The sequence below is a fragment of the Mediterranea massiliensis genome, from assembly GCF_900128475.1.
Classification (GTDB): Bacteria; Bacteroidota; Bacteroidia; order Bacteroidales; family Bacteroidaceae; genus Bacteroides; species Bacteroides massiliensis_E.
The window spans coordinates 113,118-228,460 of sequence record NZ_LT635835.1; the positions used below are offsets into that span (position 1 = coordinate 113,118).

General features: G+C 54.8%; 98 protein-coding genes and 2 pseudogenes (1 of these 100 only partly in view). 36 read left to right on the forward strand and 64 right to left on the reverse strand.

What is annotated here, in order from left to right:
- Nucleotides 1-25 precede the first annotated feature (25 nt).
- Both BQ7483_RS02800 and BQ7483_RS02805 read left to right on the forward strand, forming a co-directional pair.
- On the forward strand, nucleotides 26-367 hold the full coding sequence (locus BQ7483_RS02800) for a hypothetical protein (RefSeq protein ID WP_072544759.1): 342 nt from the start codon (nucleotides 26-28) through the stop codon (nucleotides 365-367).
- Between the two features lie 541 nt (nucleotides 368-908).
- Entirely contained in the window at nucleotides 909-2,837 is a 1,929-nt protein-coding gene (locus BQ7483_RS02805) for a DUF3987 domain-containing protein (RefSeq protein WP_456085457.1), read from the forward strand.
- Nucleotides 2,838-3,178: 341 nt separating this feature from the next.
- On the opposite strand, the gene BQ7483_RS02810 is transcribed toward BQ7483_RS02805, so the two are convergent.
- From BQ7483_RS02810 to BQ7483_RS02830, 5 genes are all read right to left on the reverse strand, one after another.
- Nucleotides 3,179-3,598, reverse strand: a complete 420-nt coding sequence (locus BQ7483_RS02810; RefSeq protein ID WP_072544761.1) for a hypothetical protein — start codon at nucleotides 3,596-3,598, stop codon at nucleotides 3,179-3,181.
- A gap of 2 nt (nucleotides 3,599-3,600) precedes the next feature.
- Nucleotides 3,601-3,966: a helix-turn-helix domain-containing protein gene (locus BQ7483_RS02815; RefSeq protein WP_072544762.1), complete on the reverse strand. Its 366-nt coding sequence runs from the start codon at nucleotides 3,964-3,966 to the stop codon at nucleotides 3,601-3,603.
- Nucleotides 3,963-4,367 carry a hypothetical protein gene (locus BQ7483_RS02820; protein ID WP_072544763.1) on the reverse strand — a complete coding sequence of 135 codons (405 nt, stop codon included), beginning with the start codon at nucleotides 4,365-4,367 and terminating at the stop codon, nucleotides 3,963-3,965. The genes BQ7483_RS02815 and BQ7483_RS02820 overlap by 4 nt, the downstream gene beginning before the upstream one ends.
- 264 nt (nucleotides 4,368-4,631) lie before the next feature.
- Nucleotides 4,632-4,853, reverse strand: coding sequence for a DUF4248 domain-containing protein (locus BQ7483_RS02825; protein WP_072544764.1), 222 nt, complete (start codon nucleotides 4,851-4,853; stop codon nucleotides 4,632-4,634).
- A 42-nt stretch (nucleotides 4,854-4,895) separates the two neighbouring features.
- Nucleotides 4,896-6,065 (reverse strand): IS4 family transposase, encoded by a 1,170-nt coding sequence (locus tag BQ7483_RS02830; RefSeq protein ID WP_072544383.1) that lies wholly within the window; start codon nucleotides 6,063-6,065, stop codon nucleotides 4,896-4,898.
- 742 nt (nucleotides 6,066-6,807) lie between these two features.
- Between BQ7483_RS02830 and BQ7483_RS02835 the strand changes: the two genes are divergently transcribed.
- From BQ7483_RS02835 to BQ7483_RS02840, 3 genes are all read left to right on the forward strand, one after another.
- Nucleotides 6,808-7,317 (forward strand): HU family DNA-binding protein, encoded by a 510-nt coding sequence (locus BQ7483_RS02835; RefSeq protein ID WP_022019680.1) that lies wholly within the window; start codon nucleotides 6,808-6,810, stop codon nucleotides 7,315-7,317.
- A gap of 106 nt (nucleotides 7,318-7,423) precedes the next feature.
- A complete protein-coding gene (locus BQ7483_RS17685; protein WP_154673565.1) occupies nucleotides 7,424-7,534 on the forward strand; it encodes a smalltalk protein in 111 nt (36 codons plus the stop codon).
- Entirely contained in the window at nucleotides 7,531-7,950 is a 420-nt protein-coding gene (locus BQ7483_RS02840) for an N-acetylmuramoyl-L-alanine amidase (RefSeq protein ID WP_072544765.1), read from the forward strand. Before BQ7483_RS17685 ends, BQ7483_RS02840 begins: the two co-directional genes overlap by 4 nt.
- On the opposite strand, the gene BQ7483_RS02845 is transcribed toward BQ7483_RS02840, so the two are convergent.
- The 27 genes and pseudogenes from BQ7483_RS02845 to BQ7483_RS02975 all read right to left on the reverse strand — a co-directional run bounded on the left by BQ7483_RS02845 (nucleotide 7,922) and on the right by BQ7483_RS02975 (nucleotide 39,437).
- Nucleotides 7,922-8,476, reverse strand: a complete 555-nt coding sequence (locus tag BQ7483_RS02845) for a UpxY family transcription antiterminator (RefSeq protein ID WP_072544766.1) — start codon at nucleotides 8,474-8,476, stop codon at nucleotides 7,922-7,924. The genes BQ7483_RS02840 and BQ7483_RS02845 overlap by 29 nt on opposite strands.
- A pseudogene (locus BQ7483_RS18360) lies at nucleotides 8,439-9,737 on the reverse strand (polysaccharide biosynthesis tyrosine autokinase); the annotation flags it as partial. The pseudogene BQ7483_RS18360 and the gene BQ7483_RS02845, both read right to left, overlap by 38 nt.
- 978 nt (nucleotides 9,738-10,715) lie before the next feature.
- Nucleotides 10,716-11,033: pseudogene (locus tag BQ7483_RS18365) on the reverse strand (Wzz/FepE/Etk N-terminal domain-containing protein); the annotation flags it as partial.
- Nucleotides 11,034-11,165: 132 nt separating this feature from the next.
- Nucleotides 11,166-11,978, reverse strand: a complete 813-nt coding sequence (locus tag BQ7483_RS02860; protein WP_072544767.1) for a polysaccharide biosynthesis/export family protein — start codon at nucleotides 11,976-11,978, stop codon at nucleotides 11,166-11,168.
- Between the two features lie 89 nt (nucleotides 11,979-12,067).
- Nucleotides 12,068-13,471, reverse strand: a complete 1,404-nt coding sequence (locus BQ7483_RS02865) for an undecaprenyl-phosphate glucose phosphotransferase (protein ID WP_072544768.1) — start codon at nucleotides 13,469-13,471, stop codon at nucleotides 12,068-12,070.
- Nucleotides 13,472-13,795: 324 nt separating this feature from the next.
- Nucleotides 13,796-14,656 (reverse strand): DNA adenine methylase, encoded by an 861-nt coding sequence (locus tag BQ7483_RS02870; RefSeq protein WP_007562461.1) that lies wholly within the window; start codon nucleotides 14,654-14,656, stop codon nucleotides 13,796-13,798.
- A complete protein-coding gene (locus BQ7483_RS02875) occupies nucleotides 14,653-15,291 on the reverse strand; it encodes a thymidylate synthase (RefSeq protein ID WP_007562465.1) in 639 nt (212 codons plus the stop codon). Before BQ7483_RS02875 ends, BQ7483_RS02870 begins: the two co-directional genes overlap by 4 nt.
- Nucleotides 15,292-15,357: 66 nt before the next feature.
- Complete coding sequence (locus tag BQ7483_RS02880) at nucleotides 15,358-15,600, reverse strand: hypothetical protein (protein ID WP_007562467.1); 243 nt, start codon at nucleotides 15,598-15,600, stop codon at nucleotides 15,358-15,360.
- A 185-nt stretch (nucleotides 15,601-15,785) separates the two neighbouring features.
- Nucleotides 15,786-16,271: a DUF4376 domain-containing protein gene (locus BQ7483_RS02885; RefSeq protein WP_007562469.1), complete on the reverse strand. Its 486-nt coding sequence runs from the start codon at nucleotides 16,269-16,271 to the stop codon at nucleotides 15,786-15,788.
- Nucleotides 16,268-17,569: a reverse transcriptase domain-containing protein gene (locus BQ7483_RS02890; protein ID WP_007562471.1), complete on the reverse strand. Its 1,302-nt coding sequence runs from the start codon at nucleotides 17,567-17,569 to the stop codon at nucleotides 16,268-16,270. Before BQ7483_RS02890 ends, BQ7483_RS02885 begins: the two co-directional genes overlap by 4 nt.
- Before the next feature lie 375 nt (nucleotides 17,570-17,944).
- A complete protein-coding gene (locus tag BQ7483_RS02895; RefSeq protein WP_007562474.1) occupies nucleotides 17,945-18,178 on the reverse strand; it encodes a hypothetical protein in 234 nt (77 codons plus the stop codon).
- Nucleotides 18,179-18,307: 129 nt separating this feature from the next.
- The gene (locus tag BQ7483_RS02900) at nucleotides 18,308-24,859 is read right to left on the reverse strand and encodes a hypothetical protein (RefSeq protein WP_072544769.1); all 6,552 of its coding nucleotides are present in this window, start codon (nucleotides 24,857-24,859) and stop codon (nucleotides 18,308-18,310) included.
- A gap of 25 nt (nucleotides 24,860-24,884) precedes the next feature.
- Nucleotides 24,885-25,073 carry a hypothetical protein gene (locus BQ7483_RS02905; RefSeq protein ID WP_007562482.1) on the reverse strand — a complete coding sequence of 63 codons (189 nt, stop codon included), beginning with the start codon at nucleotides 25,071-25,073 and terminating at the stop codon, nucleotides 24,885-24,887.
- A 2-nt stretch (nucleotides 25,074-25,075) separates the two neighbouring features.
- Nucleotides 25,076-25,795 (reverse strand): hypothetical protein, encoded by a 720-nt coding sequence (locus BQ7483_RS02910; RefSeq protein ID WP_007571287.1) that lies wholly within the window; start codon nucleotides 25,793-25,795, stop codon nucleotides 25,076-25,078.
- Nucleotides 25,792-26,079 (reverse strand): hypothetical protein, encoded by a 288-nt coding sequence (locus tag BQ7483_RS02915; RefSeq protein WP_005798244.1) that lies wholly within the window; start codon nucleotides 26,077-26,079, stop codon nucleotides 25,792-25,794. Before BQ7483_RS02915 ends, BQ7483_RS02910 begins: the two co-directional genes overlap by 4 nt.
- 13 nt (nucleotides 26,080-26,092) lie before the next feature.
- A complete protein-coding gene (locus tag BQ7483_RS02920) occupies nucleotides 26,093-30,073 on the reverse strand; it encodes a hypothetical protein (RefSeq protein WP_072544770.1) in 3,981 nt (1,326 codons plus the stop codon).
- 21 nt (nucleotides 30,074-30,094) lie between these two features.
- Nucleotides 30,095-30,559 (reverse strand): hypothetical protein, encoded by a 465-nt coding sequence (locus tag BQ7483_RS02925; RefSeq protein WP_005798248.1) that lies wholly within the window; start codon nucleotides 30,557-30,559, stop codon nucleotides 30,095-30,097.
- Nucleotide 30,560: 1 nt separating this feature from the next.
- The gene (locus tag BQ7483_RS02930) at nucleotides 30,561-34,208 is read right to left on the reverse strand and encodes a phage tail family protein (RefSeq protein ID WP_072544771.1); all 3,648 of its coding nucleotides are present in this window, start codon (nucleotides 34,206-34,208) and stop codon (nucleotides 30,561-30,563) included.
- Entirely contained in the window at nucleotides 34,205-34,411 is a 207-nt protein-coding gene (locus BQ7483_RS02935; RefSeq protein ID WP_007562496.1) for a hypothetical protein, read from the reverse strand. The genes BQ7483_RS02930 and BQ7483_RS02935 overlap by 4 nt, the downstream gene beginning before the upstream one ends.
- Before the next feature lie 38 nt (nucleotides 34,412-34,449).
- Nucleotides 34,450-34,938 (reverse strand): hypothetical protein, encoded by a 489-nt coding sequence (locus BQ7483_RS02940; RefSeq protein WP_072543473.1) that lies wholly within the window; start codon nucleotides 34,936-34,938, stop codon nucleotides 34,450-34,452.
- A gap of 3 nt (nucleotides 34,939-34,941) precedes the next feature.
- The gene (locus BQ7483_RS02945; RefSeq protein ID WP_005798256.1) at nucleotides 34,942-35,517 is read right to left on the reverse strand and encodes a hypothetical protein; all 576 of its coding nucleotides are present in this window, start codon (nucleotides 35,515-35,517) and stop codon (nucleotides 34,942-34,944) included.
- Nucleotides 35,514-35,840, reverse strand: coding sequence for a hypothetical protein (locus BQ7483_RS02950; RefSeq protein WP_224205180.1), 327 nt, complete (start codon nucleotides 35,838-35,840; stop codon nucleotides 35,514-35,516). Before BQ7483_RS02950 ends, BQ7483_RS02945 begins: the two co-directional genes overlap by 4 nt.
- The gene (locus BQ7483_RS02955; protein ID WP_007562503.1) at nucleotides 35,806-36,285 is read right to left on the reverse strand and encodes a hypothetical protein; all 480 of its coding nucleotides are present in this window, start codon (nucleotides 36,283-36,285) and stop codon (nucleotides 35,806-35,808) included. Before BQ7483_RS02955 ends, BQ7483_RS02950 begins: the two co-directional genes overlap by 35 nt.
- Nucleotides 36,286-36,313: 28 nt before the next feature.
- Nucleotides 36,314-36,703, reverse strand: a complete 390-nt coding sequence (locus BQ7483_RS02960) for a hypothetical protein (RefSeq protein ID WP_007562505.1) — start codon at nucleotides 36,701-36,703, stop codon at nucleotides 36,314-36,316.
- Between the two features lie 15 nt (nucleotides 36,704-36,718).
- Nucleotides 36,719-37,183, reverse strand: coding sequence for an N-acetylmuramoyl-L-alanine amidase (locus BQ7483_RS02965; protein WP_007562507.1), 465 nt, complete (start codon nucleotides 37,181-37,183; stop codon nucleotides 36,719-36,721).
- A gap of 6 nt (nucleotides 37,184-37,189) precedes the next feature.
- On the reverse strand, nucleotides 37,190-38,389 hold the full coding sequence (locus BQ7483_RS02970; protein ID WP_007562509.1) for a BACON domain-containing protein: 1,200 nt from the start codon (nucleotides 38,387-38,389) through the stop codon (nucleotides 37,190-37,192).
- Between the two features lie 7 nt (nucleotides 38,390-38,396).
- Nucleotides 38,397-39,437 (reverse strand): head maturation protease, ClpP-related, encoded by a 1,041-nt coding sequence (locus tag BQ7483_RS02975; protein WP_022199168.1) that lies wholly within the window; start codon nucleotides 39,435-39,437, stop codon nucleotides 38,397-38,399.
- A gap of 203 nt (nucleotides 39,438-39,640) precedes the next feature.
- On the opposite strand from BQ7483_RS02975, the gene BQ7483_RS02980 reads away from it, so the two are divergent.
- The 5 genes from BQ7483_RS02980 to BQ7483_RS03000 are packed head-to-tail and all read left to right on the forward strand — an operon-like array spanning nucleotide 39,641 to nucleotide 44,984.
- A complete protein-coding gene (locus BQ7483_RS02980; protein ID WP_007562513.1) occupies nucleotides 39,641-40,084 on the forward strand; it encodes a helix-turn-helix domain-containing protein in 444 nt (147 codons plus the stop codon).
- Nucleotides 40,085-40,095: 11 nt separating this feature from the next.
- The gene (locus BQ7483_RS02985) at nucleotides 40,096-41,628 is read left to right on the forward strand and encodes a hypothetical protein (RefSeq protein WP_007562515.1); all 1,533 of its coding nucleotides are present in this window, start codon (nucleotides 40,096-40,098) and stop codon (nucleotides 41,626-41,628) included.
- Nucleotides 41,629-41,649: 21 nt separating this feature from the next.
- Nucleotides 41,650-42,075, forward strand: coding sequence for a phage protein Gp36 family protein (locus tag BQ7483_RS02990; protein ID WP_007562516.1), 426 nt, complete (start codon nucleotides 41,650-41,652; stop codon nucleotides 42,073-42,075).
- A 12-nt stretch (nucleotides 42,076-42,087) separates the two neighbouring features.
- Nucleotides 42,088-43,440 carry a phage portal protein family protein gene (locus BQ7483_RS02995; protein WP_007562517.1) on the forward strand — a complete coding sequence of 451 codons (1,353 nt, stop codon included), beginning with the start codon at nucleotides 42,088-42,090 and terminating at the stop codon, nucleotides 43,438-43,440.
- 38 nt (nucleotides 43,441-43,478) lie between these two features.
- A complete protein-coding gene (locus BQ7483_RS03000; RefSeq protein ID WP_007562518.1) occupies nucleotides 43,479-44,984 on the forward strand; it encodes a toxin glutamine deamidase domain-containing protein in 1,506 nt (501 codons plus the stop codon).
- Here BQ7483_RS03000 and BQ7483_RS03005 read toward each other — a convergent pair.
- Complete coding sequence (locus BQ7483_RS03005) at nucleotides 44,946-45,194, reverse strand: hypothetical protein (protein WP_007562519.1); 249 nt, start codon at nucleotides 45,192-45,194, stop codon at nucleotides 44,946-44,948. The two genes, BQ7483_RS03000 and BQ7483_RS03005, sit on opposite strands and share 39 nt — an antisense overlap.
- A gap of 68 nt (nucleotides 45,195-45,262) precedes the next feature.
- Between BQ7483_RS03005 and BQ7483_RS03010 the strand changes: the two genes are divergently transcribed.
- Nucleotides 45,263-45,886 (forward strand): hypothetical protein, encoded by a 624-nt coding sequence (locus BQ7483_RS03010; RefSeq protein WP_172772470.1) that lies wholly within the window; start codon nucleotides 45,263-45,265, stop codon nucleotides 45,884-45,886.
- A 4-nt stretch (nucleotides 45,887-45,890) separates the two neighbouring features.
- Entirely contained in the window at nucleotides 45,891-46,352 is a 462-nt protein-coding gene (locus tag BQ7483_RS03015) for a hypothetical protein (protein ID WP_007562523.1), read from the forward strand.
- Here BQ7483_RS03015 and BQ7483_RS03020 read toward each other — a convergent pair.
- From BQ7483_RS03020 to BQ7483_RS03090, 15 genes are all read right to left on the reverse strand, one after another.
- Nucleotides 46,335-46,604 (reverse strand): hypothetical protein, encoded by a 270-nt coding sequence (locus BQ7483_RS03020; RefSeq protein WP_007562525.1) that lies wholly within the window; start codon nucleotides 46,602-46,604, stop codon nucleotides 46,335-46,337. The genes BQ7483_RS03015 and BQ7483_RS03020 overlap by 18 nt on opposite strands.
- A gap of 110 nt (nucleotides 46,605-46,714) precedes the next feature.
- Entirely contained in the window at nucleotides 46,715-47,377 is a 663-nt protein-coding gene (locus BQ7483_RS03025; protein ID WP_007751532.1) for a DUF3164 family protein, read from the reverse strand.
- 18 nt (nucleotides 47,378-47,395) lie between these two features.
- The gene (locus tag BQ7483_RS03030; RefSeq protein ID WP_007562529.1) at nucleotides 47,396-47,593 is read right to left on the reverse strand and encodes a hypothetical protein; all 198 of its coding nucleotides are present in this window, start codon (nucleotides 47,591-47,593) and stop codon (nucleotides 47,396-47,398) included.
- Nucleotides 47,580-47,720 carry a hypothetical protein gene (locus tag BQ7483_RS03035; RefSeq protein ID WP_229119756.1) on the reverse strand — a complete coding sequence of 47 codons (141 nt, stop codon included), beginning with the start codon at nucleotides 47,718-47,720 and terminating at the stop codon, nucleotides 47,580-47,582. Before BQ7483_RS03035 ends, BQ7483_RS03030 begins: the two co-directional genes overlap by 14 nt.
- A 51-nt stretch (nucleotides 47,721-47,771) precedes the next feature.
- Nucleotides 47,772-48,194, reverse strand: coding sequence for a hypothetical protein (locus BQ7483_RS03040; RefSeq protein ID WP_007562532.1), 423 nt, complete (start codon nucleotides 48,192-48,194; stop codon nucleotides 47,772-47,774).
- Nucleotide 48,195: 1 nt separating this feature from the next.
- Entirely contained in the window at nucleotides 48,196-48,429 is a 234-nt protein-coding gene (locus tag BQ7483_RS03045; protein ID WP_007562534.1) for a hypothetical protein, read from the reverse strand.
- 18 nt (nucleotides 48,430-48,447) lie between these two features.
- On the reverse strand, nucleotides 48,448-48,918 hold the full coding sequence (locus tag BQ7483_RS18300; RefSeq protein ID WP_007562536.1) for a DUF4406 domain-containing protein: 471 nt from the start codon (nucleotides 48,916-48,918) through the stop codon (nucleotides 48,448-48,450).
- Complete coding sequence (locus BQ7483_RS03055; RefSeq protein WP_007751522.1) at nucleotides 48,918-49,139, reverse strand: hypothetical protein; 222 nt, start codon at nucleotides 49,137-49,139, stop codon at nucleotides 48,918-48,920. Before BQ7483_RS03055 ends, BQ7483_RS18300 begins: the two co-directional genes overlap by 1 nt.
- Nucleotides 49,120-49,782 (reverse strand): AAA family ATPase, encoded by a 663-nt coding sequence (locus BQ7483_RS03060; protein ID WP_032558186.1) that lies wholly within the window; start codon nucleotides 49,780-49,782, stop codon nucleotides 49,120-49,122. Before BQ7483_RS03060 ends, BQ7483_RS03055 begins: the two co-directional genes overlap by 20 nt.
- Nucleotides 49,751-50,008, reverse strand: a complete 258-nt coding sequence (locus BQ7483_RS03065; protein ID WP_007751518.1) for a hypothetical protein — start codon at nucleotides 50,006-50,008, stop codon at nucleotides 49,751-49,753. The genes BQ7483_RS03060 and BQ7483_RS03065 overlap by 32 nt, the downstream gene beginning before the upstream one ends.
- A complete protein-coding gene (locus tag BQ7483_RS03070; protein ID WP_007751516.1) occupies nucleotides 50,005-50,886 on the reverse strand; it encodes an AAA family ATPase in 882 nt (293 codons plus the stop codon). Before BQ7483_RS03070 ends, BQ7483_RS03065 begins: the two co-directional genes overlap by 4 nt.
- 36 nt (nucleotides 50,887-50,922) lie before the next feature.
- Nucleotides 50,923-53,028, reverse strand: a complete 2,106-nt coding sequence (locus tag BQ7483_RS03075) for a hypothetical protein (RefSeq protein WP_072543472.1) — start codon at nucleotides 53,026-53,028, stop codon at nucleotides 50,923-50,925.
- An 11-nt stretch (nucleotides 53,029-53,039) separates the two neighbouring features.
- Nucleotides 53,040-53,420: a hypothetical protein gene (locus BQ7483_RS03080; RefSeq protein WP_072543471.1), complete on the reverse strand. Its 381-nt coding sequence runs from the start codon at nucleotides 53,418-53,420 to the stop codon at nucleotides 53,040-53,042.
- 28 nt (nucleotides 53,421-53,448) lie between these two features.
- Nucleotides 53,449-53,751, reverse strand: coding sequence for a hypothetical protein (locus BQ7483_RS03085; RefSeq protein ID WP_072543470.1), 303 nt, complete (start codon nucleotides 53,749-53,751; stop codon nucleotides 53,449-53,451).
- Nucleotides 53,752-53,885: 134 nt separating this feature from the next.
- Entirely contained in the window at nucleotides 53,886-54,107 is a 222-nt protein-coding gene (locus BQ7483_RS03090) for a hypothetical protein (protein ID WP_072543469.1), read from the reverse strand.
- A 113-nt stretch (nucleotides 54,108-54,220) separates the two neighbouring features.
- Here BQ7483_RS03090 and BQ7483_RS03095 point away from each other — a divergent pair, with 113 nt between their 5' ends.
- On the forward strand, nucleotides 54,221-54,925 hold the full coding sequence (locus BQ7483_RS03095; RefSeq protein WP_139247516.1) for a S24 family peptidase: 705 nt from the start codon (nucleotides 54,221-54,223) through the stop codon (nucleotides 54,923-54,925).
- Nucleotides 54,926-55,348: 423 nt separating this feature from the next.
- On the opposite strand, the gene BQ7483_RS03105 is transcribed toward BQ7483_RS03095, so the two are convergent.
- Together BQ7483_RS03105 and uvrB are read right to left on the reverse strand one after the other, a co-directional pair.
- Complete coding sequence (locus BQ7483_RS03105; RefSeq protein ID WP_072544074.1) at nucleotides 55,349-55,582, reverse strand: hypothetical protein; 234 nt, start codon at nucleotides 55,580-55,582, stop codon at nucleotides 55,349-55,351.
- Between the two features lie 558 nt (nucleotides 55,583-56,140).
- Entirely contained in the window at nucleotides 56,141-58,195 is a 2,055-nt protein-coding gene (gene uvrB / locus BQ7483_RS03110) for an excinuclease ABC subunit UvrB (RefSeq protein WP_072544772.1), read from the reverse strand.
- A 289-nt stretch (nucleotides 58,196-58,484) separates the two neighbouring features.
- Here uvrB and BQ7483_RS03115 point away from each other — a divergent pair, with 289 nt between their 5' ends.
- The 5 genes from BQ7483_RS03115 (at nucleotide 58,485) to BQ7483_RS03135 (ending at nucleotide 62,880) form a co-directional block, all read left to right on the forward strand.
- Nucleotides 58,485-59,792 carry a phenylacetate--CoA ligase family protein gene (locus tag BQ7483_RS03115; RefSeq protein ID WP_022020606.1) on the forward strand — a complete coding sequence of 436 codons (1,308 nt, stop codon included), beginning with the start codon at nucleotides 58,485-58,487 and terminating at the stop codon, nucleotides 59,790-59,792.
- A gap of 415 nt (nucleotides 59,793-60,207) precedes the next feature.
- Nucleotides 60,208-60,633 (forward strand): amino acid-binding protein, encoded by a 426-nt coding sequence (locus BQ7483_RS03120; RefSeq protein ID WP_072544773.1) that lies wholly within the window; start codon nucleotides 60,208-60,210, stop codon nucleotides 60,631-60,633.
- Nucleotides 60,634-60,869: 236 nt separating this feature from the next.
- Complete coding sequence (locus tag BQ7483_RS03125) at nucleotides 60,870-61,718, forward strand: outer membrane protein assembly factor BamD (RefSeq protein ID WP_072544774.1); 849 nt, start codon at nucleotides 60,870-60,872, stop codon at nucleotides 61,716-61,718.
- 359 nt (nucleotides 61,719-62,077) lie between these two features.
- On the forward strand, nucleotides 62,078-62,413 hold the full coding sequence (locus BQ7483_RS03130) for a DNA-directed RNA polymerase subunit omega (RefSeq protein WP_022020609.1): 336 nt from the start codon (nucleotides 62,078-62,080) through the stop codon (nucleotides 62,411-62,413).
- Nucleotides 62,413-62,880: a DUF4293 domain-containing protein gene (locus tag BQ7483_RS03135; RefSeq protein WP_072544775.1), complete on the forward strand. Its 468-nt coding sequence runs from the start codon at nucleotides 62,413-62,415 to the stop codon at nucleotides 62,878-62,880. The genes BQ7483_RS03130 and BQ7483_RS03135 overlap by 1 nt, the downstream gene beginning before the upstream one ends.
- Before the next feature lie 145 nt (nucleotides 62,881-63,025).
- On the opposite strand, the gene BQ7483_RS03140 is transcribed toward BQ7483_RS03135, so the two are convergent.
- Nucleotides 63,026-63,715: a porin family protein gene (locus BQ7483_RS03140; RefSeq protein WP_072544973.1), complete on the reverse strand. Its 690-nt coding sequence runs from the start codon at nucleotides 63,713-63,715 to the stop codon at nucleotides 63,026-63,028.
- A gap of 42 nt (nucleotides 63,716-63,757) precedes the next feature.
- Nucleotides 63,758-65,551, reverse strand: a complete 1,794-nt coding sequence (locus BQ7483_RS03145; protein WP_072544776.1) for a LysM peptidoglycan-binding domain-containing protein — start codon at nucleotides 65,549-65,551, stop codon at nucleotides 63,758-63,760.
- A gap of 193 nt (nucleotides 65,552-65,744) precedes the next feature.
- Between BQ7483_RS03145 and uvrA the strand changes: the two genes are divergently transcribed.
- From uvrA to BQ7483_RS03165, 3 genes are all read left to right on the forward strand, one after another.
- Nucleotides 65,745-68,582, forward strand: coding sequence for an excinuclease ABC subunit UvrA (gene uvrA, locus BQ7483_RS03150; protein ID WP_072544777.1), 2,838 nt, complete (start codon nucleotides 65,745-65,747; stop codon nucleotides 68,580-68,582).
- Nucleotides 68,583-69,066: 484 nt separating this feature from the next.
- Complete coding sequence (gene ybaK / locus BQ7483_RS03160) at nucleotides 69,067-69,549, forward strand: Cys-tRNA(Pro) deacylase (RefSeq protein ID WP_072544778.1); 483 nt, start codon at nucleotides 69,067-69,069, stop codon at nucleotides 69,547-69,549.
- A gap of 93 nt (nucleotides 69,550-69,642) precedes the next feature.
- The gene (locus BQ7483_RS03165) at nucleotides 69,643-71,166 is read left to right on the forward strand and encodes a peptide MFS transporter (protein WP_072544779.1); all 1,524 of its coding nucleotides are present in this window, start codon (nucleotides 69,643-69,645) and stop codon (nucleotides 71,164-71,166) included.
- 49 nt (nucleotides 71,167-71,215) lie between these two features.
- Here the strand turns inward: BQ7483_RS03165 and BQ7483_RS03170 are convergent, their stop codons facing one another.
- Together BQ7483_RS03170 and BQ7483_RS03175 are read right to left on the reverse strand one after the other, a co-directional pair.
- Complete coding sequence (locus tag BQ7483_RS03170; protein ID WP_072544780.1) at nucleotides 71,216-71,713, reverse strand: GNAT family N-acetyltransferase; 498 nt, start codon at nucleotides 71,711-71,713, stop codon at nucleotides 71,216-71,218.
- Between the two features lie 42 nt (nucleotides 71,714-71,755).
- A complete protein-coding gene (locus tag BQ7483_RS03175) occupies nucleotides 71,756-73,156 on the reverse strand; it encodes a hypothetical protein (protein ID WP_072544781.1) in 1,401 nt (466 codons plus the stop codon).
- Between the two features lie 230 nt (nucleotides 73,157-73,386).
- Between BQ7483_RS03175 and BQ7483_RS03180 the strand changes: the two genes are divergently transcribed.
- Both BQ7483_RS03180 and BQ7483_RS03185 read left to right on the forward strand, forming a co-directional pair.
- Entirely contained in the window at nucleotides 73,387-73,722 is a 336-nt protein-coding gene (locus tag BQ7483_RS03180; protein ID WP_072544782.1) for a PadR family transcriptional regulator, read from the forward strand.
- A 36-nt stretch (nucleotides 73,723-73,758) separates the two neighbouring features.
- Entirely contained in the window at nucleotides 73,759-74,865 is a 1,107-nt protein-coding gene (locus BQ7483_RS03185; RefSeq protein WP_072544783.1) for a PspC domain-containing protein, read from the forward strand.
- Between the two features lie 68 nt (nucleotides 74,866-74,933).
- Here the strand turns inward: BQ7483_RS03185 and BQ7483_RS03190 are convergent, their stop codons facing one another.
- From BQ7483_RS03190 to BQ7483_RS03210, 5 genes are all read right to left on the reverse strand, one after another.
- Nucleotides 74,934-77,048 carry a dipeptidyl-peptidase Dpp5 gene (locus BQ7483_RS03190; protein ID WP_022020621.1) on the reverse strand — a complete coding sequence of 705 codons (2,115 nt, stop codon included), beginning with the start codon at nucleotides 77,046-77,048 and terminating at the stop codon, nucleotides 74,934-74,936.
- Nucleotides 77,049-77,125: 77 nt separating this feature from the next.
- Nucleotides 77,126-77,884 (reverse strand): LytR/AlgR family response regulator transcription factor, encoded by a 759-nt coding sequence (locus tag BQ7483_RS03195; RefSeq protein WP_072544784.1) that lies wholly within the window; start codon nucleotides 77,882-77,884, stop codon nucleotides 77,126-77,128.
- Nucleotides 77,881-78,888 carry a sensor histidine kinase gene (locus BQ7483_RS03200; RefSeq protein WP_407657201.1) on the reverse strand — a complete coding sequence of 336 codons (1,008 nt, stop codon included), beginning with the start codon at nucleotides 78,886-78,888 and terminating at the stop codon, nucleotides 77,881-77,883. The genes BQ7483_RS03195 and BQ7483_RS03200 overlap by 4 nt, the downstream gene beginning before the upstream one ends.
- Nucleotides 78,889-78,933: 45 nt before the next feature.
- Entirely contained in the window at nucleotides 78,934-79,860 is a 927-nt protein-coding gene (locus tag BQ7483_RS03205) for an efflux RND transporter periplasmic adaptor subunit (protein WP_235847294.1), read from the reverse strand.
- 46 nt (nucleotides 79,861-79,906) lie between these two features.
- Nucleotides 79,907-84,232 carry a CusA/CzcA family heavy metal efflux RND transporter gene (locus BQ7483_RS03210; RefSeq protein ID WP_072544786.1) on the reverse strand — a complete coding sequence of 1,442 codons (4,326 nt, stop codon included), beginning with the start codon at nucleotides 84,230-84,232 and terminating at the stop codon, nucleotides 79,907-79,909.
- A gap of 255 nt (nucleotides 84,233-84,487) precedes the next feature.
- On the opposite strand from BQ7483_RS03210, the gene BQ7483_RS03215 reads away from it, so the two are divergent.
- The 13 genes from BQ7483_RS03215 (at nucleotide 84,488) to BQ7483_RS03275 (ending at nucleotide 107,706) form a co-directional block, all read left to right on the forward strand.
- Nucleotides 84,488-85,069 (forward strand): hypothetical protein, encoded by a 582-nt coding sequence (locus BQ7483_RS03215; protein ID WP_072544787.1) that lies wholly within the window; start codon nucleotides 84,488-84,490, stop codon nucleotides 85,067-85,069.
- A complete protein-coding gene (locus tag BQ7483_RS03220) occupies nucleotides 85,062-86,093 on the forward strand; it encodes a serine/threonine-protein kinase (RefSeq protein WP_072544788.1) in 1,032 nt (343 codons plus the stop codon). The genes BQ7483_RS03215 and BQ7483_RS03220 overlap by 8 nt, the downstream gene beginning before the upstream one ends.
- A gap of 178 nt (nucleotides 86,094-86,271) precedes the next feature.
- Nucleotides 86,272-86,820 carry a RagB/SusD family nutrient uptake outer membrane protein gene (locus BQ7483_RS03225; RefSeq protein ID WP_262493910.1) on the forward strand — a complete coding sequence of 183 codons (549 nt, stop codon included), beginning with the start codon at nucleotides 86,272-86,274 and terminating at the stop codon, nucleotides 86,818-86,820.
- A gap of 221 nt (nucleotides 86,821-87,041) precedes the next feature.
- A complete protein-coding gene (locus tag BQ7483_RS03230; RefSeq protein ID WP_072544790.1) occupies nucleotides 87,042-88,610 on the forward strand; it encodes an arylsulfatase in 1,569 nt (522 codons plus the stop codon).
- A gap of 138 nt (nucleotides 88,611-88,748) precedes the next feature.
- Nucleotides 88,749-89,090: a hypothetical protein gene (locus BQ7483_RS03235; RefSeq protein ID WP_072544791.1), complete on the forward strand. Its 342-nt coding sequence runs from the start codon at nucleotides 88,749-88,751 to the stop codon at nucleotides 89,088-89,090.
- 33 nt (nucleotides 89,091-89,123) lie between these two features.
- A complete protein-coding gene (locus BQ7483_RS03240; RefSeq protein ID WP_072544977.1) occupies nucleotides 89,124-91,691 on the forward strand; it encodes a glycoside hydrolase family 84 protein in 2,568 nt (855 codons plus the stop codon).
- 139 nt (nucleotides 91,692-91,830) lie between these two features.
- Nucleotides 91,831-93,891 carry a beta-N-acetylhexosaminidase gene (locus tag BQ7483_RS03245; RefSeq protein ID WP_072544792.1) on the forward strand — a complete coding sequence of 687 codons (2,061 nt, stop codon included), beginning with the start codon at nucleotides 91,831-91,833 and terminating at the stop codon, nucleotides 93,889-93,891.
- A gap of 24 nt (nucleotides 93,892-93,915) precedes the next feature.
- Entirely contained in the window at nucleotides 93,916-95,406 is a 1,491-nt protein-coding gene (locus BQ7483_RS03250) for a glycoside hydrolase family 125 protein (protein ID WP_407657202.1), read from the forward strand.
- Between the two features lie 85 nt (nucleotides 95,407-95,491).
- Nucleotides 95,492-97,711: a GH92 family glycosyl hydrolase gene (locus tag BQ7483_RS03255; RefSeq protein ID WP_072544981.1), complete on the forward strand. Its 2,220-nt coding sequence runs from the start codon at nucleotides 95,492-95,494 to the stop codon at nucleotides 97,709-97,711.
- A 102-nt stretch (nucleotides 97,712-97,813) separates the two neighbouring features.
- The gene (locus BQ7483_RS03260; protein WP_072544793.1) at nucleotides 97,814-101,419 is read left to right on the forward strand and encodes a glycosyl hydrolase 2 galactose-binding domain-containing protein; all 3,606 of its coding nucleotides are present in this window, start codon (nucleotides 97,814-97,816) and stop codon (nucleotides 101,417-101,419) included.
- An 11-nt stretch (nucleotides 101,420-101,430) separates the two neighbouring features.
- Nucleotides 101,431-102,738 (forward strand): anaerobic C4-dicarboxylate transporter family protein, encoded by a 1,308-nt coding sequence (locus BQ7483_RS03265; RefSeq protein ID WP_072544794.1) that lies wholly within the window; start codon nucleotides 101,431-101,433, stop codon nucleotides 102,736-102,738.
- 43 nt (nucleotides 102,739-102,781) lie between these two features.
- Nucleotides 102,782-105,265 (forward strand): glycoside hydrolase family 31 protein, encoded by a 2,484-nt coding sequence (locus tag BQ7483_RS03270; protein WP_072544795.1) that lies wholly within the window; start codon nucleotides 102,782-102,784, stop codon nucleotides 105,263-105,265.
- A 17-nt stretch (nucleotides 105,266-105,282) separates the two neighbouring features.
- Complete coding sequence (locus BQ7483_RS03275; protein ID WP_139247517.1) at nucleotides 105,283-107,706, forward strand: glycosyl hydrolase family 95 catalytic domain-containing protein; 2,424 nt, start codon at nucleotides 105,283-105,285, stop codon at nucleotides 107,704-107,706.
- Here the strand turns inward: BQ7483_RS03275 and BQ7483_RS03280 are convergent.
- The 5 genes from BQ7483_RS03280 to BQ7483_RS03300 form a co-directional block, all read right to left on the reverse strand.
- Nucleotides 107,701-109,335, reverse strand: a complete 1,635-nt coding sequence (locus BQ7483_RS03280) for a leucine-rich repeat protein (protein ID WP_072544796.1) — start codon at nucleotides 109,333-109,335, stop codon at nucleotides 107,701-107,703. The genes BQ7483_RS03275 and BQ7483_RS03280 overlap by 6 nt on opposite strands.
- A gap of 26 nt (nucleotides 109,336-109,361) precedes the next feature.
- Nucleotides 109,362-110,348 carry a hypothetical protein gene (locus tag BQ7483_RS03285; RefSeq protein ID WP_072544797.1) on the reverse strand — a complete coding sequence of 329 codons (987 nt, stop codon included), beginning with the start codon at nucleotides 110,346-110,348 and terminating at the stop codon, nucleotides 109,362-109,364.
- Nucleotides 110,345-112,201, reverse strand: coding sequence for a WG repeat-containing protein (locus tag BQ7483_RS03290; protein ID WP_083535636.1), 1,857 nt, complete (start codon nucleotides 112,199-112,201; stop codon nucleotides 110,345-110,347). Before BQ7483_RS03290 ends, BQ7483_RS03285 begins: the two co-directional genes overlap by 4 nt.
- 310 nt (nucleotides 112,202-112,511) lie before the next feature.
- Nucleotides 112,512-113,402, reverse strand: a complete 891-nt coding sequence (locus tag BQ7483_RS03295; RefSeq protein WP_162274237.1) for a fimbrillin family protein — start codon at nucleotides 113,400-113,402, stop codon at nucleotides 112,512-112,514.
- 26 nt (nucleotides 113,403-113,428) lie between these two features.
- A protein-coding gene (locus BQ7483_RS03300; protein WP_162274238.1) for a leucine-rich repeat protein crosses the window boundary here: on the reverse strand, nucleotides 113,429-115,343 show its 3' portion. 1,583 nt of this gene lie beyond the right edge of the window; only the last 1,915 of its 3,498 coding nucleotides appear in the window; the start codon falls outside the window, past its right edge — the gene reads right to left on this strand; the stop codon is at nucleotides 113,429-113,431.

The following is a 115,343-nucleotide window of genomic DNA, read 5'->3' on the forward strand; positions in this document are numbered from 1 at the left end:
ACTTGGTAACCGGTAGGGGGCCGGCATGCACGGTGGGATGCTTCGGCTGCACTCCGTTCCGCTCAGCATGACGGCGGAGGGCCGGTTACAGATCCTCGCCGCGCTTCAGCGCCTGCTGGTGGCGGAACTGACGCTCCAGGATGTTGGCGAGGGTACGCAGGGTGAGGAGGGTACGCAGTTCCTCGTTGCTGGCCTGACGGTCGCCGGGAGGATAGAGGCCGCGCAGGAGGTCGCGGAACACCAGGGTGAGGGCCAGACGGCGGTTGCGGACGTGGGTTACTTCTCCGTGAAGGGTATGGAAGGGCTTACCGTCGATCCATACTTCGACCTTGAAATTTTTTTCATGATTACATTGTTTTTAAGTTAAAACGGCGCGAATTTACGGATTATCCCTAAAGTGAAATTTATTTTTGACGGGGAAATCGAAAGAAAAATGGGGCTATAGGGGTGTATGGCGGGGTTGAAAGGCGTTGAAAGGGATTTGCGGGAATGGGGAAAAAGAAGGAACTTTGTCAAAGAAAAAGTGTTAATGGTTAACAATTTAAATGAAGAACAAATTAAATGAAGAATGAAGAATGATGAATGAAGAATGATGACTATTCCTTAGTGAAAAAAATCAGAAGTGGTTTTGAGCGAAGCTAATGAAGAATTTATTTGATGAAGAACTTATTAAATGAAGAATGATGAATTAAGAATGAAGATTTCTTTTAATGGTTAATGATAAATGGGGCAAACTACTTACTGTTAACCGCAAATTTAATATTTTACAAAAAATGGAAACAACAATGATTTCGGGGTTCCGCAATTTGTATGACAAGGAACCGATGGAGATGACAGTAGCCCGATTCGTGGAATGGACTCGCACGAACGGGGAGGTGAAACGGCTGACGGACGAGTACCGGAGGCTGATGACGGAAGGCCGCGAAGAGGAGGCGGCACGGGTGAAACGCACGCTGCCGGCGGCGACGATGGCAGGGGTCTTCGAGGGCGGAAGGCAGGAGAAGGACCTGAAACGCCTGACGGGGCTGATGATGTTCGACTGGGACGACGTGGGACCGGCACGCACGCAACTGCTGGAACGGCTGCGCATGGCGGACTGCGTGGTGCTGGCCTGGACGTCCATCTCGGGACAGGGGGTGAAGGCGGTGATCCGCGTGGACGTGACGAACACGGAGGAGTATCTGCGGGCGTACCGCGTCGTGGGACGATGGATGGAACAGCGCACGGGATGCCGCGTGGACGAGGCGTGCCGCAACGTGGGACGGCTGTGCAGCGCGGCTCACGACGAGGAGCTGTACGTGAACTACGGGGCACGGATGATGGCGTGGCGCGGACTGGAAACGGACGAGGACCGGCGGGAGGCGGCACGCACCCGGCAACCGGAGGCCGGCGAAGCGGANAAGGCTCAACGCTCACCCTCGGGCGCCCCGACGGGAGGCGACGACCGCGACGTGGAGCTGGACTTGTCCGAAAATAATGAAAGGCTGCGGGCGGCGTTGCCACACTTCGACGACGCCATCTTCGACACGCTGCCGCGCCTGCTGCAGCAGGGGGTGAAGGTGGCACAGGACCGGCGCGAACGCGACATGGTGCTGCTCTCCATGCTGGTGCACCTCAGCGCCTGCCTGCCGGACGTGCACTTCCGCTACGACCGCCACGACATGCGCCCGCACTTCTACCTGGCCGTGGTGGCACCGGCGGGCACGGGCAAGGGCATCGTGACGCAGGTGTCCTACCTGTCGCACCCGCTGCACGACCGCTACGTGGCCCAGGGCGAGGAGGAGCAGGCGGCCTACGAGGCACGGCTGCAGCAGTGGAACGAGGACTTCAGCGAACGCATGCGCAAGGGACGGAAGGGCGAGAAGGCGGAGCCGCGGCCGAAGAAGGAACCGGAACGGGTGTACTTCCTGATTTCGCCCAACACGTCGAAGTCGATGCTCTACCGGCAGCTGGCGGCGAACGGTGGGGTGAGCGGCATCCTGCACACCTCGGAGATCGACGCGCTGGCGGCGGCCATCGGTCAGGACTACGGACGGCAGGACGACGTGCTGCGTGCCTGCTTCCACCACGAACCCATCAGCTCGTCGTTCAAGCAGGACGGGAAGCCCATCTTCATCCACTATCCGATGCTGTCCATCTGCATGACGGGCACGCCGATGCAGCTGGTGTCGCTGGTGCACAACACGGAGGACGGACTCTTCAGCCGCTTCGTGTTCTACCAGGTGCAGCCGCAGTACGTGTGGCGCCCGGCCAACGGAGGGGAGGACACGCCGGACCTGCGACGCTACTTCACGGAGCTGGGCAAGGACGTGCTGCACATGCACGAGATGATGAAGGGACGGCGCACGGACATGAGGCTGACGCCGGAGCAGTGGCGGCGGCACTCGGACTTCTTCGACCGCAAGCTGCAGGAGGTGGTGGCCGAAGGGGGTGAGCGCATGGCGTCGTCGGTGCTGCGCATGGGGCTGATAGCCATCCGCATGACGGCGGTGATGACGGCCCTGCGCAAGGCGGAGGACGAGCTGTGGGCCATGGACGACCGCTACTGCCTGGACGAGGACCTGGACGCGGCACTGGCGATGTCGGCGGTGCTGCTGGAGCATGCGCTGCTGCTGAGCTCGTCGCTGCCGGGACACGAGGAGAAGGTGCGACCGCTGAAGGCGTTCGCCCGCCTGAGGCCGGTGGTGGAGTCCATGGCATCGACGTTCACCTACTCGGAGCTGGCGGCGGAGGCGGAACGCCAGGGGCTGCCGGAATCGACCATGCGCCGACTGCTCAAAAGGGCGGTGGACCGCGGCCTGCTGGGGCGCGACGGGAAGCGCTACAGACGCCTGTAGGCGGTATCGGTCGGGGAGGGGGGCAGGGTGAGCGGTGAGCGTTGAATGTTAATTGAGAATGAAATTAGCGGTTAGCGGTTAGCGGTGAGGGGTTAGTGGTTAGTATCATTCTTCATTTAATATTTACTATTTACTATCGTTATTTGGGTGCTTTGCCCAGCGTAAACGGGTGGTTTAAGCTGGGGAAAGGGAGAATTTAAGCTGGGCAAAGGGACGGTTTGAGCGGGGTAAACTTTTGTCATCCCGCACTTGATGCGGGATCCATGTCATTGCGGGTTCATTTTGTCATCCCGCACTGGATGCGGGATCCATATCGTTGCGGGGTGATACTGGAGGAGGTTTTATTTTACTGGTCCTATACGCATTCCTTCTGTAATGGCTTCTGTCAGATTGAGCGGTGGAAGGACGATGGAGTTCAAGACGGTTCCTTCAGTTTTGGCGTGGATAATGCCACGGACGGTACCCGTAGTGATGGTACCCATATATTGCAGAAAACCTACAGGGACTTCCTGCTGTTGTTGCAGTTGTTCGATGCCTTCGGGGGCAATGCTGAAGAAACACTGGACTTCGGTTGTCAGGAGAAGTTCTTCGTTTTGCGTGAACTCAATGGTAGCAGTACATCGAATGCTGCTGGTGGATGGATTGTAGGCGAAACTAAAAGAGGCAGACGTTTGCACTTTTTCTCCGTTTATGAATTTTTCAGGGAAAATGGCAAACTGCAATGTCTTGATTTGGTGGATTTTATATGGGATAGGTTGCATAATCAGGCTGCTATTACATAATTATTGAGAGTCAACTGGTCACGGCTGGGGGAAGTCGCAAAGTGGTCATTGGAAACGACACTGGTATAGGGGCGCTTGTCGTTCTCAATGTATTCGTCGACATCTACAAAGTTGAATTCTGGTATTTTTCCGATGGCCAGCGACAGGGCGACGAATTTGCTCAGCTTGTGGTCATAGTCTCCTGACAGAAGTTGGGAGACATATCCTTTGGAACAACCAAGGTATTCGGCCAGTTGTTTCTGGTTCATCTGATGCTTTTGCATGAACGATTCTATCTGTCTGTATAGTTCCATCTGAAGGTTGGTTGTCCAATAAACCGGATCCTTCAATAAATCTTCCCGTTTCATGGTTTTGGGCTTTTATCTGAGAGTTGTTTGAAGTTTATGTAGTCTTTCTTTAATTTGCGGAACAAAGTGGCATCTTTTGCTTGGGTGGCTTTAGTGCCCCCTGTAATGATGACTTTTCCATCTGTTTGGGTCACACCATAAATCCGAAGATGCTTGCTTTTGAATTCGAATTCCCGATATTCTCCTTTGGCTTTATCAAAAAAGTGAAATTTATTTTGCGGAACACTTTTCAAATTGGCAACTTGGTTCATAATGCTGTATATACCCGTTAGTTCTGATTTATAACATGCTTCTATTTCTGATTCAAACTTGTCTAAAGGGCATTCTCCGTCTACAACAAGTTTATGAAATGCTTGTTTTCCTTTTACTGCTTCTATTTCTTCAAGGGCAAAGGTAGACATAAAAAAGTTTAGTTACAACTAAATTTTAAGGTTTAACATAATTAATACAGAAATATATGACTGTATTTTTGACAAAAGTACAAATAAATGATGAATGAAGAATATATTAAATGAAGAATTCTTTTAAAGGTTAATGATAAAATAGAAGGCCGGGATGACGGAGGGTAAACGAACGCCGTGTAGGGACACACCATGGTGTGTCCGGTTTCGGGTTCCGGGGATGTGGGGGGCGGACACACCATGGTGTGTCCCTACATGGTTTGGTTACGGTTCGCCGAGGGCCTCGACAATGAGGCGGACCTGGAGGGGGGTGTAGCACTTGGCACAGGGGGTGATGCCGGTGGCGAGGAGGCGTTCCGGGAGGCCGGGCTGGAGGGCGATCCAGCGGTTGAGCTTGCGGACGGCGGCTTTCTGGGTGGTATAGGGGCTGTAGAGGGAGGCGAGCTCGCTCTTGCTGTAGCTGCGGATTTCAAAAATCGGTTCCATTTTTATATTTTATATCTGATATCACTGCTGTCCGGAGAAACTTTACCACAATGTAAGCTGCCTAGGACCATCACCCTCCGGAACATTAGCAGTGAGGTCGGTTTGATTAAATATATCTTTGATGTCGCCTCTTTTGAAGAGAACTTGACCAATAGAATTTGAAATAGAATGAAGACTTGGGTTCAACATATAATGTTTCTTCGCAATGATAAGCAGAAGATAGTCACAGATAGCTATCCATATCTGTGTGTACACGGCGTTTTGGGTGGTTCCATAGAATGTCTTTATGTGCAGATGCTGCTTTATCCATTTGAAGAACAACTCAATTTGCCATCTTTCCCTGTACAACTCGGCAATGGTCAATGCCTCAAGTTTGAAGTTATTGGTGAGGAAACGGTAAACTGTATTTGTGCTGAAGTCTTCATATACAACAAGTCTAAGAGAATCAGGATACTTCTGAGAAGTAAGTGGCCCAGTCAATTTGATGGTTTCATCAGAGGAAAGTCCGGCAGATTGATCTACCTCTCTACTATCAATAACCTTATAAAGCATATTTCCTTTTGCTCTAGTTACAAAAAAGGCATTGTTAAGATGAAAATGCTGGTACAAGGAGTCAAACTTGACATATCCTTTGTCCATAAGATAGTAGGAGTTTGCTTCTACAGGTATCTTATCCATAATTTTGGAATCGTGAACCGCTCCTTCTGTCAGATGAACAAATGTCGGGATGGAACCCCTAAAATCCATCAAGGTATGCATCTTGATTGCTCCTCTCTCATGATGAAACTTAGCCCATGGACAAAGCTTCAGACACAGCTCAATAGTGCTGCTGTCAAAGGCATAGACCATTTCATCCAGGTCAAGTCTAAGTTTCTGTCCCTTATATGCTTCCTTTGCTTGTCGTATCAGAACTTGTGCAAAGTCCTGATAGATACGCCAATCCTTCTTTTCGTTCGCTTCGGCCAAGGTGGATTTGGGCATTACCTTGATACCAGAACGGTAAAGATCAGGAGAACAAAGGTTAAGTGTAGTCTCTATGTCTCTCAGCCCGGACCTGTCCGTGAACTGGGCAAAGCTCATTACCATGAACTGGTCACGGCAAGTGAATTTGATGGAGTGTCTGTCACCCTTATAGCGGTTGACGCACTTCTTAAATTCGTATGTGTTTATAAGAGACATAACCTGTGCAAATATTGTTTTTCCTTTGTTCATAGTTTGCAGAATTGGCTGTTTATACCTTCTTGCAAAACTATGATTTCTAATCGAAAAATTTTATTATCCTCGTAACCAGTTGAGTATTAATTAATAATAGCTGCTTTGGAGAATCTTCTCCGGACAGCAGTGATCTGATATTTGATATTTTATATTTAATTTGTCTTGTACTTTTCTTTTGCCTTGACGCAAAAGAAAAGATACCAAAAGAAAAGGTCAAGGGCTGAACCTCCGGGGCTACTCCGGAGCGCCTTTTGCTAAAAGGCAGGAACTCGCTACGCTCAAACAGCCTGCCTTTCCTGACGCAAAAGCCACTCCTCCGCTTTACGCCCCTCCGATTAGGCCCAAGCTGCGCAATGATTTGATATTTGATATTTCATATTTGATATTTGATATTTCATATTTGATATTTTATATTTAATCTTTGCCTTAAAGTTACTCATTTTTAGCGACTTGTGCAAGAAGTGGGGAGGGAATATGGTGCGGAAAGGTGTCATTGCGCGCCGGTGGGGGACGGTGGATGACGGAAGGGGAAATGGGGCGATGGAGAGGTGGTATCTTTGTAGAGGCTAAGGTTAAATGAAGAACATTTTAAATGAAGAATGAAGAATGATGCTAACCACTCACCGTTAAGCACTAATTTCATTTTCAATTTTCAATTCTCAATTTTCAATTTTCAATTCTCAATTTTCAATTAACATTAACCGCTAATTTAATTATCAATTATTAATTATCAATTATTATGGCAACAGCTTTGGTAGAGCGCATTCAGCGCAGAAAGTTTTTGGGTGACCCGGAGTCACCGATGGTATATGCATTGAAACGGAAGAACCGCGATGCGAAGACGTATGACCTGGAACGGCTGGCCCAGGAGATAGAAGACCTGGGAGGCATGTCGGCCGAGGACGTGCTGCACGTGTGCAAGAGCCTCGTACGCAACATCAAGCAGAAACTGGTGGACGGAAACACGGTGAAGCTGGACGGATTCGGCATCTTTCGCACGACCTTTCACTGCATCGCGACGGAGGAGGAGAAGGACTGCACGGTGAAGAACATCGACAAGGTGAGGGTGCAGTTCCGCGTGGACAACGCCTTCCGCCTGGTGAACGACACGCTGGCCACCACCAAGGGTGCTCCCAACAACATGGTGTTCGAACTGGTGCAGGCCGACGGCACTACGACGTCGACGGGCGGCAGCGGCTCGGGCGGCGGTACCCAGGGGGGTGAAGACCAGGAGGGGAGTCCGCTTTAAATAGTGGTTAGTGGTTAACGGTTAGTGGTTAGTGATGCTCACCGATCACCGTTAACCGCTCACCACTTACCGCTACCTAAGTTTTTAATGTTTAAATGTAACTCCAATGGAAGAAACGAAGAAGAAAAATGTGTGGAGCCTGGTGCTCAAGATTATTGTAACGGTGGCAACGGCATTGGCCGGGGCCTTCGGAATTGCATCGTGCGTGGGAAGATGAGGACCATCACGCTGATCATTATCCATTGCTCTGCCACCCGCGAGGGGCAGAGCTTTGGCTTTGAACAATGCCGGGAAGACCACATCCGGCACCGGGGATTCAAGGATATCGGCTACCACTACTACATCACCCGCGACGGAACGGTGCACGACGGACGGCCGCTGGAACAGGTGGGGGCGCACTGCCGGAACCACAACCGGCACAGCATCGGCATCTGCTACGAAGGGGGACTGGACGCGCAGGGACGAGTGGCGGACACGCGCACGCCCGCCCAGAAGGACAGCCTGCAACGGCTGGTGGCGGAGCTGGAGGAACGCTTCCCACGGGCGCTGGTGGTGGGGCACCGGGACCTGGATCCGAGGAAGGGGTGTCCGGGATACGAGGTGACTAAACAGCGGGACGCACCTTCTCGATGAAGCCGATCGGCACCTCGACGTGGGCACAGCCGAGGAGGTCGAGGCGGATGAAGACCTGACGCTTGCCGTCGATGGTGACAAGCTCGCCGGAAAGACCGGCCAGGGGGCCCTTGATGACCCGGACGGGATCACCCGGGGCAAAGGGGGCGTTGCTGAAACCGACGGCTTCGGGGCTGTAGTCGAGCATGAAGCGGAAACGCTCCATCTGGTCGTCGGGGATGACGGCAGGCGTGTTCTGGCCGCGCAGCACCATGTAGCGCAGCACGGCGGCCAGGGTAAGCGGCAGGGGGCGTTCCAGGGGCGTGACATGCACGAAGACGAGCATGGGGAGCACCAGACGGTCGACCCGCTTGCGGCGGTCGCTCCACTGACGGACCTCGCTCTGCACAGGCACGTAGCACTCGATGCCCATGGAACGGAGACGCTCGGCCGTCTTCTTCTCCATGCAGGACCTGACGTAGGCCACCAGCCACTGGCGGGTGCCTGCGTCATTTCTTTTTGGACTGCTGCTCGGAATCGACTCCATAACCGTAACCATATCCGTACTTCTTGCCATAGCCGTAGTAGCGGCCGTATTTGCCGTAGCCGTAGTAGTAGCCGTACTTCTTCTGCGTGATGTCCAGACCGTTGACGACGGTGCACAGGCCGGGCAGGCGCTTCTGCTGCTGCAGCTCGTTGATGAGACGGTAGTCGTTCTTGTGGGTATAGTCGGCGCGGCAGACATAGAGGCTGACATCGGCCGTGCGGGCGATGAGCTGGGTGTCGGTGACCATGCCGATGGGGGCGGTGTCGAGCACCACGTAGTCGTAGCGGCTGCGCAGCTGGCGGATGGCTTCGTCGAGGGCCGGACGGGCGACCAGCTCCGTGGGATTGGGAGGCACCACGCCGCCGGGCAGCAGGTCGAGGTTGGGGTGGACGCCCGAGGGCTGGATGAGCTCGTCGAGCGAGGTGTCCTGGGGGGCGGAGAGGAACTGCGTGATGCCGCGGTGGTGGTGGGAGAGGTGGAACACCTTGTTGAGACCGGGCTTGCGGATGTCGAGGCCCACCAGCACCACTTTCTTGCCCAGCAGGGCCAGGCTGACGGCCAGGTTGGTGGCAATGAAGGTCTTGCCCTCGCCGCTCATGGTGGAGGTGACGAGGATGACGTTCTTCTGCGGGCCGTCCAGCAGGAAGAGGAGGTTGGTGCGCAGGTTGCGGAAGGTCTCGGTCATGAGGTTGTTCTCGTTCTCGCGGACCACAACGGCACCCTGGTCCTCGTCGCTGAGGGGGACATCGCCCACGATGGGGACGGTGGTGAGACGCTCGACGTCGGCCCGGCCCTCGATGCGGAAGCTGAGCAGCTGGAGGATGTAGATGATGCCGACGGGAATGCCCAGACCCAGCACAAGAGCCAGCATGTAGACGGTTTTGGTCTTGGGAGAGATGGCTCCACCGGCCATGGCGGGGTCGATGATCTTGGCCTTGTTGGCCGTGGCGGCGAGGGTGATGTTGTTTTCCTCGCGCTTCTGGAGGAGCATGAGGTAGAGCTCGGCCTTGATGGTCTGCTGGCGCTGGATGCTGACGTACTGGCGCTCCTGGGTGGGAGCGTTGCTGATGCGGCCGGCGTAGTGGCTGGCCTGGCGGTCGAGGTCGGACTTGGTGATGAGCAGCTCCTTGCGCGCGCTCTGGAGGCTGGTGGACAGACTCTGGCGCAGGCCGGCCAGCTCGGAGTCGAGGCGCCGGATGACGGGGTTGGACTCGGACGAGGTGCGCAGCAGGCGCTGGCGCCCGATGAGCCGGTCGGTGTAGGCGGGGGCCCGGGGCCGTCTCCTATACACCTCTTGATGGGTGNTGCGCGCGCTCTGGAGGCTGGTGGACAGACTCTGGCGCAGGCCGGCCAGCTCGGAGTCGAGGCGCCGGATGACGGGGTTGGACTCGGACGAGGTGCGCAGCAGGCGCTGGCGCTCGATGAGCCGGTCGTTGTAGGCGGTGGCCAGGGTGGAGACGGACTCGTTGCTGATGCCAATGTTGACGGGCAGCACGGTGTGGGCATTCTCGGGACGGGACAGGTAGTCGATGAGGTAGTCCACGAGGTTGAGCTGGGTGCCGTTGGCCACCACCTGCTTCTCGTAATCGGACTTCTCGGCCACGGCCATCTGGGCGTCGCTGCTGAGGTCGGTGAGGCCGGCACTGCGCTTGAACTCCTCGAGCTCGGCCTCGGTGGTGCCCAGCTCGGCGTTGATGATGGCGATACGATCGTCGATGAAGCGGGCGGTGTTGCGGGCCACTTCGTTCTTGTCGTTGTTGGCATCGCGGTTGTAGTTCTCGATGAGCCGGTTGAGGAAGTCCTCGCCCCGCTGGCGGCTGGTATTGGGGAGGGAGACGGTCACGACGGACGTGTTCTTGCCGGTGGGCTCGACGGTGAGACTGCCGGCATAGCCCCGGGCCACGGCTGTGGGCGAGCTGACGGTGACATCGACCTCGGTCACTTCACGGGGGAAGGAGTTGCGCGCAACGGGCAGGAAGGTGAGGGCACCGGCCGACGTGGGCAGCACAGCGGGCAGGCTGTCGAAGCGGGCGGAGCCGATCGTTGTTTCGTTCTGGGTAGCCGTGGCCTGGAAGGAACCGTTGGGGTGGAGGGTAACCCGAAGCTGGATGGGGGCGGACAGGCTGTCGGCCACATCGGCGGGGTAGTCTACACGGAAGGGAGACTGGCCGTAGTAGTCGATGCGGCGGAATCCGTCGCGCCGGAGGTAGCTGATGTGGAGGCCGAGGTCGCCCACCACCTTGCGGGCCAGGGACTTGCTGCGGAGGATCTCGATCTCGTTGTCCACGCTACCGGCGGAGTTGAGCATGCCCAGGTCCTGGAAGAGGGCGAGGTCGCCGCCGGCGTTGCCACCCTTCTTGTCGTCCTTGATGAGGACGGTGGTACTGATGTTGTAGACCGGCGTGGCAAAGTGGAGGTAGACCCACGCCAGGGCGAGGCACACCACCACGGCGGCTACAATCCAGGGCCAGCGGATGAGGTAGGGGAAGAGGAGGGCGCTGTAGTCGGTCTTCTCTTCTTTTTCTTCGAACAGGTCGTCGTAAAGTTCTTCTTTCATGAAAATAGTGGTTAGTGGTTAGGGGTTAGTGGTCAGCGGTTAGTGGTTAGTGGTTAGTGGTTAGCGGTTAGCGGTCAGTGGTCAGCGGTAAGCATACTAACCGCTAACCGTTAACCACTAACCGCTAATAACTTATTTCGTAATCGCAATAATCAGCGTGGCGAGCGAGACGATGGAACTGATCACGGAGAACCAGATGGTGGTGCTGGAACTGATGGACGAGGTGCGGGCCTTGGTCTCGTTGGGCGTGACGTAGAGGACATCGTTCTGCTGCAGGTAGTAGTAGGGCGAGTGGATGATGTTGCGGTCGTTGAGGTTGAGCTGGATGATGTGGCGATGACCGTTGCTGTCTTCGCGCACCAGCTGGACGTTGTCGCGGACGCCGTAGATGGTCATGTCGCCCGCCATGGCGAGGGCCTCGAAGAGGTTGACCTTCTCGTTGGAGACGGTGAAGGTGCCGGGATGGCTGACCTCGCCCAGGACGGCAATCTTGTAGTTGACCATGCGGACGGTGACGATGGGGAGCGTGGAGAACTGCGGACGGAGCCGCTCGCGGATGTACTGCTCGGCCTCGCCCTTGGTGAGCCCGCCGAGGCGGATGGTGCCCAGCACGGGGAAGTCTACGCAGCCGGCGTTGTCCACCAGGTATTGCTGGAGGACGGGCTGGCTGGTAAGACTTTTGGAGTTCTGACTGACGACGGTAGCCACGGTGAGGTTAAAGGGTTCGGCCAGCTCGGGCGCTTCGGGGCAGCTCACCACGATGGTGAGCAGGTCCTTGGGCTGGATGCGGGCGTCGTAAAGACTGTCGGCCGTGGCCAGGACGGTTGTCCGGGCACCGAGGTCCTGCAGGTAGGGGACGTCCTTGTAGCTCCGGCAGGCGGCCAGAAGGAGGGTTGCGACAGCCAGCAATCCGAATGACTGGCAGAAACGGTTCAATCGGTCCATGGAAAATTGAGCATTGAAAATTGAAAATTTATCTTTCATATTTGACATTTTATCTTTCATATTTGATATTTAATATTTTATATTTGATTTCAATACGCCTCCTCATCCCCCTGAATGGCATTCTTGAGGGTCTTGTAGATGATGAAGAGGTCGAGCGCGGGAGTCCAGTGCTCGATGTACCAGATGTCGAGCTTGACGCGGCCTTCCATCTGCCAGAGCTCGCTGGTCTCGCCCCGGAAGCCGTTGACCTGGGCCCAGCCGGTGATGCCGGGCTTGACGAGGTGGCGCACCATATACTTCTCGATGATGCGGGAGTATTGCTCGGTGTGCTTCAGCATGTGGGGGCGCGGACCAACGATGGACATGTTGCCGAGGAAGACGTTGATGAACTGGGGCAGCTCGTCGATGCTGGTCTTGCGGATGAACTCGCCCACCCGCGTCTTGCGGGGGTCGTGGAGCGTGGCCTGCAGGCGGTCGGCATCGGCATTGACCCGCATGGAGCGGAACTTGTAGCACCAGAACTCGCGGCCGTTGAGCCCCGTACGCTTCTGCCGGAAAAAGACCGGACCGGGCGACGAGAGCTTGATGGCGGTGCCTACAATGAGGAAGACAAACGGGAAGACGGTACACAGGAACAGCCCCGAGAACAGGAGGTCGAAGCAACGCTTGTAGATGCGGTTCTGGATGTCGGCCAGAGGTTCGGGGCGGATGGTGAGCACCGGGGTGTTGCCGATGAGCATCATGTGCATGCGGCGCTTGAGGTAGTTGCGGATGCTGGGAACGCTGTAGAAATGGATGAAGTGGTTCTCGCAATAGTTGATGACGGGCAGAATCTGCTTCCCGTAGGAGGACGAGAGGCCGCAGAACACGGTTTCGACCCCGTTCTGACGAATCCAGGGAAGGGCGTCGCCGACATTGCCCAGGTAGGGGACGGTGTCGGGGTAGATGGAGGAAACGGCCGGGGCGAAGTAGCCCTTGATGCGCAAACCGTAGGCCGGGTCGGTGGAAATGTCGTCGTAGAGGTCGTGCATGTTGTCGTCGGCACCGATGAGGACGACGGTGCGGGAGTTGCCGCCCCGGCGACGGTAGCGCTTGATGACCTCGCGGAACAGCAGGCGGTAGGCCGCCAGCAGGACGAAGAACAACAGGTAGAACGTCAGGAAGAAACGGAGCGACAGGGTACCGAAATCGGCCAGGCTGAAGAGGGTGCAGAACACCAGGGCATGGAGCAGCACGTTGCGGGCCGCCCGACGCACGATGTGGTCGGGGCGCACGATGCGGTGGTAGAGGATGACGCCGTGGTTGTAGTTGCAGAGGAGGTAGACCAGATTGAGCAGCACCAGAATCTGGGGAAGGGAGTGGACAAACAAGGCACCCAGCGTCCCCTCGTCGAAAATCCAGTAGAGGGCGACAAAAAGAAGATTCATCAGGCAAAGATCGCCCAGGATGATGACTCCTTTCAGCAGCTTGTTGAATTGCAGACCTTGTTTCATAAATTTGTGACTACTTTGCTTAGTTTGTTATTGTTTGTGTGGGGCGTATGGTACTATTTCTGTACAATGCATCTCTTTATTCTCCTATAATCCGCAAATCCAAATTTCCGCAGAATCCGAAACGAAGCGTTCGATTTTCAGGGAAAAGGACAAAACGAAGCGTTCAAAAAAGGAAAGCGCGCAACACTCAAAAAGCCGAAACAAAAGTTTTGTAATGACCTCTGTTTCGGCTTTATAATTTCATAAAAAATGGCTTTATAACGGCATTAAAATAAGGCTCAAAAGTTTGGCCTTCTACTTGAAAAATTGTATCTTTGTTCAGTGCTAAGCAGCTGTTTTATGAACTAATTTTTCCTGTTTCTTATACAGCATCATGTCTGTATATTCGGCAGAATAATTCATGTGGGCATTGAATTCCTTTTTTGTACAACCCTCAAAAGGATTGCCAATGGTTTTGTTTGCTCCAATCCATTCACACAGTTCAAGTATGGAGGATTTATTGGATGTGAAATAAACGAAGGAATGCTTTTCGAGTATCTTTAAAACATCCAAATAATCAGACAAGCGCCAATACATATTGTACGTACCAACATCAGTGGAAAGATAAGGCGGATCAATTAAAAAGACGACTCCGGGAACATCCTTATATTGGTTGAATACTGCTTTGTAGTCGCATGATACAATTTCAAGCCCTTTTAAGTAGTCAGAAGACTCCGGATAACCGGTCTTGCGAATGTTGTTATAAAGGACTTCCTTGCGCATTTCGGCTACAGACAATTTATACTTCATGGAGAACATAAGTGAGGATGATAAGGTTATAAAATCCACGTACCCAACATTTAGTTCTTCTTCCTCGATACGTTTAAAAATGCGTTCTCTAAGTTCCCCTTTAATTGGTTTATGTTTGGGTATCGAATTACCCACCAGCTCCCTAATATCGGCAAGCAGTTTATTTGTCTGTGGGATATTTTTCAGTCTGAACCGGTAGTTGTCGAAGTCATTGTAGACAACAGTAGCATCGGGCTTGCTTCTTTTGGCTATATGCGAAAGAAGTCCGGAACCGCCAAACAAGTCCACAAACACGGTATCTTCAGGGAACTGTTCCAAAACTTTAATAAACTCTTTAGCAAACATTCTTTTTTGGCCTACAAATGGCAGTGGTGCAGATAAATTCATATTCTTCATACGTTCAAGTCAAATTTAATGTTTTCAACTCCGGATAACAGTTCCAGAGTCCGGTCAATGTTATTTTCATATATATGCACATTTCCAAGGTCAAGGGTTATGGACTTCAGGGGAAGCTCCACCTGCCTTGCCATCAGATAAAGATGATAAATATCAGCCGGAAGCCCAAGGTTCGCATCAGAACTACGCTGATATGCAGATAGCACCAATTCTCCCTCATCAATTTGGAACTGCACAAGACTCAGGCAGGGTGCCTGGTTGCTTTCCACCCCGGTTTCTCCAAGAAACAGGACATAATTCTTGCTGTTGCGCTTTTCCCGGTTAATCCTGGTTATGAGGGGTGGAAGCTTTTCAAAGTAAGTTGGATAGCTGTTTACAAGGGTATGGCCGCAATAATCCCACCAGGTAATCCCTGCCTCTTTGTATTTTTCCACATCCCGGACTCCTTGCATAAACAGTTTCAATTCCTCTTTCAGCTTTTTCCTGGCTATCCCGTGGCTTTCAAATATGTCAAGTAAATCAGCGGGGGTTAGCATGAGCCTTTCGTTTAATAGATACTTGATACGCCCTTTCCTATTGGTCTGGATTTTGCCCGTTTGGAGTATCTTGTCTAATGTCTGGTAATACTTATTCATGAGCTTTATTTTTGGTTGTACAAAGGTAGCTCTACCGGACAACACAAGGCATCCCCGGCACATCAATCACACTGCACCGAGCGTGCAGTGCTTTCCAAACCGTTTGATAACATCATACACCTTACGTTCGCTTACCGAATATTTATTTGCCAAAAACGCCACTGCATAAGTGGTCTTTTCACCTTGTTTTTTCATGACCTCATACTCCGTATATAAGTCTATGAATCGAAGGTCATCCTGCTTGCCGCCCAAACTTATAAGCATTTCAAGCGGTTCTCTGTTAAATTTAAGTGCTTCAAACAATGTCATATCCAATCATTTTTGTACTTTTGCAATGCCAATCATTTATTTAATGCGTAAAAACGCCACGAGAGTGCGGCAGAGGGCATTGCCCCCGGTCGCGCACTCTCGTGGCGTTTTGTGTTAATAAATGATTGGCGTCTATATTAACAGGCCGGGGGCTTTTTTTATCCCTCCCCCGAAGGGATTGTCAATCACTCAATCCGATATAATTCCAAATTGAACTTGTCCTTTTTTTCCCAGCCTTCAGCCAGAACTGTCTGAATGAATCCTACTGCTTTTGTATAGAAATCTTTCAGTTCTTCTAACTGAGTAAAAGTATGGTATTCCGGTTGTTCATCCGAACCAAACTTAAACGTCACTGGCAGGGTTTCTCCGCCCGTCTGAACGGCCAAATCGTATGCTGCCTTATAGTTGTACTGGTTCTCCACAGAAAGCCATACATGGGCACCATTATAGGCGAATCCGGATAGGATAGCCGCATCAGTCTGGCTGTTATACCAGGACATAACCAATGTGTGGATTTCCTCATCAGTAGGCTTATGCCCGAACTCCTCTTCCATGTAGGAGGCAGAGCCGTTCTCTTTTTCCTGCACATCCCATCGGATGCGCCATTTGTCTTTAACCGGGTTCGTGCATTCCATCAGCGAAACCCCGGAACTTCCTTCAACTCTTCTCATGTAAACACGTATTTGGTTCTACCTTTGCCGAATGTCTCTGTCTTGATGGTCGTTTCAAACGGGAAACCATCCGGCATTTCCTTTACTTGTGCGAGAATATTCTTCATTTCCTCGCTGTTGGTGAAGAACTTCTTTGCCTCGCCGTTCACTTCGATGGCCACAATACAGCGGTCTTCTCCCTGCTCGGTTTTGATACCGGTCTCAAAGTCCTTCACTACAATGGGTAAGTTTACCAGTTCCCGGATGCTTACCACCACTCCGGGGAATCGCTTTTTACCGTCTTCCGGCTTGTAAGCGACATTCAAGTCTTTAAAACTTCTCATTTCTTTGCCTGTTAATTTTTTAAACAACTTATTACAGTCGGCGTGCTTCGTCATGCCGTAGAAACTGGCAATCAGTTCCCGCCGTCTTTTTCTCGATTTTACCTCGTGCATTTTCCGGGCAAACTTCTGTTTGATGCGTTTCCGCAATCTTACATAGTCGGGACGGATAACATAGCCAAGGAAATCAATGCCTTCTTCCACAGGGAACACCCGTTCATTCGGCTTTATTTCCAAGTCTATTTTTCCCATTTGCCCGTGAACAGCATCACGAATCTTCCACAATTCCGCTTTCGTTTTACCGAGTACCAGTCCGTCATCGCAATAGCGATAGTAATAACGAACCCCGTACTTATCCTTCAGATAGTGGTCTAAAAATACAGACAGAAGCAGATTTCCTGCCCCTTGTGAACTGCGCAGTCCGAAACTGATACCTTCCGGCAGCAGCTTAACAAACCGCTCCAACAAGACCAACAGCCTTTTGTCCTTGAACACCCTCCGGAAGCACCACATAACAAAGTCCTGCCGCGCATTGTCATAAAACCTCCGGATGTCAAATTTGTATGCGTAAAGCGTGCCTTCCGGATTTTTTTGCAAATCGGTACGTATGCAGTTCATCAGGTCATGAGTACCGCGCCTTTTGATGCTTGCACCAGTTGTCCGGATATAACGTTTTTGCAGGTGGCGGTCCACCACATTCATGATGGCAAACACAGCGATGCGGTCTTTCATGGACAGGATCTGCAAAATACGTTTTTTACCGTATTCTTCAATTTCCCTCTCATGGTAGCCGCCCAGCCGGAATGAGCCGTCCGCAATGGAAGCCGTCAGTTCGGTGATAATCTTCTCCCTATGGGCAAGCAGGAATCGTCCCTGCCTTGACCTCTTACGATCGGTTCCGCGAAGTACCGAATCGAATGCCTCCGACATATTGGAGTATTCGATGATTTCCTCGATAATATATCCTTCCCTGCGCATAAGCTATTGGTTAATAAACATGGAAGATGAGGGCCTTCCTTTCCCCGGGTCTGACTTCTTCGAACTGATAACAGCCTACCAAACTCCACCCGACGCGTGATTTTTCAGCTTTCCACCTTTTCTGGTGCTGTTGCTGTGGCTTGCTCCCCTCGGCACCGCTTCGGGGACACGTCCCCGCTGCTGTACGCCGATTTGTTAGATTTCCAGACGCGAGCCGACATTCGCATTCGTATTCGAAGCATCGTTATTCGCATTCGCATTCGACACACCGCCATTCGCATTCGCATTGTTGTACCCGCGATAGACCACACGGACTATTGGGGAACTCTACCGCTTGCAAAGTTACTGATTTAACAGGCAAAACAGATAAACGAATTACACTATCATCCAAAATAAAACGGATATACTGCCACCCGCGACGGTGAGCCCCCAATCAATCCAGTCCCAAGGACTTCCCCGAAGAGTATCTTTCAGTTCCAGACAGGAAGCTGCAATGGCCGCAGCATAAAAGGCCGTCCAAGGAGTAAATCCCAATAGACCTACCATCAAACCACCGATAAGATGCTTGTAACGGTTACTCATTTTTAAAAATGCGATAATCTTTTTCATATACCTCAAAATTCTATTTTTTCGACCGGCTTCGCCGGTATTTGAATACCTTTTAAATGGAATTCGGAAACCATCCGAATCCCGTTCTTTCGTTTTAGTCGCTTCGCTCCACGCTTTGGCGCTTTGCGCTTACGCCACCTCGCGTATCGCCTTGTACGCTGCCACGCTTTGCGCCCGGACGATTTTGCCGCGGAAGGCCAGACGGGAGCCGACATACGTGTACGAGCTCGATGCATCGTTACTCGCATACGCATCCGACACGCCGCCACTCGCATACGCATTGTTGTACCCGCGATAGACCACACGGACTGTAGCGGTGCTTATCCAGTACATGTCGGTATAGTAGGTGGAAGATGATCCGTTCAAATTACCTACCGGAACCATGTCCATATACTTGCCGTGCGCCACGCCTGTAATCCACTGACCGCTGTCCTTCTTGCCCTGTACCATACGGATACTGCCGTCAGGCATCCAGATGCGCCATTTGCCCTGGTTGCCGCTGTCATTCGGCAGATCCACGCCGTCCATCATGTCATACTTGTTGCCGTAGATGTCCTCGTAGCCCAGGCAGCAGATATTGTTCACCTGCACCACGGTCGCCTGTCCGTATTCGTCCCGGCTCTTATACCAGGCATACTGATGCACCAAGCCGTCAATCAGCGAATTCGTGATTTTGTTGTTGATGACATACGCTTCGTCATAGCCGATGGTGTCTGTCATTCCATGGTCGGCCGTTCCACCCGTTGTCCGGTTATTGTTATGCTGACCGGCACCGCATTGTTCCTGCATGTCCCTACGCCCGTACTTTGCATAGCTCAGGTTCGCGATGCGGCTGTGCATCAGGGCATCTATCTGCTGCATGCCACGCTGCTGGCTGTAATAGTGGAAGTCCGTCCATGTCATGCTTGCCGTGGTCGAAGCTCCGGTTATGCAGGCACGCAACTTGCTGCCCACTACAGAACTGCCCACAACGGCACACAGATGTTCCTCATTGGCCACCCAATCCGGTTCCATGTCCTCTATCTTGTCGCTGTTGCTCAGCACCACGCAGTCAAACTCTGCCGTGTTCAGAATGGAGAAATGCAGGGCTGTAGCACGTTCCGGAACGTCTGCTATCAGATACATGCCGGCTTCAAATTTCAAGCCGATGGTCGGCACCACAATACTCTTCAGGATGTTTCCCTCCGCATCAGCAAACACACTGCCGATAAGCCCTGTTCCTGGAACGCTCGGGAAGCGGACACGTCTGTAACCCGACACGTCCACTTTGCACACGGAATAAGCCTTGTCCGTCGTATAGGATTCCATCAGCGTGGGCTTGCCGCTCATGATCTTGCGTTCACCCAGCCAGCCGCCCTGTGTCTCCTTGATGGCATCCAGTGTCAGTACCGTCGCGTCCGGAATCGGGGGCATTTCGTCCTCCGGATAACTGCTGTAGCAGGCGTACTTCTTGTTGTTCAAATAATCGTTGATGCCTTTGCTCCAGTAAAACGGCTCATACATCATCCAGTCTCCCTCGCTGCCGTCCAGCTTCGCCACCGTGCAATCGTTCATATCCTCCGCATCGGCATAGAAGTTCGAGCTTTCGTCATGCAGGGGGAAATAGGTCATCTCCCCGTCCGGGTTGTTCACTTCCACCTGCTGCCCGGCTATCTCCACCTTCCGGCTCGTGGGCATCCTGGTCACCTTGGCCAATACGCGGTGGCGCTTGGACAGGATGGCATTCACATGCCCGCTCATTTTGTACGTATTGCCGAATTTGTACCCCGTCTTGTTGTCCAGGTTCGAAACATTGGCATCGTCGGCCACACTGTCGTCAAACTCAATCATCGTATAGGGCGGCTGCTTGATGGTCAGTTCCGGATAACGGGCGGCATACTTCTCCAGTTCCTCATCAGCCAGATACTTCGTCAGGGTCAGCTTGCCCCTCAGTCCCGAATGCCGGTCATCCACGGCACCCGTCTGCGTATACGTTCCGTAGTCGTAATACTTCTTCAGCAGGGTTCCGTCGTCTTCCCGGTCTATCTCCAGCACGAAGCGTTCCAGCTTGCCGCTGCCGTTCAGTCTGGCCTGGTGAAGGCGTTCCAGCATAGCGAACCCGTCGATGCCGGGGCAGTTGGTGTAGCGGTAGCCCCGCACATTATTGATGCCTTCCAGTATCAGGCCACTGTCGGACAGCTTGGTCAGATATTCCAGGAACAGTTCCTCAATCGTGTCCGGCAGGCATAACTGCACAACGGGCGCACCGGTGGCCAGTTTCACACGGGTCAGCCCCGTACCCCTCACGTCCAGTTTCTTCAGGCGGCCCTGCCAGCTCAAGTCCAAAGTAGCCACATTGCCGTTGTCCCCGTTCCGGGCCAGCCGGTTGTTCCGCATGTTCACTTCTTCCAGAAGCAGCATGCCGTTCGTCGAAGCCATGAACGAGCCGTTCCGGTAACCGCTGGCTTTCTCCACGCTCATGTCGAGTTTTACCAGTGAGGTCAGCAGACCGAAGTTGAAGCCGATTGCGAACGCATCCTCATGCCAAACCAGTTCCTTGACTTTCGCCGCACCGATGATCTTCAACGGGTCATTTTCACCGAAGGCACGGGTCAGCTGCAACGAGTGGAGCACGTCCGCATCCACCACGCCGCTGTCGGCCTGCACGCCGTTGCTGGTGGAAAGCTGCACACGGTACGGAATGGTCAGACGGTACTGCATCGGTTTCAGCGTGTAGGCCTTGTCCAGCGATGCCGTACTCTGGTAGAACTGGGCACCCAGCGTGGATACATAGCCGTACTCCACCTGCTTCAGGTCATACCGGCGTTGGATGAAGTAGTTTCGGTGTGCTTTCAACGAACCCTTCAGACCGTAGATTTGCGGATAGGTCTGTTTGGCTCCGTCCGCACCCACCGGCATTTCGTTCAGGAACGGATAGATGTATTTGAAGATGCCGGACTTGTTATAGAGGCGCGAGCACCACTTCTTCATCTGTTCGGTATCGAAATGGTCAATGGCTTTCTGGATACTGAAAGCACTCATGAAGCTTGCGCCCCCGTTCCATCCGCTCACCATAATCTCCACAATCATGTCCCAGCAATTGGCCACGATGAGGTTCCACAGCCACGAGTTATGACCCTGCATCACATAAGCCCCGTCGCGCTTCGTCTGGCGGTTGTCGTCATACTTCCCGGTCAGGAACGACTTGTTGTCAGAACCGAGCTGGCAGTCGCCGTCATAATAGTCAATCGACCATTTCACACCGTCCCATGTGCGGATAAGCATGTTCTTCGCAAGCTGGTCCACGCCGAGGTTGAACTGCACGTACAGATAGTAGGCAATCAGGTGGGGAAGGTCGAAATACTTCGATGCCTCTTTCCTGAACGTATCGCTCTGCCACTTGGCGGTAGGGAACTTGTCGCCGTCGTCCTCATAGTCCACCCCCTCGAACGAATGGGATTCCGTGCTGTAAACCATGTTCCTGCCCGCAGGCGTTTCCTTTACGCACCGGTAGACGAAACTCATCATGCGGTCGGTGGCCTTGTACATCTTGTCGTACTTGTCACCGGTACCGAGGTGGTCTTTCAGGTTCGGTTCTTCCTCCGCGTCACCGCCTCCGTCCGACCAGAAGGTATCTTTCGGATGATTAAATTCCAGTCCTCCGTCAAAGTTGTAGTCCATGAAATCCTTATGCTCCGGTTCGGTACTCGGCAACCAGTGGAACAGGCACAGCGGATTGGAGTTGTTCAGCGTCTCGAAGCAGACGGGCAGGTACTGCTTGTGTCCTTCCTCGTCGGCTTCCAGGTAGTTCAGCGTGTCGCCCTCGCCCCATTTCTCGCCGCCGATGGTCTCATCCTGCCCGAAGATGGGGTAGCTGTCGCTCTTCTCGTTGTTCATGTTGTACTGGCCGTAATAGGTCAGGTCTTCGTCGGCACTCTTCGCTACGAACAGGTCGCACGGCAGGCCGTCGATGGCCGAACGGTAATCGTCCTTCAGCCCATGGTCTTTGGCGTAACGCTGGGCAGGCGTAAGCAGCCCCATCTCTTTCAGTCCGTCATTGATAAGCTTCGCACCTCCGGTATTGGTGGTCATGGACGAGTCCGAGAAGTCGCATTTGGAACATGCCAGCTTCGCGCCTACCGAGTTCCTGCGTAACTTGAAGAGATTTTTTTTGCCGGTAGTTACCACCGGATTCTTCTGCCTGCCGTTTCCGTCAATCTCCCCGTAGCTCAATGTAACCGTCCAGCCGCTTGCCGTCTTCTGGAAGTAGAAACGGAAGTTCTTTCTGGCATAGTTCACGGAAGAAGTACCCTGAATACGGACATATACGTTGGTAAGGATAAAGTCAAGCGTCCTGTCCTCTCCGTTATAGAAACGGACCTCCCTTACCAGTTTGTTGGCCTTCTTGTCGTTCAGCTGGGCCAGTGCATCCACCACGTTCAGCGTGTCGCTGTCGCTCGGAACCTCACTGCCCACGCTGCCCGTGCCTATCAGTACCAGGATCGAGTTCCGGCGCTTCTTCATCAGCCCCATCAGCTTCTCCATGCTCACCGTATCTCCTTCATTCAGCACGCGGTTGTCCTCATCCAGTGAGCGCACGCCCGGTTCCCCGTCGGCATCCTCCAGGTGGTTGCGGTCCACGATGTAGTTGTTCAGCACCTCGTCCGAGGTCAGCGCCTTGTTATAGATACGCACGCTCTTCACGTTCAGGTCGGCACCCGCCGACTTAAATTCCAACTGGCTCTGAATGTCAAAATTCACCTTGTCGAGCCACTTGGAAGCAGCCGACTCTTCACCGTTCACATAGAAACCGATCAGCGTGCGCTGTTCGTTGGTCTGCACGTTCGGATAGAACACGTAGGTAATGCGGATATTCGTACCCGGCTGGAACTTGGTACCCACCGAGTCTTCATAGCGCAGCATCTGTCCGGCATCCATCGCCTCGGTCACCACACCGGTCAGGAACTTGGCCTCTTCCGGAGTCACAATCAGCCCGTACCGGTTGCCGTTGTCCAGCTGCCCCAGGCAGGTGATCAGCTCGGCATCCGTATCCGTCACGTTGGCCGTGCTGTATTCTATCTCCAGCGTCATGCCCACGTCACGGATGGCAAATCCCTCGGGCTTGTCCGCCTCGTTGAAGGGGCGGTAACCGCCGTCAGCGGTCAGGGTCATACCTGCACCACCGGCCAGCAGCAGGCGGTCCTTGTGCCAGCCGCTACCGGCACCATATTCGTTCACGCTCCACAGCACGTCCCGGAACTCCATACGCTTGTCACCGCTCACCCAGCTTGCCGGGTTGTTTTCCGTGTTGCTTCGCCCGAAGGCGTCAAACGTACACACGGCATCCGGTGCCAGCGTGGCTTCAATGTCCGGGTGCGATGTGGTGTTCACCTGCACCTCAAGCACGGCATCGCCGCATGACACACGGTAGTCCAACGGTTCCACGTTCACGTTCGTCCGTCCGTAGCTGCCGGTCTCACCGCGTTGCAGCAGGTCTTCCTTCACCACGCTGCCCCGGTCGGTCACTTTCACACGGGCCGTGTACGCATCGCGGTCATAGCCGGCATACGTGAAGTTCCATGCCGTGAACTGCTCTGCCTCCAGCACCGGGTGTTTCCAGTCACGCTGGAACCCCGCTGCCCGGTGGCTGAACATCAGGCCGGCATACGCTGTCACACCTCCGCCTGCCTTCAGCAGCGTAATGTAATGCACCCGGCTCACCACACCGGAGTTCTCATGCTGCGCGTAGGCTTCCACCACGTTCGTACCCTCCTGCATCTGTGTCAGGGGGATGGTCACGTTCTTCTGCTGCACACCGCTGCCGGCCGAAAGACCGAGGGTAAAGGCCTGTCCGCCGTTCACGCGGTAGTAGATGTTCTTCTCACCGCTCGTGCCCTTGGCAGTAAAGGGGATGTTCACGTCATTTTTATATCCCCCGTCGGCCAGCCCGTTGCCCGCCGAGTAGGTGGTCTCCAGCTCCATGGCCACCATGGTCACCATGGCCGTGGCCGTCTTCATCAGCGTGCCGTCCTGGTAAGTTGCCTGCGCTTCCACCTGTACGGTATAGGCAGTGGCATCCTTCAGATAGGGCGAAGCGTCAAAGGTATAGCTCTGTCCGGCTGTAACGCCCACAAACTCCGCATCCCGGAACTCACTGATGACGGTCGAACCGCGTTTCACGATTACACGGGCTTTCAGGTCGCTGTAGCCGTCCACCGTACCGCCACCGGCAGTGCCCACACCTACGGAGTATTTCACCACAAAGCCGCTGCCCAGTGCCAGATACTGCGAGGCGGGAAGTCCCGCACCGCCGCTGTCCGTCAGGTCGATGTTCACCACCACCTTGTCATCGTCCGTGTACTTGGAAAAGCGCACTTCCTTCGAGCTCTCGCCGCCCTGGTTGTCCTTCTGCTTGACGGTCATCACGTACTGGGTGCCGTCCTCGCTGTCCTGCACATCCACGTCCGTCACCGTACCCACCATCGCATCGAACACCGTTCCGGATGTAGGAGGTTTCGTCTCGCCGCTCACCAGTTCCTCGGTAGGGGTACGGTTTGACAGTTCCTTCTTCAGGAACGCTTCGATGTCATCGCCTGCATAGGCATGATAGGTGCCGTCCGGCTGTTTCTGATTCCATGGTGTTTCAAGATTCATCGGATGCTCGGTCGCGTTGATGATTCCGCTTATTTTCCTTTTTGCCATAATACTGTCCTTTTATAATAATCATTCATTTATCAGTTTTACTGCTACCGTTCCATGCGTCCGATCCGTTCCACGGCTCGTCGCCTTTCCAGTATCCAAGTCCGAAACAGCTGCTTATCGCAGACCACACCAGTCTTGCCCCGGCATAGACAGCCGACAGGGCACGTTTCCCCACATACGCAGCCGTTATTTCCTTACCGCCTATGGTTATCATCGTCAATCCTCCTCATAAATCAGATACAGCGTATTCGCATCCTTGTCCTGCAGCGCCTCGTAAGCTTCCCCGCTCATCACCTCATGCCGGTAGGCCAGCAGTCTCAGGCTGCCGCCTGTTCCGGTATATACGGCATCACCCAGCAGGTAGAGCTTGTCCGGCAGGATGGCTGTCCGGTCCGCATTCATGAATATGCCGGCAGGAGGCACACCCGCCACATCCCAGTCCCCGTACAGGGTGGAGTCCATGTGGTAGGCGAACTTCCCGGCATCCGCTACATACACTACGCTGCCGCCCGGTTTGGTACTCTTGTCAGGTAAAACGTTGCCTGTTTCCATCCATGAGGAAAAGCGTGCGGTAGCCCCGCCGATGGCTGCTGCCGTAGTCTGTTCCACCTTGGCAGCGGCGTTTTCTGCCTTGGCTGCCGCTTCGTTGGCCTTGGTGGCCGCTTCCGTGGCGGCCTGGGTCTTTTCCTCCAGTCCGGCTACGGCTCCTTCCGCTTTCTTGGCGGCAGCCTCGGCACGGGCGGCGGCATCGCTCGCAGGCTTCCCTATCAGTTCCAGGGGGACGTTCACCATCTTGCCGTCCTTCTCCCCGGGCAGTGATTTCACACCGCTCAGCGAGGTGACGGTCTCCAAGTCCTCCACGCCGGTAGAACTCTGGAGTACACGGTCCAGCACTTCCTGAACCAGTTCTTCTTGTGTCATTTCTGCCATACTCATTCGTTTTTATCGGTTTCTGACCCGCCCAGGATTTCGTTCAGGGCATCTATCACATTGGGAAGACAATAGCGTTCCACCGCCATGTGTATCATCCCGGTTTCCTCATCGCTGAACTCGGTCTCGCCGGTACTCTCGAAAATCTTGAACGCAAGCCGATGGGCCTTGATGCCACTGACACGCGTATACAGCAAATCGGCTATCTGCTCACGTGCATCGAAAACCTCCCTCGTCTGACGGGTTATTCCGGTGGGAACGCTGAAATTCCTGAAATCTAACTTTTTCATATATATCTGTTTTTTAGGATGAATGATTCAATATCTGGTAACGGAATCCGTCCGCTTTTGTAATAAGTACCGTTACGGAGTCCCCGGATGCCATCTCGTAGTTTTGCAAATCTTCATTGTGGTTATAGATACCTTTTAGTATGATATTCTTTGAACCGGGTCTGACCCTGAACGTGACAATGGCTGCAAAATCGGTAGGCAAGTAACTCATGCCGAACTTGTATGCCACAGAACTTTCCGACGGCAGCGTAACCTCTGCCTTACTGTAGTTGGGTTCATTGTAATACATCAAAATGATATTGTGTTGTGAGAAATCCACCGTGTAGTTTCCACTTCCGAAGGTAAGCAGCTTGGCTTTCGTATTGATAAACGCCGGGGCAAGTAATGCCGCATTGCTGCTGATACCGTAGTTCTTCGTACCGCCGGTAACATCTATAAACAATCCATAGTTCGCTTGGTCGAAGCCGTAATTCCCGTATATATTGGGGGCTGAGTTCACGATACGACCGACAGCGGTAAAAGCTCCTCCTGCAGAAGACGGTATCACATCATCACCGAACATCACATATCCTTTGCTGCCGCCGACACGGAAAAAATCATCATAAATGGCAAGACCGCCACCGCTCCCGTGAGAGTCGGCCACAGAACCGATACGGCCGTTCCCTATCTCAAAGCCGCCGATTTTCCCTTTGCTGCTGTCTATCTCTCCGGTAAACTTACCGTTGGTCGTTTCAATGCTGCCGTCTTCCAGTATCTTGAAGTTGCCGTTGGCCGTTACCAGTCCCTCCAGCTGTATATGGTCGGCTGTCAGCTTGATTTTGCTCACGGTATTTCCGTACTCGTCCTCTTCCTCCACGCTCACCCCGATAAGGGCAATCTTTCCTGTATTGTCCTGCGCATACAGACCGGAACCTTCAGGCTTTATGACAAGCCCGGTCTCTTTCAGCGCATTACCGTCCTTGTCGAAGACCGCCGCTGAAATCTTTACCAGCCGGTCGCTCTGTTCGAACAGTGTACGGTACTTATAGGCCAGTGCGTCCGCCTTGTTGGTGCTGAACACCAGCAGCGAAATGTAAATCACGCCCGTAAACGACAGCTTGAAGTCGCCAGTGCCGTTCCAAAGTCCGTCCAACGTGAACATCTTCTCACCGCCAACGGGCAGGTCCTCTTCATGGCCGAACATGTTGAAGTTCTCAAACCCGGTCTTATCAGCGTTCACAAATTCTATTTTCAACCTTCCGGCCTTGATAACCCGGTAGCTGAACGACAGATACACCACGCCGGGCACCCGTTCGCCCTGGCTGTTCGTCTGCCGGTACTCCGGTACCAGCCGGAAGTCCTCCAGTTTCTGCATGATATAGCTGTTCCGGATATAGGCATAAGGCACCTTGCCTTCGGTCCGTATCTCGGCATGGCCGTCCGGCTTCGTACCGTAAGGACCGCCGTTCGCCCAGATCCAGCGTCCGCCCAGGGTGAACAGCGTAGCCTTGCTGCCCGTCTTCCATTTGTCCATGCCGTCGGCAAAACTGCTGTTGTCCAGATAACTCTGTTCTTCGCGTATTTCCTTGCGCAAGCTTTCCACGGCTGAATGGATTTTCCCCTCGGTTATCTCAAACCGCGTCAGGATGTCCTCGCCCGTCATCAACACGAACGTACCCTTCAGCCACACGTTGTCGGCATACAGGCCGTTTCCTTTCGGCTGTTTGTCTGCCGGGAAAGCGCTGCTCCTGATGCCGTCCAGCTTACCCAGCCGGCAACGAAGGCAGCCGTTGAAGTTCTTGGCCTTCACACCGTCCAGAATGTCGATACGGGGCTGCCCGTCCTCCGTGGCCGCAATGGATATAAGGTTCTGCCGGAGCGGGTTTTCGGTGTTGCCCATCAGCACGCACTCATCGCCTGCCTCCGGCTTCACCCCGCCAAACTCGCTTACCGGGACCAGCACACCGCCGGCTATCACCGAAGCCACCTCCACCCAGTATGCTTTTAGTTTCTTACCACCCGTAACCGCACAGCGCATCAGGTCATGGGCCACAAAGCCCGATTCCTGCTCAAACACGATGCGGTAGTTGTCGCCCTGCTTCACCACGTCCTTGATCTTGCCGTTGGCAGCGGACACCACCAGCTGGCCGCACACGCTGCGCACCTTCTCGATCAGCAGTTCCAGCGCCACCAGGCTTTGCCGGGCAGTCACTTTGTCCACCGTCAGGTTTGTCAGTCCGGTCAGCTGGTCAATCCACAGCTGCCAGCCCTCACCGGTCAGCCCGTCCACAAACTCCGTGCTGCGCAGCAGTTCGCGGATCACGGCAGTCAAGTATTCGGCATTGCCCTCACCATCCACGATGCCGCAGGGCTTGCCGCCAGCAGCCTCGCCAAAGCTCACACCCTTCAGGAAGCGGATGGACTCTTTGGCTGTGTCCGGCTGGTTCTTGCTCAGGAACTCTTTCTGGCTGCGCCGGGCGGAAAACAGGTTGTTGTCCGTGGGCAGCGTCTTGTCCCAGCTTCGTATGATGTCCGGAAGGGCAGCGCCTTCCGTCTTTGATTTCGTATAGCTTTTCAGCGCACCGATGCTGTCCGTCACCTTGTCGAACTTGCCCACCTGCAGCGCATCGCTTATCTCGATGTCCATCTGCCCGGGTTCGTTCACCTTGCGGCTGATCTTGGTGATACGGCTCTGACGGTAGCCTTTTTCCGGGAAATACTTCCGGCTCTCCAGCTTCACCCGTCTGCCCACAAACAGGTCTATGCCGTGCTCCTCGATGTATACCGGGTCTGTCGGGGCTTTGTAGGCGGCAATGTCCAGCCAGTGGTCCCGGTTGTACTCGTCCACCGCAACCGCAAACTCCTCTTCGGCCAGCCGGTAATACTCATCCGGCATCCGGATATTCCACAGGATATAGGTGTCGCCTGCTCGGGGCACCAGCTTGCCGCCCGGCAGCTGGGTGTCGTCATCGTAGGGCCAGATGGTGATCAGTTCGAATTCACGTGCCGCGCTGTCGTAGTTCACCTCAAAATAGTGGTCGTCACTCTCCCCGAGTCTGGCCAGGTCGCCTGTCTGGAACGACACACGTTTTGTCTCACCCGCCAGCTCGTACAGGTTGGGGTCAAAGTCCAGTTCCCCGTCCCGGAAATAATAGACGGTGAATTTGTTTCCTTCATCGTCTGCCACCTCCTCGCTGCGAACCGAGCTCACCGTACCGACCCGACGGGGGAAGATGCCGCTGAAAGCATCCTGCTCGTAATGGTCATAGATGCCATATTCCTCCACGCCCTGCTCGATGTACTTCCTGCCGCCGGGAAGCATCAGACGCGGGCTGCCGTATTTCTCCGCATCGATGTTGCGGGTCGAGCCTACCGGGAACAGGCGCGTATAGAATTTGGCCGTGTTGCTCGTATCTCTTTCCAGGGAGGTCAGCCCCTTGCCATAGCCAAGGGTGATTTCTTCCCCGTGTTCGCAGCGGCACACGTTCACAGTCTGCCCCTCAACCCACCATTCCACCTTGCCGCCTGCCTTTTCCGCGATGGCTTTCAGCGCTTCGTCGCAGTACATCCCCTCGTAGTCTATCGTGATCAGCTCCGTACCTTCCACCGTACCCGTCTTCCAGTCAGTAATGTGGCCCATGCCGTTATTGATAGCCTTCACCACCATCGCCACATGCTCGCGGGGCGTGGCCGTCAGGGTAAACAGGGGGTTGGTGTCCCCGTCCGTCGTCTCCAGCACCAGGAACCGCTTGATCAGGCTCTCGATACCGTACAGCTTCAGGTTATACTCCCATTCACCATCGCTCACCTGCTTCGGCGTGTAGCGTTCTGTCAGCCAGTACCGTTCGCCCAGATAGTCCGTGTAGTCGTTCACGTCCAGGGGCAGGAAGGCATAATAGCTGAACGACAGGGAAAGCACATTGTCTCCCTGCACTTCCTTGCTTTGCGTCGAGCTGTCGTTCACGGCCACATCCGCACGCTTGGTTCCGGCTTTATCATATATCGTTAGAAGCATATTCTAATAGCGTTTGAATGGTTATATAATCGGTTTCGGTTCCCGGAACTTTACCCGGAACTTTCCGGCATGCACACCTTCCGTCCACAGATAGGTCAGCGGGGTGAACTTCGTACAGTCGGCATACTTCACCCGCAGCTGCAGATCCAGCTGGGGGAAACGGATCTCCAGCCAGCCGTCCTTCCCTTGCTTCAGGAAATTCACAAAGGCAAAGTACTGCTTCATCCAGCCTGCCTGGGTCTTGTTGTAAAGCGCAAAATGCAGCGTCACGTCACGCGCTTCATTCCGTGGGGTCAGCACGGGGCTGTATTTTTCCCCGTGCTCTTCCCGTATGTCCACAGCCGTATCCTTCTTGGCCTTGCTCGGGGTCAGGATGGCCGTCAGGTTCTCCATGCCCCCGCGTCGGTCTTCCACCAGGAACACGCCGTATTCCGTCCAGATGTCCGTGCCGTTCACCAGCACCAGTCCGCTCAGTATATTGCCCATATCACTTCACTTTTAGTCCGTCACGTATCATTTTCTTTATCACTTCCTTCAGTTCGCCCAGGTGTCCGGCGCTCACACCGGTGTTCTCGGCTATCCGGGCCAGATGCCCTTCAGCCGTGTCCATCTTCTCCACCACGCTTTCCAGCCGGACGTCCATGCTGCTCCAGTGCTGCAGCCCGCCGGTGAACATGCCCTCCAGCTTCGTGCCCTGGTCCTGCGTCATGGCCGTAAAGCCGCCCGCTTTCGCACTTTGGCTCGTACCGCCCTGCTGCGTCTTGTCATAACCGGTGGCTGCCGCCAGGTTGTCACGCAGGGCAAGGGCTTCATCCATATACTGCATGTACTCTTCCATCAGCGCGTTCCGTTCCGCCTCGGTCAGTTCGTTGTCCTCCATGGCCTTGCCGAACTTCTCCCACCAGCCTTTCAGTTTGTCGCTGTACATCTCACCGATCTTGTTGCTCAGCATCGCCCGCATGAAGTACTCGGATATATCCTCCGCCGCATCCTTGGCACCGTACTTCATGTTCATCAGGTTGTCGATGAAGCTGCTGTACATACCGTCGAACGAAATGCCCGTCAGCCCTTCATACAGCTGGTCGGTCAGTTCCTCCAGCTTGCCGGCCTGGTCTATGTAGTCATCCAGTTTCTCGGTCAGTCGCCCGCCATAGCCTCCCTTACCGGTATTCTGGATTTGCGTCCACATATCCACGTTGCTGCGCAGTGCCTTCATTTCCTCCGGGCTCAGGCTCCACAGGTTCCCGTCCCACTGGCGGCCGATCTGTCCGCTCAGTTTGTCTATCTGTGCCTGGTTGAAACCGCCCCAGTAGTAGTTCCAGCTGTGGTGACTTCCGCTGTAGCGTGCCTGTTCCTTTGCTATCTGCAGATAGTTTGCATTCGTTTCTTTCTGGTATTTATAAGCATCCCGGTAAGCTTCCACCGATTTTGTCCCCTTGCTTGCCTTAATGGTATCGGTCAGGTCTTCGATGGAAGTCTGCAGTTTCTCGTTCCGGTCCGTAAGACGGTCTATAGCCGCCTGCACTTCCCTGGCGTTCCCGCCGATGCCGAACAGTTTGTTGAAACCTCCGAAAGACACCGTGTTCAGCAGTCCTCCGATACCATTCACAAGGGAACCGCCTATCTGTTTGAACAGGTCTCCGCTGAGGATATTGTCGAGTATTCCGGTTATCGCATTGAAAATGGTATCTATCAATGATGAGATAATCGGGCCAATACCGTCTTTCAGCAAATCCAGTATGGAGAGAATGGCCGATATGATTTGTCCGATGACTCCGGCACTTGACAGGGTTTCGGACATCCGGCTGATGGCATCGCCGACCTTGCCTCCGATATTCAGTTTTGAAAGACCGGTAAGCATGTTCTGGATTCCTTCAAATGATCCCTGCAAGGTTCCGCTCGCAAAGCCGTGCAACCCGTCGGATACCATGTTCAACCCGTCAACCGTGTCCCGGGAGGCACTTTTCACCTCCCCGGCAAGCGCCTTCATTTCAGAGGTGGCGTTCAGGTATTCTTCGTCAGCTGAAATGCTGGACGATTGGGCCGTTTGAAGAGCGATTTTAGTACGTTCTATTTCTGCCTGGTTACCGCTTTCAAGAGCCTTGTTGTAATCGGTCTGCGCTGCTTTTAACCGAATGAATGCCGCTTCCTGCTGCAGTTCCGCATTTTGCACGCGTGTTACGGCATCCCCCAAAGCGTGCATCTGCGTTTGCAGCCGGGCAAAATCCAATGTCCCGTTGCCACCGGGGAGCATGCTTTGAATCCGTTCGATGGCATCGTAAACGACCTGCTGGTCTGCGGCTCCCGTTTTTTTGAACTCATCCGTCTTGACATACTGTTTAAGCTCGCCAAGCAGGTTCTTCATCTGGTCTGCAAGCAGACCGGTCAAATCCCCGAACGCTGCTCCCCAGTCTATCTTCTGGGTAAGGGCTGCCATGTCCACTTTGTGCACAGCCGCATCACGCTGCTTCTCCAAAGTCAGCCTTTCTCCCTGGGACTGTGCCTTGCGGATTTTCTCGGCATATTCTTCAGCGATGGCCAGTTTCTGCTGCTGGAAGGTCCCGTATTCCTTCAGATAGTCACGCATGGCTTCCGCCTCTTCCCTGTACACGTCCGCCTCCGCTTTTTTCCTTGACTCGGTGTTTGAGGCACGGGCTTTTTCAAGTTCATCCTGTTGCTCCCGGGTAAGTCCGTTATCTCCGGTGGAAAGACCGGCTTCCTTGTTCTCACGCTTCCAGTCGGCTTCCTGCCGGTTTATTTCTTCTTTCCGGGCGTTATAGTCATATTCGATTTGTGCCAGTTTCTTTTCGGTACCGGCTTGCATACGGTCTATCTCTTCCTTCCGGTTCTCGGCCTGCAGGGCGGCAAGATCCTGCGCCAGCCTGCGCTCTGTGGCAAGCCGTTGCTTGGCTTCCGCTTCCGGATTCTTCCCGGACTGTTCGGGGTCGGTATGTCCGCCGATATTTCCTTTTTTGGCTGCTTCTGCCGCTTTCTTTACCTCTTCCTCCGCTTTTTTCAGATAACCGTCGCGTTTGTTTTCGGCATTTTTCAACAGTATGTCATAAGCTTCCTGATCATGTTTCTTAATGGCAGCCTGTGCATCATAGAACTGCCCGGATTCTGCCATGCTTGACTGCATGATATATTGTCCCCATTTCCCGAAAAAACCCATGGCGCTTTCCGCCTCTTCCGGTTTCTGCGCCTTGATTTTATTCACCTCTTCATCGGCTTCTGCAGCTTTTTTTACAAGGTTCTGGACATTGGCCTGGTGCAGCAGGACCTGTACATAGTCCTCGCTCTTTTGGATAAGGGTATCATACCATTCGGAAAGTGTTTTATAATACCCGAAAGATTCCCCGTACTTGCGGTTCAGTTCCTCTACCTTCGCCTTTTCCTGTTCCTTGCTGCCGGTGAAGTTCTTTATTTCATCGATGACCGATTTCAGTTCGAAGCGGGTACGCACCATCTGGGCACGGCCGTCCTTCTCTATCTCGGTCATTTCCTTGACTGATACGTTGAATTCATCCACGCCTTTTTTGGCACTGAACAGGTTTTTCGTCCAATCCCAGATTTCATCACCGTACATTACCAGCAGCATGATGCCGGTGGTCATGGCCGTCTGCCAGGAAAAGAGCGAGGACAGGACCTGTTTCCATACCGGTGTGCCTTTCTTGCCTGACTTCTGCAGCTCATCGTATTCCTTGCGGGCACGGGCCAGTTCGTCCGTAAAAATCGGCAGGTTGTTGGATATGGCCAGAAAGAACATCTGCGGTCCCATGGCCAAAGAAGGCATTTCACGGGCCATCTGCTGGATGCTGTTGTGAAGCCCGTTGAACTGGCGCTGTGCATTGGGCATGTCTGCAGGGGTGACCTGCACGGATTCCGATTCCTCCTGCAGCAGTTTCAGTTTGCCGCGCAATTCCTCAAGCTGCTTCTCCAGTGCATGGATCTGCGCGATATTGGCACTCTGGTCCAGATTGGGGGCAGCCGTCTCCCCGGCAAGGCGCAGCCTTTCCAGTTCAGCCTCCAGCAGCCTGACGGTATTACGCAGTTCCAGCGCCTCACGTTCGGCCTTGTTCATGCCGGGCGTGAGTTTGTCCTTCATCAAAAATTCAACTTCTACAGGTTTGCTCATTCCAGTTTGCTTTGAAAAAATCCTACTATATCGTTCGCTTCATCCTCGGCGCTGTGTTCCGGTCTGGGAGCACCGTTTCCGCCGCCTTGCTTTTTCCGCACATACCGCGGCGCGTCGCTCAGCATCATGATCAGCGTCTGGTAATTCACCCCATCAAGGATGTAATCCACGCTCCAGCCGGTCGCCGATGCAATCTGCCACACGAAGCCGAAAGGGCTATGGGAACCTTCATACCGGGTTCTTAACTCCCCTTCCTTGCCTGGCTCAGTCTCGGAGTTATCGGGTTCGCCCGCGCTGTCGAGCTGATAATACGCATAAAATCCTTCGTGCCCATCAGACGCTCGAATGTTCGGAACATGGCCGTCAGATAACGCCACTCCACAAAGTTCCGCAGTACCCACGCTGTCACCCCGATGCCCACGTGCCGCGACACGTATCCCCGGCATACCGTATAGGCCAGCAGGCGGCTCACAGCCTTACCATGCTCCGCCACAAAGGCCAGTTCCTCGGTCTTGTCCTTCGGTTGCCAATCGGGTTTGACACCCGTCTTCAGGTATTCCCGCGCCAGCAGAATCTGACCCCGCAGCCTCGGACGCTTCATCGTCACACGCACCTCCACCGGGCGTTTCAGCCACGGAAGCTTCCACCTTTTAAGAGGTACGGACACGCCGCTGTCAAGCAGCGCGTCCGCACACTCCATCTCTATCAGTTGTTCCAGCCGGTCAGCCATACGTTAGCCCTCCTCACTTTGGAGCGATGCTGCAGCCGCGGCTTCCGCCGGCGGCAGCTTGTACTGCCCCCACTCGTCCGGTATTGCTTCCGTATCGAACACGCCGTAAGGCTGCGAACCGTCCTCCGGCATCGCCACTTCGAGCGTAACCTCTATCTTGGAGGTTTCTGTAAGGGTCAGCTTGCCTGCAGGATTGGAAAGCAGCGTGGCGTTGGGAATCAGTACGCTCTGTCCGGACACGAGGGAGAGTTCCCATGGTCCCTGCATGACAAGCACCTCCGACGGGGCTGTCCAGCCGATCGGAGTTTTCTTTTCCGAGTCTTCTTTCTTATAATGCAGGCTGCCGCCAAGCAGTTTGTGCAGGTTCGAATAGTTCATCTGGATCACATTGAACGTCGGGGCGATGCCGCCGTTACTCTGTGGGATGACCAGCACCGGGGCACCCTGCACCTGTTCGGCCTCGATCTTCGCGGCCTCGGGTTTCTTGCCGCCCAGGTCAAACGAGTTCTTTTCAATATACCCGATTGTGAAATCCTTATACTTTACGGCTCCTATGCCGTACATGAAATTCTTGTTCATCGTTTATAAAGTTTGATGGTTAATAACACACCGGCCAATAAGCCGGCCAATACACCTGTGATAAACGTCCGCATCCGGTTCGGAGGGCGTTTTTCTACCGTTTGAACGTCATTTGAAATTTCGCTCTTGGTTTCGCTACGGATGCGCGCCAGCTCTTCTTCATACCATAGCACCAGCTGCTGCAGACTGTCACACGAGGCTTCGGCCACGATGTTCCCGCTGTCGTCGCTGCCTACGGTCAGATTCGCCTGTCCGCTCTTGCCACGGTACACGGCACCTTCAGGAAGTTTACGGAGGCTGTCCGCAGGTATAGACAGCTTCACCGAACTCGCCGGTATACCCGCCATCACCAGTCCCGCCCGTCGGCTTCCGCTCGCGCTGTCGGTGCTTGCCGATTCCGTCTGTATCTTCTCCACCGTCGTGCTCTTCCTGCTGCTTGCGCAGCCCGCCAAGCACAGGACAGTCATCATGATGGCGGCAACTGTTGGCAGTGTCAATGGCCTTGCGCAGTCGCGCCATTTCGCGCTTGTTGGCCTGCAGGTCTTTTCTTGTTGCATTCAGTTCTTCTTTTAAGGGTACCACAATATTGCTCACCAAAACGCGAGTGGCATGTTCTGCGTTATCCACACGCACACCCTCTGCGTCGGCTTCGGCTTTCATCGCTTCCGCTTTCGCTTTCCTCACCGTAGCACGCAGGGAACCGATGGCTGCTGCAGTGCCCACAAGGCCGCCGCTAAGAATAATGTTCATGATCTCGCTAAAGTCCATACCACCCGTTTTTTAGTCAGTCAACCTTTTATTCTGCTTCCTCGCGTTTCTTTCGGAATAGTCCGATAACCCATTGCACCAGTCCCGTGTCGGCTACCCCATTGGCTACAAGTGAGGCACCAAAACCATAGAGCAAGGCAATGTCCCAGCTCACATCACTCACAAATCCGGCATCAAGCCACCACAGTAGCATCGCGCACACCAAGCCCACACACCAGCTCACCAGCTGCGTCACCCAGCCTTTCATGTTGGGGAACAAACCTTTCAACCCTTCAGTAAGCACCACCACACCGCCGACGAAACCGGCAAAGGTGCCAATCATTGCGTCATAGTCCGTTGCCGGAACATCGGCCCCTTGGGCCATCACAGCCGATACTGTTCCCAGCATCAGCATCATAAACAGCATAATTCGTTTCATTGATTGCTTCTTTTATTATTGGTTAATACCTATTTCTTTCAGCCATTTCTGTACATCGAAACTGGGGCAGGCTTTGGCCGCCAGCTCGTTGTGTCCCACAATGCGCACATCCGGGAATCTGCGATGGAAGTCCTTCACATACTTCTCCAGTGCCTTTTTCTGGCAGCCGGTGCGGGTGTCCTTCGGGGTCTTGCCGTCCTTGGCCACACCGCCGGCATACACAATGTGGCGGCTCACGCTGTTGTACCCCTTGGCTCCGTTGGTCACTTCCCAGGGATCCACCTGCGCATCCTCGTTGTTGTTCACCAAGCGTTCCACACCGCCCTGCAGGTGGAACAGGTCGGTGTAGCCCACCTGTTTCCAACCTCTGCCACCCTGGCTTACGGGCGAAGTGTGCCACTTCCGGATGTCCGCCGATGATACCTCACGCCCCTCCGGGGTTGCCGTACAGTGAATTACCAGATACTTCAATTTTGCCATACCATCTTATCCTTTCTGGTTTTGGGTAATGGTAATCTTGGCCGTCTTGCTGCGGTCGGCATTGAGCGTAAGGGTCAGTGTACCGGTTTTCTGACTGCCACTGTTTGCACCGGCCGAAATCTTCACGCCTTTATCCGTCGCTTCCACCTTGAAGCCGGCAGGGGCACTGCCTATCTCATATTCTCCGCTGGCGGTCACGGTCACTTCTTCACTGCCACCGGTTGCCTCAAGGGTCACACTGGCAGGGTCAACTGAAATCTTCTTCTCGCTCGCCTTGAACACGGGGTTGCTTCGCTTGTCCAGCACCACCACTTCTTCACCGAAGGCAATGTTCGTGTCAGCCTTCATCAGCATCTTGAAGAAGTACAGTTCGCTCGCGTTCGAGATCTTGTCAATCTGAATCACGTCTTCATCGTCCTGCAGGTTCACAGCCGCAAACAGGTTGCCGCCGGCATCGGGCGAACAGAGGGTGCACACAATCAGATCATCGGGCCAGGCCGCAAGCGTCTCAATGGTAATGCCCTTGTAGCGACGGGCATTCACATCGGTTTCGCTCGTGTTCTTGGACTCGCGCTGGGTCAGCTCGTCATCATACTTGTCAAAGTCGTTCACGCTCATCAGAATGCGGAGGTCCGGGTTGTTGCGGATGGCCACGGGAATCTTCGCACGCATGGCTTTCAGTCTGCCCAGCATGGTCGATTCTGCGCTGTCCACCACAATCACCTCAGTATCCTTGGCCATCTGGGTCAGGATGCCGTTAAACAAGTGGTCGTCATCATCCCCATATTCACCGTTCACATAGTGGTCACCCAGTTCAAACTGTACCCGCTTGGCCAACTCGGCAAGCAGGGCGTTCTGCGCTTCGGGCGGAAGTTCCGAGAATACCAGGTTGCCCTTCGGCTGCCATTTGCGCCAGATGTTCTCGAACGTGCGGGGGTTAAACACCGTAAAGGCCATGAAGTCCACCGGGTCAAGACTCTTTTCGTCGTAGTTGAAGTTGCCCTTCGAATCCTCCACGCCGGGGTTCTCCTTGCGCTTCTGGAGCATCTTGCCGGTCTTCAGGCGCGGCAGGCTGATTTTCTTCTCCACACCGGGAATCACCATGATCAGCCCCTTTTCCACAATCTCATTGCTCGTAGCGGCAAGCGTCAGCAACTGTTCCAGTACCTCGCCGCTGTAATTCGTGTTTCTTACAATTATTGCCATAGTTCAATCACTTTTTACGTTTGTCCTTAATTTCTCGCATACGCCTGTTCCAGGGGCTTTCTTCACCATTCGGTTCCAGATGCAGGTCTTCCATCACACGGCGCTTTACCGGCAGTTGGGCCAGGGCCTTTTCGCCGTTCTCGCGGTCATTGGCCAAAAGGTTTTCGTAGATGGGGCGGGTAGTCGCATCAATGCGACCGTCCTGCTCGGCTGCGTCAAGCAGCTGCTTGCGGGCGGCAAGGTCTTCGGCTTCAGCCTTGTCTTCGTAGGTCTTCACCTTGGCCTTCAGGTCGGTGTTCTCTTTCGTAAGGATAGGTACCTTGCCTGCCTCTTCCTCCAGTTGGTCCATCAGGCGGAACACATCCGCATCACTCGCGCAGTCCTTGAAGCGCGGGCGTTTCTTTACGTCTTCCAGATTCATGTCTTCTCTGTTTTTTTGTGGCTCAACGAGCCGGTTATTGAATAAAGTATATATCTGCGCCGGTGTACTGTCTGCCGGCACGGGGTCTGCATCATAGATGTCGTCTATGAAACCAAGGTCCAGGGCTTCCTTGGCGGTCAGCCAATGGTCCTCGCCGTCAAAATAGGTCTGTTTCACTTCTTCCTTGCTCATGCCCAGCCGCTCGGCATAGATTTCACTCAAGCTGCCTTCCAGGCTTTCTATCTCTTCCATGCAACGCTGCAGGTCCTGCTTGTTGCCGTAACACCCGCCGCTCACACTGTGCAGCATCAGACGGGCATATTTGCTCATTTCTACGGGCTTGCCGCAAAGGGCTATCACACTGGCCATGCTGGCGGCTATGCCATCCACATAAATGCGGATGTCGGCCTGGCTATGGCGCAGGGCGTTGAATATCGCAATGCCGCTGTACACTTCCCCGCCGTTGCTGTTGATACGCACATGGATGCGTCGGCTCACGCGTTCGGCTTCCATCAGTTCCTGGGCTATGCGCCCGCTTTGCACCTCCGTATAGTCTCCGATGTCCCCGTACAGGAATATCGTACTGGTGCCGTCGTCACTCGTTGTAATATTGAAAAATCTGCTCATCGTCATGTCTTTACCAGCGGTTTCCCCGCCTTTCGATGGTGCGAAAATAGAACATTCCCATGGCACCAAGAAACCGCGTCCGCATCATAACGTTTTCTGGCGTTATCATAACGCTGTAACCCGTCATCATGCGTACGCGCTTTTACAAACCCCGCTTTTTCATGCAATTTTGTAACGTGATTTACAACTAAAAAGGACGATTTATGGCAGATTTGACGAATGCCCAGAAAAAGGAATGGGCAAAAACTTTGTACCTCAAGGAAAACCTCACACAGCAGGAAATCGCCGACCGGGTGGGCGTGTCACGGGTGTCCGTGTCCAACTGGGTACGGGCCGGGAAGTGGGAGGAACAGAAGGTGGGGCTTACGCTCACAAGGCAGGAACAGGTGGCTAACCTCTACCGGCAGGTGGCCGAAATAAACAAGGCCATCGCCGAACGGCCCGAAGGGGAACGGTTCCCCTCATCCAAGGAGGCTGACATCCTCGGGAAACTGTCGGCGGCCATACGCAACATGGAGCAGGAAGTGGGCATTGCCGACATCATCAGTGTCCTCACCGGGCTCATCGACTGGGTACGGGCGGCCGACCTCGAAAAGGCAAAGGAAATTACACGCCTGGCCGATGCGTACATTAAAGACAAATTATAAAGGGATAGACAATGAAACAGACTGACAGACTCGCTCTCCTCGATTGGGAGAAGTACAAAGAAGACATCGCAAGGGCTACACCGGTCGATAGGAACATGACGGCAGCCGAACGGGAAAAACACCGGGAATATCTTGAGAAACATCCCATAGAATGGATCAAGTTCTTTTTTCCGAATTATGTCAAATATGAATTTGCCGACTTCCAGAAAAAGGCTATCCGGCGGATCATTGCACACGATGAATGGTTTGAGGTGCTTTCTTGGAGCCGTGAGCTGGCCAAATCCACCGTCACCATGTTCATCGTCATGAATCTCACGCTTACCGGACGCAAAAAGAATGTGATTCTGACCTCCAACAGCAAGGACAATGCGGTGCGCCTGCTCGATCCCTACCGGGCCAATCTCGAAGCCAACGGACGCATCATGGCATACTACGGCAAACAGGAACTGCCGGGCTCATGGACCGAGGATGAATTCACCACCAAAGGGAAGGTCTCTTTCCGCGCACTGGGTGCCGGACAATCTCCGCGTGGTTCGCGAAACGAGGCCATACGTCCCGACGTACTGCTGGTCGATGACTTTGATACGGACGAGGATACCAAGAACCCGGACATCATCCAGAAGCGCTGGGACTGGTGGGAAAATGCGCTGTATCCCACAAGGTCCATTTCCGAACCTACACTGGTCATCTTCTGCGGAAACATCATCGCCAAGGACTGCTGCGTGGTGAGGGCGGGCGAAATGGCCGACTCCTGGGACATCGTGAACATCCGCGACAAAAACGGTTTTTCCACATGGCCGGAAAAGAACTCGGAAGAGGACATCGACCGCACACTGTCCAAAATATCCAAAAAGGCGGCACAGGGAGAATATTTCAACAACCCGATTTCCGTGGGAGAGGTATTCGAAAACATTGCATACGGCAAGGTTCCGGCACTCTCCAAATTCAAGTTCCTCGTGGTGTATGGCGACCCGGCACCGGGCGAAAGCAAGGGTAAGAAAGGCAAATCCTTCAAGACGGTTTCGCTCTGTGGCAAATTGGGTGGCAGGCTTTACGTCATCAAGACTTTCCTGGCACAGGCGCTCAATGCGGAGTTCATTGACTGGTATGTCCGGATGCTTGAATTTGTCGGGGGCAAGACCAATGTCTATTGCTACATGGAGAACAACAAGCTGCAGGACCCTTTCTTCCAACAGGTGTTCAAACCGCTGGTGGCAAAAGTACGCCGCGAACAGAAGATTGCGCTGTTCATCCGGGGCGACGAGGAGAAGAAGACGGACAAGGCTACGCGCATCGAGGCCAACCTTGAACCGCTCAACCGCGAGGGGAACCTCATCCTCAACGAGGCTGAACGGGACAATCCGCACATGAAGGAACTGGAGGATCAATTCAAGTTGTTCACCCTGACCATGCGCTATCCGGCCGACGGACCGGATGCGGTCGAAGGGGCGAACCGTATCATTGACGAACTGATCAGGCGCATTGAACCGCCCGTATTCCGATCACGGAAGGATGTAAGAAAACGGAATAAGAAAAGATTATGACAACTCTAAAACAATAGGACTATGAGCAAATTTGTTGAACTTACCGATTACGATGCGAGCATCCACCGAGACATCCTCGACGCACTGGTTCGCGAAGACGAAACGGTCATTGAGGTTTGCGAGGACAGGGCCATTGCCGAAATGCGGTGTTATCTGGGCAAACGCTACGACTGCAACAAGATTTTTGCAGCCACCGGCGAGAACCGTAACCAGCTCGTGCTGATGATGGTCATCGACATGGCGGTCTATCACATCTTCTGCATCCACAACCCGCAGAAACTTTCCCAGGTACGCAAGGATCGTTACGAACGGGCGGTGGAATGGATGAAGGCGGTGGCCGACGAGGACATTTCAATCGAAGGGGCTCCGCTGCTGCCCGAGGAACAAAGGGCGGGCAGGTCGGATTTCCGCATTCAAAGCAACCGCAAACGAACGAACCACTGGTAAAAAGCAAGCATCATGAAAAAGAAAAACAGAAAAAACAACAAAGCCGGCATCATCACCGTAGGGGGAAACTTCACGTTGCCGGGACAAAAGAGACCGAATGTGATTGTGCTCACACAGCCCAAACGCTTCGGGCTGGACATTTCCGACTACATGGCAGCCGTAAGGGTGGCCGAGAATGTCGATTTCTCGCGACGTTACAAACTTTATGACCTCTACGAGGACATTCTGATGGATACCCACCTTTCCTGTGTGCTCGAAAAGCGAAAGAATGCCGTGCTGTGCTCCAACATGGAATTCCGGGTGGACGGGAAGCCCGACGATAAAATCAACGAACAGATACAGTCGCCCTGGTTCAACCGGCTGGTGGGTGACATCCTTGATGCGAAATTCTGGGGCTTCTCGCTCTGCCAGTTCTACAAGCTGCAGGAGTGGGTGGATTATGACCTGGTACCACGCAAGCATGTGGATCCGGTCAGGGAACTCATCCTGCGCCACCAGACGGACATTACCGGCCATTCCTGGAATGAATATACCGACCTGCTGTTTGTGGGTTCACCGTCCGATTTGGGGCTGTTGGCCAAGGCTGCACCTTGGGTCATCTACAAACGTAACACTACGGGCGACTGGGCACAGTTCTCCGAGGTATTCGGCATGCCTATCCAGGAATATATCTATGATTCCGACGACGACGAGTCACGCCAGCGGGCCATGGAGGATGCGGCCAATGCCGGAAGTCTGGCGCAGTTCTTCCATGCCAAGGACACGGAACTCAAACTCACGGAAGCCGGAAACAAAACAGGGTCTGCCGATGTCTATGAACGCCTCTGCGAGCGGTGCAACAACGAAATTTCCAAACTGATACTGGGCAATACGCTGACCACCGAATCGTCCGAAAAAGGCACGCAGGCTTTGGGTACGGTTCATAAGAAAGTAGAGGACAAGGTACTGGAGGCCGACCGGAAGTACGTGCTCAACGTGCTGAATTACGACATGACGGACATTCTGCTGCGCATGGGCATCAACACCGAAGGGGGTACGTTCTGTTTCCCCGAACCGAAGGAAACGGATGCCGGTACCAAAATATCCATCCTCACGCAGCTGAAGAAGAACTTCAACATCCCCATCGACGACGACTATCTCTATGAGGAATTCGGTATCGACAAACCGGCCAATTACGAGCAGCTGAAGGCGGAACAAAAGACGGCTGAACAAGCCGACCAGATTCCAAGCCCGAAGAAGGAGCCGGAGCCAGCGAATAAGGGACGGGATGATGAACCGACACCGAAACAGAAAAGAAACTTCCGGAACTGGCTCAAAGGTTTTTTCGTGAAAGCCCCGGCAGACGGGGCAGCTTTAGACTGGTAGTCGACAGACTGTATGCGGCTGATAATGGCAGCATCTCCATGGAGTTTGACTTCTCCGAAGAGGTGCTGCGGCGTGCCTTGCTGAACATATACAGCAGGGACTTTCATCCGGCAACCGAAATCGAAATCAACCTGTTCAATGAAATATGGGCAAAGATGGACAAGGCGGCAAAGGAAGGGTTCAGCAAATCCAAGGCCATTACTCCGGACGAGGATTTCAGAAATGCCATACTCCGGAACAATGCCGTATTCTCGGCATTCAAGGTACATCGTATGCAGAATGACATGGCACGACTTTTATTGGATTCAAACGGCATTTTAAAACCGTTCGACAAATGGGTACAGGAAGTCTTGCCCATTGCTTCCCATCAGGTTCGTCACTGGCTGCGGACGGAGTATGATACGGCGGTCATCCGGGCGCATCAGGCGGCTGACTGGCAACAGTTCCTGCGCGAACGCGATATTCTGCCCAACCTCAAATGGCTACCGTCCACCTCCATTCATCCGGGGGCTGACCACCGCCCGTTCTGGAATACCATCCGGCCGATTGATGACACGTTCTGGAACATCCACCGACCGGGCGACCGGTGGAACTGCAAGTGCGACCTCACTGCCACCGACGAGGAGCCGACACCACTTCCGGACGAAGACGACAAGAACAAGCCCCAGCCCGGACTGGATAACAATCCGGGAACGGACGGCAAACTGTTTTCCGACAATCATCCATATCAGGCAGAAGCCCACAAGGGTGCCCAAAAAGCGGTGGATAAACTTATGGCCCGTATTGACGAGATGATTGCGGAAATGCCGGACTACCTTACCGGGGAGGAAAAAATGGCCATTGCCCGGAACAACCTCGAAATGGAAAAGGCTCTTAAAATCAAAAAAGGAAAACCTATGGATGTGGATAAGGCGGACAAACAGAATGCAAATCCCAAACATGTGGAAGAGTATATTTTGGATTCCAAAGGAATATACCGCGATAAAAGGGGAAACAGATACCGGAAGAACAGCGATTACGATAAAAAACGGGATACTCCATACAGTATCAACTGCCAGACTTGCGCACCGGCATACGCTTTACGATTACGTGGATGGGATATTACCGCCAAAGGCAATGTCGCAGGGTCTAAACTTGAATATCTGAGTAATGGACGTGCTTTTGAAGTCTGGAAAAACACCGACGGTACTCCGGCGCAACATATAAGTATAAACAGCTGGCTTGCGCACAAAGGATACCTGAAAATGACCCCTAAAAGGTACATGGAGTATTTCAATGAGGTATGTAAGGAAGAAGGCGTGTATGAATTGTGCATCGGCTGGAAAAGTGGAGGAGGTCATGCTACAATCCTGCAACGGTTTGCGGATGGTGAACTAAGGTATATCGAACCCCAAAGCGATAATTCTGCCGGTTCAGGAATGGAATGGAAAGACGTAAAATATTTATGTGAAATAGGAGCTGCGACTTCCCACAACTGCAGGGGAGTCCTGAGAATTGACAATAAGCTATTCGATGTCTCCTTCCTCGATATTTTCGATACATGAATCGATAACGTCAAGGGATAACGGACCGGTTATTTCGGTTGCGTCTTTACCGTCATACAGATAGACGAAAGGATAACCGGTACAGGAGTCCCCCGGAAACTTGAACACATAGGCTTCCTGGCCTTCATAAATACCAAGGTATTCGAAGGTGTCACCGTATTGCTCAATAAGTACACGGGCCTCGTTCTTTACTTGTTCCGGTATATTCATAACGCATAAAAGGCATATTGGAAGCCTCGGTTGCAAAGTTATAAATTATTCTTGAATTACTGATGATTATGGACATAAAAGATTTTACGGAAATGATAAAGCGGAAACGTGACAGGCTGGACAGTATGATGCGCCGCAAAATGCCAGTCATGGTAGGACGAATGGCCAAAGACCATTTTCAGGATAACTTCCGGCAGGGTGGATTTGTCAATGGCGGTCTTCACCCTTGGCCCAAAGCCAAACGGCTGTCCTCGGGAGGTTCCGATGCCGCCAGCAATTATGGAACGCTGCTCTCCGGCAGGAAACATCTGTTCAAATCGGTCGGATATACACCTGCAGACTACCGGGTAAGGGTATTCAACGAGGTGGTCTATGCACCCATCAACAACTGGGGCGGGGAAATCGATGTCACCGTCACAGACCGCATGAGGCGCTTTGCATGGGCCAAGTTCTACAAGGCTTCGGGAAAAAGAAAAAAAACCGGCACAGGGCAAAAGAAACGCGTCAAACGACGTTCCAAGCCGAAGGAACTGAATCCGCAGGCACAGTTCTGGAGGAACATGGCGCTTACCCAAAAAAAGAAACTGCACATCCGCATCCCGCAGCGCCAGTTCATGGGCGAAAGCGAAGAATTGAACCGGCGTATCCGGGAAAAGGTGGACCAGGAAATTACCAACATTTTAAACCAATAACGATATGGACGAAATTTTTATCGCAATCATGGAACAGATTGCACAGGAAATGCCGGAACTCTCTCTCATCGACGAGGACTACGGACAATTGGAAATGGGAGCAGAAGAAGACCAGTACCCGGTCACTTTCCCTTGTGTATTAATCGGAAATACAAACTCCGACTGGCACGACCTCGGATACGGGGCACAGAAAAGCGAATCCGCACTGACCGTCCGGCTGGCCATCGATTGTTACGACGATACAAGCTACGCATCCGGCACGTATGACAAGGTGAGGGAAAGGCAGCAGCTGGCCAAGAAATTATACAAGTCGCTGCAGTGTCTGCAATGCACGGACAACGCTTCGCCGCTGGTACGCGAGAAAAGCCGTTCGTATGCCATGCCGCATTACATCAAGGTCTATGAAATGACGTTCTCATTCACACTGCACGATGAATCGGCCATGCCGTCATCTTATGGGGAATAGTTCCAGCTGGGCGGCAGTCAGACGGGGGGCTTTCACCTTGGGAACAGGCTTCAGATTGTAGTCTGTTCCCTCACGTGATTTCCGGCGGATGATGGTCATGATACGTTCCTCGGATATAAAGAATTCGCGCTCCGACAACACTTTTAAAGCATCGTCGAACCGCAACCGCTGTATTTCTGTCCAATAGTAGTAACGACGGCATAGTGCCTCGTCACGCAGCTTGATCAGTTCTTTATCCCGTCCTTTGCCCATACATTTTATTTCTCTTACAAAAATAACTGATTTCCATCTATTTTAAGAACAAAAGCGCCGCAATTATAACAACTGCGGCGCTTTCTGTTTATAGGGTTAACGGGTTTCGGCTACAAACGGCAGAAACTGGGTTCAATGCGGGTCCATACGCCGTTTTCAGGGTTGCGGCGGCTGAAGTAGTAGTTGGTGGCATTGCGCTGCACTACATTAGCTTCCTTGAACAGGCGCATGATGTCTGCATACTCTTCATCGAACTTATCTTCCAGTTCATACAGCTTTGAAATGCTCTTGTAGTCCAGGTCGCCCATCTTGTTGCGCTCCAGCAGGGTCATGGCCATCTGATACATCGGATCATCAGAACCTTTCTCGCTGTTCTGCATGTAGCGCTTCAAATAGTCAATCAGACGGTCGGCTGCCATGTCGGCTCGTTCATCGAAGCCTTTCACCTTGTTGCTTTTCACTTCCAGACGGAAGTCTCCGTCCGTAATGGTATAGCTGCGCTGTTCGTCGCTTTTCACCTGGCCGTATTCCTTCATCACCTTGGTAAAGGCATCGGCTTCTTTTTCCAGCCATCCGCGGAACCCGGTCACGGCATTCACCATCTCAAGAACGTTGGTCTTTACTTCGTGCATAAACTCACCGCGTAATGCCTCGTAAGTTTCACGACGGGCGATGCGGTCTTCTTTCTCTTCTTGCTGCAGCTGGGCCATGAGGGCTGCTCGCTGTTCTTTACTCAGGGACTTGATGTCCACACTTTGATTGTTCTTTTCCATTTTAAATCATTTTAGTTGTTAATCAGCTATTACTTTGTCATCCTTCAGCAGCAAAGCGAATGTCCTGTCTCTTTCTGCTTTGGTTTCAAACTTCTTGTATGTCTTCCAGCCACCGTTTATGCCGGTACACATCTTTATCCTCGGGCCTGGATAATCATCCTTTCGTATTATACAGAACCCCGCTTTTATCAGCTTGTCTTGGTCATCTATCCTCATAATCATCCTGCTTTTCCGGTTCATCGTCTATCAGCATGGCCTCCCCATTGGCATACGCCCAGTCGGCCAGTTCGTTGAAAAACTCCGCTGCATCCTGGTTCTCCATATCGGATGTCGTAAGGGTCACGTCTTTTCTTATGCGCTCAAGCGCTTCATGTGCTTTTTTATCCATATTGCTCTATTTATCGGTTAAACCTCCTTTTCGTTGGATAGCCCGCAGTTTGATGGCCAGTTGTTCCAGCTCGGCTGTACTAACCTGAACAAAGGGCTTGCCGGCTATCCGGGGGTTGTTGCAGAATTCGTTCACCCGGTTCCAGTCGGTGGTGTCTATACCCAACTGTTGCATCAGCTTCAGGCAGACGCTGCGTTTCCGTCGCAGTTCCTCGCGAAGTTTCTGCCGCCATTCGTCTTGTCCGCTCAGTTTCTCCAGAGCAGTACAACAAACTTCATACTCCTTGGCCGTCATTTCCTTCAGACTGTCTGTCCGGTTCCACGTGTACTGCAGCACGATTTGTTTTTTGAATTCCTCCCGATCGCCCTGATAAGGCAGTTTGTTGAACAATGCATAGAACCGGGCGAAATTGGTTACTTCCTGTGCCATATCATCCTTTCACTTTTTTCTCCACTGAAAGAATTGCCAAACTTATCATCATAAGTTTTACAGACTGGCTGTCCTCTTCAAACAAATCAATATCCGCAACCACAGGCTCACCGCTCATGGTGTTCCATATTTGCTCTACCTCTTTCGTCTTCTTTTGATTCATCAAAAAGAGATACGCGTCATACTCGGAACGGTCAAATTCAAATACGACCTGAACTTTCTGTTTTTCTTCCATACATTCACTATTAAAAGGTTATTCAAACAATACTTTAATGCCACACGAACTGGCTACGTCAAGCTCCAGTTTGGCTCCCTTGCTCAGTTCCCAGTCCTTCAGCATGTAGATATAGTCACAAGCCAGCAACAGGGCAATGTCGGCCCGCATGTGGGCTCTCCAATGAGCTTCATCCGGCAATCCGTTCCTGAAAGGGTTTACAGGATCATAGCCTTGTGCCATCAGTTTCTCCTCGGCACGGCTGAAGGCTTCCTTGCGCTCATTCATATCATAGTGCGCGATGGCTCCGCTGATGTACACTTTCCCGGCACCGGTCGCTTCACCACGTTGAAAAGCCTTGTGTCGTTCCCACCGTTCCGGAACCACCACACTGTAGTTGCACGATTGGCAGCAGCAGCCTTCTTCTTTCACCGGGAACGGATTGTATCCGTAGCCCTCATACTCTTTGCCGCAGATGCAGCACACTTTCTTTTCTTCTTTCTTTTCCATCACTTCAAATCTTTAATGTTTATTTGGCAGGACGGATGCCATACCTGAATATTCCGAGCAAACATCACATCCCTGGTTTCTATCACTACGTGTCCCTTTGTCTTGGCCCTGCGCAGACGGAGGTCGCTTTGTATGTTACGTTCTACCCAATCGTCCACCACGGCCTCCGCTTCCTGTTCTTTCAGGAGTATCTGGTACAGCTTATTCTCCCATTCCATCATTCAAATAATCCTCCATATTATCGTCCTTCAATGTTTTGGCAGCACCTTCTTCCCATATCACGTAGGGCTCACCGGGCCGCTCCATAAAGCGGCTTTTGCACCAGGCTTTGAAACAGCTTACCATGATTTTCACATCGGCGTCATATTCCACCTTGCGGGCGCTTCTACCTGCCGGATGAAGCCCCTCGGCATGGCTGATGAAGATAAACAGTTTCTTGGGATGACGTTCCTTGAACTCCTTGTAGGTTTTGTAGTTCAAGCCGCTGTATTGGAAGCTGTCGATAATCACGATTCCGGGACTGCCTCTGCGCCGTAACCGTTCCTCCAATTGCTCCATCGGTTCCCGGTCAAGGATAATCAGCTTCTTTTTCACTTCACCCATCTTGTGCCGTTTCAGGCTCATCTGGAACGACAAACCGGTACTTTCTTCCAAACTGTCATAAATTACGCGTCCGAAGCTACACAGGTACTTGGCCAGCTGCATCACAAAGCTGCTCTTACCGTTTCCGCTGGCTCCCCAAATAATCCACACGCCGCTCTTGGCCGGGTTGCCTATCGAGGTTTGCCAGTCCCCGGAAAACTCGAACCGGGGAATCTTCATGTTCAGCACCTCACCGGGACTGTAGGCTCTCTTCAGTTTCACGGTTACCTCCTTTCAATTCTTCAATAAGAGCATCAGCATAGTCCACAGCAAGTCTGGCAACTTGTTTTATAGACATTATACCTGATGAATTGCTTCTTACTACCGGAAGCATGCTTTTGGCAATTTCATATCTGCGCTGTTCCCAGTCTATCTCATTCGCTTTTCTCATCTCGCGATGGATACCGATAACAGCATCCATCGCTTGCATTTCTATCTTGCTTATCATGCCTGCATCCTCCTTAATTTTTCGATTTCGGTATATACGCGCCGCAAGCCGCCTCCGGTGCTATGAACAATCTTGGCAATGTCGGCACCGTCCGGGGCATTGATTTTTGCGACGATGGCAGCCTGTGCCTTCAGAAACTTTTCGCGTTCCTGCGCATCGTCCGGGGTCACCTTGCTGTAGGAGTCACCGTAGCGGCTCAACATTTCGGTATAGCCCACCTTCTTGCCTTCGATGGCGCGGTTGATCTTCTCCTTTAATCCGTCGGCACCCATCATATACCAGGCACAGCAGCGTTCCGTAGCGTTCCAAAGCGCCTTTAACTCCAGGAAGGCTTCATACTGCAGGTCCCCGGCTTCATCCAGGATAACCAGGGGCGTATCAATCGTGCGCAGGTAGGCCACCAGATCCTCATACACGTCGCTATAGCGTCCGTTGCTGGTCACACCGAATTCCTTGGCAATGTAGCGTATCAGCTTCAGTTTGGTCTTCACCTGGCTGCAGTCCACATATACGGCGTGCTTGTGCTGCTTCACGTAAGCTTTCGCTGTAAAGGTCTTGCCGATATTGGGCATATCGCACAGGATGGCACTCAGCCCGCTTCCCTGGCACACTTCCAGCTGCTTGCTCACAAACACGTAGGTCGGGGTCTGTGCTGCCAGCCAAGGTATTTCTGTACGCAGTTGCACGCCTAATCTTCGGGCTATACCTACCCAGTTGGCATCACTGACCTGCTTTTCATAATTGCCCCGCTTGATGGCATTGTAAACGCTGGGGGCTATGCCCAGTGCCGTGGCATGGCGGTTGTCACTGGGATAATTTTCACGGTCGGCGGCTATCGCTGCCACAATACGTTGCTTTACTTCATTTGTTATTTCCATTTGAATGCTGTTTTAAATTCGTTCTAACGTCGTTAATTATATCTTGGCTACTGCATCATGCTCGAAGGCACTGATGTCCATATAGGCTGAGTAATCTTCTTCCTCGGCTTGTGCAGGAAGGGGAACGGCTTCCGCCTGTACCTCTGTTATCAGCTTTGCTTCCTCTTTGGCAAGGATGCCCACACGCTTGATCTTGCCGTCCTTCATCATCTTGTCGAATTGAGCTACATACTTGGACTGTTCGGTATAGGCTGCCTTGTCGTACTCGGTCTGCTCGGCTGTATTCTCATTGTAACGGGCTACGGGCTTGCAGGTGGCGATATATCGTCCGTTCTGGTAGATATATACCTCGTTGATGGTTCCGTCGGCATCGGGCAGATAATAGGCATCTACCTTGTAGTTCCTCGGCTCCAGCTTTTCGATGATTTCCGGGCTGGGCAGTCCGTATTGGTTGTACATCACCGTGCAGTAGGTGTTCTGCCGGATGGTTGTTTCGGTGTGCTGTCCGATGAACCGGTAAAGAACGGCCTTGTCCCAAGGTGCAAGGTTCGGGTTCTGATGGGCGCAAAGCACATCCCAACGGCTCATGCCCGGATAGCGCTTTTGGTTGGGGTGAGGCTGTGCGTTGAAGGTCTCAATGGCGCGTATATCATCGGCTACCAATTCTTCATAACTATAGGTCTTCACCTTGTAGGTGTTGTTCTTTTCGTCATACACCTTTTCTTCCTTCGGGCGGTTGGCCTCCAGCTTGGCATACCATCGGCCGATACCTACCTGCGTGCGTTTCTCCACACCGTATTTCTTTTCGCGGTTCTTGTGCTCGGCACGTTTTTCACGCGAGTTCCCGGGGTTACACCAGCGGATCAGGGGGAAGACGGTACCGGCTTGCATCAATCCGTCGGCAAAGTCGCTTACCAGGTGGTGTTCCACTTCTAACTCGGCGGGGATATACATGCCGTTCCGGTCCAGGGTCTGGAACATGTTTCGCATGCAGTCTAAAAATAACTCGGTAGTCTTGTACCGGTTGTAGGCATATCCCACCACAGCACCGCTCACCACATCGTAGGCATAATAGGCTTTCACTCGGTTGCCATCCTTCATTGGGCGCGGCAGGTCGCGGTCGTCAAGAGAAACCTTACTCAAGGAATATTCACCGATGCTGCGCAGATGATAAGGACGGTAGGCATTGTTGAAATCCCATTGGCTCATGTGCAGCTTACCGCGAAGGGCCTTGTTCTTGGGGTTGTTCAGGTAGTTGGCTACTGTGGCCGGGCTCAATACCAGCGGATTTCCATCCTTGTCGGTAAAGTCTGCCGGATTCAACACCTCGCCGGTTTCGGGGTCATATAGCTCCAGTTCTCCTTGCACAAATAGATTGTACTGTTCCCACACGGTGGTATTGAAGGGCTGCTCCGGTTGGGCATCGATGCTCAGCAGCAGGCGTTCAATGTCATAGGTCACTTTCCGGCGGTTCTGGTTCATGAACTTGCGGCTGATAAGGCTTTCATAGCCGTTGGCCTTGAAGTCATTCACACGCTTCTTGAAGCGGTTGGAACTGACAGGCAAGGTATGTCCGAACTCTGCTTGGTAGTAACTGATGGCTCCTGCCAGTTCGCCCCAGTTCACCGGCCCGGCCTTCATGGCCTTTCGCATAAACGTGGCATCCTCCATGGCACGCATCACTGCCTCAATTACCGAAGCGTTTACCGTATATTCTTGGATGTGTTCCGGTGGCAGTGTATCTCCGTTGTCAAAGCGGAATCGGGTGTAGAACTCCCGGGCTTTCGCATCGATGTGGTAATGGCTGCCGAGCCAATTTCTTATAACGTCCTCTTTCATGTCTCCGTATTTTAGTTTTATCCTTTCCTGAAACCGCAGTGGCATGGTCGCTATCTCTACCAGTGCATAGCTTCCAAGCCCCTTGCCGGGTCGCACTACGTTGATTTCTTTCTTGGCCGCTAATTTCTTGTAATTGGGTACCGACAGGATGGGAGCAAGTTCTTCTTCGGAAAGAGTGGAAGGATGAACGCCTTTCAGCGTGCGGCTTCTGCTGTAGTCAGCCTTCCCGTTCACCATCACCGGTCGGTCGTCGTAGGTCAGGTCATTGTAGGATATGCACAATATCTTTCCATAATACTCCATTTCATTTCTGTTTATAAGGCGGCTGCCATCTGTTGGGTCTCGTGCTGCAGCTGCATGAAGTCTGATACAAACTCACATTGGTAGGTTTCGGTCCGTTTTCCGTCCACGTACACGTCCACATCGTTGGTCTTCCGTTGGACTACCAGTTTTACACGGGGACCGAAGGTGCAGGTCATGGTTTTCTCGCACTCTTCAAAGGTGGTTTCGCAGTTCGGGATGAAGTTCCCGTCGGTCAGTTTACCGCCTCGCTTCAGGGCAAGGGTACGGATCCGACGGGCCTGGTCGCTGTCACGGACAAAATTCAGTGCCTGCCACACAGCCTGACGGCTGCACTTAAAGGTCTTCATCAGGAAGGTCTTTGTCTCGTTATCTGTCAAAATCTGCTTTCTCATATCGTTTATCTCTTGATATATTGCTCATTTATAATTCCTCAATCGCTTTCCGCTTGATGTCATCCGAATCATCCGGAAGGATCTCGTAAAGGCGTGTTCCCTTCTTCAGTTCCTCAATCAGCACCTGCATGGCTTCCTCGCACACACAGCTCACATTCTCTATCACCCGGTAGGCATCCGAGTTGCTGATCGCATCCTCTGTCATGAACTGTCCGGCCAAATCCATAGCCTGGTCGGCAATGTTCTGTGTATGGGCCGCACTGCTTATCATCGTGCGAAGCTTCTGCTTGAACTGGCGTTCATCCCTTCCTTGGTTGAATTTCTTTGCCATAATCTGAATTTTTAAAGGTTAATATCGTGGGGCGAGGGGAATCGAACCCCAGCGGCTTTCTACGCTTTCTTATTTTCAATTTACCAACTTTCCGGCCGTGCCTGCCGCCCCTGCCCGTCTTTCCGGGCTGCCAGTTATCCGGCAATCTCTTTGCCCTCTTGTTTCTTCTGTTCGTGCCACCTTAGTGTCTGAAACGCATCATAGTTCATCACGAGTAAAGATGTATATAATTCATCTCGTAACCTTTCATTCTTGTTAGGTACTGCATCCTTGATTTCATCAAGAACATCACCAAACGCACTGAGGAGTTTTTCCAATGTTTCCGGTTTTACCTTTCTCAATAATGTCTCTTTCATAATCTTATACTTAAAATTCGCTAATCACACGCCTTTTTTGTATATTTGGCGCGCTGTTTACATCTTAAACACGCTGCAAATATATAGAAATATTTCAATACACCAAACTAAATATGGAAGAAAATCAATATAAAGGCATGAATTTTATAGAAAGACTTCAATATTTCATGGAGAAAAAGGGCATAAATGACAATCAAATGACTGTCAATGCCGGTCTTTCTGTTGGACTTATCGGGAAAGCAAAGGTGTCTGGCAAAGGTATGAGCTCAATGAATATTGAAAAAATTCTATTAGCCTATCCAGAATTATCTGCCGATTGGTTACTTACTGGTGCAGGTAGCATGTTGAAAGATGATTTGAACGGCATTCAAACAGCAGACGAAGCCAATCCTTCGACTCTGCCTACAACATCTATGAACCCATCTGTCGGCACACCATACTACGATGTTGACTTTATTGGGGGATTCGATGAGGTGTTCAACTCTCAGGTAAACATACCTGCCACCAACATCGTAATAAGGGGATTCGAAAAAGCCAGCCTCTGGTGCAATGTCACCGGCCACTCCATGGAGCCCAAAATAAACCATGGCGACATCATCGCCCTGCGACAATGCACACTCAACGACATCCAGTATGGAGAAATCTATGCAGTGGTATTGGACACCATCCGTACCATTAAAATCCTGCGCAGGTCGCCGGATCCAAGCAAGTTGCGCTTCATTCCCATTAATACAGAGGACTACGATGAGCAGGAATTCGACAAATCACGCATCATGAATGTCTTTGAAGTCATTGGAAGCATCAGCAAGTTCTTCTAATGAGGAAGCACATGCGTCATATCACCCAACAGGCACAATAAGACGCACGCACACACTTTTAGAGGCATTTACAGAGTATCAGGATGCAAAAACAACTGAAAATCAAAGGCTTCACGCTATATATATAATGTGTATCTATAAAGTAAGTGTCGTTTTTCCTATCTGAAAACAGCGAAAAACGGCACTTATTTACATTTACTGCATTCTTTCCTATTTCGGGCGAACCCTCCAAAATCCAAAAAAGTAACCCTAAAAGTAACCCTAAACTCATTAAAGTAGTAACCCTAAACAGTAACCGTAATAGTAACCCTAAACCAAAAATTACCATCCGTAAGGGCATAAAAAAGGGGAGCCATAAGCTCCCCAATCAGCATTCAAAGAAATAACGCCTACAAGCCTTTCTAACGGCGTTATTATGTCGTTCTAACCATTGCCCTTACTACCGCCCGAAATGAGCGTAGATTGCTTAATTATAGCCTTTTTCGTGCATATTGTGCCGTTACCAGACAGTCCGGCATGAAGCAGGTAGTTCTTGGTCGCTCCCACCTGTTCTGCCGTCAGAACCGTATAAACAGCCGATATACTGCTGAAATACCAGTCTTTCTGCTTCGTTCCATCTATTTTATGCAGCAAATGCACATGAATCACTTTTGCCATACTCGTTTCTATTATGCTGCAAATATACCAAATAATACCTATTTGGAAGAATTTCAAGAAATAATATTTGAAAATAGACACTAAAAAAACGGCCATACAGCCGTTCACACCATCATATAACAAAATCCATCAACCCAGCCATAAAACGGCCACACAGCCGAAAATAAAGCCCTTCCAGGACGTTTTAGCCCCATCTGCAAGCCCGATGTAAAGCAATCGCCCGAAGATCCGCAGAAAAGCCCCTCAAACGTAAAGCAGATGTAAGCCCATGTAAAGAGAAAAACCGCTTCGAAATATTCAGCCCATTTTCCCGAACATGCCTAAACCATTTGGTTCTCAAAGCCTTTCGCCCATTTTCCCCGACCATTGAAAAAACCGCTTCGTTGTATGCCCCATACTCCCTAAAAATTAAACGCGGCAAAGATATTAAAAATATTTCATTAGTAACGAATTTAATTCTTTTATTATAAAAAAAGTAGTAAAAGAACTGATATGAACCGGAAGAGTCGGGGACGATTCAGATTTTGTTACAATTTTGAAATATGTGGAATGTTTGCATCAATGTTTCGTGTCCGCCAGCATCGCCTCCATTTTGAGCAGCTCGTCGCGGTACTGGGCAGCCTGGAGGAAGTCAAGGTCTTTGGCGGCCTGCTGCATGAGGCGGCGGGTGCGCTCGATGCTGCGGCGGAGCTCGTCGGGCGACATGTGGAGGGTGACGGGGTCGGCGGCCACGAGGCGGGACGGTTCGGGCTCGACGTAGGGACGGGGAGCGGACGAAGACTCGGACGGGGCATGGCCCGAGGCGGCGGCAGCGGTGGCTGTCAGCGGGTTGAGGTTGAGGGCCTTGCGGATCTGGCGGGGCGTGATGCCGTGCTCCTCGTTGTAGCGGATCTGCTTCTCGCGGCGGCGGCGGGTCTCCTCGATGGTGAGGCGCATGCTCTCGGTGATGTGGTCGGCATACATGATGACGAGGCCGTTGACGTTGCGGGCGGCACGTCCGGCGGTCTGCGTGAGCGAGCGGTGGGAACGGAGGAAGCCTTCCTTGTCGGCGTCGAGGATGGCCACGAGGGACACTTCGGGCAGGTCGAGGCCCTCGCGCAGGAGGTTGACGCCCACCAGAACGTCGTAGACGCCTTCGCGCAGGTCGGACATGATCTGGACACGCTCCAGGGTGTCGACGTCGCTGTGGATGTAGTTGCAGCGGACCCCGTGGTTGAGGAGGAACTCGGTGAGCTCCTCGGCCATGCGCTTGGTGAGGGTGGTGACGAGGGTGCGCTCGCCGCGCTCGATGCGCAGCTGGATTTCCTCCATGAGGTCGTCGATCTGGTTGTGGGTGGGGCGCACCTCGATGGGCGGGTCGAGCAGGCCGGTGGGACGGATGACCTGGTCGACGACAATGCCTTCGGAGCGCACCAGCTCGTAGTCGGCGGGCGTGGCACTGACGTAGATGGTCTGCGGCGTCAGGGCTTCGAACTCGTCGAAGGTGAGCGGGCGGTTGTCGCGGGCGGCAGGCAGGCGGAAGCCGTACTCGACGAGGTTCTCCTTGCGGGCGCGGTCGCCGCCATACATGGCCCGGATCTGCGGGATGGTGACGTGGCTCTCGTCGACCACCAGGAGGAAGTCCTTGGGGAAGAAGTCGAGCAGGCAGTAGGGACGCGACCCGGCGGGACGGCCGTCGAAGTAGCGGGAATAGTTCTCGATGCCGGCACAGTGGCCCAGCTCGCGGATCATCTCGAGGTCGTAGGTGACGCGCTCGTTCAGGCGCTTGGCTTCGAGGAAGCGGCCTTCGCTCTCGAAGAACTCGACCTGGCGGTGGAGGTCGTCCTCAATCTCGTGGATGGCGCGGAGGGTGTTCTCCTTGGTGGTCATGAAGAGGTTGGCGGGGTAGATGCGGTAGTCGTCGAAGCGGCCGAGGGTGACACCCGATACGGGGTCCACCTCCTCGATGCTGTCCACCTCGTCGCCCCAGAAGGTGACGCGCAGGAGGTTGTCGTCGTAGGCCAGGAAGATGTCCACCGTGTCGCCCTTGACGCGGAAGTTGCCACGGTTGAGTTCCAGGTCGTTGCGCACGTAGAGGCAGTCCACCAGGCGGCGGAGGAAGACGTTGCGGCTGAAAGCCTTGCCGCAGGTGATGTCGATGGAGTTGTTGTAGAAGTCGGCCGGGTTGCCCATGCCGTAGATGCAGGACACAGAGGAGACCACCACCACATCCTTGCGTCCGCTGAGCAGGGCCGAGGTGGCCGCCAGGCGGAGCTTGTCGATCTCACCGTTGATGGACAGGTCCTTTTCGATGTAGGTATCCGACGAAGGAATGTAGGCCTCGGGCTGGTAGTAGTCGTAGTAGGACACGTAGTACTCCACGGCGTTCTGCGGGAAGAAGCCCTTGAACTCGCTGTAGAGCTGGGCGGCCAGCGTCTTGTTGTGGCTCAGGATGAGCGTGGGCTTGTTGATGTTGGCGATGACGTTGGCGATGGTGAAGGTCTTTCCCGAGCCGGTGACACCGAGCAGCGTCTGGGCGGGCAGGCCCTGGCGGATGCCGTCGGTGAGCTGGCGGATGGCTTCGGGCTGGTCGCCCGTAGGCTGGTAGTCGGAGGTGAGCTGGAACTTGTTCACGGTGAATTCGGTCTATAGAAAACGTATGCAAAAATAGTGAAAGTCGAGAGCAGAGGCAAATGAAAAACAAAGTTTTTCAATTTGACTATGCCGAGACGCATCCTGTTTTATTTAAAAATAGGAAAAGGTGAAAGCAATACAAAATAAGTCCGCTTATTTTTATCAATGAAATGAGCTGCATCTTGTTTCCGTGCAACATATGTGGAAAGAATATTTGCGGATTTGGAAACAATTCGTTTAATTTGCGGGTAGAGAATCCAAATAAATAACCACATGAAAAACAACAAGTATGAAAAACAAGGTTTGGAATGAGAGCATCGAATGCATGGACCGGGAGAGCCTGCGCAAGCTGCAGGGCATCCGGCTGAAGAAAACGGTGGAGCGGGTGTACCACGACACGCCCTTCTACCGCAGGAAGATGCAGGAAATGGACGTGACCCCGGATGACATCAACAGCATAGACGACATCGTGAAGCTGCCGTTCACTACGAAACTGGACCTGAGGGACAACTATCCCTTCGGGCTGTGTGCCGTGCCCATGAGCCAGATTGTACGCATCCACGCGTCGTCCGGCACCACGGGAAAACCGACGGTGGTGGGCTATACGCGCAAGGACCTGTCGGTGTGGAAGGAATGCCTGTCGAGGGCCTTCACGGCCTACGGAGCGGACCAAACGGACATCTTCCAGGTGTCGTACGGCTACGGACTGTTTACGGGCGGACTGGGAGCGCATGCGGGCGCGGAGAACATCGGGGCGTCGGTGATCCCGATGTCCAGCGGAAATACGGAGAAACAGATCACGCTGATGCACGACTTCGGGGCGACGGTGCTGTGCTGCACGCCGTCGTACGCGCTGTATCTGGCGGACGCCATCCGCGACTCGGGACTGCCGCGCGAGGAATTCAAGCTGAGGATAGGAGCCTTCGGGGCGGAGCCCTGGACGGAGGAGATGCGCCACGACATCGAGGCGAAGCTGGGCATCAAGGCGTATGACATCTACGGACTGAGCGAAGTGGCAGGTCCGGGCGTGGGCTACGAATGTGAGTGCCAGCACGGGACGCACCTGAACGAGGACCACTTCTTCCCGGAGATTGTGGATCCGAAGACGCTGCAGCCGCTGGAGCCGGGACAGACGGGCGAACTGGTGTTCACACACCTGACGAAGGAGGGAATGCCCCTGCTGCGCTACCGCACGAAGGACCTGACGGCCCTGCACTACGAGACTTGCGCCTGCGGAAGAACGCTGGTGAGGATGGACCGCATCCTGGGACGCAGCGACGACATGCTGATTATTCGCGGCGTGAACGTATTCCCGACACAGATTGAGTCGGTGATGCTGGAGATGCCGGAATTTGAACCGCACTACCTGCTGACGGTGGACCGCAAGAACAATACGGACACCATGGAGCTGCAGGTGGAGGTGAGACCGGAATTCTACTCGGACGAAATCAACAAGATGATAGCGATGAAGAAGCGCCTGACCGCCCGCCTGCAAAGCGTACTGGGCCTGAGCGTAGACGTGAAGCTGGTGGAACCGCGCAGCATCGAACGCAGCACGGGCAAGGCGAAGAGGGTGATAGACAAGAGGAAGCTTTGAGCAAATATAAAATATCAGATATCAAATATCAAATATTAAATATGAAATATCAAATATCAGATATTAAATTTCAGAGATCAAATTTGAAATTAGAAACATGAAATCTGAAATCAGAAACTACGAAGGACGTCGTCGCGCAGCTCGGGCCTAATCGGAGGGGCGTAAAGCGGAGGAGTGGCTTTTGCGTCAGGAAAGGCAGGCTGTTTGAGCGTAGCGAGTTCCTGCCTTTTAGCAAAAGGTGCTCCGGAGTAGCCCCGGAGGTTCAGCCCTTGACTTTTTCTTTTGGTATCTTTTCTTTTGCGTCAAGGCAAAAGAAAAGTACAAGATAAGTCAAATGTTAAATATAAAATATTAAATATCAGATATTTCAACTCTTAATTCTCAATTCTCAATTTTCAATTCTCAATTAAAAAATATGATAGCAAAACAACTTTCAATCTTTTTGGAGAACAAGTCGGGACGCCTGACGGAGGTGACCCGGGTATTGGCTGAGGGAGGAATCAACCTGTCGGCCTTGAGTATAGCCGAGAATGCGGATTTCGGCATTCTGAGAGGGGTGGTGTCGGAACCGGAGAAGGCTTACCAGCTGCTGAAGGAACATCACTTTGCCGTGAATGTGAACGACGTGGTGGGTATCAGCTGTCCCAATATCCCCGGTGCGCTGGCCAAGGTGCTGCAGTTCCTGTCGGACGAAGGGGTGTTCATCGAATACATGTATTCCTTTGCCAACGGAGATCATGCGAACGTGGTGATCCGACCCAACGACATGGACAACTGCCTGCGTGTGCTGAAGGAGCACCGGGTGGAACTGCTGGCGGCCAATGAGCTGTATAAGCTGTGATGGGGAGCGGTGAGCGGTTAGTGGTTAGCGGTTAGTGGTTAGTGATTAGTGATTAGTGGTTAGTGATGGTTCGTTATCATCCGAATGGCATACTAACCGTTCACCACTAACCGCTAATCACTAACCGCTAACCACTCCCTACTACCCCTTCCTTTCTTTTTGAAAAAATTAAGCTTCGGAACGTTGTGTAATTCGTGGCGAAGCCCTATCTTTGCGCATTATTTGTAAACTAGCGAATGAAAAAGAGAACTCTTATCATAGCTCTGCTGGCAGCAGCAATGGGGCTTACATCGTGCGGAGAATATAACAAGCTGCTGAAGAGCACGGATTACGAATACAAGTACGAGGCTGCCAAATCGTACTTCGCCAAGGGACAGTACAATCGTGCCGCTACGTTGCTGAACGAGCTGATTGCCATCCTGAAAGGTACGCCCAACGCGGAAGAATCGCTCTACATGCTGGGTATGTGCTACTACAACGACGGTGACTATCAGACGGCTGCCCAGACTTTCATCCAATATTATCAGGTTTATCCGAGAGGTACGTATGCGGAACTGGCCCGCTTCCATGCAGGAAAGTCGCTGTTCCTGGATACACCCGAACCGCGTCTGGACCAGACCAGCACGTACAAGGCCATCGAGGAACTGCAGCTGTTCTTGGAATACTATTCGCAGAGCCCCAAACGGGAGGAAGCACAGAAGATGATCTTCGAACTGCAGGACAAGCTGGTGATGAAGGAATATCTGTCTGCCAAGCTGTATTACAACCTGGGCAACTACATGGGTAACAACTACCAGTCGTGCGTCATCACGGCACAGAATGCCTTGAACGACTATCCGTACACCAATCTGCGTGAAGACCTGTCCATCCTGATCCTGCGGGCCAAATATGAGCTGGCCTTCTACAGCGTGGACGAGAGAAAGCCGGAACGCTACCGCGAGACGATAGACGAGTATTATGCTTTCAAGAACGAATTTCCGGAAAGCAAATACATCAAGGAGGCCGACCGCATCTTCCAGAAAGCGCAGAATGTGCTTGGCGAAGGCGGTACGGACGAAGAGAATGCAGAAGAAACAGAAGAGTGAACGTGAATATATAACTCAAGCGTGTGTCAAAATAGAGAAGTGTAATCAAAACGCAATGTCATCCTGAACGTAGTGAAGGATCTCAATACATAAGCAGTTGATTACGAGATTCTTCACTACGTTCAGAATGACAAAGTGATAGCCCTTTCTCCTTTTGACATACCCTTGCAGGAGTTAAAGAACTGAAGGAGTTAATCGCACGCAGAGCGGGCTAAGAAGTTAAAGGCCGATAGAAAGACAACCGGTTTCCTGTTGCAGGACTATTGGCTTAACTTCTAACGGAGCGCAGCGAAGTGATAACTTCTGTAACTTCTTAACTACTAAAGGGAAATTATTAAATATATAATAGATAGAAATTTATGGATTACAGAAAAACCAATGCTCCTACAACAACCGTAACACGCGACTTGATGGAGCTGTGTGAAGACACGGGCAACATCTATGAAACAGTGGCTATCATCGGCAAGCGAGCCAACCAGATCAGTGTGGAAATCAAGAACGATCTGTCGAAGAAGCTGGCTGAATTTGCTTCCTACAACGACAACCTGGAAGAGGTGTTCGAGAACCGTGAGCAGATAGAGATTTCGCGCTATTATGAGAAACTTCCGAAACCGACGTTGATTGCCACGCAGGAATACATCGAAGGAAAGGTGTACTACCGCAATCCGGCCAAGGAAAAAGAAAAACTGCAGTAATGATACAGCGCATCCAATCGGTATACCTCCTGGTAGTGACGGTGCTGCTGGTAGTGGCCATGTGCCTGCCTGCCGGACACTTTATCGCTGCCGACGGAGTGAATACGCTGGCGTTCAAGCCGCTGGGCGTGACGCTGGCCGACGGTGGCTTCCAGTCGACATGGGGTCTCTTCGGCCTCCTGCTGCTGAGTGCCATCGTGGCGTTCGGCACCATCTTCCTGTTCCGCAACCGCATGTTGCAGGTGCGTATGACCATCTTCAACAGTGTGCTGCTGATCGGGTATTACGTGGTGTTCGGCGTATTCTGGTATGTATTGAAAGGTCGTCTGGACGTGACGGGCTTTCAGGTGGGATGGGCCCTGTGCCTGCCTGCCGTGTGCATCATTTTGAATTATCTGGCTTTCCGTGCCATCTACCGGGACGAGGTGATGGTAAAGGCGGCCGACAGACTGCGTCCTTCGCGCTAAGAGGCGACAGAAGGCGTGCCTATAACGTTTTCAGGCACGGTTTACGCGAATACACTGACCGAAAGGAGGTCGATGTGAACATTCCGCGTAATCCGTGCCTGAATTTTTTTGTCGGGGGGAAGCGTGTCTCCCCCCGGGAAAGAGGTCACTTGGTGATGTCGAACAGGTAGGCCATCTTGATGCCGATGACGCCATGAGCTGAACGGGCGAAGTAGTCTTTTTTGGTACTGTGGTAGAAGTCGGAGAGGGCGTAGTAGTAGCGTCCTTCGACCTGGAAATGGCCGACCTTGGTGCGGAGCTCGACACCGACTCCGGCGGTGATGCCGTAATCGAACTTGTTCTCGACAGGCATGTCGTGCTGCTCGACGGTGATACCGGAGAAGTCTTCCCACGGACCGCTCTGGGTGTGGCTTTCGTTGAGGAAGAAGCCTATCTGGGGGCCGGCGTTGAAGAAGAACTGCATGCCGTGCCCTTCCTTACCGAAAGCCAGGTGGGCCAGGAAGGGCAGTTCGACATAGTTCATCTTGCGGGTGTATTGCAGTTCGGGATAGTCCTGGTAGTATTCGTCCCAGCCGTGCTGCGAATAGTTGACCTCAAGCTGTACGCCGCAGATCATGCGGAAGAAACGCTCGGACACGTAGCGCAGCGTGATGCCGCCTGTGGGGCCCATCAGGTTCTTCTGCTGGATGCTGGGCGAGAAGCTGACGCTGTTGAGGTTGACGCCGCCGTTGATGCCGACGGTGAAGTTATAGCGTTGTTCGCCCATCTGGGCATGCAGGGGAGCAGCCAGGGCGGACAGCAGCAGGGTGGCGGGAAGTAGGGTTTTCAGTTTCATGCGGTAACGTTCCATGCTCAATTTTCCATTCTCATTTCTCTATCAATCAAAGTCCAGCTTGACCACCTCGTACTCCCTAGAGAAGCGGACAAAGAACACCTTGCGGTTGATGAAGCCACCCCAGTTGTTGACACGCTGGAACTTGAAGCCGGTCTGGATGGGAACGGTCTGGAAGCCGGAGAGGTTTTCTTCGAACTCGGAACCGTAGCGGGACAGGCCCTTGAGGAAGTAGTAGCCGGTGTCGAAGCCCAGCATGCCGTACTTGGGATAGCGTTCTTCCATGTCCTTGCCATACCAGCGGCGGTAGCTGTTGGTGAAGCTGACGGCCGTGGGGAGCAGGTTGTTGGTGTAGAACGACGAGTAGATATAGGTGTCGAGTTCGAAGAACGACTCGAGATGGTCTTTGGTATAGGTCTGCCATTCGGGGTAGCCGAAGAGACGGCATTCGGCCTCGGGATGCTGGCGTACGGTGAGGGAGAGCTGCGGAAGCAGCTTGATGAGCGCCACATTGCTGCCCGACGTCGGAATGAAGATGTTCTCGTAACCGGGGCGCAGGGCGGCACCGAGTGACGGAGAGGTGACGGTATCGCTCAGGGTAACCATCGGGATGGAACGGCTCTTCAGCTCGTCCTTCAGGCCCTGGATGAACTCGGCCTTCTCCTTGCGGCCGCTGTCACGGGTGTCGATGAAGATGACATTGGGACGGCGGAAAATGCGGGTGAAGTGGTCGTAGACTTCGGAATAGAGGTAGGACTGCGGCGTGTTGACCTGATAGATATAGGGATTGCGGAACACGGAGTTGTCCTTCGACGTGAAGGGGATGACGAGGCGAATGCCTTTCTTCTTGGCAAACTCGGCCAGCGGAGCGATGTGCTCCTGGTAGAGCGGACCGAAGATGATGTGGACGTCCTGCATCTCGCGACGGGCCAGAATGCTCTGCAGGGAGGCCTTTTCGGGACCGGAATTGTAGGTATAGAGGTCGACGGACACACCGGAACGCTTCAGGCTGTCGACGGCCATGAGGAAGCCTTCGTAGTATTCCACCATGCGGGACGACTCGTTGCGCTGGGCACCTTCGGGCAGGATGGGCAGGATGACGGCTGCCTTGAGGGTCTTGTACTGACGGGCCTCACCGCTGTTCTCCCGGAAGAGCTCGTCGTTGCTGGGAGCGGCCTGCGGAGCCGGAGTGGAAGGCACGGAAGTCTCTTTGGGATAGGGGATGCAGAGGAAGCTGCCGCGCTTGAGCTTGTTGTCGCCTTTCAGTTCGGGGTTGGCGGCAATGAGTTCGGCTTCGGTGATGCCGTATTCGCGGCTGATGCTGTAGACCGTCTCCTTGCGCTTCACCTTGTGCATGTCGCGGCAGTTGGGACGGAGTTCCCGGGACTGCTGCGGCTGCTGTGGCTGGGAGGTTGGGGCAGACGTGGCCAGGGTATTGTCATCGGTCTTGGCCGGAATGCGGATGACCTGGCCGGTACGGAAGTTCCGGGCATCGAGACCGGGGTTGGCGGCGCAGATGGCCTGTACGCTGATGCCGTAGTTCACACTGAGGCGGTAGAGCGTTTCTCCGGCGGCGATGGTGTGGTAGGTTTCCCGGGTCCGGCTTTCTTCCTGGCGCGGGATGCGCAGGGTGCGTCCGACGTATATCTTTTCATCGCTGCCGGGGTTCAGGCGGACGATGTCGGCCTGGCTGACGCCGTACATGCTGGCGATGGAATAGAGGCTTTGCCCTTTCTCAATGGTATGCAGAAAATAGGTCTGGTTCTCCTGTGCGAAGAGGTTCAGGCCCCACGTGGCGGCCAGCAACAGGGAAAAGACGGTGCGTTTTAATGCTTTCATTCGATTCGGTCCGTTTGGTTTCTACAATTAAATTATTCCCAAAGTAGCTGCAAAGGTAGCAATAATGTCGCATTTCATCCAAAGGTTTGAGTTAAGAAATAATATTCACCCCGTGAAATCCGAAAAAAACGCCGGAGCGGCTGTTTTTCGCCGAGAAACCCTTATTTTTGCGATTTGAAAAAATGCCGAAGATATGCAACAAACAGAAGAAAACGAATATATCAACGTCTATGGCGCACGGGTGCACAACCTGAAGAACATCGACGTGCAGATTCCGCGGAACAGCCTGACGGTGATTACCGGCCTGAGCGGCAGCGGAAAGTCGTCGCTGGCGTTCGACACGCTCTTTGCCGAAGGGCAGCGGCGCTACATCGAGACGTTCTCGGCCTATGCGCGCAACTTCCTGGGTAACCTGGAACGGCCGGACGTGGACAAGATTACGGGACTGAGCCCGGTGATCTCCATCGAACAGAAGACGACGAACAAGAACCCGCGTTCGACGGTGGGTACTACGACCGAGATTTACGACTTCCTGCGTCTGCTCTATGCAAGGGCCGGGGAGGCTTACTCGTACCTGAGCGGCGAGAAGATGGTGAAGTACACCGAAGAACAGATTCTGGACCTGATCCTGAAGGACTACAAGGGCAAGCGCATCTACCTGCTGGCCCCGCTGGTGCGCAACCGAAAGGGACACTACAAGGAGCTGTTCGAGCAGGTGAGGAAGAAGGGCTACCTGTACGTACGGGTGGACGGCGAGCTGAAGGAGGCCCTGCCGGGCATGAAGCTGGACCGCTACAAGAACCACGACGTGGAGGTGGTCATCGACAAGCTGGTGGTGGCCGACAAGGACGACACTCGGCTGAAGAACAGCGTGGCTACGGCCATGCGCCAGGGCGACGGACTGATGATGATACTGGACGCGCAGACGGAAAGCGTACGCCACTACAGCAAGCGGCTGATGTGCCCCGTGACGGGACTGTCGTACAAGGAACCGGCGCCGCACAATTTTTCGTTCAACTCTCCGCAAGGTGCCTGTCCCAAGTGCAAGGGGTTGGGCGTGGTGAACCAGATAGACATCGACAAGGTGATTCCCGACCGCGAGCTGTCGGTGTACAACGGAGCGGTGGTTCCGCTGGGCAAGTTCAAGAACAGCATGATATTCTGGCAGATAGAGGCGCTGCTGGAGAAGTGTGACGCCAACCTGAAGACACCCGTCAAGGAACTGCCCGACGAGGCGATAGACGAAATACTCTACGGCTCGGACGAACGGCTGAAGATCAAGAGCCAGCTGGTGGGTACGTCGTCGGACTACTTCGTGACGTACGAAGGCGTGGTGAAATACATCCAGATGCTGCAGGACCGCGACGCTTCGGCCACGGCACAGAAGTGGGCCGAGCAGTTTGCCCGCACCGCCACCTGTCCGGAGTGTCACGGAGCCAAGCTGAACCGCGAGGCCTTGTCCTACCGCATCCATGACAAGAACATCCAGCAGCTGGCCACGATGGACATCAGCGAGTTGTATGAATGGCTGTCGCATGTGGAGGAGCATCTGAGCAACAAGCAACGGCAGATAGCCGCAGAGATATTGAAAGAAATACGCACCCGGCTGAAGTTCCTGCTGGACGTGGGACTGGACTACCTGTCGCTGGACCGCAGTTCGGTGAGCCTGTCGGGCGGTGAGAGCCAGCGCATCCGCCTGGCCACCCAGATCGGGTCGCAGCTGGTGAACGTGCTGTACATCCTGGACGAGCCGAGCATCGGACTGCACCAGCGCGACAACCTGCGCCTGATCCATTCGCTGAAGGAGCTGAGGGACATCGGCAACACGGTGATTGTGGTGGAGCACGACAAGGATATGATGCTAGCGGCCGACTATGTGATAGACATGGGTCCGAAGGCCGGACGGCTGGGAGGAAACGTGGTCTTTGCCGGCACGCCGCGGGAGATGCTGCAGACGCATACGCTGACTTCGCAATACCTGAACGGCGAACAGGCCATCGAGGTGCCCAAGGAGCGCCGGAAGGGCAACAGACACAGCCTGTGGCTGCGAGGAGCCCGGGGCAACAATCTGAAGAATGTCGATGTGGAGTTTCCGCTGGGCAAGCTCATCTGCGTGACGGGCGTGTCGGGCAGCGGCAAGTCGACCCTCATCAACGAAACGCTGCAGCCCATCCTGTCGCAGAAGTTCTACCGCTCGTTGCAGGACCCGCTGCCCTATGACAGCATCGAGGGACTGGAGTACATCGACAAGGTGGTGAACGTAGACCAGTTGCCCCTGGGACGCACGCCGCGATCCAATCCGGCCACCTATACGGGGGTGTTCAGCGACATCCGCAACCTGTTCGTGGGGCTGCCTGAAGCGAAGATACGCGGCTACAAGCCCGGACGTTTCTCGTTCAACGTGAGCGGAGGCCGCTGCGAGGCCTGTCAGGGCAACGGTTACAAGACCATCGAGATGAACTTCCTGCCGGATGTGTACGTGCCGTGCGAGGTGTGTCACGGCAAGCGCTACAACCGCGAGACACTGGAGGTGCGATATAAGGGCAAATCCATAGCCGACGTGCTCGACATGACCATCAACCGGGCGGTGGAGTTCTTCGAGAACGTGCCGCAGATATTGAACAAGATCAAGGTTATCCAGGACGTGGGTCTGGGGTACATCAAGCTGGGACAGTCCAGCACCACGCTCTCGGGCGGCGAGAGCCAGCGCGTCAAGCTGGCTACGGAGCTGTCCAAGCGCGATACGGGCAAGACACTCTATATCCTGGACGAGCCGACGACCGGCCTCCATTTCGAGGACATCCGCGTGCTGATGAAGGTACTCGAACGTCTGGTGGACAAGGGCAATACAGTGATTGTCATCGAGCATAATCTGGACGTCATCAAGATGGCGGACTACATCATCGACATGGGTCCCGAAGGCGGCAAGGGTGGGGGAGAGGTCCTGTCCTGCGGCACGCCCGAGGAAGTGGCGATGAGCGGCAAGGGATATACGCCGAAGTTCCTGCGGGAGGAGTTGAAAATGAAATGAGAACGTGTGTACTTTTCTTTTGCCTTGACACAAAAGAAAAGGTACCAAAAGAAAAAGTCAAGGGCTGAACCTCCGGGGCTACTCCGGAGCGCCTTTTGCTAAAAGGCAGGAACTCGCTGCGCTCAAACAGCCTGCCTTTCCTGACGCAAAAGGTGTTCCTCCGCTTAACGCCCCTCCGATTAGGCCCGGGCTGCGCTACGGGAGTGAATAAATTAGCTCTTGTAAGGAACACGCCGCAGGGCTTTCCGGCCTCACTGCAGGGGCGTAAAGCGGAGGGAGTCGGACGGGCGTCGGGAAGGACAGGCTGTTTGAGCGCAGCGAGTTCCTGTCCTTCAGCCCGGCAGACTTCCGGAGTAGCCCCGGAAGTGCAGACGGTGCCCTTTCTTTTTGGTATCTTTTTCTTTCGGGCAAGCGAAAGAAAAAGTGCAGAGATAGCGGCAAGCAAAAAAGCAAGTAATAACAATAAAATAATAAAACAGAAACAATGAAAAAGATCAATAAGACCAATGCAGCAAGGCTGCTGGACAAGGCAAAGATAGCCTACGAACTCATCCCTTACGAGGTGGACGAGAACGACCTGAGTGCGGTACACGTGGCCGCCAGCCTGGGCGAAGACATCGAATGTGTGTTCAAGACCCTCGTACTGCACGGCGACAAGACGGGACATTTCGTATGCGTCATTCCCGGCGAACACGAAGTGGACCTGAAGCTGGCCGCCAAGGTGTCGGGCAACAAGAAGTGCGACCTCATCCCCGTGAAGGAACTGCTGCCCCTGACGGGCTACATCCGTGGCGGCTGTTCGCCCATCGGGATGAAGAAACCTTTCCCCACCTATATCCACGAGACGTGCCTCCGTTTCCCCTACATCTACATCAGTGCGGGCATACGCGGCCTGCAGCTGAAACTGGACCCGAAGGACCTGATACGCGAAGTGAAGGCCGAGGTGTGCGTGCTTTTTGAGGACTGACGGAAAGTTTTCGGGATAGTTTCGGTAAAATATCGGCAAAAATCATATATTTGCACAAAATAACTCAATTTATTAATCTTAATATTCACAATTATGTTTGAAGGGCAACCTAAAGGTCTTTATGCCTTGGCGCTCGCCAATACCGGCGAACGTTTCGGCTACTACACGATGCTGGCCATTTTCGTCTTGTTTCTGAAAGCCAATTTCGGCTTGTCACCTGCCATGGCCGGCACTATTTATTCTACGTTTTTGGCGTTGGTTTATTTCCTCCCGTTCATCGGCGGTATCCTGGCTGACAAGTTCGGTTATGGCAAGATGGTGAAAATCGGTATCGTAGCCATGTTTGCGGGTTATGTGCTGTTGGCTCTTCCGTTGGGCAGCGGCACGGTGGGCCTGATTGCGATGTTTGCCGCACTGGTAGTCATCAGCAGTGGTACGGGTCTGTTCAAGGGTAACTTGCAGGTAATGGTGGGCAATCTGTACGACTCGCCCGAATACGCATCCAAACGTGATTCTGCTTTCAGTATTTTCTATATGGCCATCAACATCGGCGCCCTGTTTGCTCCTACGGCAGCGGTAGCCATGATGGAATATGCCCAGAAGAACTGGGGTGTGAGTGTGAACGATTCCTATCATTTCGCCTTTGCGGTGGCTTGTGTGTCACTGATTGTCTCCATGCTGATCTACTACGGTTTCCGCAGCTCGTTCAAGCACGTGGAAGGTAGCGGAAAGCAGGCCGGAAGCAAGCAGGAAGCTGCTGTCGAGGAACTTTCTCCGCGCGAAACGAAAGACCGCATCGTGGCCCTCTGCCTGGTGTTCGCTGTGGTTATCTTTTTCTGGATGGCGTTCCATCAGAACGGACTGACGTTGACTTACTTTGCCGATGAATATACTGCCAAGAGTTCTGTCGGACTGGAAAGCATGATGTTCAGCGTATGGAACCTGGTGGCCATTATCTTTATTGTCTATGCTCTGTTCTCCCTCTTCCAGTCGAAGACAGGTAAGGGCAAGACCATTTCAGGTGTGGTGATTCTGCTGGCTGTTTTGTTCCTGGTTTACCGCTATTCGACGCTCGAAGGCGCTACGCCGGTAGATGCTCCTATCTTCCAGCAGTTCAACCCCTTCTTTGTAGTAGCACTGACACCGGTATCCATGGCTATCTTCGGCTCGCTTGCCCGCAAGGGTAAGGAACCTTCCGCTCCCCGCAAAATCGGTTTGGGTATGCTGGTGGCAGCCTGCGGTTACGTACTGATGATGTTCGCCTCTTTCGGTCTGCTTACTCCCAACGCGCAGGCAGCGGCTACCGAGGCCGGTACAGCTACGTTTGTATCGCCCAACTGGCTGGTTTCGACTTACCTGGTACTGACGTTCGGCGAGTTGCTGTTGTCACCGATGGGCATTTCGTTCGTGTCGAAGGTCGCACCTCCGAAGTACAAGGGTATGATGATGGGCGGTTGGTTTGTAGCTACTGCCATCGGTAACTATCTGACGGCTGTAGCAGCCTGGTTGTGGGGCGATCTCAATCTGTGGATTGTATGGGGCGTTCTGATGGGCCTCTGCCTGCTGGCTGCTCTGTTCATCTTCTCGGTGATGAAGAAACTGGAAAAGGTGGCTTAAGTGATTTTGATATAAAAAAGTGGGGCAGGATTTTCCTGCCCCACTTTTTTTATATATCCATCCCCATGATGTAGTCGTTCATATAGTAACCGTTGCCGATGGGGAAGTCGCCTTCGCGCACCTTCGTCATGCCCATGTGCTGGTAGAAGCCCAGGGCAGGGTTGTAGCGGTTCACGTTGAGCTCCATGCGGCAGGGAGCGGGATGCACTTCCTTGATGTATTTGATGGCCTCATGGAAGAGGAAACTGCCGCAGTGTGCCTTCTGGAAATAGGGCAGGACATAGATCTTCTGGAGGTGGAAGAGGTCTTTCCCTTCGGGCTGCACGGAAACATAGCCTGCCGCCTCGCATTCTTCGTAGGCCAGGAGGTAGACGTGCCCTTCTTCTTCCATCTGTTTGCGGATGTTCTCGGGGGAGTACATCCAGTCCATCATGTAGTCAATCTGTTCTTTGGTCAAAATTTTCTTGTAAGTCTCTGGAAAGACTTGCCAGGCCAGCTTGTTGATGAGCTGGCAGTCGGCTGTGTCTGCTTTTCTGATAGTAAACATCGTTGTTGTATTTTTTAGTAGTTTGGAGAATTTTGTCTCATTTTATTTCAGGGCTGACAGGTCCACTTCGATGGCAGCCGGGTAGAGGCGTTGCGGGTCGAAGAACGTGGCACAGCTGTTCACCAGGTGCTTCCCGTCGGGCTTGACGCGTCCTTTGAAGACGGTGTGTCCGTTGACCGTCAGCGTGACGGACTTGCTCAGATCCACCAGTTCGGGGCAGAGGTAGACGGTCACCTTGCCCTGGCGGGCCGGTATATAGGTCTTGTTGAACTTCAGTTCGATGCCCCATTGGGGATCGGTTTCCGTGGTATGGTAGGTCACCTCGTCCACTTTCAGGGAGATGTTGTTGCCCTCGATGTCCAGTTCATAGCGGGTACGGGTCTGCCTGTCGGCGTTCGGACGCTCGTCCACCTGCAGGTTATGGAAGCCCTTGCGGTAGCGCCCGTCCATTTCGAAGTCTTCCCAGACGAAATGCTTGGGATAGGGATTGCGGACGTATTGTTTCAACCAGGGAGTGGTAGGGGCGTAGTCGATGTGGTGTCCGCGGTCCGGAATCAGTTCTATCCAGTGGGTATAGCGGTCGGGATATAAACGTTGCAGGCTGTCGAGCGCAGCGGCTGTATAGCCGGTGAGGCGGTCGCGGTAGAAGCCTTTGTCTTCGGCACCCGTACGGAGCGAGAAGGCCGTATTTCCCAGGTTTTCAGCCGGAGCGTTCTTCAGGGGTTCACCTCCTGCCATTGGTCCTGCAGCCGCCCAGTAGTCGGCATAGAACGAGGCCAGACGCTGGCTGCCATAGCCGCCTTCCGAGATACCGAAAACGTAGATGCGATTGGGATGGACGCTGTCCGACAGCAGGGCCTGCCGCAGGAGCTTCTCCCACGCATATTGTTTGGAACGCTGGTACCAGCGGTAGTAGGCGCCTTCGTTGGGTATCTGCGGAATGAAGTAGAGGGAGGGAGCATCGTCGAAGCGGCTGCAGATCTTCAGTCCGGTGGCCCATTCCTGAGCCCGCGGACCGGAACCGTGGAGGTAGAGGAAGAGGGGCAGGCCTTCGGTCGGAGCGGGGCTTCCGATTGCTTCCTTCCGGCCCCAGTAGAAGTTCAATACGGCGTTCGGTTCCAGCTCTTCGGGCAGGTTCCAGTGGCCGGCAGACTGTTCGGAGAGCGGAGCAGGGGCGGGCAGCTTCTCTTCTTCATAGGCTTCGTTGGCCTCTTTCCACAGTTGCCAGACGGCTTCGCGAGCGGCATCCACGTCTTTCAGCTTCAGGCGGACGGAGGTGTCGAACGTCTTCTCGTCTCCCGCCAGGCGGGCAGTGAAGAAAGCGGTGATGCCGGTCCGGCTTTTCTCGTTCAAAAGTTGGTTCTTTTGGGGAGTGGCGGCCTGTGCGGCCAGGCTGCCGGCCATTCCGGCCAGCAGCGCGTATGTGCAGAGAGTGCGCTTCATGTTTTCGGTATTATTTGTTTCAGTTTAAAATCTTCGCAAGTTATCAAGTTTTTCTGGAATCTGCAAACCGGTACCCTTAAAAGATGTGTCCCCGTCCTGGCTTCATGCGTCTTTCTTCCTCTTTGAAATGTTAACGTGGTATAAAATATAGTATTATGTAATACAAGGTACCTATATAATACATATATTTGTGCCATACAAAATAATCAAGAGAACCAATCGTTTGAGATATGAATGTAGACAACGTAAAATCGCAGATGCGCAAGGGGATGCTGGAATACTGCATCATGCTGTTGCTGCACAGGGAGCCGTCCTATGCTTCGGACATCATCCAGAAGCTGAAGCAGGCCCGGCTGATTGTGGTGGAGGGGACCCTCTATCCGCTGCTGACCCGCCTGAAGAACGACGACCTGCTGGGGTATGAATGGATTGAGTCGACACAGGGACCGCCCCGGAAATATTACCGGCTCACTCCGAAAGGAGAAGGCTTCCTGCAGGAACTGGAAACGGCCTGGCGGGAATTGAACGAAACGGTGGAGCACATCCGCCGGAACGGGACGGAATAACAATGGATTCATGCAAATTAAAAAAAGAACATAACAATGAAAAAGACACTGACTGTAAACTTGGGCGGAACGGTATTCAACATTGACGAAGATGCCTACCGCCTGCTGGACAACTATCTGATGAACCTGAAGGCGCACTTCCGCAAGGAAGCGGGAGCCGACGAAATAGTGGACGACATCGAACGCCGCATCTCCGAACTGCTGGCCGAGAAGCTGGACGGCAACCGGCAGGTGATTACCCTGGCCGATGTGGAAGGGGTGATAGCCCGTATGGGCAAGCCCGAAGAGATGGACGATGCCGACCGTGGCTCGGAGCAGCGTGCGGGAGAAGGTTACGGACCCGGCTCGTGGACACGCAGCAAAGAAACGGTGAAGGTACGCCGCAGGCTTTTCCGGGACCCCGACAACAAGGTGCTGGGCGGTGTGTGCAGCGGCCTGGCTGCCTATCTGGGTTGGGACACGACGCTGGTGCGTCTGCTGCTGTTTGTCATTCTGATTTTCGGATATGGCACGTTGATTCCGATCTATATCGTCTGCTGGATCATCATTCCCGAAGCCCGTACGGCAGCCGAGAAGCTGAGCATGCACGGCGAGGCGGTGACGGTGGAGAACATCGGCAAGACGGTGACCGGTGGCTTTGAGCGGATGGCCGACGGCGTGAACAGCTACATGCGTTCCGACAAGCCCCGCACCCTGTTGCAGCGCATTGGCGACGGACTGGTGACGCTGGCCGGATGTATTTTGAAGGCGGGTCTGATCATCTTGCTGATTGTATGCGCTCCGGTGCTGTTTGCCCTGGGCATCGCGTTCGTGGCCTTGCTGTTTGCGGCCATTACGGTGGCTGTAGAAGGAGGAGATGCCCTCTTCTCGCTCTTCCCCACGATGGACATCGTATTGCCGACTTCGCCGATTGCGGCCATTGTGATGTACATTGCCGGCATCCTGTTGGTAGCCATTCCGCTCTTCAGCCTGCTGCACACCCTGTTCCGCAACCTGCTGAAGTGGCAGCCCATGTCGGGCGGGTTGAAGTGGACCTTGCTGATACTGTGGCTGGTCAGTGCGGTGGTGTTTGCCCTGTGCTTCACGTGGGGCGGCTTCTCCTTCCCCGATTTCTATCTGGGACGTGAATACATGTCGGTGTGACAACCGCGTTTATAGGTACAAAAAAAGAGGCATCTTCCGGTGCCTCTTTTTTTGTACATTGCTGTTATTTATTTCTTCAGCCACTTGTCCAGCCACTCGAAGAAGACGCGCTGCCACAGCACGCCGTTCTGGGGTTTCAGCACCCAGTGGTTCTCGTCGGGATAGATCAGCAGTTCGGCCGGTACGCCACGCATCTTGGCGGCATCGAAGGCGGCCATGGCCTGGTTGGCCAGGATGCGGTAGTCCTTCTCGCCGTGGATGCAGAGAATGGGGGTGTCCCATTTGTCCACGAACTTGTGCGGCGAGTTGGCAAAGGTACGTTGGGCCGTGGCATTGTCCTTTTCCCAGTAGGCACCGCCCATGTCCCAGTTGGCAAACCATTTTTCTTCCGTTTCCAGGTATTGCATCTCCATGTTGAAGATGCCGTCGTGGGCGATGAACGCCTTGAAACGCTTGTTGTGGTGTCCGGCCAGCCAGTAGACGGAGAAACCTCCGAAGCTGGCGCCTACGCAGCCCAGGCGGTCCTTGTCAACAAACGGTTCCTTGGTCATTTCGTCGATGGCCGTAAAGTAGTCTTTCATGCACTGGCCTCCGTAGTCGCCGCTGATGGCTTCGTTCCATTCCACTCCGAAGCCCGGCAGGCCGCGGCGGTTGGGAGCCACGATGATGTAGTCGTTGGCTGCCATAATCTGGAAGTTCCAGCGGTAGCTCCAGAACTGGCTGACGGGACTCTGCGGGCCTCCTTCGCAGAAGAGCAGGGTAGGATATTTCTTGTTGGGATCGAACTGGGGCGGATAGATGACCCACGTCAGCATCTGCTTGCCGTCGGTGGTCGTCATCCAGCGTCCTTCCACGCGGCCCATGTCGAGCTGGTCGTAGATGTGCTGGTTCTCGTGGGTGAGCTGGACAGCCCGGGCGAAGGCTTCGCCCTGACGGGTCTTGTCTACGGCATAGATTTCGTCGCCCATGCTCATGGAGTGGCGGGTGGTCATCAGCTTGTCGCCGCAGAGGGCGATGGAGCCGTAGTCGTGCATGCCTTCGGTGAGCTGTACCACCTGTTCGGGCTGGTTGAGGGCGATGTAATAAATCTGTTCTTCACCGTGCCAGACGCCCAGGAAGTAGAGCCCCTGCGAGTCGTCGTTCCACACGAAAGAGTCGACGTTCGAGGGGTAGGCCTTGCTGAGGAATTTCTTCTCGCCTGTCTGGCGGTCCAGGATGAACAGACGGTTCCAGTCGGACTCGTAGCCGTCGCGCTCCATGCTCTGCCAGGCGATGTAGCGGCCGTCGGGCGAGTACTGGGGATTGGTGTCATATCCCATGTTTCCTTCGGTGATGTTGCGCGTCTGCTTGCCGGCCAGGTCGTAGATGTAGATGTCCGAGTTGGTGGAGACGGCGTAGTCCAAGCCGGTCTTCTTGCGGCAGGTGTAGGCCACCTCCTTGCTGTCGGGGCTCCAGGCCAGCTGCTCGATGCCTCCCCAGGGCTTCATGGGGCTTTCGTAGGGCTCGCCCTCGAGGATGTCCTTCACGTTGCTGATGGCCGAGCCGTCAAAGTCGGCTACAAACGGGTGGGGGGCAGTGGTCACCCATTCGTCCCAATGCTTGTACATCAGGTCGGTGACGATGATGCCCGACGCCTTGTCCAGGTCGGGATATTTGTCCTGCGTGCTCTGCACGGTTTTCACTTGGGCGATGAAGAGCAGCTTTTGGCCGTCGGGGCTGAAGGAGAAGCCTTCGATGTCACCGTCGTAGTCGGTAATCCGTCGTCGGTCTGTGCCGTCGGGGTTCATCTCCCACACCTGGCTGCTGCCGCTTTCGCTGCTCAGGTAGGCCAGCTTCTTGCCGTTCTTTATCCAGGCGGGCTGGCCTTCGTGCCACGTCGTGCGGGTGATTTGCTCGTTGGCGCTGCCGTTGGCGTTCATCACGAAGAGTTCGGTGTTGCTCTTGTTCTGGGGAACGCTGTAGTAGGTCACCGTGTAGGCCACCTGCTTGCCGTCGGGCGAGGGCGTTACACTGCCGATGCGTCCCATGGCCCACAGGGCTTCGGGCGTCATGCGGCGGTTCTCGATGCGGATGTCCGACCGTCCGATCAGGTCGGCGTCGTCCTGTTTCGTGGCTTCGGACGAGCTGCCGCACGAAGCCATCGTCATGACTGCTGACATAAGTAAAAGGTTGGATGGTTTCATATCAATGTTTTTTCAGTTGATTGTCTTCCTGCAAAGGTAGGCATTCGTCCCGAAATAACATTGCTTTCCGCCAATAATTAGAACCATTCCCTGAAAGCCGGTACGCGGGCCTTGCTGATGAGGACCTTTTCTGTGGTGGGGGGAGTGAGTTGCAGCACCATGCGTCCGCCGAACCACAGGCTTGCGCCGGTGACGGCTTTGTGGGCCACGATGTACTGGCGGTTGGCCCGGAAGAACTGGCGGGGATTGAGCAGCTCGGCCAGTTCGTCGAGCGTCTGCTGGAAGTCGTAGGTCTCGGCCGAGCGGGTGACGGCCTTGACCGCCCCTCCGTCGATGTAGAAATAGCTGATCTGGTCCACGCTGACGGGAACGAAGCGGTCGCCCTTCACCGGTACCAGGAAATGCGTCTTGTAGCTTTCTTCCCGTTTCAGGGCCTGCATCAGGGCCTGCAGGTCGGTGGCCGGCTGGCGGGCACCGGTGCCTCCAAGCATGTTCAGCTTGTCGATGGCCTTCTGCAGGTCCTCGCTGCTGATGGGTTTCAGCAGATAGGCGATGCTGTTCACGCGGAAGGCTTGGAGGGCGTATTCGTCGTAGGCGGTAGTGAAGATGATGGGGCAGGTGATGTCCGTCTGTTCGAAGATGCCGAAGGCCGAGCCGTCGGCCAGGTGGATGTCCATGAAGACCAGTTCGGGCATGGGGTGGGAGGCAAACCATTCCACTGTGCCGGTCACGCTGTCCGTCTCGCCTACGATGTCGAAGTCGGCGTCCACTTCCTTCATGGCCGCCTTCAGGTTGCGGAGGGCGGCCTTTTCGTCTTCTATAATCAGGGTTTTCATATCAGCGGCAAGGTTACTTTAAAGTCTTTTTCATTTTCTTCGATGGTGATGTCCTGGCCGAAGAGCAGGCGGTAGCGTTTGGACAGGTTGGCCAGTCCGATGCAGGTACTGCTGCTGTCCGTCAGCTTGGGCTGGATGCGGTTGCTGACACAGAGTGCGTTGCCTTCGGCATGGATGCGGATGGTCAGCGGGTTCCGGTTGCTGATTTCGTTGTGCTTCACCGCGTTCTCCACCAGCATCTGTACCGCCATCGGGGGCACTTGCCGCCGCATCAGTTCCTGCGGTAGATCGATGTCGAAGTTCAGGTTGTCTTCGTAGCGCATCTGCAGCAGGTAGATGTACGAGCGTACAAAGCTCATCTCCTCGTTCAGCGATACCGTGTGCGACAGGTTGTCGTGCAGCGTGTAGCGCATCACCCGCGACAGTTCCTGCAGGTAGTTCTGCGCTTTCTCGGGCGACTCGCGTATGAGGGAGTACAGCGTGTTGAGCGAGTTGAAGAGCATGTGCGGGTTGAGCTGGCTTTTCAGGGCTTCGTACTGGTTGACCAGGTTTTCCGAGCGCAGCTGTTCGTTCTCGAGCAGCACCCGCCGGCTGCGCTGGTTCTGGTGGTCCAGGTAGCAGGTGCCGGTGACGATGCAGGCCATCAGGATGTCGCGCAGCGGATGCAGGTAGTGGTGCAGGGTGGCGGTAATGGCTGGCACGTCGCAGTGCTGGTGCAGGAAGACAAAGCCCTTGCCCAGCAGGTTGCAGACGACCAGTGTCACCACGAAAGTCAGCGCTACCCTTTTCCAGCGCAGTTCCGTTGCCGGATTGTCCGGCAGCATCATCCGGATGTTCAGGAAGAACAGCAGGAGGACGGAGAGATAGGTGAACAGGATTTCATAGCTGACGTTGGCCCAGTGCACGTCCGGGAACAGACGGCTGCCCGCCACGGGGTCGGACAGCGCAATCAGTTCGGGCAGGTGCATGAGGAACGCCACCAGAACGGCGATGGCGTTCATCATCAGCAGAAATCTTTTATGGACGTGAAACAACTTCATGCGGCAAAGTTAGTGTTTTTTATCCGTAATCTTGGCAGATACATACATTCCCGGCCGGAAATCGGGGCAAGCCTGGGTGATGCGGGCATAGACCTTGATGGAGCGGTTCACGTTGTCCACCATCTGGTCTACCGACACCAGTTCGGCCGTGAAGGTAGTGTCGTCCATGCCGTTGACCTTGAACGAGAAGCGGCTTCCCGGTTTCAGCTTGTCCAGGTCCTTCTCGTAGGCCGTCAGTTGCAGCATGGGCGTACTCTTGTCGATGACGTCGCAGACGGGTTCGCCTGCCGCAAAATACTTGCCGGCGTTGATGTCCATGTTGGTCACGTAGCCGTTGCGCGGAGAGCGTACTTCCAGATAGGTACGGATGCCTTTTTGCATCAGGCTTTCCGTGTCGGTACCCAGCAGGGCCAGCTGGGCGGCGGCAGCCTCCATGCGGCTTTTCATGGACAGGTAGTCGGCCTTGCTCTGTTGCAGGCGTTTCAGCGAGGCCGATTCGCCGGAAACCAGCTTCTGCTGGCGTTCGTATTCCGTTTTCAGGTATTCGGTCTGGGCGGCGGCATCGAGGTAGGACTGCTGGAGCTCGATGAAGGCCGGATTGGCCAGGGTCAGGATGACTTCACCCTTGCGGACGTATTCGCCGGGCAGGATGCGGATGTCCTGTACAGAGCCGCCCATGCTCAGGGTGACGGTGACGTGGCTTTGGGGCGGCATCATGATGACGCCGTTGAACGAAGGCGGGTTGGCCACGTTCGTAGCTCCGCTTATGCCGTCTACTTCGGGCGTCTGTGTGCTGTCGGCCTCGGCCTGTACGGCTGTCTCCGCCGTGTCGGCCGCGGTTGTCTGCTGGCCCGAGGGATTTGAACACGATGCCGCCAGCACGGCCAGCATCAGGTAAATCATGCGTTGTTTCATCAGGTTCATTCTATTAGTCATATTTCTTGTTGTTTTTTTATGGGCAAATTAGTATGTCTGGGTTTGTTTACTCTGTATAAAGTTCCAGTTCAAGGATGGTGACGTTGTAGGCGTAGACCGTTTCGATGTAGCCCCGTTTGATTTCACGGGCTGCATTCAGGCTCTGGATGAATTCGCTGATGCTGATCTCACTTTCCTGGAATTTCTTCAGGGCGCTGTTCTGCAAGGCTTCCGCTTCCTTGACGGCTGCCTGCTCGTAGTAGGCCAGGCGTTCGCGCTGCCGGGCCAGCTGGCTCTGCAGTTCGCTCACCTTGTTGGACAGTTGGCGGCGGTTGTCTTCCGCTTCCCAGCTGGCTGTCTGCAGGTTGATGCGTGCCTGCTTGGCGCGGCTCCGTTGCGGGAAGAAGAGGATGGGGAAGGACACTCCTACCATCCACGAATTCAGTCCGGTGAGCGGTGCTATCTTCTGGCGGACGTAGCCAACGGACAGTTCCGGGAAGAAGCGGCTGCGCTCTATTTTCAGCAGGTCCTTCTTCTCCTGCAGCTGGGCGTCGAAGTAGTTCAGGTGGAGGCTGGACAGCGACAGGCCGCCGGTGCGCAGTGTCATCACCGTCAGGGCCGTGTCGGCGGGCAGCAGGGCTTGGTCGCTGTAGCAGGCCCAGGCAAAGCGGCGTCCGGCCAGTGCCAGTTCCTCGGAGGCTTCCATCCAGCGGGTATGCAGGTCGGTGGCCAGGGCCGTTATCATGTTGCGTTCGGCCAGGTCGATGTCACCTTGCTGGTAGCGTTGTTCGCCGCTGTTGCGCAGGCGTTCGGCCAGTTCCTTCTGTCCGCTGTACAGCGCGTTGAGCTGGAAGGCATACTGGTAGTAGGCCCAGGCCCGCTTCACTTCGGCCGTAATCTCCTTCTTTACCATGTCGCGGTAGTTTTCGCCCTTGTAGATTTGCGTGTTGGCCAGGGCGTTTTTGTAGAAGGGCGTGAGCAGGGAGCCGAGCGACTGTTCCACCGACAGCTCGTTGTCGTGGCGGTCGATGCCGTTCAGTTGTCCCCAGGAATAGCTGAACGAAGTGTTTCCTCCGTCCCAGGCTTCCCCTTTCGTGGCCCGTGCCCGTTCGATTTCCGATTCGGCCATCTTCAGGCGCGGGTGGTTGTTCAGGGCTGTTTCTACAGCCTGGTCCAGGGTGACACGCTGCTGGGCCTGTGCGGCAGGTGCAAGGGCGGCCAGCAGGACGATGGCGAAGGCTGCCTTGCGGGCAGACAGGCGGCTCTTCCTGCGCAGGCGTCCGGCAGCTATGCTGTTCACAAGACGGTAGAATACGGGGATGATAATCAGTGTCAGCACGGTAGATACAATCAGTCCGCCTATCACGACAGTAGCCAGCGGGCGCTGCACTTCGGCACCGGCCGAGGTGGCAATGGCCATCGGAACGAAGCCCAGCGAAGCTACCAGACCTGTCAGGAAGACGGGGCGCAGCAGGTGCGGACAGCCTTCGGCAATGATGCGGTCGGTGCAGAGGTGGTACCGGTTCCGTTTGCGGATGTCGTTGAAGTGGTTGATCATCAGGATACCGTTCAGCACGGCCACACCGAAGAGGGCGATGAAGCCTACGCCGGCCGAGATGCTGAAGGGCAGGCCGCGCAGCCACAGGGCCACGATGCCGCCGATGAGCGACAGCGGAACGGTAGAGAAGACTACCAGCGAATAGATGACGCTGTGGAAGGCGAAGAACAGCAGCAGCAGGATGAGCATCAGCGCGATGGGGATGACCACCGTCAGGGTGCTGATGGCGTTCTGCAGGTTCTCGAACTGGCCGCCGTACTCGAAGTAGTAGCCGGGTTTCAGCTTCACGTTCTTGTCGAGCGATTCGCTGATTTGTTGTACCACCTGCTGGATGTCGGCGTCACGCACGTTCACACCGATGACGACACGGCGCTTGGTGGCGTCGCGGTTGATCTGGAGCGGACCGTTCACCAGCTCGATGCTGGCCACTTCGCTCACCGGCAGCTGGATGTTGTCCTTGGTGCGGACAAACAGCTTGTCGATGTTCAGGTCGCTCACTTTCTCCTTGTCCAGGCGGACTACCAGGTCGAAGCGGCGTTCGTTTTCGAAGACCACACCTGCCGTTTCGCCGGCATAGGCCGTGCGGATGACGGTGTTCAGCTCTTCGATGTCGATGCCGTAGCGGGCTATCTTGGCGCGGTCGAAGCGCACGAGCAGCTGGGGCAGACCCATGGCCTGTTCTACCAGCACGTCGGAAGCTCCCGGCACCTGTTCCACGTAGCGGGCGGCTTCGCGGGCCTTGTCATAAAGCTCGGCCATGTCTTCGCCGTAGAGCTTGATGGCGATGTCGGCCTTGGCACCGGTCATCAGCTCGTTGAAGCGCAGCTGGATGGGCTGGCTGAAGTTGAATTCCGCCCCTTCGATGGAGTCGAGGCATTGCTTCATCTTCTCCACCATCTCCGCGCGGCTGGAGGCGGAAGTCCATTCGCTGAAGGGCTTCATCACAATCATCACGTCGGCATCTTCTACGGCCATCGGGTCGGTAGGCACTTCGGCCGTACCGATTTTGGCTACCACATGCTTGATTTCGGGGAAGCGGCTTTTCAGCCTTTTTTCCGCTTCGAGCGAAAGTTTGATGCTTTGGCTCAGCGAACTGCCTGCCGGAAGGGTCATCTGCATGGCAAAGTCGCCTTCGTCGAGGGTCGGGATGAACTCGGCTCCCAGCTTCGTGAAGAGCAGCAGCGAGAGCAGCAGGGCCACGAAAGAGACGGCGATGGTGCCCCATACGTGAGCCAGGCTGAAGCGGAGCACACGGCTGTAGACTCTGTTCAGCCGGTCGAAAAAGCGGTCGGCCAGGGTCGGCTTCACCGTCACGGTCCGTTTCAAGAAGAGGGAAGCCATCATGGGGACGTAGGTGACGGACAGGAAGAGGGCACCGATGATGCAGAATACCAGTGTCTTGGCCATCGGCGTGAAATATTTTCCTTCGATGCCGGTCAGCGTCAGGATGGGGAAGAACACGATGAGGATGATGAGCACGGCGAACGTGGCACTCCGTACTACCCGTCCGGCTCCTTTCTCCACTTCGTGGTCCATTTCCTCGCGGTTCAGGGTGCGGCCGCGCAACTCCCGTCCATAGAGATGGGCCAGGATGCCTTCCAGGATGACGATGGAGCCGTCCACCACGATACCGAAGTCGATGGCGCCGAGACTCATCAGGTTGGCCGACACGTTGAAGATACGCATCAGGATGAAGGCGAAGAGCATGGCCAGCGGGATGACCGAAGCCACAATCAGGCCGGCACGCACGTTGCCCAGGAAGATAATCAGTACCAGGAACACGATGACGGCTCCTTCCACCAGGTTACGGATGACGGTGGAGATGTTCCGGTTCACCAGTTCCGAGCGGTTCAGGTAGGGCTCTACCGACACGCCTTCGGGCAGCATCTGCTGTACCTTGGCCACCCGTTTTTCCAGTTCTTTGGTCACCACGTTGGCGTTGGCGCCCTTGAGCATCATGGCGATGCCGCCCACACACTCGCCTTCGCCGTCCTTGGTCATGGCTCCGAAGCGTTTGGGTGCGCCGAATTGTACCCGGCCGATGTCGCCGATGTGTACCGGTATGCCGCCACGGTTGGTCACCACAATCTGCTCCACGTCGTGCAGGTCGTTGATCATACCTTCCGAGCGGATGTAATAGGCACGGTTCACCTTTTCGATGTAGCTGCCGCCCGTATTCTGGTTGTTGCGGCTCAGGGCCTCGAACACCTCGCCGATGGTGATGTTCAGCGAGTAAAGGGCGTCGGGGTCTACGGCTACCTCATATTGTTTCAGGTATCCGCCGAAGCTGTTGATTTCCACAATGCCGGGGATGCCCGAAAGCTGTCTTTTCACAATCCAGTCCTGGATGGTGCGCAGCTCCATGGCGTCGTAGCGGTCCTCGTAGCCCGGAGCCACCTTGAGGACATACTGGTAAATCTCGCCCAGACCGGTCGTGATGGGCATCAGTTCGGGCGTACCCAGTTCGGGCGGAATTTCGCCGGACACCATCTGGATCTGTTCGTTCACCAGCTGACGGGCGTCCAGTGTCGGGACGTCTTCCTTGAAGACCACCGTCACGAGCGACAGCCCGAAGCGCGATACCGAGCGGATTTCCTCGACGTTCATCACGTTGCTCATGGCGATTTCGATGGGGAAGGTGATGAGCTGTTCCACCTCCTGTGGGGCCAGCGTGGGCGACACGGTGACAATCTGCACCTGGTTGTTGGTGATGTCGGGCACGGCATCGATGGGCAGTGTCAGCATGGAGTATATGCCGCCCGCCAGAAGCAGCAGGGTGGTCAGGGCCACGAACAGCTTCTTTCGGATTGAAAAATGTACGATTTTTGCAAACATAAATAAGAATGAATACTAAATTTATAATGATTACAAAGTTACTCTCTTTACAGGTTGAATTCATCTTCTGGACACTGAAACGTCCAAAATGGAGGGTGAAGTGTACATTTAGCGGGATGATGTGTGCGGTTTCTTCTCTTCATTCTATTATAAACAAAGAAAAAATGACGTGGAAACAGGGCTGAAAATATGGCTTTTTCACTTGGCATTTCCCGCGGTTTGCGTTATCTTTGTCCTGAAATAATAATATTCCTTATGATGGATGTGTACAAACCCGAAATAGCCGAACTGCTGGTGCTGGTCGAGAAGGCCTATCCGAAATCCCTGCATACTTCTACCGATTTCGACGAGTTTTCCCTTTATCTGAAGCGGGAAATGAACGAAAGTGTCTCCACCTCGACGCTGAAGCGTCTGTGGGGCTACGTGGGCGACAGTCACCTGCCGCGCATGCAGACGCTCGACATTCTGTCGCGCTACATCGGTCATGCCGGTTTCAAGCAGTTCTGTGCCTGGCTCAAGACCAGTACGGCCTATAATTCATCCTTCTTTTCGGCCCATCAGGTATCGGCCCGCGAGCTGCAGCCCGGGTCGGAGGTCGAGATCGGGTGGTCGCCCAACCGCTACCTGCGCCTGCGCTACGAGGGCAACGACCTGTTCCAGGTGGAGGAGGCCCGCCAGTCCAAGCTGTTGCAGGGCGACCGTTTCGAGGCGGTTTCGTTCCTCATGGGACAACCTTTGTTCCTGCCATACGTGCTGCGCAACGGCGAACGCCTTTCGCCCTTCATCGCCGGACGCAACGGCGGACTTACCTTGGTAAACAGTGTGGTGCATGGATGACAGCAGCATTTCATCGGGTTTCATTGATGTAGACCGCCAGGCAGGCCGGTCGAGCTTCACCGACCTGCAGGAAGTCTATGTGTCGGCCTCGGGCTATGGCCGGTTATTCCGTTGCCGTCGGTACAACCGCCTGCACATGCTCAAGGCTCTCAAGCCGGCCTGTGTAAGCAATCCTTTCTACGAACAGGCCTTGCGCAAGGAGTTCGACATCGGCTACCAGCTGGAGCATCCGCACGTGTGCCGCGCCCTAGGGTGGGAGACGTTGCCCGAGTTGGGCCACTGCATCGTGATGGAGTACATCGACGGGCAGACCCTGAGGGAATTCATGGAACAGGGAAAACTGACGCCGGAACTGGCGCGTAAATTCGTGCGCGAACTGTGCAGTGCCCTGGGCTACCTGCACGGCAAGCAGATTGTACACCGCGACCTCAAGCCCGAAAATATTCTGGTGACCTACAACGGAAACAACATCAAGCTGATAGACTTCGGCCTGTCCGACTGCGACGACTACGACGTCCTGAAGCTGCCTGCCGGCACGCGCTATTACCTGGCCCCCGAGGCTTTGAAGCCCGGACAGCCGTTGGACCTGCGGGCCGACATTTATTCCCTGGGCATCATCATCGGCGAGATGGCCGAGCGGCTGAAGGACAAGCGGCTGGCAGCCGTGTCGCGCCGCTGTACCCGTCCCCGGCCCGAGAACCGCTATCCGTCGGCTGCTGCCGTGGTGCGCGATATGGATGGAAAGCGTCCCCTCCTTTCGTTCTACCGCCGGGCGGCCGTAGCTGTAGCGGTTTTGTTGGTAGCCGGTGGCGGCATCCTTTACCTCCGTCAGCGGGCAGTTCCTTCATCGGCCGCTTTTCCCGTGTACGGCAATTATTCCCTTCCGGCCGAATGCTGGCCCCGCCTGTCCGACAGCATCGGGGTGGAGCAGGCGGTAGCCGGTGAATTTCCTCTGCCTGCCCAGCGGCAGTCCGCCGCTTTCCTTCAGCATCGGGAAGCGCTTCTCGGGGCAGGCGGAGAATAAGTCGGCCGTCAGGCATTCCGGCCTGTACATGTTGTTTGCCCGGCTTATGCACACCGTTTTCCCAGCTTGAACACATCGTTTGTCCAGCCTATGCACACCGTTTGCCCAGCCTGGACGGTTGGTTTTCCCAGTCTAAGTTTTCCCCGCTTGGACGGGGCACCTTTTCCTCGTTCACCTTGTGTTCCTGCTCGGTCAGCATTCATTTCATCCGTTCTTTCTTGCGTTTCAGGCCGTTTATTCAGCCGGCAAACAGGTATCGAAGCTGATGTACAACATCCGTCGCGAACGCCGTTGTGAACTGATTGAGGAAGGCATGCGTATGGCCGACCTCAAGCGTTGGAGAGCTCTCGACCAGCTTGACTACAAGAACTTCCCCAACGAAGCTTACCGCGTATCGGGTATGAACCTGTGGGAGTCGGAAGAACTGGCTGACTTTGAAGAAGGTGAACTGAAGGGTGAAGGCGATCCGGGTGTAACCGGTCCGAACATCTCCGGCAAGACCAATTCGGGCAAATACCTCTGTCCTTACAGAGCCAATCCCAACCATTACCTGTACAACCGTGGTTACAAATGGTGCGAAGCCCACTACCTGTCGCCGATTAGCATCAAGAACTTCAGACAGACCGCCAGCAATCTGGAAGACCTGAGCACTTCGGTCATCTACCAGAATCCGGGTTGGGCTACCGAAGTGGATGCGACTCCGATTGGTGTGCCTGCCCAGAATTAAGACAAGGTAAATCATCAGGTCCCGGACGTTCCGGTGGAAGGACGTTTCCCGTTCCTCCCGCCGGAAATGTCCCCCCAGGGATTCAGTTTAACAATAGGTTTAGGTAAAAAGGCAAGGATTGTTTGCTGTCGTTCGGAGAGATTCTTGACGAACTTCGCAAACAATCCTTTTTTATATCCGGAAATTTTATTTATATTCGCCAACAAATAGATAGGAAAAAGATGAACAGACTATTATACTCCGCCTTGCTTTCGTGCGGACTGCTTCCGGCAGTGGCCCAGAACGCGTCCGCTCCCAACATCGTACTGATTATGTGCGACGACATGGGATTCTCGGACATCGGTTACTATGGCAGCGAAATACAGACCCCCAACCTGGACAAACTGGCTGCGGAAGGTGTCCGCTTCAGCCAGTTCAAGAATACGGGACGCAGTTGCCCCAGCCGGGCTGCCCTGCTGACCGGAAGATACCAGCACGAGGTGGGCATGGGATGGATGGCCGAGGTGGACGAGCATCGTCCGGGGTATCGCGGACAGATAGACAAGGCTTATCCGACCATTGCCGAAATCATGAGAGAAAACGGATACTGCACCTATATGAGCGGGAAATGGCATGTGACCACTATCGGCGGTTATGAATCGCCCAACGGCAGCTATCCCGTGCAGCGAGGCTTCGACCGCTATTACGGCTGCCTGCATGGCGGTGGCAGCTATTACAAGCCCGAACCGCTGTACAACGACCTGGAACGCATCCATTCCGTCCCCGACGACTATTACTATACAAGGGCCATTACCGACTCGGCCGTCTGCTTTGTAAACCGGCACGACACCAGCCGTCCCATGTTCCTCTACGTGGCCCACTATGCTCCGCATCTGCCTTTGCAGGCTCCGGAGGAAGCGGTGGAAAAATGCCTGGACCGGTACAAGGTGGGGTATGATGTGCTCCGCCGTCAGCGCTTCGAGAAGCAGAAGAAGCTGGGACTGGTACCCGAAGACATGGAACTGCCGGTATTCAACAAGGAATTTGGCGGCAAACGTCCGGCCTGGGAAGACCTGACCCCCGAACAGCAGAAGCAATGGACACACGACATGGCAACGTATGCGGCCATGATCGAAATCATGGACGAAGGCATCGGCAAGCTGGTAGATGCCATCAAGCGGAAAGGCATGTACGAGAATACAGTCTTTCTGTTTCTCAGCGACAACGGCGCCACCGACGAGGGCGGCTACCTGGGACAGCTGATGTCCGACCTGTCGAACACACCCTACCGGAGCTACAAGAAGTGGGTATTCCAGGGGGGAACCAGCACGCCCTTTATCCTGACGTATGGCGACAAGCGGAAGAACCGGATGGAGGGACAGGTGTGCCGGCAGCCGGCCCACATCATTGACATTCTGCCGACTTGCATGGCGCTGGGACAGGCCGTCTATCCCGAACGCTTCGAGCATGCCGACCTGCCGGGCCGGAGCCTGTTGCCCGCCGCGGAAGGGAAGCCGGTGGAAGAGCAGACACTCTACTTCGAACACCAAAGCTCGTGCGGCATCATCGACGGTCACTGGAAGCTGGTGAAGGCCAACCGGAACATGCAGTGGGAACTGATTGACCTGGACAAGGATCCGTTCGAGACAAACGACCTGGCCGGACAATACCCCGAAAAGGTGGAGGAACTGGAGGCCAAGTGGATTGAGTGGGCCAACACCCACAAGGTATTTCCGCTGGAAAACCGGACATGGACCGAAAGGATTAATTTCTATAGGCAGAAGAATCCCGACCAGCGGGGAGAAGAATAGAGACTATTATCAGAATTATAACAAATCATATTTTGAAGATTATGCAAAAACTTTTTATATCTATGCTGACGGGCGGACTGGTGGCTTCTGCTTCGGTCTGGCCGCAGCAGGCCCAACGGCCCAACATCATTATGTTCCTTGTGGACGACAAACGGGAAAAAGGAGGATGCCGGCAAGACGCTGATTTGGCATTTCCCCAACCTGTGGGGAGAAACCCAGGAGATAGCGGAAGGTTATGGAGCCTATTCGTCCATCCTGAAAGGAGACTATCACCTGATATACCATTGGGAGAACGGGCAGACGGAACTGTACAACATCCGTCAGGACATCTCGGAACAGAACAACCTGGCCGCCGATATGCCGAAAGTGGTCCGCAAACTGGCCAGGGAACTGACGGACGCTCTGAAGGCCAGAGGTGCACAGCGTCCGGCACTGAAAGCGACGAAAGAACTGCTGCCCTATCCGGACGGCTCCCGATAACACGGAATTATTTGTTTAACCTATAAATTGATGATGAAAATGAAAAAAATCAAGAAGAATCTGTTCCTGCTGATGGCCTCGCTGCTGGTGTGCGGCGGGCTGGCGGCTCAGGAAAGCGACTTTGACCTGGGCTCCCAGCGGTCGGAATCGCAGGATGTGAACCCGGTTCCCGGACAGGCATTGGACCACCACGGGCTGCTGATCAACCCGACGCCCCATGTCCTCCGGCTGGCTGAAGGAGAAACACTGGACATCAGTCAGGGTTTCCGGCTGAAAGGCAAGCGGAGCGGCGTGGCCGACGGCATGGACTTTCTGACCATCGCCAGGAAAGGAGTGACGCTGGAGATAGACTACGGCTCCAGACAGGCGGAAAAGAAAGGGGTGAAGCCCGTGTCGGGTGCCTACGAACTGGTGATAGACGGGAAGGGTGTCCGCATCACGGGATATGACGAAAAAGGAGCTTTCTACGGCTTGCAGACCCTGCGGGCCGTGCTGGAAAGTCCGGTATCGGCCGGCGGAAAGGTGCCCTGCCTGACGGTGAACGACTATCCCGACCTGCCATACCGCGGTGTGGTAGAGGGCTTCTATGGGACGCCCTGGTCCCACGAAGTGCGTCTGTCGCTGATCGACTTTTACGGCAAGTTCAAGATGAACTACTACTTGTACGGCCCGAAGGACGATCCGTATCACAGCTGTCCCAACTGGCGCCTGCCTTACCCGGAAAAAGAGGCGGACAACATCCGCGAGCTGGTGGAGGCGTGCAACCGTAACCGGGTGGACTTCGTATGGGCCATCCATCCGGGGCAGGACATCCGGTGGAATGAAGAAGATTACCGGAACCTGGTAAACAAGTTCAACGGGATGTACGACCTGGGCGTCCGTTCGTTTGCCATCTTCTTTGACGACATCTCGGGCGAAGGTACCAATCCCTACAAGCAGACCGAACTGCTGAACCGCCTGAACGAGGACTTCGTGAAGGTGAAGGAAGGGGTGGCTCCGCTCATCGTCTGTCCCACGGACTATTCCAGGCTGTGGGCCAATCCCTCTCCGAAAGGAAGTCTGGCCATCTATGGCAATACGCTCGACCCCTCCATCAATGTGTTCTGGACGGGCGACGTGGTGTGCAGCGACCTGACCCGCGGGACGATGGAGTGGGTGAACTCCCGCATCCGCCGTCCGGCCCTGTACTGGTGGAACTTCCCCGTGACCGACTATGCCCGCCACATCGTGATGCAGGGACCGTCCTACGGGCTGGATACCACCCTGACGGACAAGGACCTGTGCGGACTCATCAGCAACCCGATGGAGCACGGGGAAGCCTCGAAACTGGCCCTGTACAGCGTGGCCGACTATGCCTGGAACATTGCCGGCTACAATGCCCTTGACAGCTGGGAACGCGGACTGGGCGAACTGGCCCCCGAGGTAAAGGATGCCTACCGGACGTTTGCCATCCATTCGTGTGACACGGAGACCGGTTACCGCCGTGCCGAGTCGTGGGAGACAAAGACATTCCGCATGGACGATCCCTATACACAAGCCGACTATGACGCGCTGCTCCGCGAATTCGAGCGGGTGGAGCGGACGCCGGCCGTGATGGAAGCCGAATGCCGGAACCTGCTGCTCAAGAACGAACTGCGTCCCTGGCTGGTGGAATTCGGCAAACTGGGTACCCGCGGGAAGAAGGCGCTCCGGCTGATGGACCTGTATAAGACGGGCAGTGCGGCCGACTTCTGGGCAGCCTACCTCGACAACCTGATGACGACCGAAGACCTGAAAGCCTATAATGCGCACAAGGCGGGTACCATGAAGCTGCAGCCCTTCTACGAACATGCCATGGACGACCTGCTGGGAGCCTTCTATCTGCGCGAAGCCGGAAAGAAACCGGCCACCTGCCGGGCCATCGGCTCGTTCCCCACGCTGGCCACGACACAGAGTAAGCTGATGTTCGACAACGATACGACGACCTATTACACGTCGGGCACTTCGCAGGACGACCGCAGCTGGATAGGTGTGGACCTGGGACTGGTGAAGCCCGTCTGGGAAGTGTCCATCCTGCAGGGACGCAACTCTACGGACGACGTGGACTATTTCGACCGTGCCCTGTTGGAGTATTCGGTGGACGGGAAGGACTGGAAAGCCCTGTCCGATACGCTGGAGAAAAAGTATGTGGTCCGCTGGACGGACGACGCCGTACAGGCCCGCTACATCCGTCTGAAGAAGCTGCATACGGCGAAAACCAACTGGGCGGCTGTCCGTTCGTTCGAGGTCAATCCCGTACGCGAGGAACGTTTGGGCTTTGCCGTGGAGTCGGACCGGAAACCCGATGCCCTGCTGGCTTTCGACGAACTGCCTGCCACTTCGTTCGTCAACGAAGGTACTTTGGTATTCGGTTTGCCCGAAGGTACCACGGCCTGCACCCTGCTGGTGCGTCCGGGTTCGTCTGCCAGACTCTGCCAGCTGGACGCACGGGGCGAAGTATTGTCTGAAACGGCTCTGGACACTCCCTACATGCGGCTGAACATCGGGAAAGACACGTCCCGGATTCGGGTAGAGGGCGATGTCGAACTGTTTGAAGTCATTTTTCGTCAGGAGGCTGATTGAGGGCGATGTCAGGCCGTCTGTTTCGACTGATACCGGTTGTCAGAAAATTTTGCCTGCCTTGATGGTGTTGTTTCAAAAATAATTTAGTAATTTAGGCCGCTGAAGCGCGCTTATGAATATTTTTAATTAATGATATACCATGAAAATTCATCTGACTATGTTCCTGTCTTGCCTGTTGGTGATGGGATGCGGCTCGTCCGAGCAAAAGAATGTGCTCCTGATTCCACAGCCTCAAACGTGTGAGGTACAGTCGGGAACCTACTCCTTCGCAACAGGAGAAATGTTTTATTCCAATCTGTCGGGAACGGATAAAAGTGACCTGGCAGCTGTTCTTGAATCGTCGCCCTTCGGCCTGAAGGCTTCGGACGACGCACAGGCTTCCTTCCGGTTCGAACAGGTGGACAGCCTGCCGGGCATGGCCTCCGACGAAGGCTACCGGCTGACGGTGGACAAGAAGGGGGTCCGGGCCGAAGCCACTACGCCGGCCGGACTGTTCTATGCCTTCCAGTCGCTGCTGCAGATGGCCGAAGCCGGGCAGCAGGAGGGAAACTTCACCCTGCCTTGTGCCAGCCTGAGCGATTATCCCCGTTTCAGCTACCGCGGACTGCATCTGGACGTGTCGCGCCATTTCCGTTCGAAGGAGTTCATGATGAAGCAGCTCGACGCCATGGCCCGCTACAAGCTGAACCGCCTTCACTGGCACCTGACCGACGGCGCAGGCTGGCGTCTGGAAATCAAACACTATCCGCAGCTGACCGAGCAGGCCGCCTATCGTCCTTACCCCAACTGGAAAGCCTGGTGGACGGGAGGCCGCAAGTATTGCCGCAAGGATGACCCCGGAGCCGAAGGTGGATATTATACGCAGGACGACGTGCGCGAGATACTGGAACACGCCCGCAAGCTGCACATCACCGTCATTCCTGAAATCGAGATGCCGGGCCATTCGGAAGAGGTGCTGGCCGTGTTCCCGCAACTCTCCTGTTCGGGCAAACCTTATCAGAACGGCGAACTCTGCATCGGCAACGAAGAGACCTTTACCTTCCTGGAGAACGTGCTGCTGGAGGTGATGGATCTCTTCCCCTCGGAATACATCCACATCGGCGGCGACGAAGCGGCCAAGAGCAGCTGGGAAAAATGTCCGAAGTGCCAGGCCCGCATCCGCAAGGAAGGCTTGAAGGACGAGAAGGAACTGCAGAGCTACCTGATTCACCGCATCGAGAAATTCCTGAACGACCACGGCCGCAAGCTGATCGGTTGGGACGAGATTCTGGAAGGCGGACTGGCTCCCAGTGCCACGGTGATGTCGTGGCGGGGCGAGCAGGGCGGCATTACGGCTGCCAAGGCCGGCCACGACGTCATCATGACGCCCGGTGAATTCTGCTACCTGGATGCCTATCAGGATGCTCCCGGCACACAGCCCGAAGCCATCGGAGGCTACCTCACTTTGGAAAAAGTTTACTCTTACAATCCGGTTCCCGCCGAACTGACCGAGGAACAGAAACCCTACATCAAGGGTGTGCAGGCCAACGTCTGGACCGAATATATCCCCACGGAAGAACATGCCGAATACATGATTTACCCGCGCCTGCTGGCGTTGTCCGAAGTGGCCTGGACCGAACCCGGCCGAAAGGACTGGCCCCGTTTCCGCGAAGCGGCCCTGAAGGAAGTGAAGTGGTTGCAGTCGCAGGGTTACCATCCGTTCGACCTCGAACAGGAAGTGGGCGAGCGTCCGGAAGCCCGTCAGCCGGCAGAACATCTGGCCCTCCACAAGAAGGTGACCTATGCTTATCCGTATGCGCCTCAGTATCCGTCGACCGGCGAAACGGCGCTGACCGACGGCATCCGCGGCGGATGGACCTATGGCGACAAACGCTGGCAGGGCTTCCTGTGCAAGGATGCGGACGTGACCATCGACCTGGAGAAGGTGACCGACATCAAGCTGGTGGAGGCAGACTTCATGCAGCTGCGGGGACCTGAAATCTGGTTGCCGAAAGAAGTGGTGATTTCCGTTTCCGAAGACGGCAAGGAGTACCAGGAACTGAAGCGGATTGCGACCGAAGTCCCCGTAACCGAAGAGAAGCTGGTCATCCAGAAATACCGTTGGGAAGGAACGGCCAAAGCGCGTTATGTCCACTTCCAGGGCCTGCTGAACCGTGAGGTGATGGGATGGATGTTTGTAGACGAAATCGTAGTAAAATAACCTCTTTAAGAATAGAAACCAATCATGAACAAGAAAATGTGGGCAACGGCCGTAACCTTGCTGGGCGTTGTTGTGATGGAGGCCGATGCGGCCTCCGGCAAGGTAATCCGTATGAATCCGCTCGGCAGTACAGAACGGGCTGAAGCGACCTATGTGGCCCGTCAGGACAATGTAGGGCAGTACGTCAGCCAGCGTCCCAAGGTGGAGGACCGTCTGTTCCAGTCAGACATCATCGAGAAGAAGATTGCCGAAATCAAGGCCCTGCTGAAGAATCCCTATCTGGCGTGGATGTTCGAGAACTGTTTCCCCAATACTCTGGACACCACCGTACACTTCCGTATGCTGGACGGCAAGCCCGACACCTTTGTCTATACGGGTGACATCCACGCCATGTGGCTGCGCGACTCGGGGGCACAGGTGTGGCCCTACGTGCAGTTTGCCAACGAAGACCCCAAGCTGAAGACGATGCTCGAGGGAGTCATCCGCCGGCAGTTCCTGTGCATCAATATGGATCCCTATGCCAACGCCTTCAACGACGGGCCGAAGGGAAGCGAGTGGGAGACCGACCGGACGGACATGAAACCCGAACTGCACGAGCGCAAGTGGGAAATCGACTCCCTGTGCTATCCGTTGCGTCTGGCCTACCATTACTGGAAGGTGACGGGCGATGCCAGCATCTTCGACGAGAACTGGCTGAAGGCTGTCGAGAACATCCTGCGTACCTTCAAGGAACAGCAGCGCAAGGAGGACAAGGGACCTTACCGCTTCCAGCGCAAGACCGAGCGCGCCACCGACACCACCATCAACGACGGTTGGGGTGCTCCGGCCAATCCGGTGGGGCTGATTGTCTCCATCTTCCGTCCGTCGGACGACGCCACGACACTGCCTTTCCTGATTCCGTCCAACTTCTTTGCCGTGACTTCCTTGCGGAAGGCATCCGAGATACTGACGGAGGTGAACAAGGATGCTGACCTGGCCCGGCAGTGTACCGACCTGGCCGACGAGGTGGAACAGGCGTTGAACAAATACGCTACCTGCGAACATCCGGAGTATGGCACCATCTATGCCTACGAGGTGGACGGCTATGGAAGCCACATGCTGATGGACGATGCCAACGTGCCCAGCCTGCTGGCCATGCCTTATCTGGGTGACGTCGACGTTCATGACCCCATTTACCAGAACACCCGCCGCTTTGTGTGGAGCGAGGGCAATCCCTACTTCTTCAAGGGCAAGGCCGGTGAGGGTATCGGCGGTCCGCATATCGGATATGACATGGTGTGGCCGATGAGCATCATGATGAAGGCCTTCACCAGCCAGGACGATGACGAAATCAAGGAATGCATCCGCATGCTGATGACTACCGACGCCGATACGGGCTTCATGCACGAATCTTTCCACAAGGACAATCCGGAAAAGTTTACCCGCAAGTGGTTTGCCTGGCAGAATACGCTGTTCGGCGAGCTGATCATCAAGCTGATAGACGACGGCAAGCTGGACCTGCTGAACAGCCTCTAACGAACATAACCTTAAAAAACAATCATAACGTATGAAAGTACTTTCACTTGCCACAGGAGTGGTACTATGCGGACTGCTGGCCCTGATGCCGTCAGCATGTGTCTCGCAGAAAGATAACAAGGCGGATGCTCAGGACTACCTCCGCTACGTGGATCCCTACATCGGATCGGGCGAACACGGGCATGTCTTTGTCGGTGCCAGTGTTCCGCTGGGAATGGTTCAGGCGGGACCGCAGAACATTCATAAAGGCTGGGACTGGTGTTCGGGCTATCACTATTCGGACAGCGTCCTGATCGGTTTCAGCCATACACACCTCAGCGGTACGGGCTGTGCCGACTTGGGCGACGTGCTGCTGATGCCCTACGTGGGCGAGGTGCGGACGGCCCGCGGCGAACAGGACAACATCGAGGGTTCCTGCTCCACCTATTACTCACACAAGAACGAGCAAGTGGCTCCCGGCTACTATTCGTTGCTGATGGACAACGGCGTACGTGCCGAGCTGACGGCTACCGACCGTGTGGCCATCCATCGCTATACCTATCCCGAAGAAACACCGCGCCTGCTGGTGAACCTGAAAGAGGGCAACGGCGACCGTGCCTTTGAAACCGGCCTGAAGCGTGTGGACGAATATACGGTGGAGGGCTACCGCTTCTCCAGGGGATGGAGCCCGCAGCACAAGGTGTTCTTCGTGCTGAAATCCGAACAGCCCATCGAGAGTGTAGCCGTATTCGACGACGATACGCCTGCCGGCCAGGACACGCTGACGGGCAAGGCCGTGAAAGGGGTGCTTACCTTCAAGGACAATCCGAAGAACGTGCAGCTCAAGGTGGCCCTGTCGTCCGTGAGCTGTGCCAACGCGTTGGCCAATCTGGAAGCCGAGCAACCCGGATGGGACTTCGAAAAGGTGCGTACCGATGCGGAGAAACGCTGGAACGAGATGTTGTCGTGCATCAACGTGGAGAGTGCTGATGAGCGGGGCAAGAAAATTTTCTATACCAGCCTGTACCACATGTTCATCGCTCCGACGCTCTATGCCGACGTGAACGGGGAGTTCCGCGGTCACGACGACAAGATTTACAAGGCCAACAGCTGGACCAACTATTCCACCTTCTCGTTGTGGGATACCTACCGCACGCTGCATCCGCTGCTCACCATCATCCAGCCGCAGCTGGTGCCCGATATGGTGAACTCCATGCTGAGCATCTACGACCAGCAGGGCAAACTGCCCATCTGGCCGCTGGTGGGAGGTGAAACCAACCAGATGCCGGGCTACAGTGCCGTTCCGGTGATAGCCGACGCCTACCTGAAAGGCTTCCAGGGCTTCGACCCCGAACGAGCCCTGAATGCGATGGTCGCTTCGGCCACGTACGAGAAACAGCGCGGCGTACCTTACGTGCTGGAGAAAGGCTGGATACCGTGCGACAAGATGCCCGAAGCTACATCCATTGCCCTGGAGTATGCCGCAGACGACTGGGGCCTGGCCCTGATGGCACAGAAAATGGGCAAGCAGGACGTCTACGACACGTTCATGAAGCGCGGGCACTACTATGAGCAGTATTTCGACAAGAGCATCAACTTCATCCGTCCGAAGATGGACGACGGCAGCTGGCGCACACCCTACGATCCCTTCCAGTCCATCCACGGCTGGGGTGACTTCTGCGAGGGTAACGGCTGGCACTATACCTTCTTCGTGCCCCAGCATCCCGAAGGGCTGATTGAACTGATGGGCGGCGACGAGCGCTTTGTCGGCAAGCTGGATTCGCTCTTTGTGGCCGAAGGCGACATGGGCGAACATGCTTCGGACGACATCAGCGGCCTGATCGGCATGTATGCCCACGGCAACGAGCCCAGCCATCACGTGGCTTATCTCTATGCCTACGCCGGACAGCAGTGGAAGACGGCGGAGAAGATCAGCTACATCCAGCGTAACTTCTATACCGACCAGCCCGAAGGCATCATCGGTAACGAGGATTGCGGTCAGATGTCGGCCTGGCATGTGCTCTCCGCACTGGGTTTCTATCAGGTAAATCCGTCTAATGGAATCTTTGTCTTCGGCAGTCCGCTCTTCGAGAAGGTGACGGTCAATCTGCCGGAAGGCAAGACCTTTACCGTCGAAGCTCCGTCTGTGAGCCCGGACAACAAGTACATCCAGTCCGTCCGTCTGAACGGCGAGCCCTACACGAAGAGCTACATCAGCTACGGGGACATCATGAAGGGTGGTACGCTGACCTTCGAGATGGGCAGCCAGCCGAACAAAGCCTTCGGTTCCGATGCGGCAGACCGTCCTCGTTCGTTGCCGGAATAAACATCTGTCCAGACCAATCAATACCGCCCCGTCCGGAGGCCGTGAGCCTTTTGTCCGGAAGGGGCGGTTTTGCCATTACGCTAACATTGTTATCATTTTTATATGAAAAAGAAACCAAACATCGCTTTCGTCTTTGGCGGAGTAGGGGCACTGATGCTTCTGTCCGGCTGTTCCGATGTACGTACCGCTTCGGAAAGCTCGTTCCTCCGTTCCGACTATTATACCCGTGGTATCGGTGTCTATCCGGGCTGTCCGCAGGAAGACTTTTCGCCCGAGCTGCTGCCCGACAATCATTACCGCAACCTGGCCCTCCTGCGGGCCACGTACCAGTCGTCGGCCTACGACTATAACCTGACCTCGCAACTCCTGACCGACGGTATCGTGACCGACCAAGTCCCCCAATACTTCGACCTCCTGACTCCTGAAGGCAGTGCCCCCAAGCGAGAACGGGAGTGGATGATAGACGGAGGTCCCTATTCGCGCAACACGGTGCGCGGCGAGGAGACCTTCTTCCAGTTTGACATGCACCAATATGACAAGGCCGTCAGCCGGGCCGTGGTGACCGGTACCCTGATTTACGACGACCAGGCGGCGCGGGGCGGTTACGAGATGACGTGGGAGGCCTCGAACGACGGCAAGAACTGGACCGTGCTGGCCGTGAACCGGGGAGCCGAACTGCCCGGCAAGGCCCGTTCCGGACGGGTAGAGGTGAACGACCCCAATAAGCAAACCGGCACCGTGACCATGCCGATGCGACGGCTGGAGGAAATGTTCGACTTTACCGACACGGCGGCCTATGCTTCCTACCGCATCCGCCTGAAGATGAAGGGTGCTTACGAGTGGACCTTCCACGAAGTGGAGTTTTCTAATGCCGACGGACTGGTGGACTTCAAGCCTTCGCAGTTCTTCACCAGCACCTGGATGAGCGCCACGGCGGGCGAGGAGTGGGTCAGCGTGGATCTGGGTTCGCTTTCGGAGTTCGACAAGGTCATCCTCCACTGGGTGAACAAGGCTGTCGAGGGGCGCATCCAGACTTCGGATGATGCCCGGACCTGGACCGACGCGGCTCCGCTGCCCGGCGGTGAGGGGCTGACGGACGAGATAGCCGTCAAAGGCAAGGCCCGCTACGTGCGTGTCTGCATGAACCGGTCGGCCGACGGCGGACGCTACATCTTGAGTGAGCTGGAGGTGATGGGCCGCGGCGGACTGCTGCCCCGTGCGGCAACCATGCCCGAGGCCGACGGCGGACGACGGGCGCTCTCGGGAGGCGGCTGGCAGCTGCAACGTGCTTCCGAGGTTCAGGCCGCCGGTGCGGAAATCGCTTCGCCTGCCTACAAGTCCGATGGATGGGTAACGGCTACGGTACCGGGCACGGTGCTCACTTCGTACAAGAACGTGGGAGCCTTGGCCGACCCCAACTATGCCGACAACCAACTGATGATATCCGAGTCGTTTTTCAACTCCAACTTCTGGTATCGCAACGAGTTCCAGGTGCCGACCTCGTTCAAGCACGACCGTGTTTTCCTGAATTTCGACGGCATCAACTGGAAGGCCAATGTCTATCTGAATGGCCATCAGGTGGGGCGTCTGGAGGGAGCCTTCATCCGCGGCAAGTTCGACGTGACGGACTATGTGAAGGGAGGTACGAACGTGCTGGCTGTAGAAATCATCAAGAACGCACACATCGGTGCCATCAAGGAAAAGAACAAGCAGAGCACGGACTTCAACGGCGGTATCCTCGGTGCGGACAACCCCACGTTCCATGCCACCATCGGCTGGGACTGGATACCTACCATGCGCGGACGTAACATCGGTATCTGGAACGACGTCTTCCTGACAACAACCGGTAAGGTGACCGTGCAGGATCCCTACGTGCAGACCCAGCTGGCTCTGCCCGATACCACACAGGCCCGTCTGACTGCCGAAGTGGTGGTGAAGAACCACGACGGCAAGGACGTGAGCGGTGTTCTGCAGGGCAGGGTAGGCGACGTCACTTTTGAGCAGCCCGTGCAGCTGAAGGCCGGTGAGGAACGTACGGTGGTGTTCGACGCCGAACGCTTCCCACAGCTTCAGGTGAAGAATCCCCGCCTGTGGTGGCCCAACGGTTACGGTACGCCTTATCTCTATGATGCCAACTTTACCTTCAAGGTGGGCGAGGAAGTATCCGATGCCCGCGACTTCAAGGTGGGTATCCGCCAGATGACGTTCAACGAAGACGGCGGGGTGCTGAACCTCTACGTCAACGGGCGCCGTTTCATCGGCCGTGGCGGTAACTGGGGCTTCAGCGAATCGAACCTCAACTACCGCGGACGCGAATACGAGACAGCCGTGGCCTACCATGCCGACATGAACTTCACCATGTTGCGCAACTGGGTGGGCATGATCGGCGACGAAGAACTGTATGACGCCTGCGACAAGTACGGCATCATGATCTGGCAGGACTTCTGGCTGGCCAATCCTGCCGACGGTCCCGATCCCTACTATCCCGACATGTTCATCGCCAATGCCGAAGACTATGTGAAGCGCATCCGCAGCCATGCCTCCATCGGACTGTATTGCGGACGCAACGAAGGCTTCCCGCCCGAGACCATCGACAAGGCCCTGCGCCGCATTGTGAAGGAAGAACATCCGGGGATGCACTACATCTCCAGTTCGGCCGACGACGTGGTGAGCGGACACGGTCCCTACCGCATGCTGCCTGCCAAGACCTACTTCACGCTGGAGACCGGCAACGACAAGTTCCACAGCGAGCGCGGCATGCCCAACGTACTGACCTACGAAAGCTTCCTGCGCACCTATTCGCCCGAAGGTATCTGGCCGCAGTCCGACCAGTGGGGCATGCACGACTACACGCTGGAGGGAGCACAGGGCGCCACGTCCTTCAACGAGATTATCGCTACCGGCTACGGTCAGCCCGAAAGCGCGAAAGAATTTGCCGACCTGGCCCAGTGGGTGAACTACGACGGCCACCGCAGCCTCTTCGAGTCGCGCAGCAAGCACCGCATGGGGCTGCTGATGTGGATGAGTCATTCGTGCTGGCCTTCGATGGTATGGCAGACGTACGACTATTATTTCGAACCGACGGCCGCCTATTTCGCCATCAAGAAGGCTTCCGAGCCGCTGCACATCCAGTGGAATCCGGCCACCGACGAAGTAGAGGTGGTGAACTATAACGCCGGTCTGCATCCCGGACTGAAGGCCCGAGTGCAGGTGCTCAACATGGATGCCTCCGTAGCCTGGGAAAAGGAAGCCACAGTAGACAGCCGTGAAGACACCACCGAGAAGTGCATCAAGCTGCAGTTCCCCGATGCGTTGTCCGAAGTGCATTTCATCAAGCTGACGCTGGAAGAGAACGGAAAGATTGTTTCCGAAAACTTCTACCATCGCAGCAAGGTGGAGAACAACTATCAGGCATTGAAGCAGCTTCCGAAGGTTCCCGTGCATGCACAGACCCAATACACGAAGGCCGATGACGGCGAATGGAAGGCGGAGATTACGGTAGAAAACCGTTCCTCGGCTCCGGCACTGATGGTCCGCCTGAACATTGTCGGCGATAAGGACGGTTTGCAGTTCCTTCCCATCTTCTATTCCGACAACTACTTTGCCCTGTTGCCGGGTGAGACGAAGGTGGTACGTGTACACTGGAAAGATGTGGATACGAGAGGAAACGCGCCTTTGCTGAAGGTTTCCGGATATAACGTAGAATAGAGAAGAGAGATATGTGGTTGCAACTGATTGTCGTATTGGCAGCCATCATCATCGGTGCCCGTCTGGGTGGCATCGGGTTGGGGGTGATGGGTGGACTGGGACTGGCCGTACTCTGTTTCGTGTTCGGTCTCCAGCCCACCGCCCCGCCCATCGATGTGATGCTGATGATTGTGGCCGTCATCTCTGCCGCCTCGTGCATGCAGGCGGCCGGAGGGCTCGACTATCTGGTGAAGCTGGCCGAACGGATGCTGCGCAAGCATCCGTCGCGGGTCACGCTGCTGAGCCCGTTGGTCACCTATCTGTTCACCTTTGTAGCCGGAACGGGGCATATCGCCTATTCCGTGCTTCCCGTCATTGCCGAAGTGGCGCGCGAGACAAAGATCCGTCCCGAGCGTCCGCTGGGCATTGCGGTCATCGCTTCGCAACAGGCCATTACGGCCAGTCCCATCTCGGCGGCGACGGTGGCCCTGCTGGGGATGCTGGCAGGCTTTGACATCTCGTTGTTCGACATCCTGAAGATTTCCGTTCCCGCCACCCTGATAGGTGTCCTGGTGGGGGCTTTCTGTTCGATGAAAGTGGGCAGGGAGCTGGAGGACGATCCCGAATACCAACGTCGCCTGAAGGAAGGCATGATAGAAGACCGTTTGGTGGAGACCGCTTCATCATTCGATGTCCGGAAGGCCCGCATTTCCGTAGGAATCTTTCTGCTGGCTACTTTCCTGATTGTCCTGTTCGGTTCGATCGATGCCCTGCGACCGACTTTTACTTCCGGCGGGAAGTCCGTTCTGCTCGACATGCCTTCCATTATCGAAATCATCATGCTCAGCACGTCGGCCCTGATTCTTCTCCTTTGCCGGATAGACGGCATCAAGGCTGTGCAGGGCAGCATCTTTTCAGCCGGCATGCAGGCGGTCATTGCCATCTTCGGTATTGCCTGGATGGGCGATACGTTCATTGCCGGCAACTTGTCTTTGCTGACTGTTTCCATCGAACACATCGTCCGCTCCATGCCGTGGCTGTTCGGGGTAGCCCTGTTCGTGATGTCCATCCTGCTGTACAGCCAGGCCGCTACCATCCGGGCCGTAGTGCCGCTGGGCATTGCTTTGGGTGTTTCCCCCTGGATGCTGATAGCCCTTTTTCCGGCAGTGAACGGCTATTTCTTCATTCCCAATTATCCGACCGTAGTGGCGGCCATCAATTTCGACCGTACGGGAACGACCCGTATCGGGAAATATATCCTGAACCATTCGTTCATGATGCCGGGAGTCGTCTGTACGGTGGTAAGTATTTTGGTAGGATTGTTGTTGATATGGTTGTAAATTCTTACCTTTGCGTGTAGAATTTACAATTAATATCCAAACCATGAAAAACTTTGCTTTGTGGGCGGCAACCTTGTTGGCGGCCGCCTCTTTACAAGCACAAACGCTTGAGAAAACGACGGGTGGCGTCCGCTTTTCTACCGCCCAACCTCAATTGAACGGTGAGGTGACGTTCTATTCACCTTTCATTGTCCGTGTCGTGAAATATCCTTCGGCTGAAATGCCTGCCAAGAAAAGTTATCCGGTGATATTGACGCCGGGCGGGGTAGACGTTACCTATGAGGAAAAGGGAGATGAGGTGGTGATGAAGTCGTCGTGCCTGGCGGTCACCCTCGACATACGTACCGGGCAGCTGACTTACCGGGACCTGAAAGGCAACCAGCTGCTGGCCGAGAAGCCCTACGGAACCAATTTCCTGCCACGCCAGGATGTAGACAAGGATTCGTACACGGTGAGCCAGACCTTCATGCTCCGACCCGACGAGGTGATTTACGGACTGGGACAGCGGCAGACGGGCGTAATGAATCACCGCAACCAACAAATCGAACTGCGGAACGCCAATACCAATATCTGCATCCCGTATTTCACTTCCGAAAAAGGCTATGGCGTCTATTGGGACAATCCCGGACTTTCGCAGTTCAACGACACGCCCTACGAGACATCCTTCTCGTCGCAGGTGGGTCTGTGTTCAGACTACTACTTCCTGTATCGCGACGGCAGCATGGACGGTGTGATTGCCGCCCTGCGCGACCTGACCGGCAAGGCTACCATGTTTCCCCTCTGGACCATGGGCTACTGGCAGTGCCGCGAGCGCTACAAGAGTCCGGACGAGCTGTGCAACGTGCTCGACAAGTACCGCGAGCTGGGTGTACCCCTGGATGGCATCGTACAGGACTGGCAGTACTGGGGATGCGACTCCAACTGGAATGCCATGAAGTTCATGAACCCCAGCTACATCAACAAGGTGGGCGACAAGGACTGGATGAAGTACATTCCCAAAGGACACAACGCCGACGATGAATCCCTGCTGAACAAAGAACCGCGCATCAAGAGCCCGCAGGAGATGGTGGATTATGTCCACAAGAACCATGCCCACCTGATGATATCCATCTGGGCCAGCTTCGGCCCCTGGACGGACCAGTACAAGGAACTGAAGGCCATGAATGCTCTGCTGCCGTTCGATACCTGGCCGCTCCATTCGGGAACGGCTCCCTACGATCCTTTCAATGCGGAGGCCCGCGACTTGTACTGGCGCTACCTGCGTCCGATGTACGACATGGGAATGGATGCCTGGTGGACCGACTCCACGGAGCCCGACCACTTCAACATCAAGGACAGCGACTTCGACCTGATGACGGCCGACGGTTCGTTCCGCTCCGTGCACAATGCCTTTCCGTTGATGACCAACAAAGGCATCTACGAGCATCAGCGCGAGGTGTCCGACGACAAGCGCCTCTTCCTCATGACGCGTTCCTCCTACCTGGGACAGCAACATTACGGCTCGTTCAGCTGGAGCGGGGACGTGTCGTCCAGCTGGCAGACCATGCGCCAGCAGATACCTGCCGGACTGAACTACATGCTGTGCGGCATTCCGTTCTGGACCACCGACCTGGCCGGATTCTTCGGTTGGGAGTACAACAACGACTGGACCAACGTTGCCTATCAGGAACTGCACGTCCGCTGGTTCCAGTGGGGATGTTTCCAGCCGATGATGCGCAACCACTGCTCTTCGCCCATGCTGAACGAGATTTATCTGTTCGGCAAGGAGGGCGACTGGGCCTACGACGCGCAGAAACGTATCATCCAGTTCCGTTACCGCCTGTTGCCCTATATCTACAGCATGGCCGGTGAAGTGGTGCAGCAGGATGGGGTCATGATGCGTCCCCTGGTGATGGATTTTGCTGCGGACCGCAAGGCTATTCTGCTCGACGACGAATACCTCTTCGGACGGAACCTGCTTGTTTGCCCGGTCACCGAACCGCTTTATACCAGGAAAGTGGAGAAGAACCAGGGGGTGGCCACCGTGCCCGATATAGCCAAGGCCAGCCGTCCTTTCGAAGTTTATCTGCCGGCCGGCGCCCGCTGGGTGGATTTCTGGACCAACGAAACGTTGGAAGGCGGACAGGATGTACAGCGTGAATGCCCCATCTCGTTGATACCGTTATATGTCAAGGCAGGAAGCATTCTGCCGCTGGGCCCCGACGTTCAATACGCCACCGAGAAGAAGTGGGACAATCTGGATCTTTGCATCTATCCCGGTGCCGACGGTGAGTTTACCCTGTACGAAGACGAGTTCGACAATTACAATTACGAGAAGGGACTGTTTTCCACCATCCGTTTCGTGTGGGACGATGCCCGGCGTACGCTGACCATCTGCGACCGGAACGGTGAGTTCCCCGGTATGCTGAAGCGTCGTCATTTCCGCATCACATTGATGGAGCCGGGCAAACCTTCGGCCGAGAAAGTAATGGAACGTGCAGACCGCGTCGTGCGTTATACGGGAAAAGAAATGTCTGTGAAGTTTTGACTAAGAATAAAATAAATATGAAAATCATGTTTGCGAAAAGAAGCGTTCAGGTGCTGTGCTGCCTGTGTCTGTCGGCAGGTGCGGCACAAGCCCAGGATGCAGGACTGGTCCTGCACTACGACCGTCCTGCCCAGTATTTTGAAGAAGCGTTGGTCATCGGCAACGGGACGATGGGAGCCATTGTTTACGGAGGCACGGCCCGCGATGTGCTTTCACTCAACGACCTGACCCTATGGACCGGCGAGCCGGACCGCAAGGTGACCACTCCCGATGCCCATCTGGCCATCCCCGTGATCCGTGAAAAACTGGATCGGGAAGACTACCGCGGTGCCGACCAGGAACAGCGGAAGGTACAGGGACACTACAGTGAGAACTATCAGCCGTTGGGACAGTTGGCCATCACCTATCTGGATGCGTCGGCTACAGTTACGTCCTACCGGCGCTCGTTGGATATCAGCACGGCCATAGCCAGTACCCGCTATTTGCGGGACGGGAAGGACTTCTCCTGCGATTATTTCGCTTCGGCCCCTGACTCGGTCATCGTCATCCGTCTGTGTTCGCAGAGTCCGGAAGGCATCCGGGCCCTGCTCTCGTTCGACTCCCAGCTGCCGCACGCCACCTCGGCCCGGAACAACGAAATTTCGGCCGAAGGCTATGCGGCCTATCATTCCTATCCGGTTTACTACGATGACGTGACGGAAAAGCATTTGTACGACCCGGATCGGGGCATCCATTTTCGTACCTTGGTCAAGGTACTGACAAAGGACGGGCAGGTAAAGAGCTATCCTTCGGGAGAGTTGAAGCTGGAGGGAGTGCACGAAGCGGTGGTATTGGTGGCCAATGCCACCAGCTTCAACGGTTTCGACAAAGATCCCGTCCGTGAGGGACGCGACTATCGTACGCTGGCGGAGCGCCGGATTTCGCGGGCTGCCGCCAAGTCTTACGACGAACTGCACCGGAACCACGTGGCCGACTACCAGTATTTCTTCAACCGCGTGAAGCTGGACCTGGGACGTACGGCATCTGATATTGCATCCCTGCCTACCGACGAACAGCTGCGCCGGTATACCGATGAGTCGCAGTACAATCCGCAACTGGAAGCCCTCTATTTCCAGTACGGACGTTATCTGCTGATTTCCTGTTCGCGTACACCGGGTGTGCCGGCCAATCTGCAAGGCTTGTGGAACGAATGTCTGCTGCCGCCCTGGAGCTGCAACTATACCTCCAACATCAACCTGGAGGAGAACTATTGGGCTGCCGAAACGGCCAACCTCAGCGAAATGCACCGCCCTCTGATGGATTTCATTGTCCACCTCAGCCGGACGGGACAGGAATCGGCCAAAGCCTATTATGGAGTGAACCAAGGCTGGTGCCTGGGACAGAATACAGACATCTGGGCCATGACTTGTCCGGTGGGGCTGAACGTAGGCGATCCTTCCTGGGCCTGCTGGACGATGGGAGGAGCCTGGCTCTCCACCCACATCTGGGAACGCTATCTCTTTACTCAGGACAAAGAGTTCCTGAAGCAATACTATCCGACGTTGAAGGGTGCCGCCGACTTCTGCCTGAACTGGCTGATTGAAAAGGACGGATACCTGCTTACTTCGCCCGGCACTTCCCCCGAAAACAAGTTCGTGACTCCCGACGGTTATGTAGGCGCCACGTCCTATGGCTGTACGGCCGATCTGGCCATGACGCGCGAGTGCCTGCAGGATGCCGTCCGGGCGGCTGAAGTATTGGGCCTGGACAAGGATTTCCGTCGGAAAGCCGGGGATGCCCTCTCTCGTCTGTTGCCCTATCGGGTGGGACAGAACGGTAACCTGCAGGAATGGTTCCACGACTGGAGTGACGAAGACCCGCAACACCGCCATCAGTCCCACCTCTTCGGCCTGTATCCCGGACACCACCTGTCGGTAGACGAAACGCCGGAACTGGCCAAGGCCTGTGCCCGTACGCTGGAAATCAAGGGAGACAATACGACCGGATGGAGTACCGGCTGGCGCGTCAATCTGTATGCCCGCCTGAAGGACGGCGAAGGGGCCTACCACATTTACCGCCGCCTGTTGCGCTATGTGACTCCAGACGGGTACAAGGGTAAGGATGCCCGCCGTGGAGGAGGAACGTACCCCAATCTGCTCGATGCCCATTCGCCGTTCCAGATAGACGGGAACTTCGGCGGTTGTGCCGGTGTCATCGAGATGCTGATGCAGTCGTCTGCGACGTCCATCACCCTGCTTCCGGCTCTGCCCGCCCAGTGGAAGGACGGCAGCGTGCAGGGCATCTGTGCCCGCGGTGGCTTTGTCGTCGATATGGACTGGAAAGACGGACGGGTGACCCGTCTCCACATTACGTCGAGAAAGGGTGGCAAGACACGTGTCTTCTTCAACGGACAGTCGAAGAAGATCAGTCTGAAGGCCAACGAGAGCAAGCAGATCTTATAGGCCGCTTTCCTCGACCAGCTGTTTGAATTGTCCCCATATCCGGTGGTTGCGGTAGATGGACTTGCACCCCGACGGGACATGCAAGGTGCACGATTCGAACAGCTGTTCTGCTCCGGCAAACGCCTCTTCCTGGCAGACAGGAGGAAAATCCGCCGCTTTGACATACAGATGTTGCAGGGAGCTGCAACTGTCCAGACAATATTCCGACACGTAGGATGCTGCCGTTCCCAAAGTCAGGGAAACCAGCCGTTCGCAACGCTGGAAGCATCCGTTCGGAATCAGGCTGACAGCATCGGGCAGGACCACGCTTTCCAGAGCGGAAGCGGCAAAGGCTCCCTGCCCGATGTCTTTTAACGAGGCCGGCAGGTCGATGCCCTGCAGCCGGCTGTTGCGGAAAGCATACTCACCGATGGCAGTCACGGTGGACGGTACCGCACAAGTGACGTTCGCCTTTCCCTCGGGGTACCACAACAGCGTAGTCATTTCTTTGTTGTACAGGATACCGTCGGCACTGCAGAAGGCCGGGTTGGCCGAGGGAACATCAAAGGCTGTCAGACCGCTGCATCCGGCCGACGGCGCAAACTCCGTCAACTGCGGCGAGAAGTGGAGCACGGAAAGGCTCCGACAGTTCTCGAAAGCATTCTCCTCGACGGTAGTTGTTCCGGCCGGCAATGTCAGTTCCTCCAGCCAGCTGCAACCGGCGAACATGCCGCGGCTCACGGTGTTGTCTGCCGTATACCGCTGTCCGTCGTAGCTGATGCCGCCGGCCACGATGGAGGCATCGTTCAGGTTCAGTGCCTGCAGTCGTCCGGGTGTTTCGTTTCCGTTGATGTCTATTCCCATGATTTCACGCAGGTAGCGGATGTCTGTCCCGTTCAGCGGGCCGGCGATGTTCAGACTGGGGAATTGGTATTTTTCCTGCTCGTCCATGGCGTCGGGCAAGGTACCTGCCTGTGTCAGGACAACGGCCTGGCCCGTTCGGAAACGGTAGACCTCGCTCCGTGTCTCGCCGATGGTATTGGCAGCAAATGCCTGGATGCAGTAGTCCGTTTCCCGCTGCAGGCCGCTGATGCGTGCGCTCAGCCGGTCGGCTCCCGTTGTTTGCAGATCCATCCGTTGTTCGTCCGTCGCTCCCTGCTTGTAGTAGTAGAAACCGGTGGCGGTGATGTCCTCTCCTCCGTCATCCAGAATCGTATATTCCAGCGTGATGCTCAAGGGCCCTTGGTTCAGCAGGGTCAGTTCGCCGAGGGTCGGTTCGACGTTGGGCTGTGTTGTGAAGGTCTGCGTTTCGCTCCGCACCTGGCTCTGTTCGTTTCCGGCCTCGAGGCAATAGTGGTAGGTCGTTCCCGGTTGCAGGTCGCTCAGGCTGGCCGTCGCCTTCAGCTCTTCAGCCGGACAGACAGCTTCCTCGTTCATTTCGGGAGTAGTGCCGTAGCGGAAGCGGATCCATCGTACACTTCCGTCGCCGTTCGGCACAACTTCTCCGTTCAGCCGGGCGGTGGTTCGTGTGATGTCTGTCGCATCGCCCAGGGTGAGGGTGGGAGGCAGGCTGGTCGGCTGCTCGTCCTCCCGGCAGGAGACGGTTAGCAGCAGGGCTGCCAGTAGGAATATCCAGTGATATGTTTGCATACGTAAGCTCATCGTTCAAAAACGGTTTAGAAGTTGATACCCAGGCCGACCGCCGCCTCCCAGTACCGGCCTTGAATGGTCATGACACCTGCCGAAACAGCAGCCCGGTAGAAGCGGTACAGACAGCCGGCTTCGGCGCTGAGACCGCGCCGGGAGTAGTCGCTGTTGCGCAGCAGGATGCCGTTATCCCGTTCCCAGGCCACATCCCGCCGTCCGTATCCCAGTCCTTCGTACAGGCAGAAGTCACCGACAATCCGGTGGATACCCCCGGCCATCAGCATCCATCGGCCGTTCCGGGTTCGTCCGGTATAGTAGGGGGCTTCGTCTGCTCCGGCAGGAACGCCGTCGCGGTCACACTTGCCTTCGGTGCGTGGCATGGCGTGGAAGTCTTTCTGGAACATGAGGTATGCGCCATGACGTCTCATGAGGGCGATGCGGAGTCCGGCCGACGGACCGTTGCCCTGCAAGCCGATGTTGGCCAGCAGCAGGCGCCGCCAGGGCTCTCGGGGCCTCGGAGGACGTTGGGCCGGTGGCATCGGCAGGACACCTGCCCGATGCCGGGTCGTGTCGGGCAGGATGGGGTGCTTTTCCAGTGCGGGCAGTTCGACGGGATGCCGGTAACCCAGAGGCGGGTCCAGGGTCAGCTCGTAGGTCATGCGCGATTCCAGCGGACTGGAGAAACGGTAGTCGCGCAGGACGCCCCATTGCGGGTGCTTGATGGTTATCATCACGCTTCCTTTGGGCAGGTAAATCCATATTTCACCCACATCGTTCTTCCGTTTTACGATGCCCAGCGGCGAAGAGAACACGAAATCCTTGTCGCCCACTACCTTCAGCAGCGCACAAGCTTCGTCATTGAGGTCGCGGACCGGCTCGATGTAGGCGGTGATGTCGTTGGGCAGCATGCGGAAGGACCGCACGATGAATTCCTGGGCACAGATCTTGCCGGCAGTCCACAGGCACAGGACCACTGCCAGCAGGCGGAACGGCGGAGAAGACAACAGACGTATCATTGCAGGTTGAAGTTTCGGATGTTGAATATTTCGTTTTCTGGAAGCGGCGTGTGGTCGGCCTGCATGCGGGGCTGCCAGGTACGCACGTGTATTTTGGGAGCCGTCTCGTCGCGGAAGTCCCAGAGCAGGAACAGGTAGCCGTCGTCCGAATAGAGGTCCGACTGGTATCCCTGCCGCAGGCTGACGCCGTAGATACCTTTCAACGTAGGATGGCGCATGATGTGGAAATCGCTGAACTGCACATTGATGGTCCGGTTGGCCTGGAACACCTGTTTCAGGCGGTCCAGATACTGACGTTTGCTCTTGATGTTGTACACCACCTGTGCCGGCGACAGATAGCCCGTTTCCTTTTGGGAAGAATGTACCACCGTCCCTACCACAATGAGGGCATTCTCACTGAACAGCTGCTCCAGAAAGTCGATGTCCTTCGTGGTGTAGGATGTACGCAGATGCTCCACGTAGTTCAGAATCATCTGCCGGTTGCCGGCATCCTTCTCGTCCAGATTTCCCGATACTACCTTGACCGCTTCCTGGTAGAAGGGGTTGGCTTCGCTCACTTTCCGCCAGTCTTTCCGTTCAATCAGGCTGGGCTTATGTTCCGTTTGCCCGGCTTTTGCGGTTGCTTTACCCGGGGCAAAGCGGTCGTTTTCTCTCGACGGACGGTCGCTTTCCCCCGGGCGTTCCGACGGAGCGTTTCCCTGTGTGCCGGCCGGCGATTGTACCGTCAGGAAGCGTTGCGGGCACAGGCGTGAAGCCGTGGAATCCTCAACGATACAGGCATAGGTCGCTCCTCCTGCCGGATTTCCTTTCCGGTCGATGAAGAAGCTGCGTCCCTGCTGCCGGACCACGGCATATCCATCCGCATAGTAGTGCCCGATGGTGTCATACTGAAAGCGGCAGATGGTTTGCCCCTTGTCGTCGACCATTCCCCACAAATTGTCTTTTTTCAGCGCCGGATGGCCTTTGCCGGCCATGTGGATGGCTTCATAGGCCGCGGGAATGAGGAGGTTTCCGTTTATATCCACCAAGCCATATCCGTTGTCGGTCTGTACGGTAGCGGTTTCCCACGCATAGCGTGAAGCCTGCCGGATGTCATCGGGCAGATAGACCGTTACATCGCCTTGCTTGTCCAGATAGCCCAAGTGTCCGGAGTGAAGTTCTTTGTAAAGGAGCCTTCCGTCGGAGAAGCGCGTGTCGAGCAGTACCTGTGACAGGCGGATGCAACATTGCACTTTTCCCTCCCTGTCTATCAGCAGATAGCCCGCTTGGCCTTTGTTGTCGGTGTTCCCCACCAGGGCGCGTCCCTCGTGGAAGTCGTACGCACGGTCGTAGATCGGAGGAACGGCAATGGCTCCGTGCGTGTCCAGATAGCCATATTTGCCGTCGGCTGTGGCAAACAGGGCCCGTCCTTCGCTGAAGTTGTGCATCAGCGCGATGTCATATTGCGGATATTGGGCAGTGGACATCACTTCGTTGCCCCGCTTGTCTATCAGGAGGATGGGGGAGTCGGTTTCTTCTTGGGCAGGAGCCACTTCTTCGAAAAAATGGCCGATGCGGGCAAAACTCTTTCGGCTGACCGGTTGGGTCGGTCGGCTGATGTCATACAAGTAACGGTGCCCTTCGTCGTCAGCCAGGCTGAACATGCCGCCCACTACGGCCGACGGTCGTTGGCCGAAGCTTCCGGCAGGTTGCAGTACGGTGCCGTCTGTCTTCACCAGTCCCCACGACTTTCCGTCGTTGCTGAAGGGGAGGGCTTCCGCCGGGTCCTTTTGCGGCTGCCGGCAGCTCCACAGGCAGCATACCAGTGCCATCAGGCTCCATCGGAGGATGTGGTTTATCGGGTTTGTTTGCATGTATCTACATCAAAATATAGTGTGTACAAAGATAGTGAAAGGCGAGAGCAGAGGCAAATGAAAAACGCGGTTTTTCAGTTTGACTATGCCGAGCCGCCTCTTATCATACTTAAATTTAAAGATGCCTGTCCTTCTTCCCCCAGATAAAATCTGGAGAAAGAAGGAAGGCATCTCCCTACCAGTTCAATCATTCCGCTTCGCAGTACTGGCTTTCTGCGTGTTAGAGTAAACAACGTACTGCAGCAGAGAGTTTGAGTCCAAATTGTTTAGTCAAGTCATTCGTCTGTCGTTTATAGTCAGGCCTTCCGTGTCATTCGTCCCAATTCTCCAGTTCGCCGCCAATTTCAATCTTGACCTGTTCAGGATTCTTGGTAATTACCAGTTGTACGGAGTGTTGCACGCCGGGCTTGAAGACAAATTTGCTTTCGTACAGGTAGGACACCCCTTTCATGATCACCTCCACCAGCGGTTGGCGGTTGTCCAGCCGTTGGGGCACGATGATGGCGGCATACGTGTGGTTGCCCAGGCTCTGTGCCCGTATGCTCTGACGGGTGCCGTAGTCGTCTCGCGTCACGACGCCTGCACTCAGGTCGATGGTAGCCTCGGGAACGGTATTGTGGATGTACACCTCGGCGTCGGCCGGCAGTTCGCCTTCATAGTCTTCACCCTCTACAAGGCGGATGAGCATGCGGCTCATGCGATGGGCGAATTGTAGGCTGACGGGCGTGTCACTGGCACTGGCGTTCTGTTGCGTAGCCCACAGGAAGTCGCTGGCTTCGTAGCCTCCGGCTGCGTTCTGGTCGGTAGCCACGCTGAAAGGCAGGTCGTCGACCGAGGTCACCGGACTGGTTTGCGGATAGTAGGCATAGATGTTGTACGTGCCGCCATCCCAGTAGACGGGTTTCTCGGTGGTCCATTGACTGCCGTCGAAGGTCAGGGCCGCATTGTTCACATAGTTGCCCGACACTTCGAGCGGGGCATCCTGCCGGGTGATGAAAAGTCCCACCCGGTCGCCGCTCTCGAAGGCGGTTGATGTTACTTTGGTGCCGCTTGCGGCCTGCCTTGGGTGCAGGACGTTGAAGGTCATCAGGTCATTCTTCTCTGTCTGGCTGACGGGCGTTGTGTCGTCGTTGCATCCGCTCCCCACGGCCAGCAGGACCGTTATCAGTCCTGCAGTCAGAATATGTAGTTTCTTGTTCATGGTCATTTCTTTTTTAAGTTTGAACCTTATTTGTATAGCGGGCTTCCCTTATGGATTTTCGGAGGAAGCTGGAAGCTGTGCACGCTGCTTCCGCTATAGCGCAGGTCGTTGAAGCTGCGTGTCAGGGCATCGCTGCTCACCACGTCGTTGGCTTTGAAGTCTTCGTAAGTGAAGGTCTCGCCGGCATACTGCTTGATGCGCTTCACGATGGCCATGCGGCTGATAGTGCTGTAATAAGGAATGTCGTTGTTCATACAGCTGTTCTGTTCGGAACGGAACACACCGCGGCTGTGCATGTATCCGCCTTCGAAGATGTCTACAAAGTCGCTGTACTTCTCGTCGAAGATGAGCTGGCTCCAGGGCACTTCGTGCATCTTGCCGGTGAGCGACAGGTTCTCGTACCAGCCCAGCGACTTGGCCATATTGAATTCATAGACGTGTCCGCAGCAGGTACACTGGCAGAAGTCGATGAACTCGTTGTGGTAGATGTATTCGTCGCCCAGCTTGCCGAATCCGTGTCCGCCCGCTTCGTGCTGGATGACGCCGCGCGTATCCAGCGGATAGCCGTACGTGCTCAGCGGACAGAAGGCGATGGCCGAACCGTCTTCCCACATCTGGCAGATGCCGCCGTAGTCGGTACTGTTGGGTACCATGATGATGAGCGATTCCTTCAGATTGTCCTTCGTCACGGTCGGCATCTTCTGTGCATAGTCGAATACGGCATCGTAGTCGCAACGCAGGCCCACGCCGCCGGTATACGTCGTTTCAAACTTGGCATAGCGGATGGTGTTGACAGTTCCGATACCTGTTTCGGGCGATACGGCGATGGCGGTATAGACGTTGAAGTAGTCACGGTAAGTCTTGTAGGGTTCGATGCCGAAGAAGTTCTCCACCTGGTCCTGCATATCCTTCATATACTTGCCTTCGGAGATGTCTTTGGCATCGTAACCGTCACCCAGGAAGACGAGGTTGATACCTCCTCGATTACCTTGGGTAGCAGTTTGCAGCGTGATGACTTCGTCCTCGGCATACGTGTAGTCATATTGCGATACGGTGCATGTGTGGCGGTAGTCTTGGTCTTTCAGTTTGAATACGATTTCGCCTGTTCGTGTGGCGCTTCCGGACGACATCTGGTGGATGGTCAGCGTCACTTCCGTCTTTTTGCTGCCCTCGTTCTGCGACAACGAACACCAGTCGGGCAGGCTTTCCACCATCCAGTCGCCTTCGGCATCAACGACGAGGGTGCGGGTGCACTCCGTATTGATGGCGTTGGCAATGCTGGGGCGGCACACCAGTTCGCGATGGGCGGCAATACGTTTGAAGTCGCTCCAACCCACAGCAGCCTGGTATTGCTGGATGGCGCTTTCGGGTACTTCGAGGGTAAAGTTGTCTTTAGCTATGCCGTCGAAGGCTCCTGCTTGTACATGTGGCGGTATGGCTCCTTTGCAGACAATGCTGCCGATGCCATAACATTGGTAGAAAGCTTCGTTTTGAATGCTTTCCAAACTTTCAGGCAGGATAATACCCTCCAACCCCCAACAATTATAGAAAGCACCTTGGCCAATACTTAACACACCTTCCGGTATTTCAAGGGTACCCATCAGACGCCAATTGGATCCACTAGAATAACTACCAAAAACATTCGAACCAATGGTTCTTAGTCCTTGGGGGAGTTTTAGTTTTCCGGAAAAGTCGCAGCCGCAAAAAACATTGTTACTAAGTACGACTAGATCTTTAGGCAATGTCAGTTCTCCTTTGAAGTGTGTATCTTGAAAAGCAGCTTCACCGATGGTGACAATACCATCGTGCAAAGTCAGTGTTCCATCAAAGCCACATGATGCAAAAGCCGTTTCCGGAATGGCCGTCACTTCTTGCGGAATAGTCAGGCTTCCGGTCAGATTCCTGCAATTATGGAAGGCTCCGGGTTCGATGGATTTTAGT

Bases quoted from the DNA above. Each gene is read 5' to 3' on its own strand.
- BQ7483_RS02800 (WP_072544759.1), top strand. From the start codon at position 26: ATGCACGGTGGGATGCTTCGGCTGCACTCCGTTCCGCTCAGCATGACG.
- BQ7483_RS02810 (WP_072544761.1), bottom strand. From the start codon at position 3,598: ATGCAACCTATCCCATATAAAATCCACCAAATCAAGACATTGCAGTTT.
- BQ7483_RS02815 (WP_072544762.1), bottom strand. From the start codon at position 3,966: ATGAAACGGGAAGATTTATTGAAGGATCCGGTTTATTGGACAACCAAC.
- BQ7483_RS02820 (WP_072544763.1), bottom strand. From the start codon at position 4,367: ATGTCTACCTTTGCCCTTGAAGAAATAGAAGCAGTAAAAGGAAAACAA.
- BQ7483_RS02825 (WP_072544764.1), bottom strand. From the start codon at position 4,853: ATGGAACCGATTTTTGAAATCCGCAGCTACAGCAAGAGCGAGCTCGCC.
- BQ7483_RS02830 (WP_072544383.1), bottom strand. From the start codon at position 6,065: ATGAACAAAGGAAAAACAATATTTGCACAGGTTATGTCTCTTATAAAC.
- BQ7483_RS02835 (WP_022019680.1), top strand. From the start codon at position 6,808: ATGGCAACAGCTTTGGTAGAGCGCATTCAGCGCAGAAAGTTTTTGGGT.
- BQ7483_RS17685 (WP_154673565.1), top strand. From the start codon at position 7,424: ATGGAAGAAACGAAGAAGAAAAATGTGTGGAGCCTGGTGCTCAAGATT.
- BQ7483_RS02840 (WP_072544765.1), top strand. From the start codon at position 7,531: ATGAGGACCATCACGCTGATCATTATCCATTGCTCTGCCACCCGCGAG.
- BQ7483_RS02845 (WP_072544766.1), bottom strand. From the start codon at position 8,476: ATGGAGTCGATTCCGAGCAGCAGTCCAAAAAGAAATGACGCAGGCACC.
- BQ7483_RS02860 (WP_072544767.1), bottom strand. From the start codon at position 11,978: ATGGACCGATTGAACCGTTTCTGCCAGTCATTCGGATTGCTGGCTGTC.
- BQ7483_RS02865 (WP_072544768.1), bottom strand. From the start codon at position 13,471: ATGAAACAAGGTCTGCAATTCAACAAGCTGCTGAAAGGAGTCATCATC.
- BQ7483_RS02870 (WP_007562461.1), bottom strand. From the start codon at position 14,656: ATGAAGAATATGAATTTATCTGCACCACTGCCATTTGTAGGCCAAAAA.
- BQ7483_RS02875 (WP_007562465.1), bottom strand. From the start codon at position 15,291: ATGAATAAGTATTACCAGACATTAGACAAGATACTCCAAACGGGCAAA.
- BQ7483_RS02880 (WP_007562467.1), bottom strand. From the start codon at position 15,600: ATGACATTGTTTGAAGCACTTAAATTTAACAGAGAACCGCTTGAAATG.
- BQ7483_RS02885 (WP_007562469.1), bottom strand. From the start codon at position 16,271: ATGAGAAGAGTTGAAGGAAGTTCCGGGGTTTCGCTGATGGAATGCACG.
- BQ7483_RS02890 (WP_007562471.1), bottom strand. From the start codon at position 17,569: ATGCGCAGGGAAGGATATATTATCGAGGAAATCATCGAATACTCCAAT.
- BQ7483_RS02895 (WP_007562474.1), bottom strand. From the start codon at position 18,178: ATGAAAAAGATTATCGCATTTTTAAAAATGAGTAACCGTTACAAGCAT.
- BQ7483_RS02900 (WP_072544769.1), bottom strand. From the start codon at position 24,859: ATGGCAAAAAGGAAAATAAGCGGAATCATCAACGCGACCGAGCATCCG.
- BQ7483_RS02905 (WP_007562482.1), bottom strand. From the start codon at position 25,073: ATGATAACCATAGGCGGTAAGGAAATAACGGCTGCGTATGTGGGGAAA.
- BQ7483_RS02910 (WP_007571287.1), bottom strand. From the start codon at position 25,795: ATGAGTATGGCAGAAATGACACAAGAAGAACTGGTTCAGGAAGTGCTG.
- BQ7483_RS02915 (WP_005798244.1), bottom strand. From the start codon at position 26,079: ATGAAAAAGTTAGATTTCAGGAATTTCAGCGTTCCCACCGGAATAACC.
- BQ7483_RS02920 (WP_072544770.1), bottom strand. From the start codon at position 30,073: ATGCTTCTAACGATATATGATAAAGCCGGAACCAAGCGTGCGGATGTG.
- BQ7483_RS02925 (WP_005798248.1), bottom strand. From the start codon at position 30,559: ATGGGCAATATACTGAGCGGACTGGTGCTGGTGAACGGCACGGACATC.
- BQ7483_RS02930 (WP_072544771.1), bottom strand. From the start codon at position 34,208: ATGAGCAAACCTGTAGAAGTTGAATTTTTGATGAAGGACAAACTCACG.
- BQ7483_RS02940 (WP_072543473.1), bottom strand. From the start codon at position 34,938: ATGGCTGACCGGCTGGAACAACTGATAGAGATGGAGTGTGCGGACGCG.
- BQ7483_RS02945 (WP_005798256.1), bottom strand. From the start codon at position 35,517: ATGAACAAGAATTTCATGTACGGCATAGGAGCCGTAAAGTATAAGGAT.
- BQ7483_RS02955 (WP_007562503.1), bottom strand. From the start codon at position 36,285: ATGGACTTTAGCGAGATCATGAACATTATTCTTAGCGGCGGCCTTGTG.
- BQ7483_RS02960 (WP_007562505.1), bottom strand. From the start codon at position 36,703: ATGAAACGAATTATGCTGTTTATGATGCTGATGCTGGGAACAGTATCG.
- BQ7483_RS02965 (WP_007562507.1), bottom strand. From the start codon at position 37,183: ATGGCAAAATTGAAGTATCTGGTAATTCACTGTACGGCAACCCCGGAG.
- BQ7483_RS02970 (WP_007562509.1), bottom strand. From the start codon at position 38,389: ATGGCAATAATTGTAAGAAACACGAATTACAGCGGCGAGGTACTGGAA.
- BQ7483_RS02975 (WP_022199168.1), bottom strand. From the start codon at position 39,437: ATGAGCAGATTTTTCAATATTACAACGAGTGACGACGGCACCAGTACG.
- BQ7483_RS02980 (WP_007562513.1), top strand. From the start codon at position 39,641: ATGGCAGATTTGACGAATGCCCAGAAAAAGGAATGGGCAAAAACTTTG.
- BQ7483_RS02985 (WP_007562515.1), top strand. From the start codon at position 40,096: ATGAAACAGACTGACAGACTCGCTCTCCTCGATTGGGAGAAGTACAAA.
- BQ7483_RS02990 (WP_007562516.1), top strand. From the start codon at position 41,650: ATGAGCAAATTTGTTGAACTTACCGATTACGATGCGAGCATCCACCGA.
- BQ7483_RS02995 (WP_007562517.1), top strand. From the start codon at position 42,088: ATGAAAAAGAAAAACAGAAAAAACAACAAAGCCGGCATCATCACCGTA.
- BQ7483_RS03000 (WP_007562518.1), top strand. From the start codon at position 43,479: ATGGAGTTTGACTTCTCCGAAGAGGTGCTGCGGCGTGCCTTGCTGAAC.
- BQ7483_RS03005 (WP_007562519.1), bottom strand. From the start codon at position 45,194: ATGAATATACCGGAACAAGTAAAGAACGAGGCCCGTGTACTTATTGAG.
- BQ7483_RS03010 (WP_172772470.1), top strand. From the start codon at position 45,263: ATGGACATAAAAGATTTTACGGAAATGATAAAGCGGAAACGTGACAGG.
- BQ7483_RS03015 (WP_007562523.1), top strand. From the start codon at position 45,891: ATGGACGAAATTTTTATCGCAATCATGGAACAGATTGCACAGGAAATG.
- BQ7483_RS03020 (WP_007562525.1), bottom strand. From the start codon at position 46,604: ATGGGCAAAGGACGGGATAAAGAACTGATCAAGCTGCGTGACGAGGCA.
- BQ7483_RS03025 (WP_007751532.1), bottom strand. From the start codon at position 47,377: ATGGAAAAGAACAATCAAAGTGTGGACATCAAGTCCCTGAGTAAAGAA.
- BQ7483_RS03030 (WP_007562529.1), bottom strand. From the start codon at position 47,593: ATGAGGATAGATGACCAAGACAAGCTGATAAAAGCGGGGTTCTGTATA.
- BQ7483_RS03040 (WP_007562532.1), bottom strand. From the start codon at position 48,194: ATGGCACAGGAAGTAACCAATTTCGCCCGGTTCTATGCATTGTTCAAC.
- BQ7483_RS03045 (WP_007562534.1), bottom strand. From the start codon at position 48,429: ATGGAAGAAAAACAGAAAGTTCAGGTCGTATTTGAATTTGACCGTTCC.
- BQ7483_RS18300 (WP_007562536.1), bottom strand. From the start codon at position 48,918: ATGGAAAAGAAAGAAGAAAAGAAAGTGTGCTGCATCTGCGGCAAAGAG.
- BQ7483_RS03055 (WP_007751522.1), bottom strand. From the start codon at position 49,139: ATGATGGAATGGGAGAATAAGCTGTACCAGATACTCCTGAAAGAACAG.
- BQ7483_RS03065 (WP_007751518.1), bottom strand. From the start codon at position 50,008: ATGATAAGCAAGATAGAAATGCAAGCGATGGATGCTGTTATCGGTATC.
- BQ7483_RS03070 (WP_007751516.1), bottom strand. From the start codon at position 50,886: ATGGAAATAACAAATGAAGTAAAGCAACGTATTGTGGCAGCGATAGCC.
- BQ7483_RS03075 (WP_072543472.1), bottom strand. From the start codon at position 53,028: ATGGAGTATTATGGAAAGATATTGTGCATATCCTACAATGACCTGACC.
- BQ7483_RS03080 (WP_072543471.1), bottom strand. From the start codon at position 53,420: ATGAGAAAGCAGATTTTGACAGATAACGAGACAAAGACCTTCCTGATG.
- BQ7483_RS03085 (WP_072543470.1), bottom strand. From the start codon at position 53,751: ATGGCAAAGAAATTCAACCAAGGAAGGGATGAACGCCAGTTCAAGCAG.
- BQ7483_RS03090 (WP_072543469.1), bottom strand. From the start codon at position 54,107: ATGAAAGAGACATTATTGAGAAAGGTAAAACCGGAAACATTGGAAAAA.
- BQ7483_RS03095 (WP_139247516.1), top strand. From the start codon at position 54,221: ATGGAAGAAAATCAATATAAAGGCATGAATTTTATAGAAAGACTTCAA.
- BQ7483_RS03105 (WP_072544074.1), bottom strand. From the start codon at position 55,582: ATGGCAAAAGTGATTCATGTGCATTTGCTGCATAAAATAGATGGAACG.
- BQ7483_RS03115 (WP_022020606.1), top strand. From the start codon at position 58,485: ATGAAAAACAAGGTTTGGAATGAGAGCATCGAATGCATGGACCGGGAG.
- BQ7483_RS03120 (WP_072544773.1), top strand. From the start codon at position 60,208: ATGATAGCAAAACAACTTTCAATCTTTTTGGAGAACAAGTCGGGACGC.
- BQ7483_RS03125 (WP_072544774.1), top strand. From the start codon at position 60,870: ATGAAAAAGAGAACTCTTATCATAGCTCTGCTGGCAGCAGCAATGGGG.
- BQ7483_RS03130 (WP_022020609.1), top strand. From the start codon at position 62,078: ATGGATTACAGAAAAACCAATGCTCCTACAACAACCGTAACACGCGAC.
- BQ7483_RS03135 (WP_072544775.1), top strand. From the start codon at position 62,413: ATGATACAGCGCATCCAATCGGTATACCTCCTGGTAGTGACGGTGCTG.
- BQ7483_RS03140 (WP_072544973.1), bottom strand. From the start codon at position 63,715: ATGAAACTGAAAACCCTACTTCCCGCCACCCTGCTGCTGTCCGCCCTG.
- BQ7483_RS03145 (WP_072544776.1), bottom strand. From the start codon at position 65,551: ATGAAAGCATTAAAACGCACCGTCTTTTCCCTGTTGCTGGCCGCCACG.
- uvrA (WP_072544777.1), top strand. From the start codon at position 65,745: ATGCAACAAACAGAAGAAAACGAATATATCAACGTCTATGGCGCACGG.
- ybaK (WP_072544778.1), top strand. From the start codon at position 69,067: ATGAAAAAGATCAATAAGACCAATGCAGCAAGGCTGCTGGACAAGGCA.
- BQ7483_RS03165 (WP_072544779.1), top strand. From the start codon at position 69,643: ATGTTTGAAGGGCAACCTAAAGGTCTTTATGCCTTGGCGCTCGCCAAT.
- BQ7483_RS03170 (WP_072544780.1), bottom strand. From the start codon at position 71,713: ATGTTTACTATCAGAAAAGCAGACACAGCCGACTGCCAGCTCATCAAC.
- BQ7483_RS03175 (WP_072544781.1), bottom strand. From the start codon at position 73,156: ATGAAGCGCACTCTCTGCACATACGCGCTGCTGGCCGGAATGGCCGGC.
- BQ7483_RS03180 (WP_072544782.1), top strand. From the start codon at position 73,387: ATGAATGTAGACAACGTAAAATCGCAGATGCGCAAGGGGATGCTGGAA.
- BQ7483_RS03185 (WP_072544783.1), top strand. From the start codon at position 73,759: ATGAAAAAGACACTGACTGTAAACTTGGGCGGAACGGTATTCAACATT.
- BQ7483_RS03190 (WP_022020621.1), bottom strand. From the start codon at position 77,048: ATGAAACCATCCAACCTTTTACTTATGTCAGCAGTCATGACGATGGCT.
- BQ7483_RS03195 (WP_072544784.1), bottom strand. From the start codon at position 77,884: ATGAAAACCCTGATTATAGAAGACGAAAAGGCCGCCCTCCGCAACCTG.
- BQ7483_RS03200 (WP_407657201.1), bottom strand. From the start codon at position 78,888: ATGATGAACGCCATCGCCGTTCTGGTGGCGTTCCTCATGCACCTGCCC.
- BQ7483_RS03205 (WP_235847294.1), bottom strand. From the start codon at position 79,860: ATGACTAATAGAATGAACCTGATGAAACAACGCATGATTTACCTGATG.
- BQ7483_RS03210 (WP_072544786.1), bottom strand. From the start codon at position 84,232: ATGTTTGCAAAAATCGTACATTTTTCAATCCGAAAGAAGCTGTTCGTG.
- BQ7483_RS03215 (WP_072544787.1), top strand. From the start codon at position 84,488: ATGATGGATGTGTACAAACCCGAAATAGCCGAACTGCTGGTGCTGGTC.
- BQ7483_RS03220 (WP_072544788.1), top strand. From the start codon at position 85,062: ATGGATGACAGCAGCATTTCATCGGGTTTCATTGATGTAGACCGCCAG.
- BQ7483_RS03230 (WP_072544790.1), top strand. From the start codon at position 87,042: ATGAACAGACTATTATACTCCGCCTTGCTTTCGTGCGGACTGCTTCCG.
- BQ7483_RS03240 (WP_072544977.1), top strand. From the start codon at position 89,124: ATGAAAATGAAAAAAATCAAGAAGAATCTGTTCCTGCTGATGGCCTCG.
- BQ7483_RS03245 (WP_072544792.1), top strand. From the start codon at position 91,831: ATGAAAATTCATCTGACTATGTTCCTGTCTTGCCTGTTGGTGATGGGA.
- BQ7483_RS03250 (WP_407657202.1), top strand. From the start codon at position 93,916: ATGAACAAGAAAATGTGGGCAACGGCCGTAACCTTGCTGGGCGTTGTT.
- BQ7483_RS03255 (WP_072544981.1), top strand. From the start codon at position 95,492: ATGCCGTCAGCATGTGTCTCGCAGAAAGATAACAAGGCGGATGCTCAG.
- BQ7483_RS03260 (WP_072544793.1), top strand. From the start codon at position 97,814: ATGAAAAAGAAACCAAACATCGCTTTCGTCTTTGGCGGAGTAGGGGCA.
- BQ7483_RS03265 (WP_072544794.1), top strand. From the start codon at position 101,431: ATGTGGTTGCAACTGATTGTCGTATTGGCAGCCATCATCATCGGTGCC.
- BQ7483_RS03270 (WP_072544795.1), top strand. From the start codon at position 102,782: ATGAAAAACTTTGCTTTGTGGGCGGCAACCTTGTTGGCGGCCGCCTCT.
- BQ7483_RS03275 (WP_139247517.1), top strand. From the start codon at position 105,283: ATGAAAATCATGTTTGCGAAAAGAAGCGTTCAGGTGCTGTGCTGCCTG.
- BQ7483_RS03280 (WP_072544796.1), bottom strand. From the start codon at position 109,335: ATGCAAACATATCACTGGATATTCCTACTGGCAGCCCTGCTGCTAACC.
- BQ7483_RS03285 (WP_072544797.1), bottom strand. From the start codon at position 110,348: ATGATACGTCTGTTGTCTTCTCCGCCGTTCCGCCTGCTGGCAGTGGTC.
- BQ7483_RS03290 (WP_083535636.1), bottom strand. From the start codon at position 112,201: ATGCAAACAAACCCGATAAACCACATCCTCCGATGGAGCCTGATGGCA.
- BQ7483_RS03295 (WP_162274237.1), bottom strand. From the start codon at position 113,402: ATGAACAAGAAACTACATATTCTGACTGCAGGACTGATAACGGTCCTG.